This window comes from Actinoplanes sp. NPDC049548 (genome assembly GCF_040676695.1).
GTDB lineage: Bacteria > Actinomycetota > Actinomycetes > Mycobacteriales > Micromonosporaceae > Actinoplanes.
Genome location: NZ_JBFAPM010000002.1, coordinates 1 through 115,343 on the forward strand (window position 1 = coordinate 1; position 115,343 = coordinate 115,343).

At 72.4% G+C, this 115,343-nt stretch carries 95 protein-coding genes (1 of these 95 running past the window's edge); 36 read left to right on the plus strand and 59 right to left on the minus strand.

All coding sequences use genetic code 11. The features are described from left to right. Window positions 1–121: 121 nt before the first annotated feature. The 4 genes from AB0J80_RS04180 to AB0J80_RS04195 all read right to left on the minus strand — a co-directional run bounded on the left by AB0J80_RS04180 (window position 122) and on the right by AB0J80_RS04195 (window position 10,725). Complete coding sequence (locus AB0J80_RS04180; RefSeq protein ID WP_364700203.1) at window positions 122–2,644, minus strand: DNA topoisomerase IV subunit A; 2,523 nt, start codon at window positions 2,642–2,644, stop codon at window positions 122–124. A gap of 17 nt (window positions 2,645–2,661) precedes the next feature. Continuing rightward, the gene (locus AB0J80_RS04185; protein WP_364700205.1) at window positions 2,662–4,719 is read right to left on the minus strand and encodes a DNA topoisomerase IV subunit B; all 2,058 of its coding nucleotides are present in this window, start codon (window positions 4,717–4,719) and stop codon (window positions 2,662–2,664) included. A gap of 124 nt (window positions 4,720–4,843) precedes the next feature. Continuing rightward, window positions 4,844–10,039, minus strand: coding sequence for a diguanylate cyclase (locus AB0J80_RS04190; RefSeq protein ID WP_364700207.1), 5,196 nt, complete (start codon window positions 10,037–10,039; stop codon window positions 4,844–4,846). Between the two features lie 59 nt (window positions 10,040–10,098). Then, a complete protein-coding gene (locus AB0J80_RS04195) occupies window positions 10,099–10,725 on the minus strand; it encodes an adenylate/guanylate cyclase domain-containing protein (protein WP_364700209.1) in 627 nt (208 codons plus the stop codon). Between the two features lie 173 nt (window positions 10,726–10,898). Between AB0J80_RS04195 and AB0J80_RS04200 the strand changes: the two genes are divergently transcribed. Together AB0J80_RS04200 and AB0J80_RS04205 are read left to right on the plus strand one after the other, a co-directional pair. Beyond that, entirely contained in the window at window positions 10,899–13,724 is a 2,826-nt protein-coding gene (locus AB0J80_RS04200) for an AAA family ATPase (protein ID WP_364700211.1), read from the plus strand. Window positions 13,725–13,883: 159 nt separating this feature from the next. Continuing rightward, window positions 13,884–14,660 carry a DUF5995 family protein gene (locus tag AB0J80_RS04205; RefSeq protein WP_364700213.1) on the plus strand — a complete coding sequence of 259 codons (777 nt, stop codon included), beginning with the start codon at window positions 13,884–13,886 and terminating at the stop codon, window positions 14,658–14,660. 231 nt (window positions 14,661–14,891) lie between these two features. On the opposite strand, the gene AB0J80_RS04210 is transcribed toward AB0J80_RS04205, so the two are convergent. From AB0J80_RS04210 to AB0J80_RS04240, 7 genes are all read right to left on the minus strand, one after another. Continuing rightward, window positions 14,892–15,356, minus strand: a complete 465-nt coding sequence (locus tag AB0J80_RS04210; protein WP_364700215.1) for a hypothetical protein — start codon at window positions 15,354–15,356, stop codon at window positions 14,892–14,894. A gap of 41 nt (window positions 15,357–15,397) precedes the next feature. After that, on the minus strand, window positions 15,398–16,747 hold the full coding sequence (locus tag AB0J80_RS04215) for a HAMP domain-containing sensor histidine kinase (RefSeq protein WP_364700217.1): 1,350 nt from the start codon (window positions 16,745–16,747) through the stop codon (window positions 15,398–15,400). Then, window positions 16,740–17,429 carry a response regulator transcription factor gene (locus AB0J80_RS04220; RefSeq protein WP_364700219.1) on the minus strand — a complete coding sequence of 230 codons (690 nt, stop codon included), beginning with the start codon at window positions 17,427–17,429 and terminating at the stop codon, window positions 16,740–16,742. Before AB0J80_RS04220 ends, AB0J80_RS04215 begins: the two co-directional genes overlap by 8 nt. 29 nt (window positions 17,430–17,458) lie before the next feature. Continuing rightward, the gene (locus tag AB0J80_RS04225) at window positions 17,459–18,697 is read right to left on the minus strand and encodes a sigma-70 family RNA polymerase sigma factor (protein ID WP_364700221.1); all 1,239 of its coding nucleotides are present in this window, start codon (window positions 18,695–18,697) and stop codon (window positions 17,459–17,461) included. Continuing rightward, a complete protein-coding gene (locus tag AB0J80_RS04230) occupies window positions 18,694–19,053 on the minus strand; it encodes a YciI family protein (RefSeq protein WP_364700222.1) in 360 nt (119 codons plus the stop codon). The genes AB0J80_RS04225 and AB0J80_RS04230 overlap by 4 nt, the downstream gene beginning before the upstream one ends. Window positions 19,054–19,147: 94 nt before the next feature. After that, window positions 19,148–19,522, minus strand: coding sequence for a VOC family protein (locus AB0J80_RS04235; protein WP_364700224.1), 375 nt, complete (start codon window positions 19,520–19,522; stop codon window positions 19,148–19,150). Window positions 19,523–19,575: 53 nt separating this feature from the next. Beyond that, window positions 19,576–22,572, minus strand: a complete 2,997-nt coding sequence (locus AB0J80_RS04240) for a discoidin domain-containing protein (protein WP_364700226.1) — start codon at window positions 22,570–22,572, stop codon at window positions 19,576–19,578. Between the two features lie 132 nt (window positions 22,573–22,704). On the opposite strand from AB0J80_RS04240, the gene AB0J80_RS04245 reads away from it, so the two are divergent. Next, a complete protein-coding gene (locus AB0J80_RS04245; protein WP_364700228.1) occupies window positions 22,705–23,262 on the plus strand; it encodes a DUF305 domain-containing protein in 558 nt (185 codons plus the stop codon). A gap of 67 nt (window positions 23,263–23,329) precedes the next feature. Here AB0J80_RS04245 and AB0J80_RS04250 read toward each other — a convergent pair whose 3' ends face one another. Continuing rightward, window positions 23,330–24,718, minus strand: coding sequence for a DUF1996 domain-containing protein (locus tag AB0J80_RS04250; protein ID WP_364700230.1), 1,389 nt, complete (start codon window positions 24,716–24,718; stop codon window positions 23,330–23,332). Between the two features lie 250 nt (window positions 24,719–24,968). Here AB0J80_RS04250 and AB0J80_RS04255 point away from each other — a divergent pair, with 250 nt between their 5' ends. Further along, the gene (locus tag AB0J80_RS04255) at window positions 24,969–26,027 is read left to right on the plus strand and encodes a LacI family DNA-binding transcriptional regulator (protein WP_364700232.1); all 1,059 of its coding nucleotides are present in this window, start codon (window positions 24,969–24,971) and stop codon (window positions 26,025–26,027) included. A 23-nt stretch (window positions 26,028–26,050) separates the two neighbouring features. Here the strand turns inward: AB0J80_RS04255 and ftsX are convergent, their stop codons facing one another. The 4 genes from ftsX to AB0J80_RS04275 form a co-directional block, all read right to left on the minus strand. Next, the gene (gene ftsX, locus AB0J80_RS04260) at window positions 26,051–26,914 is read right to left on the minus strand and encodes a permease-like cell division protein FtsX (protein WP_364700234.1); all 864 of its coding nucleotides are present in this window, start codon (window positions 26,912–26,914) and stop codon (window positions 26,051–26,053) included. A gap of 120 nt (window positions 26,915–27,034) precedes the next feature. Further along, entirely contained in the window at window positions 27,035–28,120 is a 1,086-nt protein-coding gene (locus AB0J80_RS04265; RefSeq protein WP_364700236.1) for an ionic transporter y4hA, read from the minus strand. A 26-nt stretch (window positions 28,121–28,146) separates the two neighbouring features. Next, the gene (locus AB0J80_RS04270) at window positions 28,147–28,794 is read right to left on the minus strand and encodes a response regulator transcription factor (RefSeq protein ID WP_364700238.1); all 648 of its coding nucleotides are present in this window, start codon (window positions 28,792–28,794) and stop codon (window positions 28,147–28,149) included. Then, complete coding sequence (locus tag AB0J80_RS04275; protein WP_364700240.1) at window positions 28,791–30,905, minus strand: sensor histidine kinase; 2,115 nt, start codon at window positions 30,903–30,905, stop codon at window positions 28,791–28,793. The genes AB0J80_RS04270 and AB0J80_RS04275 overlap by 4 nt, the downstream gene beginning before the upstream one ends. A gap of 173 nt (window positions 30,906–31,078) precedes the next feature. Between AB0J80_RS04275 and AB0J80_RS04280 the strand changes: the two genes are divergently transcribed. Next, entirely contained in the window at window positions 31,079–31,714 is a 636-nt protein-coding gene (locus AB0J80_RS04280; protein ID WP_364700242.1) for a hypothetical protein, read from the plus strand. A gap of 123 nt (window positions 31,715–31,837) precedes the next feature. Here AB0J80_RS04280 and AB0J80_RS04285 read toward each other — a convergent pair whose 3' ends face one another. After that, window positions 31,838–32,209 carry a hypothetical protein gene (locus AB0J80_RS04285; RefSeq protein ID WP_364700244.1) on the minus strand — a complete coding sequence of 124 codons (372 nt, stop codon included), beginning with the start codon at window positions 32,207–32,209 and terminating at the stop codon, window positions 31,838–31,840. A gap of 1,560 nt (window positions 32,210–33,769) precedes the next feature. On the opposite strand from AB0J80_RS04285, the gene AB0J80_RS04290 reads away from it, so the two are divergent. Further along, entirely contained in the window at window positions 33,770–34,771 is a 1,002-nt protein-coding gene (locus AB0J80_RS04290) for a glutathione S-transferase C-terminal domain-containing protein (protein WP_364700246.1), read from the plus strand. Between the two features lie 28 nt (window positions 34,772–34,799). After that, on the plus strand, window positions 34,800–35,603 hold the full coding sequence (locus AB0J80_RS04295) for an SAM-dependent methyltransferase (RefSeq protein WP_364700248.1): 804 nt from the start codon (window positions 34,800–34,802) through the stop codon (window positions 35,601–35,603). On the opposite strand, the gene AB0J80_RS04300 is transcribed toward AB0J80_RS04295, so the two are convergent. The 4 genes from AB0J80_RS04300 to AB0J80_RS04315 all read right to left on the minus strand — a co-directional run bounded on the left by AB0J80_RS04300 (window position 35,600) and on the right by AB0J80_RS04315 (window position 41,186). Continuing rightward, a complete protein-coding gene (locus AB0J80_RS04300) occupies window positions 35,600–37,021 on the minus strand; it encodes an MFS transporter (protein ID WP_364700250.1) in 1,422 nt (473 codons plus the stop codon). The two genes, AB0J80_RS04295 and AB0J80_RS04300, sit on opposite strands and share 4 nt — an antisense overlap. A gap of 103 nt (window positions 37,022–37,124) precedes the next feature. Next, window positions 37,125–38,300, minus strand: a complete 1,176-nt coding sequence (locus AB0J80_RS04305) for an MFS transporter (RefSeq protein ID WP_364700252.1) — start codon at window positions 38,298–38,300, stop codon at window positions 37,125–37,127. Window positions 38,301–38,308: 8 nt separating this feature from the next. Next, entirely contained in the window at window positions 38,309–39,931 is a 1,623-nt protein-coding gene (locus AB0J80_RS04310; RefSeq protein ID WP_364700254.1) for a GNAT family N-acetyltransferase, read from the minus strand. Then, window positions 39,924–41,186 carry a DUF6271 family protein gene (locus AB0J80_RS04315; RefSeq protein WP_364700256.1) on the minus strand — a complete coding sequence of 421 codons (1,263 nt, stop codon included), beginning with the start codon at window positions 41,184–41,186 and terminating at the stop codon, window positions 39,924–39,926. The genes AB0J80_RS04310 and AB0J80_RS04315 overlap by 8 nt, the downstream gene beginning before the upstream one ends. A gap of 402 nt (window positions 41,187–41,588) precedes the next feature. Between AB0J80_RS04315 and AB0J80_RS04320 the strand changes: the two genes are divergently transcribed. Genes AB0J80_RS04320 through AB0J80_RS04335 form a run of 4 tightly spaced genes read left to right on the plus strand, consistent with a single transcriptional unit; the run spans window position 41,589 to window position 49,087 of the window. Further along, the gene (locus AB0J80_RS04320) at window positions 41,589–44,462 is read left to right on the plus strand and encodes an SWIM zinc finger family protein (protein ID WP_364700258.1); all 2,874 of its coding nucleotides are present in this window, start codon (window positions 41,589–41,591) and stop codon (window positions 44,460–44,462) included. Then, window positions 44,459–45,520, plus strand: a complete 1,062-nt coding sequence (locus tag AB0J80_RS04325) for an AAA family ATPase (protein WP_364700259.1) — start codon at window positions 44,459–44,461, stop codon at window positions 45,518–45,520. The genes AB0J80_RS04320 and AB0J80_RS04325 overlap by 4 nt, the downstream gene beginning before the upstream one ends. After that, window positions 45,513–47,915, plus strand: a complete 2,403-nt coding sequence (locus tag AB0J80_RS04330; RefSeq protein ID WP_364700261.1) for a DUF5682 family protein — start codon at window positions 45,513–45,515, stop codon at window positions 47,913–47,915. Before AB0J80_RS04325 ends, AB0J80_RS04330 begins: the two co-directional genes overlap by 8 nt. Next, window positions 47,912–49,087, plus strand: coding sequence for a VWA domain-containing protein (locus AB0J80_RS04335; RefSeq protein WP_364700263.1), 1,176 nt, complete (start codon window positions 47,912–47,914; stop codon window positions 49,085–49,087). Before AB0J80_RS04330 ends, AB0J80_RS04335 begins: the two co-directional genes overlap by 4 nt. Here AB0J80_RS04335 and AB0J80_RS04340 read toward each other — a convergent pair. From AB0J80_RS04340 to AB0J80_RS04350, 3 genes are read right to left on the minus strand one after another with little or no spacing between them, the layout of a single operon-like run. Further along, on the minus strand, window positions 49,073–49,879 hold the full coding sequence (locus AB0J80_RS04340) for a phosphotransferase (RefSeq protein WP_364700264.1): 807 nt from the start codon (window positions 49,877–49,879) through the stop codon (window positions 49,073–49,075). The genes AB0J80_RS04335 and AB0J80_RS04340 overlap by 15 nt on opposite strands. Before the next feature lie 4 nt (window positions 49,880–49,883). Then, complete coding sequence (locus AB0J80_RS04345) at window positions 49,884–50,519, minus strand: 4'-phosphopantetheinyl transferase superfamily protein (protein ID WP_364700266.1); 636 nt, start codon at window positions 50,517–50,519, stop codon at window positions 49,884–49,886. Beyond that, the gene (locus AB0J80_RS04350; RefSeq protein ID WP_364700268.1) at window positions 50,516–51,304 is read right to left on the minus strand and encodes an alpha/beta hydrolase; all 789 of its coding nucleotides are present in this window, start codon (window positions 51,302–51,304) and stop codon (window positions 50,516–50,518) included. Before AB0J80_RS04350 ends, AB0J80_RS04345 begins: the two co-directional genes overlap by 4 nt. Window positions 51,305–51,335: 31 nt before the next feature. On the opposite strand from AB0J80_RS04350, the gene AB0J80_RS04355 reads away from it, so the two are divergent. From AB0J80_RS04355 to AB0J80_RS04365, 3 genes are read left to right on the plus strand one after another with little or no spacing between them, the layout of a single operon-like run. Then, complete coding sequence (locus AB0J80_RS04355; protein ID WP_364700269.1) at window positions 51,336–52,244, plus strand: hypothetical protein; 909 nt, start codon at window positions 51,336–51,338, stop codon at window positions 52,242–52,244. Continuing rightward, window positions 52,241–52,636: a GNAT family N-acetyltransferase gene (locus tag AB0J80_RS04360; protein ID WP_364700271.1), complete on the plus strand. Its 396-nt coding sequence runs from the start codon at window positions 52,241–52,243 to the stop codon at window positions 52,634–52,636. Before AB0J80_RS04355 ends, AB0J80_RS04360 begins: the two co-directional genes overlap by 4 nt. 12 nt (window positions 52,637–52,648) lie before the next feature. Further along, window positions 52,649–53,086, plus strand: coding sequence for a nitroreductase family deazaflavin-dependent oxidoreductase (locus tag AB0J80_RS04365; protein ID WP_364700273.1), 438 nt, complete (start codon window positions 52,649–52,651; stop codon window positions 53,084–53,086). Here AB0J80_RS04365 and AB0J80_RS04370 read toward each other — a convergent pair. The 4 genes from AB0J80_RS04370 to AB0J80_RS04385 are packed head-to-tail and all read right to left on the minus strand — an operon-like array spanning window position 53,083 to window position 57,018. Beyond that, window positions 53,083–53,889 (minus strand): ABC transporter ATP-binding protein, encoded by an 807-nt coding sequence (locus AB0J80_RS04370; protein WP_364700275.1) that lies wholly within the window; start codon window positions 53,887–53,889, stop codon window positions 53,083–53,085. The two genes, AB0J80_RS04365 and AB0J80_RS04370, sit on opposite strands and share 4 nt — an antisense overlap. After that, window positions 53,889–54,920: an iron chelate uptake ABC transporter family permease subunit gene (locus tag AB0J80_RS04375; protein WP_364700277.1), complete on the minus strand. Its 1,032-nt coding sequence runs from the start codon at window positions 54,918–54,920 to the stop codon at window positions 53,889–53,891. Before AB0J80_RS04375 ends, AB0J80_RS04370 begins: the two co-directional genes overlap by 1 nt. Next, window positions 54,917–56,008, minus strand: a complete 1,092-nt coding sequence (locus AB0J80_RS04380) for an iron chelate uptake ABC transporter family permease subunit (RefSeq protein ID WP_364700279.1) — start codon at window positions 56,006–56,008, stop codon at window positions 54,917–54,919. Before AB0J80_RS04380 ends, AB0J80_RS04375 begins: the two co-directional genes overlap by 4 nt. Next, complete coding sequence (locus AB0J80_RS04385) at window positions 56,005–57,018, minus strand: ABC transporter substrate-binding protein (RefSeq protein ID WP_364700281.1); 1,014 nt, start codon at window positions 57,016–57,018, stop codon at window positions 56,005–56,007. The genes AB0J80_RS04380 and AB0J80_RS04385 overlap by 4 nt, the downstream gene beginning before the upstream one ends. 147 nt (window positions 57,019–57,165) lie before the next feature. Here AB0J80_RS04385 and AB0J80_RS04390 point away from each other — a divergent pair, with 147 nt between their 5' ends. Together AB0J80_RS04390 and AB0J80_RS04395 are read left to right on the plus strand one after the other, a co-directional pair. Further along, entirely contained in the window at window positions 57,166–58,308 is a 1,143-nt protein-coding gene (locus tag AB0J80_RS04390) for a DUF5925 domain-containing protein (protein ID WP_364700283.1), read from the plus strand. Between the two features lie 119 nt (window positions 58,309–58,427). After that, the gene (locus AB0J80_RS04395) at window positions 58,428–59,627 is read left to right on the plus strand and encodes a glycoside hydrolase family 64 protein (RefSeq protein WP_364700285.1); all 1,200 of its coding nucleotides are present in this window, start codon (window positions 58,428–58,430) and stop codon (window positions 59,625–59,627) included. Window positions 59,628–59,715: 88 nt separating this feature from the next. Here the strand turns inward: AB0J80_RS04395 and AB0J80_RS04400 are convergent, their stop codons facing one another. From AB0J80_RS04400 to AB0J80_RS04420, 5 genes are all read right to left on the minus strand, one after another. Continuing rightward, on the minus strand, window positions 59,716–60,957 hold the full coding sequence (locus AB0J80_RS04400; RefSeq protein WP_364700287.1) for an adenylosuccinate synthetase: 1,242 nt from the start codon (window positions 60,955–60,957) through the stop codon (window positions 59,716–59,718). Next, window positions 60,954–61,916, minus strand: a complete 963-nt coding sequence (locus tag AB0J80_RS04405; protein WP_364700289.1) for a hypothetical protein — start codon at window positions 61,914–61,916, stop codon at window positions 60,954–60,956. The genes AB0J80_RS04400 and AB0J80_RS04405 overlap by 4 nt, the downstream gene beginning before the upstream one ends. A gap of 16 nt (window positions 61,917–61,932) precedes the next feature. Continuing rightward, window positions 61,933–62,658, minus strand: a complete 726-nt coding sequence (locus tag AB0J80_RS04410; RefSeq protein ID WP_364700291.1) for a molecular chaperone DnaJ — start codon at window positions 62,656–62,658, stop codon at window positions 61,933–61,935. Beyond that, window positions 62,655–63,404 carry an NUDIX domain-containing protein gene (locus tag AB0J80_RS04415; RefSeq protein WP_364700293.1) on the minus strand — a complete coding sequence of 250 codons (750 nt, stop codon included), beginning with the start codon at window positions 63,402–63,404 and terminating at the stop codon, window positions 62,655–62,657. The genes AB0J80_RS04410 and AB0J80_RS04415 overlap by 4 nt, the downstream gene beginning before the upstream one ends. 144 nt (window positions 63,405–63,548) lie before the next feature. Continuing rightward, window positions 63,549–63,836 carry a DUF1540 domain-containing protein gene (locus tag AB0J80_RS04420; protein WP_364700295.1) on the minus strand — a complete coding sequence of 96 codons (288 nt, stop codon included), beginning with the start codon at window positions 63,834–63,836 and terminating at the stop codon, window positions 63,549–63,551. Window positions 63,837–64,007: 171 nt separating this feature from the next. Between AB0J80_RS04420 and AB0J80_RS04425 the strand changes: the two genes are divergently transcribed. From AB0J80_RS04425 to AB0J80_RS04455, 7 genes are all read left to right on the plus strand, one after another. Continuing rightward, entirely contained in the window at window positions 64,008–65,168 is a 1,161-nt protein-coding gene (locus AB0J80_RS04425; protein ID WP_364700297.1) for a glycosyl hydrolase, read from the plus strand. 121 nt (window positions 65,169–65,289) lie between these two features. Continuing rightward, window positions 65,290–66,123 carry a patatin-like phospholipase family protein gene (locus AB0J80_RS04430; RefSeq protein ID WP_364700299.1) on the plus strand — a complete coding sequence of 278 codons (834 nt, stop codon included), beginning with the start codon at window positions 65,290–65,292 and terminating at the stop codon, window positions 66,121–66,123. Between the two features lie 57 nt (window positions 66,124–66,180). Then, window positions 66,181–66,699, plus strand: a complete 519-nt coding sequence (locus AB0J80_RS04435) for a SigE family RNA polymerase sigma factor (RefSeq protein ID WP_364700301.1) — start codon at window positions 66,181–66,183, stop codon at window positions 66,697–66,699. Further along, on the plus strand, window positions 66,696–67,439 hold the full coding sequence (locus AB0J80_RS04440; protein ID WP_364700303.1) for a hypothetical protein: 744 nt from the start codon (window positions 66,696–66,698) through the stop codon (window positions 67,437–67,439). Before AB0J80_RS04435 ends, AB0J80_RS04440 begins: the two co-directional genes overlap by 4 nt. A 38-nt stretch (window positions 67,440–67,477) precedes the next feature. Continuing rightward, complete coding sequence (locus AB0J80_RS04445; protein WP_364700305.1) at window positions 67,478–68,077, plus strand: sulfite oxidase-like oxidoreductase; 600 nt, start codon at window positions 67,478–67,480, stop codon at window positions 68,075–68,077. Beyond that, window positions 68,047–68,796 carry a ferredoxin reductase gene (locus AB0J80_RS04450; RefSeq protein WP_364700307.1) on the plus strand — a complete coding sequence of 250 codons (750 nt, stop codon included), beginning with the start codon at window positions 68,047–68,049 and terminating at the stop codon, window positions 68,794–68,796. The genes AB0J80_RS04445 and AB0J80_RS04450 overlap by 31 nt, the downstream gene beginning before the upstream one ends. Further along, window positions 68,793–69,077, plus strand: coding sequence for a DUF6510 family protein (locus tag AB0J80_RS04455; RefSeq protein ID WP_364700309.1), 285 nt, complete (start codon window positions 68,793–68,795; stop codon window positions 69,075–69,077). Before AB0J80_RS04450 ends, AB0J80_RS04455 begins: the two co-directional genes overlap by 4 nt. Before the next feature lie 16 nt (window positions 69,078–69,093). On the opposite strand, the gene AB0J80_RS04460 is transcribed toward AB0J80_RS04455, so the two are convergent. Further along, the gene (locus AB0J80_RS04460; protein WP_364700311.1) at window positions 69,094–69,477 is read right to left on the minus strand and encodes a hypothetical protein; all 384 of its coding nucleotides are present in this window, start codon (window positions 69,475–69,477) and stop codon (window positions 69,094–69,096) included. Window positions 69,478–69,716: 239 nt separating this feature from the next. On the opposite strand from AB0J80_RS04460, the gene AB0J80_RS04465 reads away from it, so the two are divergent. Beyond that, window positions 69,717–70,517: an SGNH/GDSL hydrolase family protein gene (locus AB0J80_RS04465; protein ID WP_364700313.1), complete on the plus strand. Its 801-nt coding sequence runs from the start codon at window positions 69,717–69,719 to the stop codon at window positions 70,515–70,517. Window positions 70,518–70,571: 54 nt separating this feature from the next. Then, complete coding sequence (locus AB0J80_RS04470) at window positions 70,572–70,979, plus strand: PLD nuclease N-terminal domain-containing protein (protein ID WP_364700315.1); 408 nt, start codon at window positions 70,572–70,574, stop codon at window positions 70,977–70,979. Window positions 70,980–70,988: 9 nt separating this feature from the next. Here AB0J80_RS04470 and AB0J80_RS04475 read toward each other — a convergent pair whose 3' ends face one another. Beyond that, window positions 70,989–71,921, minus strand: a complete 933-nt coding sequence (locus AB0J80_RS04475) for an NADP-dependent oxidoreductase (protein ID WP_364700317.1) — start codon at window positions 71,919–71,921, stop codon at window positions 70,989–70,991. A 77-nt stretch (window positions 71,922–71,998) separates the two neighbouring features. Here AB0J80_RS04475 and AB0J80_RS04480 point away from each other — a divergent pair, with 77 nt between their 5' ends. Next, window positions 71,999–72,400 (plus strand): helix-turn-helix domain-containing protein, encoded by a 402-nt coding sequence (locus tag AB0J80_RS04480; RefSeq protein ID WP_364700319.1) that lies wholly within the window; start codon window positions 71,999–72,001, stop codon window positions 72,398–72,400. On the opposite strand, the gene tuf is transcribed toward AB0J80_RS04480, so the two are convergent. From tuf to AB0J80_RS04495, 3 genes are all read right to left on the minus strand, one after another. Continuing rightward, complete coding sequence (gene tuf / locus AB0J80_RS04485) at window positions 72,397–73,584, minus strand: elongation factor Tu (RefSeq protein WP_364700321.1); 1,188 nt, start codon at window positions 73,582–73,584, stop codon at window positions 72,397–72,399. The genes AB0J80_RS04480 and tuf overlap by 4 nt on opposite strands. A gap of 233 nt (window positions 73,585–73,817) precedes the next feature. Beyond that, window positions 73,818–74,597 (minus strand): L,D-transpeptidase family protein, encoded by a 780-nt coding sequence (locus tag AB0J80_RS04490; RefSeq protein ID WP_364700323.1) that lies wholly within the window; start codon window positions 74,595–74,597, stop codon window positions 73,818–73,820. A gap of 18 nt (window positions 74,598–74,615) precedes the next feature. Further along, complete coding sequence (locus AB0J80_RS04495) at window positions 74,616–76,334, minus strand: serine/threonine-protein kinase (RefSeq protein ID WP_364700325.1); 1,719 nt, start codon at window positions 76,332–76,334, stop codon at window positions 74,616–74,618. Window positions 76,335–76,512: 178 nt separating this feature from the next. On the opposite strand from AB0J80_RS04495, the gene AB0J80_RS04500 reads away from it, so the two are divergent. Both AB0J80_RS04500 and AB0J80_RS04505 read left to right on the plus strand, forming a co-directional pair. Further along, window positions 76,513–77,442, plus strand: coding sequence for an aminoglycoside 3'-phosphotransferase/choline kinase family protein (locus AB0J80_RS04500; protein WP_364700327.1), 930 nt, complete (start codon window positions 76,513–76,515; stop codon window positions 77,440–77,442). Between the two features lie 91 nt (window positions 77,443–77,533). Further along, window positions 77,534–79,591, plus strand: coding sequence for a response regulator (locus AB0J80_RS04505; protein ID WP_364700329.1), 2,058 nt, complete (start codon window positions 77,534–77,536; stop codon window positions 79,589–79,591). A gap of 21 nt (window positions 79,592–79,612) precedes the next feature. Here AB0J80_RS04505 and AB0J80_RS04510 read toward each other — a convergent pair whose 3' ends face one another. From AB0J80_RS04510 to AB0J80_RS04525, 4 genes are all read right to left on the minus strand, one after another. Beyond that, entirely contained in the window at window positions 79,613–81,007 is a 1,395-nt protein-coding gene (locus AB0J80_RS04510; RefSeq protein WP_364700331.1) for a diguanylate cyclase, read from the minus strand. 85 nt (window positions 81,008–81,092) lie between these two features. Further along, complete coding sequence (locus AB0J80_RS04515; protein WP_364700333.1) at window positions 81,093–82,451, minus strand: family 16 glycosylhydrolase; 1,359 nt, start codon at window positions 82,449–82,451, stop codon at window positions 81,093–81,095. A gap of 116 nt (window positions 82,452–82,567) precedes the next feature. Continuing rightward, complete coding sequence (locus AB0J80_RS04520; RefSeq protein ID WP_364700335.1) at window positions 82,568–83,482, minus strand: glycoside hydrolase family 88 protein; 915 nt, start codon at window positions 83,480–83,482, stop codon at window positions 82,568–82,570. Continuing rightward, on the minus strand, window positions 83,479–84,417 hold the full coding sequence (locus AB0J80_RS04525; RefSeq protein WP_364700337.1) for a ribose-phosphate pyrophosphokinase: 939 nt from the start codon (window positions 84,415–84,417) through the stop codon (window positions 83,479–83,481). The genes AB0J80_RS04520 and AB0J80_RS04525 overlap by 4 nt, the downstream gene beginning before the upstream one ends. Before the next feature lie 208 nt (window positions 84,418–84,625). Between AB0J80_RS04525 and AB0J80_RS04530 the strand changes: the two genes are divergently transcribed. Then, window positions 84,626–86,074, plus strand: a complete 1,449-nt coding sequence (locus AB0J80_RS04530; protein ID WP_364700339.1) for a hypothetical protein — start codon at window positions 84,626–84,628, stop codon at window positions 86,072–86,074. On the opposite strand, the gene AB0J80_RS04535 is transcribed toward AB0J80_RS04530, so the two are convergent. From AB0J80_RS04535 to AB0J80_RS04545, 3 genes are read right to left on the minus strand one after another with little or no spacing between them, the layout of a single operon-like run. Further along, a complete protein-coding gene (locus AB0J80_RS04535; RefSeq protein ID WP_364700341.1) occupies window positions 86,061–86,525 on the minus strand; it encodes an OsmC family protein in 465 nt (154 codons plus the stop codon). The genes AB0J80_RS04530 and AB0J80_RS04535 overlap by 14 nt on opposite strands. Window positions 86,526–86,527: 2 nt before the next feature. Further along, window positions 86,528–87,538 carry a magnesium transporter CorA family protein gene (locus AB0J80_RS04540; protein ID WP_364700343.1) on the minus strand — a complete coding sequence of 337 codons (1,011 nt, stop codon included), beginning with the start codon at window positions 87,536–87,538 and terminating at the stop codon, window positions 86,528–86,530. A 30-nt stretch (window positions 87,539–87,568) separates the two neighbouring features. Further along, window positions 87,569–88,765: a polysaccharide lyase family 7 protein gene (locus AB0J80_RS04545; protein WP_364700345.1), complete on the minus strand. Its 1,197-nt coding sequence runs from the start codon at window positions 88,763–88,765 to the stop codon at window positions 87,569–87,571. Window positions 88,766–89,070: 305 nt separating this feature from the next. Here AB0J80_RS04545 and AB0J80_RS04550 point away from each other — a divergent pair, with 305 nt between their 5' ends. From AB0J80_RS04550 to AB0J80_RS04560, 3 genes are all read left to right on the plus strand, one after another. Further along, window positions 89,071–90,111, plus strand: coding sequence for a LuxR C-terminal-related transcriptional regulator (locus tag AB0J80_RS04550; protein ID WP_364700347.1), 1,041 nt, complete (start codon window positions 89,071–89,073; stop codon window positions 90,109–90,111). A gap of 113 nt (window positions 90,112–90,224) precedes the next feature. Next, complete coding sequence (locus AB0J80_RS04555) at window positions 90,225–90,791, plus strand: GAF domain-containing protein (RefSeq protein ID WP_364700349.1); 567 nt, start codon at window positions 90,225–90,227, stop codon at window positions 90,789–90,791. A 120-nt stretch (window positions 90,792–90,911) separates the two neighbouring features. Next, window positions 90,912–98,069, plus strand: a complete 7,158-nt coding sequence (locus tag AB0J80_RS04560; RefSeq protein WP_364700351.1) for a CHAT domain-containing protein — start codon at window positions 90,912–90,914, stop codon at window positions 98,067–98,069. Here the strand turns inward: AB0J80_RS04560 and AB0J80_RS04565 are convergent. Together AB0J80_RS04565 and AB0J80_RS04570 are read right to left on the minus strand one after the other, a co-directional pair. Next, window positions 98,044–98,649, minus strand: coding sequence for a hypothetical protein (locus AB0J80_RS04565; protein ID WP_364700353.1), 606 nt, complete (start codon window positions 98,647–98,649; stop codon window positions 98,044–98,046). The genes AB0J80_RS04560 and AB0J80_RS04565 overlap by 26 nt on opposite strands. Then, window positions 98,639–98,947, minus strand: a complete 309-nt coding sequence (locus AB0J80_RS04570) for a hypothetical protein (protein WP_364700355.1) — start codon at window positions 98,945–98,947, stop codon at window positions 98,639–98,641. Before AB0J80_RS04570 ends, AB0J80_RS04565 begins: the two co-directional genes overlap by 11 nt. A 44-nt stretch (window positions 98,948–98,991) precedes the next feature. Between AB0J80_RS04570 and AB0J80_RS04575 the strand changes: the two genes are divergently transcribed. Beyond that, entirely contained in the window at window positions 98,992–99,387 is a 396-nt protein-coding gene (locus AB0J80_RS04575) for an SRPBCC family protein (RefSeq protein WP_364701296.1), read from the plus strand. On the opposite strand, the gene AB0J80_RS04580 is transcribed toward AB0J80_RS04575, so the two are convergent. After that, window positions 99,371–100,597, minus strand: a complete 1,227-nt coding sequence (locus AB0J80_RS04580; protein WP_364700356.1) for a nucleotide disphospho-sugar-binding domain-containing protein — start codon at window positions 100,595–100,597, stop codon at window positions 99,371–99,373. The genes AB0J80_RS04575 and AB0J80_RS04580 overlap by 17 nt on opposite strands. Window positions 100,598–100,718: 121 nt before the next feature. On the opposite strand from AB0J80_RS04580, the gene AB0J80_RS04585 reads away from it, so the two are divergent. Beyond that, window positions 100,719–102,374 carry an FAD-dependent oxidoreductase gene (locus tag AB0J80_RS04585; protein WP_364700358.1) on the plus strand — a complete coding sequence of 552 codons (1,656 nt, stop codon included), beginning with the start codon at window positions 100,719–100,721 and terminating at the stop codon, window positions 102,372–102,374. Continuing rightward, the gene (locus AB0J80_RS04590; RefSeq protein ID WP_364700360.1) at window positions 102,371–103,813 is read left to right on the plus strand and encodes an NDP-hexose 2,3-dehydratase family protein; all 1,443 of its coding nucleotides are present in this window, start codon (window positions 102,371–102,373) and stop codon (window positions 103,811–103,813) included. The genes AB0J80_RS04585 and AB0J80_RS04590 overlap by 4 nt, the downstream gene beginning before the upstream one ends. 65 nt (window positions 103,814–103,878) lie before the next feature. Here AB0J80_RS04590 and AB0J80_RS04595 read toward each other — a convergent pair whose 3' ends face one another. Both AB0J80_RS04595 and fabG read right to left on the minus strand, forming a co-directional pair. Further along, complete coding sequence (locus AB0J80_RS04595; protein WP_364700362.1) at window positions 103,879–104,829, minus strand: aromatase/cyclase; 951 nt, start codon at window positions 104,827–104,829, stop codon at window positions 103,879–103,881. A 24-nt stretch (window positions 104,830–104,853) separates the two neighbouring features. Further along, a complete protein-coding gene (gene fabG / locus AB0J80_RS04600) occupies window positions 104,854–105,639 on the minus strand; it encodes a 3-oxoacyl-ACP reductase FabG (protein ID WP_364700364.1) in 786 nt (261 codons plus the stop codon). A 209-nt stretch (window positions 105,640–105,848) separates the two neighbouring features. Between fabG and AB0J80_RS04605 the strand changes: the two genes are divergently transcribed. Next, the gene (locus AB0J80_RS04605; RefSeq protein WP_364700366.1) at window positions 105,849–106,289 is read left to right on the plus strand and encodes a nuclear transport factor 2 family protein; all 441 of its coding nucleotides are present in this window, start codon (window positions 105,849–105,851) and stop codon (window positions 106,287–106,289) included. Between the two features lie 61 nt (window positions 106,290–106,350). Here the strand turns inward: AB0J80_RS04605 and AB0J80_RS04610 are convergent, their stop codons facing one another. The 9 genes from AB0J80_RS04610 to AB0J80_RS04650 all read right to left on the minus strand — a co-directional run. Further along, complete coding sequence (locus AB0J80_RS04610; RefSeq protein WP_364700368.1) at window positions 106,351–107,265, minus strand: UbiA family prenyltransferase; 915 nt, start codon at window positions 107,263–107,265, stop codon at window positions 106,351–106,353. Window positions 107,266–107,344: 79 nt separating this feature from the next. Next, a complete protein-coding gene (locus AB0J80_RS04615; protein ID WP_364700370.1) occupies window positions 107,345–107,998 on the minus strand; it encodes a response regulator transcription factor in 654 nt (217 codons plus the stop codon). After that, the gene (locus AB0J80_RS04620) at window positions 107,982–108,944 is read right to left on the minus strand and encodes a histidine kinase (protein WP_364700372.1); all 963 of its coding nucleotides are present in this window, start codon (window positions 108,942–108,944) and stop codon (window positions 107,982–107,984) included. The genes AB0J80_RS04615 and AB0J80_RS04620 overlap by 17 nt, the downstream gene beginning before the upstream one ends. A 391-nt stretch (window positions 108,945–109,335) precedes the next feature. Further along, entirely contained in the window at window positions 109,336–110,136 is an 801-nt protein-coding gene (locus tag AB0J80_RS04625) for an AfsR/SARP family transcriptional regulator (RefSeq protein WP_364700374.1), read from the minus strand. A gap of 325 nt (window positions 110,137–110,461) precedes the next feature. Beyond that, window positions 110,462–110,734, minus strand: coding sequence for an acyl carrier protein (locus AB0J80_RS04630; RefSeq protein ID WP_364700376.1), 273 nt, complete (start codon window positions 110,732–110,734; stop codon window positions 110,462–110,464). 18 nt (window positions 110,735–110,752) lie between these two features. Continuing rightward, complete coding sequence (locus AB0J80_RS04635; RefSeq protein WP_364700378.1) at window positions 110,753–112,030, minus strand: ketosynthase chain-length factor; 1,278 nt, start codon at window positions 112,028–112,030, stop codon at window positions 110,753–110,755. Beyond that, entirely contained in the window at window positions 112,027–113,295 is a 1,269-nt protein-coding gene (locus tag AB0J80_RS04640; protein ID WP_364700380.1) for a beta-ketoacyl-[acyl-carrier-protein] synthase family protein, read from the minus strand. Before AB0J80_RS04640 ends, AB0J80_RS04635 begins: the two co-directional genes overlap by 4 nt. Then, the gene (locus AB0J80_RS04645; protein ID WP_364700382.1) at window positions 113,292–114,110 is read right to left on the minus strand and encodes an SDR family oxidoreductase; all 819 of its coding nucleotides are present in this window, start codon (window positions 114,108–114,110) and stop codon (window positions 113,292–113,294) included. The genes AB0J80_RS04640 and AB0J80_RS04645 overlap by 4 nt, the downstream gene beginning before the upstream one ends. Before the next feature lie 35 nt (window positions 114,111–114,145). Further along, window positions 114,146–115,343, minus strand: the 3' portion of a protein-coding gene (locus AB0J80_RS04650; RefSeq protein WP_364700384.1) for a nucleotide disphospho-sugar-binding domain-containing protein. It continues 35 nt past the right edge of the window; the window shows 1,198 of its 1,233 coding nt (coding positions 36–1,233); the start codon falls outside the window, past its right edge; the stop codon is at window positions 114,146–114,148.

Consider the following 115,343-nt stretch of genomic DNA (forward strand, 5'->3'; position numbering starts at 1 on the left):
ACTTGTCGCTCCCGCGTCTCGACCTACCGCCCACCTCCGCCCCACCAGCCGTCTTGGTCACCCCGGCCCCCACCCGTCCACCGCAACCAACCCCGACTACGGAAAGCTCGCGAGCGAAGGATCAGCCCCGCTCGATCAGATGCCCAACGATCTGCGGACCCATCAGCACAGCCTCGCCCGACCCATCCCGCCGCCCATCAGGCTCCGGAAGATCGACCGGGTCACCGGTATTGCTCGCCCCGACCGGACGAGGCCCGACCCAGGCGGTGGCCAGGCGGGACTCTCCCTTGAGGAACCGCTGCACCCGGACCCCACCGGTGGCCCGCCCCTTGGCGGGGTACGCCGCGAACGGCGTCACCTTGACCTGGGTCCCGGTGGACGTGACGACCATCGGCTCCCCGTGTTGCTCGTCCTTGGTGTCGACCGCGTTGAAGGACAGCACCTCCGCGTCGGCCGCCAGGTTGATGCCGGCCATGCCGCCGCCCTTGAGCCCCTGAGGCCGTACGAGTTTCGCCGGGAACCGCAGCAGGGACGCGTCGGAGGTGACGAAGACGAGGGACTCGGCCCCGTCGGTCAGCCAGGTCGCCTGGATCACCTCGTCGCCGTCCTTGAGCGTGATGACCTCGAACTCGTCGGAGCGCACCGGCCATTCCGGGGCGCAGACCTTCACCACGCCGTGGCGGGTGCCGAGGGCGAGTCCCGGGGAGCCGTCGGCGTTGAGCGGGGCGAGGCCGACCACGCGTTCGCCCTTCTCGAGCGGGATCAGCTCGGAGGCCGACATGCCGCCGCGGAGGGAGACCGTGCCCGACTGCTCCGGCAGGACGGGCAGGGGCAGCACGTCGGTCTTGAAGGCGCGGCCGGCACTGGTGATGAGCAGGACGCGGCCGCGGGCGGTGGAGTGGACCACCGAGCGGACGGTGTCGTGTTTGACGCGGCCGCTGCGGCGCCGGGCCTCGGTCGCCTCTTCGCTCTCCGCGGCGGTGCGGGCGATGAGCCCGGTGGCGGAGAGGATGACCTGGCAGGGGTCGTCGGCCACCTCGAGAGGGCCGGCCGGGGCGGACGCGGCCAGGACCTCCTTGAGGTCGCCGTCGATGAGCGTGGTGCGCCGGGGGGTGGCGAACTCGGCCGCGACCTCGGCGAGCTCGTCGGAGACGACCTGGCGGAGCACGTCCTCGTTGTCGAGGATGCGCGACAGCTCGGCGATCTCCTCGTTGAGCCGCTGCTGCTCGGTCTCCAGCTCGATGCGGTCGAAGCGGGTGAGCCGGCGCAGCGGGGTGTCCAGGATGTAGTTGGCCTGGATCTCGGTGAGCCCGAACTCGCTCATCAGGGCGGCCTTCGCGGCCGCGGCGTCGTCGCTGCCGCGGATGATCGCGACGACCCGGTCGATGTCGATGAGCGCGATGAGCAGGCCGTCGACGAGGTGCAGCCGGTCCTGCCGCTTGGTGCGCCGGTGCGTGGTCCGCCGGGTGACGACCTCGTAGCGGTGTGCCAGGAACACCTCGAGGAGCTGCTTGAGCCCGAGGGTGCGGGGCTGACCGTCGACGAGGACCAGGTTGTTGATGCCGAACGAGGTCTCCAGCGGCGTGAGCCGGTAGAGGTCGGCGAGCAGGGCCTGCGGGTTGACGCCGACCTTGCACTCGATGACCAGGCGGGTGCCGTGCTCCCGGTCGGTGAGGTCCTTGACGTCGGCGATGCCCTGCAGGCGGGCGGCCTGCCGCTGACCCTTGCGCGGGCCCGAGGTGATGAGCTTGCCCTTCACCTCGTCGGTGATCGCCTCGATGATTTTTTCGGTGCCGACGCCGTACGGCAGCTCGACGACCGTGATGGCCTGCCGGCCGCGGCCGCCCTCGAGCGGGCCGGTCTGGGCGCGGGCGCGCATGCGGACGACGCCGCGGCCCGTCTCGTACGCCCGGCGCACCTCGTCCAGCCCGAGCAGCTGGCCGCCGGTGGGCAGGTCGGGGCCGGGCACGAAGCGCATGATGGCGTCGAGGTCCGCGTCCGGATCGGTGATCAGGTACCGCGCCGCCGCGACGACCTCGCCGAGGTTGTGCGGGATCATGTTGGTGGCCATGCCGACAGCGATGCCCGAGGTGCCGTTCACCAGCAGGTTGGGGAATGCCGCGGGCAGGACGGTCGGCTCCTGCTCGGAGCCGTCGTAGTTCGGCTTGAAGTCGACGGTGCCCTCGCCGAGCTCGCCGACGAGCAGCATCGCCTCGCGCGACATCCGGGACTCGGTGTACCGCTCGGCGGCCGGGCCGTCGTCGGGCGAGCCGAAGTTGCCGTGGCCGTCGATCAGCGGGACGTTGAGCGAGAAGTCCTGGGCGAGGCGGACCATCGCGTCATAGATCGCCAGGTTGCCGTGCGGGTGGTACTTACCCATCACGTCACCGACGACGCGGGCGGACTTCACGTATGCCCGGTCGGGGCGGTAGCCCTGCTCCTGCATCGACCACAGGATCCGGCGGTGCACCGGCTTGAGCCCGTCGCGGGCGTCGGGGAGCGCGCGGGAGTGGATGACCGAGTAGGCGTACTCGAGGTAGGAGTCCTCGACCTCGGTGGTGATCGGGTTGTCGATGACCCGGGCACCGGCCTGGTCGAAGGCCGACAGGTCCACCCGGGTCTGCTCGTTCTTGCGGCGTGCCATGTCTGTTGACCCGTCCCTCAGGCGTCGATCGTTTCCTGGTCGATCCGGCCGGCGGCCTCGATCAGCCAGTTCTTGCGCGGCTCGACCCGCTCCCCCATGAGCAGCTCCAGCGTGGCCTCGGCCCGCTCGACGTCCTCGAGCGTGATCCGCCGGACCGTGCGGGTTGCGGGGTTCATCGTGGTGTCCCACAGCTCGTCGGCGTCCATCTCGCCGAGACCCTTGAACCGGGGCACCGGCTTGGACACGGTCTTGCCGGACCGCTCCAGCTTGGCGACGGTCGTCTCCATCTCCTGCTGGGTGTACGTGTACAGGATCTCGGCATTGCGGCCCTTGGTGCTCACCTTGTGCAGCGGCGGCATGGCGGCGAAGAGCCGGCCCGCCTCGATCACCGGCCGCATGTACTTGGCGAAGAGCGTGATGAGCAGCGTGCGGATGTGCGAGCCGTCGACGTCCGCGTCCGCCATGATCATGACTCGCCCGTAGCGCATCGCGCTCAGCTCGAACGTACGCCCGGAGCCGGCCCCGAGCACCTGCACGATGGCCGAGCACTCCGCGTTGTCGAGGACCTGCTGCAGGCTGGCCTTCTGCACGTTGAGGATCTTGCCGCGGATGGGCAGCAGCGCCTGGTACTCCGAGCTGCGGGCCATCCGGGCGGTGCCGAGCGCGCTGTCACCCTCGACGATGTACAGCTCGCTGCGGCTGATGCCGGTGGACCGGCAGTCGACCAGCTTCGGCGGCATCGAGGCGCCCTCGAGGGCGGTCTTGCGCCGCGCCGCGTCCTTCTGCTGCTTCTGGGTGAGGCGCACCCGCGCGGCGTCGACCACCTTCTGCAGGACCGTGCGGGCCTCGCTCTTGGTGCGCCGGTCGTCGATCCACTGCTTGAGGTGCTGCTCGACCAGGCCCTGCAGCACCCGGGTGATGCCGGCCGTGGAGAGCTCGTCCTTGGTCTGCGAGGTGAACTGCGGCTCCGGCACCCGGACGTGGATGACCGCGGTGAGGCCCTCCAGGTAGTCGTCCAGGACCGGGGCGTCCTCCTTGGGCTTGAGCAGGCCGCGGGCGTTGCGCACGGCCTCGCTCAGGGCGCGCACCAGGGCGCGCTCGAAGCCCTTGCGATGGGTGCCGCCGTGCATGTTGCGGATCGTGTTGGTGAAGCATTCGACCGTACGCTCGTAGCCCGTGCCCCAGCGGAACGCCACCTCGACCTGGGCGCGGCGCTCGACGTTGGACTGCATCACACCGTTGGCGTCGGCGGCGTTCTCCTTGTAGGTCCCCTCGCCGGTGACCATGAGGATGCCGGAGACCGGCTTGTCACCCGCGGGGGTGAGGAACTCGACCATGTCCCCGAGCCCGTTCGGGTAGTGGAAGGTCTCCTCGGCCGGTGCCTCGCCGGTGAAGTCGTGCAGCGCGTACGCCACCCCGGGAACGAGGAACGCGGTGTTGCGCAGCTTGGCCCGCACGGTGGCGACGTCGAGCCGCGCGCCGGTCTCGAAGTAGCGGGCGTCGTACCAGTAGCGGATGGACGTGCCGGACCGCTCGCCGCGCTTCATCTTGCGCACGACGCGCAGCCCGGACTCGGGGTGGAACTTCGCCGCCGGGCCGTCGCCGGAGAAGACGCCGGGGACGCCGCGCTGGAACGAGAGCTCGTGCACCTTGCCGTCGCGCTTGACGGTGACGTCGAACCGCAGCGACAGGGCGTTGACCGCCGACGCGCCGACGCCGTGCAGGCCGCCGGAGGTCTTGTAGCCGGAGCCGCCGAACTTGCCGCCGGCGTGCAGCCGGGTGAGCACGAGCTCGACGCCGTTGAGGCCGGACTTGGCGTTGATGTCGGTGGGGATGCCGCGCCCGTCGTCGTCGACCTGGACCGAGCCGTCGGCGTGCAGGATCACGGTGACGTGCTCGGCGTGGCCGGCCACACCCTCGTCGGTCGCGTTGTCGATGATCTCGTTGGCGAGGTGGTTGACGCCGCGGCTGTCGGTCGAGCCGATGTACATGCCGGGCCGCTTGCGCACCGCGTCGAGGCCCTCGAGGTGCGTGAGGTCATCGGCCCCGTACAGGATCTCCTGTTGCGCAGTCACGAGGTCCTACTCCTTGAGGCAGTGGCGCGGTCAACGACGCGGCGAGCCTACCGGGGAGGTACGACGAGTTCCGTGAGGCCGACCGGGCACGCCCCGGCGAAGACGGGCATCAAAGGGACGAATGTTACTCGTCGTGAGCCATGACACGGTTCCGGCCGGCCTGCTTGGCCGCGTACAGACCGGCGTCGGCGCGCCCGAGCAGGACGTCCGGGGTGGCGTCCGAGGACCGCAGCCTCGACAGGCCGACGCTGACGGTGACCGGGATCGGCCCCGTACGCGTGTCCACCGGCGTGCCGTCGACCGCCGCGCGCAGCTTCTCGGCGAGCGCCGGGCCGTCCTCGCGCACTCCGGGCAGCAGGACGGCGAACTCCTCACCGCCGTAGCGCGAGACCAGGCCGTCCGGCGGAAGGCAGGCCAGCAGCCGCTCCACGACGGCGCGGATGACGTCGTCACCGGTCTGGTGGCCGTACGTGTCGTTGATCCGTTTGAAGTGGTCGATGTCGATCATGAGGGCGGTGAGCGGGGTGCCGGCCGCCCGCGCCGAGGCCACGGACTGCTCGGCGAGCTCGAAGAACCGCCGCCGGTTCGCCACCCCGGTGAGACTGTCGGTCGTGGCGAGCTCGTTGATCCGGCTGAACAGCCGCGCGTTGTCGTACGCGACCATGCCCTGTCCGACCAGCGCCGCCGCCACACCGAGGTCGGTGGCCGCGTACGCCTGAGCCCGCCCGGACGCGAGCACCAGCACGCCGACCGCGCCCTCGCGGTCGTCGAGGGTGACGGTCAGCCAGCTGCTCCCGGCATAGTCGCCCAGCGAGGACGCCCAGGCCGGCTTACCCGTGATCAGGTCCGCCTGCCGGTTGTCGAGCAGTGCCCGCAGGTCCGGGTGGTCGGCCAGGCGCAGCTTGAACCAGCCGGCCATGCCGTCCAGCACGTTGATCTCCTCCGACGCCGACGTGCCCAGCAGCAGCCAGCCGCGTTCGGCGCCGGGCGTCTGCCGCGCGGTGAGCAGCAGCCGGCGCAGCACGACCTCGGGGTCGAGGGTGCCGCTGAGCCGCGCCATCGCCCGGCGCAGCGTCTCGGCGAGGTCGCGCTGGCGGTTGGCGGCGGCCACGGCGACCTCGAGCTGGGCGGCCCGCGCGGTCTCCAGCCCGACCGCGATGTGGTGGGTGACGGCGGTCAGCACGTCGGCGTCGTCGACGGTGAAGACTCCCTTGGCGACCCGGCTGTCCAGGTAGACCACGCCGAGGAGGCGGTCGTCGAGCTCCAGCGGGGCGACGAGGATGCTGCGCAGGCCGTACTGGACGACGCTGCTGGCGCCCAGCGCGGCGCCCTCCTCGGTGCCGGTGACGACGAGCGGTTCGCGGCTGTGCCGCACCCGGTCCACCACCGTGGTGCTGTATCCGGTCAGCTCGGCGAGGTCGTGCCCGCTCGCGTCGCGGCCCACGTACGGTGCCAGCACCCCGGTGTCGGCGTCCATGAGGAACAGCAGCGCGCGTTCGGCGCCGAGCAGCCGTACGGTCTCGTCCAGGGCGACCCGGGTGAGCCGGTCGGGGTCGATGACCCGCGATGCGGCGTTGCTGAGCTGCTCGAGCGCGGCCCAGCGCTGCCCGGCGCGACCACGGGCGGCGACGACCGGCACGCGGTTGCGCCGCCCGGCGTCGAGCCGGAACTCCGCGGCGACCCGGCGGGCCCGGTGCGGCCAGCCGTGGTCCTCAGCGATGCCGGCGGCCAGACGCGCCTGGCGGTCCGCCTCGCCCGAGACGCCGAGGACGGTGAGCGCGCGGGCGCGTACCAGAGCGGCCTCGAACGCCGTGAGCGGCGCGTCGACCGTCCGCAGCAGCTTCTCGGCCTTGGCGAGGATGTCGAGCGCCAGCTGGGTCTGGCCGGGGCGCAGGAGAGCGAGCGCGGCCTTCGCCACGCGGTGGTGCGCGGCGACCAGCGGCCGCTTGGTGACCTGACCCAGCGCGGCGACGGCCGACTCGGCAGCGGCGAGCGCCCGCTGCAGCTCCGCGGGCCCGGCACGGCGCGCCTGCTCGAGCCGGCCCCACGCCCGGTAGACGAAGTACGAGTGCTGGGCCGGCAGCACGTCGAGCGGGCGCAGCCCCAGCCCCTCGAACTCCGCGACGGCGTCGTCGAAGGCGCTGCCGAGGTCGTCGCGCTCGATGGCGGAGAGCATCCGGGCGACGATCATGTCGACGACCTCGTGGATCTCCTTGGTGTCGCCGGCCCGCCCGAGCGCCGCGATCGCCTCACCGGCCCGGCCGCGCATGGCCAGCAGGCCGGCGTCGACCGCCACCACGGCGCTGCGGTCGCCGTGCCCGCCCGCGTCGAGCCACCGCTGACGGCCGGCACAGGCGGCCTCGGCCTCGGTGATGTCGCCACGCAGCAGCCAGTCCCAGCCCAGGACGGCGTAGCAGTCGAGGACCAGCCCGGCGTCGAGGAAACGGTCGCGCTCCATGAGCACCCGCCGCACCCGCTCGCCGGAGTCGGCGCCGCTGCCGTGCACGGCAATGGCGGTCATCCAGTCGATGCGGGCGACCAGCGTAGGGTCACCCAGCTCGGCCGCGACCCGCGACGAGGTCGTGGTGATCCGGTCGGAGAGCCGCTGCAGGCCCGCCATCCGCAGCACCATCGTCAGCGCGACCAGGTCACGAGCGCGTTCGGGGGAACGGCCCAGCCGGTTGATCGGATAGACCATCCGCAGGGCGTGGTAGAGCGAGTGGACCGGCCGCAGCGTCCGGATGCTGCCGGAGGCGCCGTAGTGGTGCAGCGTCGCCACGAGCCGCAGCACGTCGCGCCGCTCGCCCTTGGCGGTGCCGTAACCCAGCCGGGTAATGCCGGTGAGGCAGCCCAGCACGAACAACCACAGCCCGGAGAGCACCCGCAGGATCGGGTTGGCCGGCAACGACCGGCCCAGCTCGGCGAGGCCCGCGTCGACCGCCCGCAGCTGCGCCGCCCCGCTCCACCGGCTCTCGTGGACGCGCGCCAGCATCAGGTGGATGCGGGCCCGCTCGATGCGGTCGGTGGTCTGGGCCAGCGCCTCCTCGAGCGTGGCGATGGCCTCGTCGAAGCGGCCGTTCTGGTGGTAGGCGGTCCCCAGCAGCTGCTTGAACGCGCTGTCGAGGGGAAGGCCGGCGTCGCGCGCCGACTCCAGGTAGGTCAGGGCGGTGTCGGGGGCGTGTTCGGCAAGCGCCCGGGCGCCCGCGGTGGTGCAGACGTGCAGCAGGCGGGCGGACCGGTGGCCCGGGTGGCCCAGGGCGCAATGCCGCGCGAGCTCGTACACGTCCGGGTCGGGCCGGCGCTCGAGGGCGTCGGCGATGCGCTGGTGCAGGTCGCGGACCTCGTCCTCGTCCAGCTCGGCGAGCAGCGCCACCCGGATGCTGTCGTGCAGGAAACGGTACGGCCCGTCGCCCTGCGCGATGAGTCCCTGGCGGCCGGCGTCGAAGAGCACGTCGAGCACCTGGTGGCGGTCCACCCCGGCGGCCTCGGCGACGATGGACGGGGTGAAGGTGGTACCCACGGCGGCCGCCACGCTCAGCAGGTGGCGGCTCTGCGCGTCGAGGGCACCCATGCGGCGCAGGACCAGCTGCGCGGAGTCCGACGGCAGCGCCAGGTCCCGGACGCCCTCCGAGTCGACCTGCCAGGTGCCCCAGTCGGGCGTGAGCAGACCGGCGTCCATCACGGCCCGGGCGTACGCGAGCGTCACGAAGGGGTTGCCGCCGGTGAGCATGGTGATGGAGCTGGCGCTGCTCTCGGGCACCTGCATGCCGCCGGAGAGCGCCGAGATCAGCGCGCCGACCTCGTCGGTGCTCAGCGGCGGCACGGCGAGGTCCGTCACGCGTCCGGCATTCACGCGTACGGGCAGCGACGGCTCCCGCCCGGTCGTGACGACCAGCATCCTCACGCCCGACACCCCGGCCGCGAGCTGCTCGAGAACGCGCAGGGTGCCGTCGTCGAACCACTGGGCGTCGTCGAGGTGCAGCAGCACCGGGCCGGCGGCGCGGCTCAGGCCGGTCAGCAGGTCCGCGACGGCCGCGGCGTGCCGCTCGAGGCCGATCTCGCCCGCCACCTCGGGCACGCCGAGGACGTCCGCGAGGGCGGGCGACAGGCTGGTGACCAGGCCGGCGCTCTGCCCCGCCGCGGCGCGCAGGGTCGCGGCGGCGGCGGTGCGCCCGCCCGGACCCTTCAGCAGGCCCTTCACGTACGCGTCGACGGCCGCCCGCACCGGCGCCATCGGCCGGCGGTCGCTGGAGGAGGCGGCGCCGCGCAGCACCACGCCACCGGACTCCGCCAGCGCGCAGAGCTCACTCGCGAGCCGGGTCTTGCCCGATCCGGTGGGCCCGTGCAGCAGCACGACGCCACCCCGGCCGGTCGTCGCCTCCGCCCAGTGCTCACGCAGCGTGGCGAGTTCGGCGTCACGACCGGTGAGGGGCGCCTCGAACGGCGCGGCGGGCCCGTCGAACTCCCCCAGCGCGAAGACCTCGGCCGGGTCGGTGCCCAGGCGGCGCAGATCGGCGAGCAGTCCCGCGGCGCTCTGGTAGCGGTCGTCGGGATCCTTGGCCAGCAGCCGCAGGATGACCGCCGCCAGGGTGGGCCCGAGGCCCGGAGCCAGGGCCCGAGGATCGGGTACGGGCGCCGTCGCATGCAGGTGCAGCAGCTCCCCGACGTCGTCGGCGGCGAACGGCGGCGCACCGGTGACGCACTCGAAGAGCACCGCGCCGAGGGCGTACAGGTCGGAGCGGTTGTCGACGGGCCGGTTGAGCATGCCGGTCTGCTCGGGCGCGCTGTACGTCAGCGTCCCGGCGATGGGGTCGTCCGGGCCCAGCCCGGCGCCGGTCGCGGCCGCGGCCAGCCCGAAGTCCACCAGGCGGGCGGCACCGTCGCCGGTGATCATGACGTTCTCGGGCTTGACGTCGCGGTGCACGAGGTTGTGCTCGTGGGCGGCGCGCAGGGCGGCGGCGACGTCGGCGCCGATCGCGATCGCATGCCGCTCCCGGACCGGGCCGCGCAGCAGCCGCCGTGCCAGCGACTCGCCCTCCACCAGGTCCATGACCACGTAGGGCCGGCCGCCGAACTCGCCGGCCTTGTGCACCCGCGGCACGCTGGAGCTGTCGACCGAGGCCAGCAGCGCGGCCTGACGGCGGAACTCGCGCAGCCCGTCCGGGTGCGGCTCGTCGAGCAGCATCTTCAGGGCGTAGTGCGTACCGGCGCGGCGGACGCGGTAGACGACGGCCTGGGCGCCGCGGCCGAGCTCGCCCAGCACTTCGAGCCCGGCGGCATCGCCGAGCTCGGACTGCACCGCGGCCGGCTCTGCCGGCACGGAAGGCGAGGCACCCACGACGCCTTTATCGGCGTGACCGGGCCGCGCTGAAGCTTTTGTCAGCCGCACGCCTGGAGGGCGCGGGCCGCCGACGGGACCGTCTGCGACGGCAGAGCACGCCACAGCTCGACGGGCGCCGCCTTGCCGGCCACCGAGACCGGAGGCAGCTCCTGGTACGCGACGGCGTCCTCGGAGGCGAGCTGGGTCGCCGCGCACACCACCACCGTGTCGTGCGGTGCGTACGCCTGCAGCCGCGACGCCGTCGCCACGACGCTCCCGCTCACCATCCCGTACCCGCCGTCCCGGGCCGCCTCGAGGTCGACGATCGCGTCGCCGGTGGCAATTCCCACCCGGGTCCGCACCGGGTAGCGCCCGGCCAGAAGACGCCCCCGCAGCGCCTCCTGGACACCGAGCCCCGCCCGGACACCCGCGGCGGCGGCACTGCCGGCCCCGCCCGGCGTGTCGCCCGTACCGAAGACGGCCATGACCGCGTCACCGATGAACTTCTCGACGACCCCGCCCTCCGCGTGGACCACCGCCGAGACGGCTTGGAAGTAGTCGACCTGCAGGTCGTACACGTCGACGCAGTCCAGCTGGTCGACCAGGCTGGTGAATCCGACGATGTCGACGAACAACACCGTCACTGTCTGTCGCCGGCACCGGACACCGGCGGACACCCCGCTCATGCTCCACGCTCCCCCCACTGCATTGGCGAGGAGTACGGTGCCAGCCGGGGACAAGACAGCGGATCCGCAGAATGACGTATCTATGACACTGGCCGTGTCGTCGGTTATTTGTGACGCAGAACAGTCCGAACCGACGAGAACGGCATAGCGTTCCGCCCACTAGGCTGCCACGCATGGCCAGCGAGGGGGATGAGGCGCCACTTGTCGGACGTACCGACATCTTGACGTCTATCCAGGCCGATCTGCTCGCCGCCGGCCCCGGCGGCACCGCGGCGGTGTTCGTGACCGGCGAGAGCGGAGTCGGCAAGAGCCGCCTGCTGCGGGAGACCGCGGACGCGATGCAGGCGGCCGGCGCCGCCGTGCTCTTCGGCGCCTGCCTCGACATCGGCGACGCCTCCCCGCTGCACCCGGTGCTGCAGGCTCTTCGCCAGGCCGGCGCGCACCCCGGTCCCGGCCCGGGGGACCCGGCCCAGGACGGCGCGGGGGCACTGCTCGAACGGGTCTCCGGGGAGCTGCGCTCGCTGGCCCGGGGCCGCCGGCTGCTGCTGGTCCTGGACGACCTGCAGTGGGCCGACCGCAGCACCCGCCAGATGCTGCTCTACCTGCTCGCCGGCCTCGGCGAGATCAACCTGTCCGTGCTGGCCGCGGTGCGCTCCGAGTCGCTGCACGGCGCCCACCCGCTGCGCCGGGTGCTGGCCGAGCTGCGGCGGCTGCGGTCCGTACGGGTGCTCGACCTGGCCCCGCTGGACCAGGACGCGACCGCGGAGCTGGTGGCGGCGATCGCCGGCGACATCGCGGCGGAGGACGCCGACCGGGTGTTCAAGCGCAGCGGCGGTAACCCGTTCGTGGCCGAGGAGCTGGCCCGGGACCTGCGCGACGGGCGGGTGGAGCTGTCCGACACGCTGCGCGAGATCTTCCTGTCACGCGTCGACGAGCTGCCGCAGCACGCGCACGACGTGGTGCACGCGGTCGCGGCCGGCGTCGAGCCGGTCGAGCACGCCCTGCTGGCGCGGGTGCTGCCGCTGCCGGAGGCCGAGCTCATCGAGGCGGTCCGGGCCGCCGTCGCGCACCGCTTCCTGACCAGCGCGCCCGACGGCTACCGGCTGCGCCACCAGGTGGTCGCCGAGGTGATCGAGCACGAGGTGCTGCCCGCCGAGCACGCCGCCCGGCACCGGCGCTACGCGGAGGCCATCGAGGCCGCGCCGGGCGACACCGACCACGCCCGGCTGGCACACCACTGGCAGCAGGCCGGCGAGCCGACGCGCGCGTTGCCGTCGGTGATCGCCGCCGCACGCGCCGCCGAGCAGCTGTACGGCTATGCCGAGGCGTACCGCTACTGGGCCCTGGCGCTCGCCCTGACCTCCGACGACAGCGCGGAGCGCACGGAGCTGCTGGGACACGCCGCCGAGTCGGCGCACCGCTGCGGCGAGCACCAGCGGGCGCTGAGCACCCTCGAGCAGCTCGCCGCCCGCGAGGACGGGCCCGGCCTCTGCGAGCTGCACCTGCGCCGGGCCCGCTACCTGGCCGCCGCGGGCCGCACCGCCACCGCCGAGATGGAGTACGAGCGCGCCCTGGCCGCCCCGGAGTGCAGCGCGGCGGAGAAGGCGAGCGCGGCGGCCAACCTGGCCGAGCTGCTCGTGCACCTGGGCCGCTACGCCGACGCGGGCATCCGTGCACGGGAGGCCCTGGAGCTGGCCGAGCGCGCCGACGGCTCGACCGCCGACCTGGTCCGGGCCAGCGCCGCCCTCGGGTTCAGCCTCGCCTTCCGGGAGGATCCGGACGCCGGGCTGGCCGTGATCCGGCAGGCGGTGGAGATCGCCGAGCGCGCCGGGCACCCGGACGACATCGGCTGCGCCTACCTGCACCTCGCCGAGCTGCTCACCAACCCGCTGAACAACATCGAGGAGGGCGTGCTGGTCGCGCGCCGGGGCGCGGAGAAGCTCGCCGCGATCGGGCAGGGCCGCACGTACCAGACCCGGCTGCTCGCGATCGCGGCGAACGGGCTCTTCAGGGTCGGCCAGTGGACCGAGGCCGCCCAGGTCCTCGACGACGCCATGCGGCACCGCCCGTCCGGCGCGGACGCGGTCGAGATCCTGCTCTCCCGGTGCCGGCTCTGGGTCGGCTTCGGCGAGCTGGAGGCGGCCGACCGGGACCTGGACGCGGTCGCCACGATCCTCGCCGGCGGCGGGGCCCGGCACGTGCTGCCGATGCTGACCCTGCGCGCCGGGCGGGCCATGTGGCAGGGCCGGCACGACGAGGCGCGGGCGGCCGTGCAGCGCGGCCTCACCGAGACCCGCTCCGACGACCTGGTGCTGCTCGGGGTGCTGGCCTGGCACGGCCTTCGGGCCGAGGCCGAGGCGCAGGCCGGCGGGGAGGTGGCGGTGGACCGGGGTGCGGTCCGGCGCCTGCAGGCCGTGGTCGAGCGGGTGGCGCGGGGAGCCGGCAACGCCGCCTCGCCGGTCCGCGCGGTCGTCGACGGCTACCTCGACCTGTGCGCCGCCGAGCTGAGCCGGATCGAGGAGCGCAACGATCCCGACCTCTGGGCCCGTGCCGCGCAGGCCTGGGACCGGCGCAAGCAGCCCTATCCGGCGGCCTACTCGCGGCTGCGGCAGGCGGAGGCGTCGTTCGCCCGGCGCACCCGGCGGGCCGCCGCGACGAGCGCGCTGCGGGAGGCGTACGAGACCGCCCGGGCGATGGGCGCCACACCGCTCGCCGCCGAGGTCACCCAGGTGGCCACGCGGGCGCGGGTGGCGCTGACCGGGGACGAGGACGTCGCCACGACCGCGGCTCGGCAGCCGGGCGGTGACGCGCTCGACATGCTCACCGACCGCGAGCGCGAGGTGCTGGCCGCGGTGGCCGAAGGACTCACCAACCGCGAGATCGGACAGGCGCTGTTCATCAGCGAGCGCACGGTCGGTGTGCACGTCGGGCACATCTTCGACAAGCTCCAGGTGCGCACCCGCGTGCAGGCGAGCCGGGTATACCTACGCGCCGCGTGATCGTTTCGTTATCTACGTACGCGGAATACGTCGTTCTACCGATCCCTGCGTAGTCCTCCGGTGAAAGGCTGACTGTCGTTCGGGGGAGCACCGCCCGGCGGCCGGCGTCGCCGGGCGGTGCTGAAGGGCCTCCGCCGCAAAGCTGTAGTGGAGGATCTGATGATCACCGAGTCGTCCGTGTGGGGACCGGCACAACGGGAGATGGCCGACGTGCTGTCCGGTCACCCCGACGACGTCCCGGCCGTGGTCGATCAGCTCACCAAGCTCCAGGACGTGCTGGAGCGGGTGCCGCCGCTGCTGCAGAGCAACCCGCTGGCGGACTTCAACAGGCTCTACCTGACGATCACGACGAGCGTGCTCGAGCGCCTGTACGCGGGACGTTTCGCCGATCCCGCGTTCCTCGCCCGCCTCGACGTGGAGTTCGCCGCCCGCTACTTCGACGCGCTGCGGCAGTGGTCGGACATGAGCGCCGGCTGCCCGAAGGCCTGGTGCGTGCTGTTCCACCGGATCCCCGGCCCGGACGCCCGCCCGCTGCCGTCCGCGGCCGCCGGCGTGAACGCACATATCAACTACGACCTGCCGTTCGCCCTGGTCACCACGTTCGACCACCAGGGCTGCGACCCGGTGGACGACAGCGACCAGCACCGCGACTACCTGCAGATCAACGACATCTTCGCCGAGCAGATCCCGGGGCTGCGGCGCGGCTACCTCGAGAAGTGGCAGCTGCTCATCGACATGATGAACGGCGACCTCGACGACTGGTGGCAGGGCGAGCTGGTGGAGTACACCCGCAACGTCGCCTGGCGCAACGCGCAGAAGCTCTGGGCCGTACGCCATGACCTGCAGGCCGTGGCCCGGGAGCGGACCCGGCTGGACCACACCGCGGAGGCGTTCGGCCGGCTTCTGCTCTCGCCGATGGGCGCGATCCTGCAGTAGCGAGCTTCATTGAGGGGGCGGGGCAGGGCCCGCGCTCGACGGCAACGAGCGCGGGCCCTGAACCCAGTGGGGTCTGTCCTGCCGGTCATGGCGTCGCCGAGACGGAGTCCAGGTTTCGTCTCGCAAGTGGGCCGGACGGTCGGATACCGGGGTTGTATCCGGCCGTTCGGACCGCGCCGCGAGGCGGAAGCTGGGCCCGTCGCAGGCCGTCATGACCGGCAGGACAGACCCCTAGCCCTGCCGCAGCACGATCAGCCGGGCGAGCGGCCCGTCGCCCTCCTTGCCTCCTGCGACGCCCACCTCCACGCCGGTCTTGAGGGCGGAGCGCTCGACGGTCTTGCGGTCCTGCAGGACGCGGAGCTTGTCGTCGAAGGTCCACGTCTGGGCGAAGCCGTCGGTGGACTTGACGCTCACCGACTGCGAGTCGACCGCCGTGACCGTGCCGCGCTGGACGACGATCGTCTTCACGCCGTCCTTGCCCTGCACTGTGATCTCGCCGTGCAGGGTGTTCTTGCGCAGGTGCTTACGAAGGCCACGCTGCCCCTGCGTCGGCGGGGCGGAGGCGGGGGCCTCGACGGCGGTGAGGGCGTAGGCCTCATCGGTGACGTCGGTGGCGGGGGCGCCGCAGCCCGTCAGCCCCAGCAGGCCGGCGAGGCCGAGCGTGGTCAGGGTCAGCGCGATACGGGTTCGTGTCATGCCGGTCAGCCTCCGGCGCTCGCGCTCGGGCCGGATCAGCGTCATGTTCGGGTCCGGTAAGGAAGCGTCACCGTGAACATCGCCCCGCCCTCCGGCGCGTGGCCCGCCTCGATGCCGCCGCCGAGCCGGGTGACCAGCCGCGCGGCCAGGGCGAGGCCGAGCCCGCTCCCGGTCTTGCGGACGTGCCGGTAGCGCTGCTGCAGCGCACCCCGCTGGAAGGCCACCGCGAGGTCCTCATCGGTGAGGCCGGGCCCGCCGTCGCGGACCTCCACCACCCCGCCGTGCTCCCCCGCCCGGACCGCAAGGACCAGCGGCGCACCGGCGGGCACCACCCGCAGGGCGTTCTCGCAGAGCCCGTCCACCACCTGGCGGATGCGGCCCGGGTCGGTGTCGACCGTCACCGGGGAGGGCGGCAGTTCCACGGAGAGTCGCGGACCGTCGGGAACGCAGCGTGGCGTCCACGCCTCCCCCGCGGCGGCGACGAGCTCCACGAGATCGACGGGGACGACACTCACCGGCAGGTCGGCCGCCTCCAGCCGGGAGAGCACGAGCAGGTCGGAGATCAGCCGCTCCAGCCGGTCGGCCTCGGCGAGCATGGTGGCGCCGGCCTTGGCCGCGCCGTCGTCGGCGACCACCCCGTCGGCCAGCGCCTCGGCGTACCCCCGGATGGTGGCCAGCGGGGTGCGCAGCTCGTGGGAGACCGACAGCAGGAAGTCCCGTTCCCGGCCCTCGCTGATCTGCAGCGCCGCGCCGAGCTGGTTGAGCGCGGCGGCCAGCTCGGCGCTCTCCGCGGGCGGCCGGACGGCGAGGCGCACCGACCGGTCCCCGGCGGCGAGGCGCCCGGCCGCCAGTGCCGCCTGCCGCAGCGGGCGGGCGGTGAAATTAGCCAGCAGGGCGCCGGCGCCGACACCGCCCAGCAGTCCGGCGAGCAGGGCCACCCACACCCCGCCGAGCACCCGGGCGGCGGTCCCGGAGACGGCGTCGCGGGTGAGGACGACCCCGCTGTTGTTACCGCGCAGCGGCTGCCCGGCGATCAGCACGGCCCGGCCGCCGACCCGGCCCCGGGTGTCGACCACCGCACCGGCCGCGACCTGCGCGACCACCCGGTCCGGCAGGCCGGGACGATCGGCGGCACCACGCCGGATGAGATAGACCTCGATGCCGTCCTGCCGCAGGCGGTCGACGATGCGCGCTCGCGCCGCGGGACGCTCGGTGGTGAGTAGCTCGACGGCGAGCGCGGACTTCTCCACCAGGTCGGCGCGGGCGGCCTTGTTGGCCGTACGGACCGCGATGGGCAGGGCCACCAGCGCCGTGATGATCACGGAGACCACGGCGGTGGCGGCGGTGACGAGGACGGTCCGCCCGGCCAGGGTGGCGAAGAACCTACGCATCGGCGGTGTAGCCGACCCCGCGCACGGTGCGGATCACGCCCGCGGCCGGGCCCAGCTTGGCGCGGACCTGGGCGACGTGCACGTCGACCGTACGGGTGCCGGCATGCGACGCGTACCCCCAGACCCCGGCCAGCAGCTCCTCGCGGGTGAAGACCCGCCCGGGCCGGTTCAGCAGGTGCCCGAGCAGGTCGAACTCGGTCGGGGTGAGCGCCAGCGGGGCACCGTCCACGGTCACCAGCCGGCGCCCCGGGTCCAGCGACACCGGCCCGAGGGTCCGCACCCGGTCGCCGTCGGGCGGCCCGGCGACCCGGCGCAGCAGCGCCCGCACCCGCGCGACCAGCTCCCGGGGGCTGAACGGCTTGGTCATGTAGTCGTCGCCGCCGAGCTCCAGTCCCAGGATCCGGTCCACCTCGTCGTCGCGGGCGGTGAGGAAGACGACCGGGGTCCAGTCGCCGTCCTGCCGCAGCCGGCGGCAGATCTCCGTGCCCTCCATGCCGGGCAGCGCGATGTCCAGCACGCAGGCGACCGGGCGCATGCGCCGCGCGGCCGCCAGACCGGCCGCGCCGTCGTGTTCGACGTGCACGCCGAAGCCGTCGCGCGCCAGATACATCCGCACGAGGTCGGCGATGGGCCGCTCGTCCTCGACCACGAGGACGAGCCCCTTGGCGGGTGCGTCGCTCACCGCCCCATTCTGCCCGCGGTCCGCCCGGCTCAATGTTCGGATCGTGTACGGGTGCCCAGCGCGGCCGCCCGCAACGTCAGGTACCGCTGTTCGGGCAGGCTGGCCGTCATCGTGGCCGCCCTGCGGTACGCGTCCCGCGCGCCCGCGGCGTCGCCGACCAGCTCCAGCAGGTGCGCGCGTACCGCCTCGAGCCGGTGGTTGCCCCGCATCCGCTCGTCGCCGTCCAGCTCCGCCAGCACGGTCAGCCCGGCGAGCGGACCGCGGGCCCGTGCCACGGCGACCGCCCGGTTGAGCGTGACGACCGGTCCGGGCGCCACCCGTTCCAGCACCTCGTAAAGGGCCAGGATCTGCGGCCAGTCGGTGGACGCCGCGGTGGGTGCCTCGTCGTGCAGGGCGGCGATCGCGGCCTGCAGCTGGTACGGCCCCAGCGGCCCCCGCCCCAGCGTCGCCGACACCAGCGCGACCCCCTCGGCGATGAGCTCCGGGTTCCACAGGCTGCGGTCCTGCTCGTCGAGCGGCACGAGCGCGCCCTGCGCATCGGTCCGCGCGGGGCGCCGGGCGTCGGTCAGCACCATGAGCGCCAGCAGTCCCGCCGTCTCGCCGTCCGGGGAGAGCCGGTGCAGCATCCGGGTGAGCCGGATCGCCTCGGCGGTCAGGTCGGCGCGCTGCAGGTCGGCGCCCGAGCTGGTGGTGTAGCCCTCGTTGAAGATGAGGTAGAGCACCTGCCGGACGACCCGCAGGCGTTCGGCCCGCTGGCCGGCCGGAGGCGGCGCGAACCCCGCGCCGCTACTCTTGATCTTCTGCTTGGCCCGGCTGATCCGCTGCGCCATCGTCGCCTCGGGCACCAGGAACGCCCGGGCGATCTCGGCGGTGCCGAGGCCGCCGACGGCCCGGAGGGTCAGCGCGAGCTGCGACGGCGGCGACAACGACGGATGGCAGCAGAGGAACAGCAGGGTGAGGGTGTCGTCCTCCGCCGGTGCGGGGCCCGGCTCGGCGACCTCCAGCAGGGCGACGTTCTCCTCGCGGGCCCGGCGCGCGCTCTCGCTGCGGAACTCGTCGACGAGCCGCCGCCCGGCCACCGTGACGAGCCACGACCGCGGGTTGTCGGGAATGCCGGCCCCCGGCCATTGCAGGGCGGCGGCGAGCAGCGCTTCCTGGACGGCGTCCTCGGCCGCGTCGAACTGGCCGTGGCGGCGGACGAGAATGCCGAGGACCTGCGGCGCGAGCTCCCGCAGCAGGCCCTCGAGCTCCGGGGCGGTGCGGCTCACTGCTCGGGCGGCCCGTCCGGGACCTCGCGCAGCTCGACCCGCTGTGCCCACACCACGACCCGGCCGGCCAGCTCGACCGCCCGCTTCTCGTCCGCCACGTCGAAGATCCAGAAGCCGGCGAGCGACTCCTTGGCCTCGGCGAACGGCCCGTCGGTGACCACCACCTGCCCACCGGCCAGGCTGATCGTCTTGGCCGTGGTCGGGTCGGCCAGCCCGTACGCGTGCAGGAACTCGCCGGTCTTCTCCAGCTCGCCGTTGAAGTCGTGCATGAAAGCGATCATCTCGGTGACCCACTCGGGGGTGTGCTGCTCCATCATGGTGGCGCCGTCACCGAACATCATCAGCATGTACTTCATCGCTTCTCCCAAGGTGTCGCCGGACCCGCCGCGGGCCCGTTCCGCCACTTGGTCGGAGCGCGGACGCCGTTCTCTACATGGTCCGCGAGTATCTTCACGCGTTCTGCCAGAGGCCGATCAGGTTGCCCTCCGTGTCGCGCACGTACGCGGAGAACCCCATGTCCCCGACCGGCTGCCGGCCGATCTCCACCTTTCCACCCAGCTTCTCGATGCGGGCCAGGCTGTCGTCGAGATCCTCGACCCCGATGGTGATCACGGGCGCGCTGATCGGTCCCTGCCGGGCCAGCATGCCGCCGTTGATGCCGCCGACCTCCCCGGGCCGGCCGGTGTCGTCGGTCGGCGTGGTGGTCACCAGCGTGTAGCCCATTCCGGGCATCGTGGCCAGCTGCCAGCCGAACGCCTCGCGGTAGAAGCCGTGTGCGCGCTCGGCGTCGTCGAACGGCACCTCGAAGTGGACCACCTTGTCCATCGCCCCTCCTCACGGGTTGTCTGCTCCACCTCGAGACGCTAGACCTTCCCAGCTCAGCTGCGGTAGACGCCGACCTCCCACAGCGAGTAGCCGTACCCGGTGGCGCGGGTCGTGCCACTGACCCGGACGTACCGGCCCGAGCCGCTGAGGTTGAGGCTGTCGAAGCCGCCGTTGCCGCTGCTCGTGCTGTAGAGGGTGGTCCAGCTGGTGCCGTTGTCCGAGACCTGGATCGTGTACGCCTTCGCGTACGCCGCCTCCCACGCGAGCTGCACGTGGTTGAAGGACTGCACCGAGCCGAGGTCGACCTGCAGCCACGCGGTGTCGACCCACTCGCTGGCCCACCGGGTGCCGTAGTCGCCGTCCACCGCGTACGCGGGCAGCTGCGGCCCGTTCGTCCCGGTCGGCTGGTACGACGAGGCGGTCACCGTCCTGCCACGGGACAGGTTGGTGCCCGGGACGGTCGGCGGCACGACCTTGAACGAGCGCTGTTCGATGCCGACGTTGCCGTGGCCGTCGAAGGCGTACACGTAAACCTTCCAGACGCCGAGCTGCTCGGGCGCGCGGGCGGTGAACGAGCCGTTGCCGTTGTCGGTGAAGACCACGTTCGTCAGGCCGGTGTTGCCGGTGATGTGCTTGTCCGAGTACATGAGGTTGTAGCGGATCAGGTCGCCGTTCGGGTCGGTCGCGGCCGTGGTGACGGTGAACGTGCCGCCCGCGGGCACCGCGGTCTGGTTGCTGACCGACATCGACGTGATCTCCGGCGGCGTGTTCGCGGAGGCCTGCCCGGTGTACGCCTGCTTCAGCGCGTGGTAGCCGAGCCGCCGCCAGCCGCCGGTGAAGGTGTTGAGCCACACGCCGCCGAAGTCGTTCTCGAGCCCGTAGTGGAACTCGGTCGCGCCCAGCGCCACGCCGGGGTGCGCCTTGATCGCGTTCCAGCTGCTCGTGTAGCCGGCCCTCTTCTGCAGGTCGGTGGGCTCGGTCGGCACGCCGTTGACGTCGGCGGGAACCTCCCACTCGCCGGCCGGCCCGCCCTCGGTGACGATGTACGGCTTCGTGTACCCGCCGTTGATCCAGTCCTGCTTGACGTTGCCGATCGCCCCGTACGAGTTGACCGCGAGCAGGTCCAGGTCGGGTGCGTACTGCTTGTAGTAGGGCCACGCCCCGGTGTACGCGTCGGTCGACGTGACCGGATGGTTCGGGTCGGCCGCGTGGATCGCCTGAGCCACCTCGTTGACGAACTTGGCGTAGCCGACGCGCCGGGCCTCGACCTCGGCCGCGGACAGGCCGTGGTCCTGCATGGTGAGGATGACCTCGTTGCCGACGTCCCACATCAGCACGCCCTGGCGGTTCTTGAGCGCGTTGACCCGGGCGACGATCTCCGCCTTCACGGTGTTCTTGTAGGTGGTGTCGTTGACGTAGTCGGCGCCCTGGTTGAGCCAGTGCCCGACGATCACCTTGATGCCCTGCTGCGCCGCCCGGTCGAGCAGCGTCGGCGTGTTGGCGTCGTCCACGCCCCAGATCCGGATCGTGTTCACGCCCATGTTCCTGAGGTCGCGCATGTAGCCGTCGGCCGCGGCCTGCGGCGGGCCGTAGGTCAGGCCCTTGATCTCGTACGGCGACCCGTTGACGCTCAGCTGCCAGTTGCCCTGCGAGCCGGTGACCCGCACGGTCGACGCCCCGCCCGGGGTGGCGGGATCGGTCATCGCCGGGGCCGTGGTGCCGGTGGCCCGCGCGACCGTGACGGAGTCGACCGACAGCACGCCGCCCGAGGTGGTCTCCGGCGTCGGCGTGGTGGAGCCCGCGACCGCGTTCGGCAGCGACCCGCCGACGGCGAGGTCGAGGCGCAGGAAGAAACCGTGGTGCACTGCGGCGTTCCACGCGGTGACGCCGACCTGCGACTCGCGCACGACCCAGGTCTGCCGCCCGTCGAGGTAGAACCGGATCTCCTCTTCCGTCTTCGTCCGGTCGATCACCTGGGCGTACTCGTGGTAACCGGTCTGGCAGCCGGCGCAGCTCGCGAACCCGCTCGCCCGGCCGTTGTACTCGGCGCAGGGGCCGTCGGGCGCGGTGCCGCAGTGCAGGGTCTGCGACAGTTGGCTGCGGCCGTTGACGTCGGTCATGATGTCGGTCTCGCCGACGCCGGGCCAGTTGGTGTAGTTCCCGCGGTAGGCCGCGCCCGTGGCACGGAACCCCGGCCAGTAGCCGAGCCCGTTGGCCACATCAGGTTGCTTGAGGACGGCGCTGAACTTGAGCAGCTCACCGGGGCGCGGCTCGAAGTCGGTGCGCTGCGTCTCGATGCGGCCGGAGGTCCACTTGCCGGCAGCGTCGCGGACGGCCTTGATCGCGAGCTTCCCGCTACCGTCGAGGGCGACGTTGGCGGTGGAGTCGGTCGCGGTCTCCACCTCGCCGGTCCCCCAGTTGGCGGCGCCGCCGGGATACTGCGTTCCGGTCCGCAGCAGCCAGTTGGCGGAGCTGGGCGAGGTGTTGGCGGTACCGGAGAAGTCGTCCGTCCAGACGGTGGTCCAGGTGTCGTCCGGCTGGGTCGTGCCGAAGCTGCCGTAGACCTTGAACTCCCACAGTGAGTAGCCGTAGCCGGTGCCGCGGGTCGTGCCGTACAGCCGGACGTAGCGCCCGGAGCCGCTCACGGTGAGCGTCTCGGTGCCTCCGGCACCGGTGGTGGTGCTGTAGACGTCGGTCCAGGCGGTGCCGTCCGCGCTGGTCTGGATCTTGTACGCCTTCCCGTACGCGGTCTCCCACTGGAGCACGACCTGGGTGAGCGTGGCGGTGGCGCCGAGGTCCACCCGGATCCACTGAGGATCGGCGAACTGGCTGGACCACCGCGTGCCGGCGTTGCCGTCGAAGGCGTTGGCGGCGACGACGTCGTTGCCCTCCTGCGACGAGGCGAGCGCGGGCTTGCCCTGGGACAGCAGCGTGTCGGCGGCATGCGCGGTCAGCTGCACGAAACTCAGGTACGCGGCGACGACCGCGAGCACGACGAGGGGTACGAGCCGGCGCAGTGCGCGCCGGCCGGCGATATGGGGATGATGCACGGGGACTCCTGGATTTCTGAGGGATTCACATCAATGGCGGGAATGGCCCGACGGATTGACAGCGCGGAAGCATCAGCCGACACTCCCGGTGTGCATCAATCCCCCTCGGCACAATCCCCCTTTCGCCGCCGATTGCTCGCTGCCGCCGTCGCGGTAGCCGCTCTCGGTGCCTGCGACAACACACCGGCGGCCGCGCCACCTGCGCCCGTCGCGGCGTCGTCCGCTGCCGCCCCGGGCAGCCCGGGAACGTTCGGCGGCACCGACCTCGCCTGGATCGAGATCACCATCGCGATGGACGAGGAGCTGCTGCCGCTGCTCGCCCTCGTGCCCAGCCACGGCGCCGACCCCGGCCTGAAGGAGCTGTCCGCCCAGCTCAGCGAGGCCCACCAGGGCGAGCTGGTCGACCTGCGCGCGCTGCACGACCGGGCCCGCCTGCCGGACGAGAACCCGCACAAGGGCATGCCGATGCCCGGCATGGTGACCCCGGAGCAGGTCGCCGAGGCGACCGCGGTCCGCGGCGCCGCGTTCGACACGCTGGTGGTCCGACACCTCACCGCGCACCTCCAGCAGGGTGTGAAGCTGGCCGAGAGCGAAGGGAAGTCCGGCGTGGAGCCGCAGACCCGGGCCCTCGCCGAGCGGGTGATCGACAATCGCCGGGACTGGCTGACCCAGGCGAAGAAATACGCCTGAGAATTACTGTTATCCGGCTGACCGGGAATGGTCCGGGCCCCGTTTGTGCGAGGCCCGGACACCGGCGTCACGGAAGTTCGTAGTTCTCGTTCAGGGCGGCACCGCGGTCCGGCTTGTACTGGTCGAAACCGCGCGGGTCGCACTGGAGCCCGCCGTTGATGCAGTGCGTGACCAGTGCCCGCAGGGTCGGCGCGTCCCACGCGTTGTAGAAGTCGTAGTGGAACGAGTAACCCCGCCCGCTCGCCAGCCGCACGTTCGCCATGTTCCCGCTCACCGGGAAGGCCATCTTGAACTCGATCATCGGTACGGCGACGGGGTGGCTCGCCGGGCAGACCCCCACCACCGGGTACGCCATGTGGCTCTTGTGGTCCGGCGTGTCGAGGTGGATGCCGTCCCAGCAGCTCGGTGCCTGGTAACGGATGTTGAGCTGGCTGCCCGCCACGCAGGACGCCGGGAAGTCCCAGTTGCGGACGCTGTCACCGCACTCCCAGCCTTCGACGGCGCCCGGAGCGTTACGGAACTCGTCGAGCGTGGCGGAGGGGCTGCCCACGACGTACCGGAGACCCGGCGGGGACGGGCGCACGCTGCGGTAGTCGATCACGCCGCTCTTGTAGTAGATGACCTGCCGCCCGACCGGCTGGACCGGGGTGTCGCCGTTGAGCAGCGTCGGCATCCAGTACCCGGTCTTGTCCCCCGGCGTGATGCACGAGGTCTGCCCGGCCTGGAGGCTGGCCAGTGTGGTGGCGGCGTTGGTGGTCGTGTTGCCCATGAACGTGTGCGAGTGCGAGGCACCCGGCAGGTTCGGGAAGACGATCGGGTCGTCGGGCAGGTTGGAGCGGCTCACCGAGCAGTTCGCCTGGAACTCGTGGTGGGTGGTGGGCGGGTTCGTCGCCGGCGGGACCGCGGTCGAGGGCACCACGCCGGTGACCGGCGGGTTCGCGAAGACGTAGCCGTCCCCGGCGGGCGGCGTGCTCGTCAGAGATCCGTAGACCTTGAACTCGAAGAGCGAGTAGCCGTAGCCGGTGCCGCGCTGCGTGCCGTACATGCGGACGTAGCGGCCGGTGCCGCCGACGTTCAGCGTCTGGGTGCCGCCGGCGCCGGTGGTCGTGCTGTAGATGCTGGTCCAGGCGTTGCCGTCGGGGCTGGTCTGGATCTGGAAGGCCTTCGCGTACGCGGTCTCCCACTGCAGGACGACCTGCGTGACGGTGGCGGTGCCGCCGAGGTCGACGCGCAGCCACTGGGGATCGGACCACTGGCTGCCCCAGCGGGTGTCGGACCGGCCGTCGACCGCCGCGGCGGCGGGTGACTCGCCGTTCTCCAGCGAGGACGCCAGCGCCGGCCGGCCCTGGGACAGCAGGGTGTCGGCGGCGTGCGCCTGGTTGATGCCGACCGCGGCCAGGCAGCCGGCCAGCGCGGCGACGCCGAGCGGGGCGACGAGCCGTCTGAGCTTTCTCATGGGGTTCTCCAGGGGATGAGGACGGGCGCTCCGGCCACCGGACAGCTCGGTGAGCAGCGGGGATCGGTCGGCCGGAGCATGGAGAGCGCTTTCCGAAGTGTTACGCCACGATTGCACGGGCGTCAATACACCGGCGTTGTTCCGGAACCAGGACTGCTCTTGGGCCCTTTTCGGGCATTGGATCTTAGGCACCGGAGAGCGCTTTCCAGCCGTGCTATAAAGGCGTCATGCGAACACGGAACGCCGCCCGATGACCACGACGGGCGGGCGGGTGCCCGTCGGCGAACGGCTGCCCACGCTGGAGGACGTGGCCCGCGTCGCCGGCGTCTCCCGGGCGACCGCCTCCCGGGTCATCAACGGGATCCGCAACGTCGACCCCCAGCTGCACGAGCTGGTGTGGGACGCCGTCGGACGCACCGGCTACGTGCCCAACCGGCTCGCGCGCTCGCTGGTGACCCGGCGCACGGGCACGATCGCCCTGGTCGTCTCCGACTCCGAGAGCCACGACGACGACCCGTTCATGAGCCGCTTCTTCGCCGACCCGTACTTCGGCCGCGTCGTCGGCGGCCTGATGAGCGTGCTGCGCACGGCCGGGATCCAGCTCGCCCTGCAGATCGTCGGCACCGAGGAACAGCGCACGCGCCTCGTCGGCGACCTGCGCCACGGCCAGGCGGACGGGGTGGTCGTGCTCTCCCTGCCCGGCCACGACCCGCTCCCCCGGATGCTGACCGACGCCGGCGTACCCGCCGTGATGATCGGCCGCCCGGCGGACCCCGTACCGATCAACTATGTGGACCTGGCCAACGACACCGGCGCCGCGCTGGCCGCCGACCACCTGGTCGGCCGCGGCTGCCGCCTCGTCGGCATGATCGCGGGCCCGGCCGACGTGCCGGCGAGCAGCGACCGCATCGCCGGCTTCCGCCGGTCCATGGCCCGGCACGGCCACGCCTGGGTCCCGCAGGTCTCCGGCAACTTCACCCAGGAGAGCGGCGAGAGCGCGATGCGCACCCTGCTCACCGACCACCCCGAGATCGACGGCGTCTTCGTCGCCAACGACCTGATGGCACTCGGCGCCCTGCTCGCCCTGCGCGACGCGGGCCGCGAGGTGCCCGGGGACGTCGCGGTGGTCGGCTTCGACGACAGCAGCGCCGCCACGGCCGCCAACCCGGCCCTCACCACCGTCCGCCACCCGCTCGAGGACATGGCAGCCGAGGCGGCCCGGCTCCTGATGGCCCGCATCGACGACCCGGCCATGCGGGTGTCCTCCGTGATCTACGAGCCCAGCCTGGTACGCCGCCAGTCGGCCTGACGGCCCGGGCTCCCGGCCGACGGTCAGACGCGGACGTAGAACCGCAGGGTGAGCCATGCGGTACATCCGCTCACCCCGGCACCGGCGGCCGCCAGCAAGGGCAGCATCAACCACACCCGGTCATCCGGCAGGGGCGGCACCGCGCGCGTCCACTCCGGAGGAATGAGGAGCTCACCGCCGAGAAGCATTGCGAATCCGGCCGCGGCACCGACCAGACCCGCCACCATCGCTTCGACGACGAACGGCGCCTGCACGAACCAGTTCGACGCGCCGACCAGTTTCATCACCGCGACTTCTCGTCGCTTGCTGTACGCCGCCACCTGGATGGTGTTGCCGACGAGCAGCACGGCGGCGACGGCCATGACCGCAGCGGTCACGAGGGCGATCCGCTGGGCGCCGGCGAAGATCCTGAACACCTTCTCCAGCAGCCGGCGTTGGTCGACGATGGTCTCGATGCCCCGCTGCTCGTGGATCCGACTCGCGAAGGCGGCGTAGTGCTCCGGGTCCTTCAGCTTCACCCGGAAGGACGCCGGCAGTGCGCCCGGCCCGACCGCACCCACGAGGTCCGGCGACTCCCGCCAGGCCTCCTTGAACCGCTTGTAGGCCAGCGACTTGTCTTCGTACCGCTTGCTCGCCACGAGCGGGTCACGGTCGATGGCGGCGCCGAGAGCGGCCCGCTGGGCGTCCGTGATGTCGTCCCGGAGGAAGATCGAGACTTCGATCCGGGCGTAGTAATAGTCCTTCGCCTGTTCCACCTGCCAGTACAGCAGCACGCCGGCACCGAGCATGGTCAGCGACACCGCCATCGTGATGATCAGGGCGATGGTCATGGTCGCGTTGCGCCACAGGCCGACCAACGCCTCGTTCAGGACGTATCTGAGACGCATCAACCGGATCCTCCGTACCCGGTGGCCCCGAACGCGAGCCCACCTCTTGTATCAAGCCTTTGATACAAGAGCAGACTTCCCGGCTTTGTGTCAACACAAGTGCCGGAGCTGTCCGCAGGGCTACGGGCTGCCGGCCAGGAACAGGAAGACCGCCAGCAGTCCGAGGTGGATGCCGCCCTGCAGGACGTTCGCGCGCCCCGGCACCACCGTCAGCGTGCCGACCACGACCGTCAGCGCGAGGAGCACCGTCTGTGTCCCGCCCAGGCCCAGCAGCAGCGGGCCTTCGAGCCAGATCATGGCCACCGCGATCGCCGGGATGGTCAGGCCGATGCTGGCCATGGCCGAGCCCAGGGCCAGGTTGAGGCTGGTCTGCATGCGGTCGCGGGCCGCCGCCCGGACCGCCGCGATCGTCTCCGGGAGCAGGACCAGCAACGCGATCACGACGCCGACCACCGCCTGCGGGAGGCCGGCTCCGGCCACGGCGGACTCGATCGCCGGGGAGACACCCTTGGCGAGGCCGACCACCGCGACGAGGGCGACCAGCAACAGGCCGAGGCTGGTCAGGGCGGCCCGGGCGGTGGGCGGGTCGAGATGCTCCTCGGCGTCGATCACCTCGCCGGCCGTGGTGATGGGCAGGAAGTAGTCGCGGTGCCGGCGCGTCTGCACCAGCACGAACAGCAGGTAGAGGCCCAGTGAGGCGACCGCCGCGAAGGCGAGCTGGGCCGGCGAGAACTGCGGTCCCGGACGGCTGGTCGTGAAGCTCGGCAGCACCAGGCTCAGCGCGGCGATCGTCGCCACGGCGGCAAGGGCTCCGCCCGTACCCTCCGGGTTGAAGACCGCGATCCGGCGACGGACCGCGCCCACCAGCAGCGAGATTCCCAGGATGCCGTTGCAGGTGATCATCACGGCGGCGAAGACGGTGTCCCGGGCGAGGGCCTGCGCCTTCTCGCCGCCGCTGATCATGAGGGTGACGATCAGGGCCACCTCGATGACGGTCACCGCCACCGCGAGCACCAGCGAGCCGAAGGGCTCGCCGACCCGGTGGGCGACCACCTCCGCGTGGTGCACGGCGGCGAGCACCGCACCCGCGAGCAGCAGGGCGCTGATGACCACCAGCGGCGGCGGCAGGTCGCGGCCCCACGTCAGGACCAGCGTGGCGACGGCGACCAACGGCACCGAGGTCGTCCACTTGATCTTCGATCTCATGCATCAACCCTGCCAGAACCGCGGGGCTACCGCCCGAGACCTGCCTCCCTGGCCCGGACGATCGCCTCGGCGCGGTCGGCCACCTGCAGCTTGGCGAAGACGTTGGAGACGTTGTTGCGCACCGTCTTCGGCGACAGATAGAGCGCGGCGGCGATCTGGCCGTTCGAGCGGCCCGCCGCCAGCAGGTCCAGGATCTCCCGTTCCCGGGCGGTGAGCTGCGGGAAGGCGGTCGTCGGCGTGGGTGGGCCGGCGGCGAAGAACTGGGCGATGCGGGCGGCGAGCGTGGCGCCGAAGACGGCCCCGCCGGAGGCCACCGTGGTGATCGCGCGGACGATCTCCTCCTGCTCCGCGCCCTTCACCAGATAGCCACGGGCGCCCGCGCGCACCGCGGCGAAGACCGTTCCGTCGTCCTCGGACATGGTGAGCACGACGATGCCCACCGAGGGCGCGCGCGTGGCGAGCTCGCGGGTCGCCTCGACCCCGTTGAGCTCCGGCATCTGGACGTCCATCACCACCACGTCGGGCAGCAGGCGTACCGCGTCGGCGACCGCCTCCCGGCCGTTGGCGGCGGTGCCGATGACCTCCAGGCCGTCCACCGAGGCGAGCAGCATCGCCAGCCCGTCCCGGAAGATCGGGTGATCGTCCGCGACCAGCACCCGTACCGGGTCAGTCATGAGGTGACCTCCGCGTCGGCGCCCAGCGGCAGGCGGGCGGTGACGACGGTACCGCCGCCGTCCGGGCACTCTATCCGGCAGTCACCGCCCAGCTCGGCGGCGCGCTCGCGGAGCGACACCAGGCCCACCCCGGTGGGCGTACCGGCGGGGATGCCGGCGCCGTCGTCGGCCACCTCCACGACGAGGTCGCCATCGCTGCGCGACAGCGACACGCGGGCCGAGGTCGCGCGGGCATGTTTCGCCACGTTCGTCAGGGCCTCCGAAACGATCCGGTACGCGGCCACCTCCACCGCCGCCGGCAACCCGTCGAGGTCCGCGCCCGCCACGGTGACGGTCAGGCCGGGCGCGCGGAGTCGGTCTGCCTGCTGGCGTACGGCACCCAGCAGCCCGACGTCGTCCAGGGCCGGCGGCCGAAGGTCGTGCACCAGCCGCCGCACGTCCGCGACGGCGGCGGTGACGTCCTCGCGCGCCTGACGCAGCAACCGGTCCGCCTCCTCCGGCTTGCGCGCGGCGAGGTTGCGAGCGGTGTCGATCCGCAGCGCCACGCCGCCGAGGGTGGGTCCCAGCCCGTCGTGCAGGTCCCTGCGCAGCCGGCGCCGTTCCTCCTCGCGGGCGGCCACGATCCGCTCCCGGCCCCGCTGCAGCTCCGCGGCCAGGTACGCGGTCCGCGCAGCGATCGCCGCCTGCCGCACCATGTCCCCGAGCAACCGCTGGTCCCGCGCCGACAACGAGCCCCGCTTCGACGGCAGCACCAGCCGCCCGACCGTCTCCCCCCGGTACGCGATCGGCAGTACCTCGGTGTCGGCCGGCGCCACCCCGGACGCCGCCACGACGCTCTCCCCGCCCGGCCGGTCCACCTCGACCGCCACGTACGGCACCCGGAACGCCGCCGCGACGCCGTGGGCCACGGCCACCAGCTGCTCCTCCGGCCGGTCCTGCCGCTCGAGCTGCTCGGCCAGGCCGGAGACCACGCCGTACGGGTCGTCGCGGCGGCCGCGCACGAGCCGGCGGACCAGCGTCCACAGCCGTTGACGCAGCGGGCCGTACCCAGCGGTGACCAGCAACATGGCGAGCACCGCCGCGTCGCGTTCGGCCAGCCGCTCACCCAGCACGGCGCTCGCCACGCCCAGCACGCAGGCGTCGACGACCAGGACGGACAGGGCGAGGGCGGCGTAGAGCAGGGTGCCGCCGAGGAGACGGTCGATGTCGAGCAGCTGCGGCGCGATGATGCCGATCGTCAGCGCGATCCCGGTGAGGCTCACGGCCACGGTCAGGTTGATCGACGTCCAGGCCACGGGCAGCACGGTGGTCGCGAGCATGACCAGGACGTCGACGACGGCGGCCCAGAGCAGCCAGCGCATCCGAGCCCGGCGCCGGGCGTCACCGGCCGACCGCCGGTAGCGGCCCACGACCACCGCGAAGGGGACGACGAGGCTGACCGGCACCAGCGCTCCGGCCAGGGCCAGCAACGGGTTCCACACGGCGGCGGGCAGCGCGATCGTGGTGAGGTCCAGGTTCAGCCCGGCGAACGGCGCCGGCAGGGGGCCACCGGCGTCGGCCTGCGCGAGGTCGGACGGCGCGAACAGCAGCACGACGGGGAGGAGCGCCGTGGTCGCCAGCCCCGCCAGAGCGGCCATACGCCAGCGTCCCCGGGGCAGGCGCCCGTCCGGGTAGAGCAGCAGGATCAGCGGCAGCGACAGCAGCAGCGACGCACCGAGCCGCTGATAGAGCCAGAACGCGAAGCCGGCGCCGGGCAGCGCCGGATCGCTCAGCGTGGCGTAGGCCAGCCACGCGCATGCCACCCCGTCGAGGGCCCAGTGGACGCCGGTGATCAGCAGCACCCACGCGACGGGATGACGCGGCAGGCGATGCAGGAGCAGCGCGCCGGGAGCGCAGAGGAACACCCCGGCCACCCCGGCGACCCAGCCGAGGTCCAGCTGGGTGACGGCGCGGTGCGAGGCGGGCACGGCGCCGTCGATGATCGCGGCGGTCGTCACCGCGGCGAGCGCGACAACGACGGCGGCGACGCCGACGACCGCCGGCAGGACGCGCCGGGGCGCGGGTTCGGCGGCCGGCATCACGCGCGGGCGCGGGGGTGCGTGCGAGGTCACCGGCTCATCGTCGCAGCGCAGGGGTCCCGCGGACCCGGGGACCGGTGTCCCGGATTTCCCGGGACATTTCCCGGGACCGGGCCGGGGGCGCGCGGCCCTGACGGCCCGGGACGCGTCCTCGGCAGAGTTCTCCCCGTCACCGACGACCACCACTTCCGCAGGGAGAGAACGCCATGACGATCACCACCACTCCGGCCCAGGCCCGCACCGACGTCACCACCCCGGTCGCCGTCGCCGCGACCGGCTCGCACGTCCGCCGGACCGGCGCCTTCGTCGCCGTCGGCTCGCTGATCTGGGCCGCCTCGATGGCCGCGGTCAACCCGCAGTCGACCGCCGACCTCGACGTCCTGATCACCGATCTGGGCGCGATCCCCTTCCAGCTCTCCCTCTTCGCACTGGTCACGATGCAGCTGCGGACGGCGGCCACGGGCACCTCGCGGGTGGCCCGGGGCATGCTCAGAACGGAGTACGCCCTGCTGACCCTGGCGACGATCTGGACCGTACTGCACGGCCTCGTCCCGTCCTTCCGCGACGACGCCTGGCTGGCGGTGCTCGACGCCTTCTGGCCCCTGTCCATGCTCGGCATGTTCATCATCGGCGTGAAGATCGCCTTCGCCGGCCGCTGGCGCGGCCCGGCCCGCTTCTGGCCGCTCGTCGCGGAGAGCTGGGCGGTCGTGAGCGTCCCGGCGTTCGGCATCCTCGGCGCCTCGGCCGGCCGTTTCGTCGGCGCCGGCCACCTGCTGATCGGCTACGTCGCCCTGGGCCTGCTCCTGGCCCTGCGCCCCCACCTCACCGGCGCCCGCGACTGAGCACACGACCCCGACCGAGCACTTGATTGAGCACTGACCGCGAGACCCGGCCCGGCGGGCCGGGCCTTCGCACTTTTCGAGGGTGACCAGCGTCAGCTCCTAGGCTCGTTGAGCGACGAGCTCTTACTCATCTTTGGTGAACTCGTGACTCGGCGCGACGTTGATCCGCCGGATCGACGTGCTCGCCAGGCGGGTCGCGGCGGCGGTTCGGCGAGGCATTTGTCGGTAGGCCCAGACAGTCTTCTCGGCCGCCTCGTCGATGGTGGCCCAGAGGTGGTAGCGGTAGGCGATCTGGACCGCCCCCCTCGGCGTGGGCGCCGCCGCGGTCGCGGCGATGGCCTGCACGCCGGGATGCGCTCGCAGCCAGGCCGCCAATGCCTCCGCGGTGCGCGCAACCAGGCGCTCGGCGAACCGGCACCGCAACCTGGCGTTGCAGAACCGGCACCGCAACCCGGCGCTCGCCGACACCACAGTGCCCGCACCGGACCGCTGCACCCCGGGGTCCCGTCGCCGACGATGGGGGGAGGGCCTCGCTCGCCCTTCTGGCGTAATCGGCGACGGCCACCTGGCCGGCCCGGCATGACAATTGCCGATGGTTCTTTGCGCCGGAATAGTCGGGCGCACGGAATCGGCGGGCGGGCGTCGACCATGCCCGCTTTCCATGCGCGCCTGCCGCACCCCATGAAAGCAGGCGAGCCGGCCGCCCGCGCCCGCCCCGCGGCCACCGCCTCAGACCGGTGAGCTTCCGCGCCGCCGCTTTGCTCCCTGCCGTCCTGAGATGCGGCGCCGAGCCCCGGTTCGTCGTGTGGAGCGGAACCTCCCGACCGCTCGCGATGATCAGATGTGTCACCCCGGCGCGTCATGCTTGCTGGCGCCCCCGGACGGAGGTCATCACGGCCGGCGGCGCCAGGGCGGAGGTCATCAGTGACGGGCCGTGGGCCCGCGACGTGATCGTCGGCGTCGCGCAGCCGGCGCAGGCGCCGAGAGTGACGTTGCATCAAGCCCCAGGAGCGGTGCCGCTCATGCTTGCGCCGGAACTCCTCAGCCGCCGGCGAATAATTGCGACGCAGCGCCCGGCCCCGCATATTCGTCGTGGGAAACAATGCGAGCTGCGCCATTTTCTCATTATCCCCGGCGCTCTCCGATTTCTACGACACAGAGCCCGGATATCTCATATCAAGAAATCATCCGCGGCCGACTGGACGATCCGCACATGAAATCAGCCGTAGCCGACCGGATTATCCCCACATCCGGCATGCAAAAACAACGAACCAGCCCCGAGATCGAGCGCATCGACCTGCCGCAGACAGAGCGCGGCACGTTGGCGCGGTCGTCCATGCGAAGTGCCGGATGTCCCGGTTGACGCGACGGGCGTCAGGCCCGGACACCAGCGCTGAGCTCGCCAATGAGGTGTCGTGATCCACTCAGCGTGACTCGCCACGGCCGCGGCATGCCACGGGTGAGCCAGTCGGTAGCGTCCTTGCGACGCCTCTTGATTCACCCCGAGCCCGGGCAAGCGACAGACGTCAGGACCAGCTTGCGCCGTTGCCCACGATCAAAGTCGCAGTCAGCACCAGCACCGCTCCGCGGAGCGTGCTGATCACTACGCCGGCGGACCAATCACTCCATCGGGGCGAGAAGCGCAGAAAGAAGGCTGCCAGGAGGGCGGTCGGGACGACCTAGACCTCTCCGAAGCCGATGAGAGCCGCACAGCCCCGATCAGTTCCCTCGGCGCCGAGGATGCCCAAGGCCATGCCGACCAGCATGAGGACATGCGGAACCGCAGCCAATGCCACACCCACCGGCTCAATCCACCTCCTGGGTCGACGGGCATCGACCACCGCATCGGCATCGCAGCGCGTTGCTTGAGGACTACGGCTGCCTGCGCGGCCGATCGGAGTGCTCGCACGACTGGTGAGCACCTGAGACCGAAGCCCGGCCGGAGCCGGGCCAGCGCGGCCGCGCCAGCCCCTGTGCGCTGCGGAAGCGGCCGGACCGTCGCGCCCGCGGGAAAGAGTCCGGTGAAAATTCCTCGGTGAAGGGAATGATGGGGCTATGGCTTACGTGTCGACGTCCGGTGAGTTCACTCGCGACCAGCGCTACATCGCCACCCGGATCACCGCGGACGGCCGCGACGGCTATCCGGTCGAGCCGGGCCGCTACCGGCTGGTGGTGAGCCGCGCGTGCCCCTGGGCCAACCGCGCGATCATCGTCCGGCGGCTCCTGGGACTGGAGGACGTGCTGTCGATGGGCGTCGCCGGGCCGACGCACGACGAGCGCAGCTGGACCTTCGACCTGGATCCGGGCGGGCGGGACCCGGTGCTGGGGATCGAGCGGCTGCAGGAGGCGTTCTTCAAGCGCTACCCGGACTACGACAAGGGAATCACGGTGCCGGCGATCGTGGACGTGCCGACCGGGCAGGTGGTGACGAACGACTTCGCGCAGATCACCATCGACCTCTCCGTGGAGTGGACGCAGTATCACCGGGAGGGTGCGCCGGAGTTGTATCCGGTGGAGCTGCGTGACCAGATCGACAAGATCAACAAGTATGTCTTCGCGGACGTGAACAACGGCGTCTACCGGGCCGGTTTCGCGGGCTCCCAGGAGGCGTACGAGAAGGCGTACCACCGTCTCTTCGACCGCCTGGACGGGCTGTCGGAGCTGCTGAGCGGGCAGCGCTACCTGGCCGGGGACACCATCACCGAGGCGGACGTGCGGCTGTTCACCACGCTGGCGCGCTTCGATCCGGTCTACCACGGTCACTTCAAGTGCAACCGGAGCAAGCTGACCGAGATGCCGGTGCTGTGGGCGTACGCGCGGGACCTGTTCCAGACCCCGGGATTCGGCGACACGATCGACTTCGTGCACATCAAGAGCCACTACTACGAGGTGCACCGGGACATCAACCCGACCGGCATCGTGCCCGCGGGCCCCGACCTGTCGGGCTGGCTGAGCGAGCACGGGCGGGAGAAGCTGGGCGGGCGGCCGTTCGGTGACGGGACGCCGCCGCCCCCGCCGAAGCCGGGCGAGGAAGTGCCTCCCGGACACGGGGCCTAGAATCGCCTTCACGTCCATCGTGGAGGCCTTGGTGACGGATCAGATCGACAGCTCGACCCCCCAGCCCGCGCGCCGCTACAACTACTGGCTGGGCGGCAAGGACAACTTCGCGGTGGACCGGGCCTCGGGCGACGAGATCCTCAAGACCTTCCCGACGGCACGGATCGCCGCCCTCGAGAACCGGCGCTTCCTGCAGCGCGCCACCCACTACCTGGCGGCGGAGGCGGGCATCCGGCAGTTCCTCGACATCGGTACGGGCCTGCCGACGGCCGACAACACCCACGAGGTCGCCCAGCGCGTGGCCCCGGAGAGCCGGATCGTCTACGTGGACAACGACCCGATGGTGATGGTCCACGCCCGGGCGCTGCTGACCAGCACGCCGCAGGGGCGGACCACTTACATCGAGGCCGACCTGCGTGACCCCGCGAAGATCCTCGCGAACGAGGACCTGCTCGCCACGCTCGATCTGGGCCGGCCGGTCGCGCTGATGCTGGTGGCGGTCCTGCACTTCATCGAGGGGTACGGCGCCGGCAAGCCGATCGTGCGCACCCTGCTGGACGCGTTGCCCAGCGGCAGCTACCTCGCCGTGACGAACGCGACCAAGGACCCGCTGTCGCCCGAGACGGCCGCGGCGTACGACGCGGCGCTGGCCTCCGGGGTGACGAACATCTGGCCCCGGGGGCGCGACGAGTTCACCGAGCTGTTCGACGGGCTGGAGCTGGTCGAGCCGGGCGTGACGCCGGTGTCCGAGTGGCGCGCGGAACACGAGACCGCGCCCCGGCCGGATCCCGCGCACGTCGCGATGTACGGCGCGGTCGCCCGGAAGCCCTAGCGGGGCGCCGGCTCAGGACTTGCCACGCGGTCGGCTGTGCGAGCCTTGACCATGCCCCATCCGACGAGTGCCGCGGCCACCCCGGTCAGCACGAGGCCGGCGCACGTGACCGCTTCACGGAATTCCGCGGTCTGATCGACGGACCAGTTCGACGAGGCGATCTCGCCGGTGAAGAGCGCGGCAAGGATGGTGCCGCTGACGGCGACGCCGATACCGGTCGTCACCTCGCTCGCGGTGTCGACCAGCGCCGCGCCGATCGTCGTGCGGTTCTGCGGCAGGCCACGCATCACGTTGGTCCCGGCGACGACGCCGACCACCCGCATGCCGGCGGCGCAGAGCACGAGCGCGACGGCGACCCACGGATACCCGAAACGTCCCAGCAGTCCGTAGACCGCGAGTCCACACACGACCGCGCCGGCGCTGAGCCAGGCGGCCTTGTCCAGACCGACGCGACCGACGAGCGGACCGATCACGGCACCGCCGGCGATGAGGACGACGACCTGCGGCAGCATCCCGATGGCCGCATGCGCCGGCGTCCAGCCCCACTCGAGCTGCAGCTGCAGTGTCACCAGGTAGCCGAGACCGGCCGTCGCCAGTCCCGCCGCCCCTTTGAACGCCAGGCCGCTCGACACCAGCGGGCGGGCGACGAGCCGGAGGTCGAGGAGCGGGTGACGGGCCGAGCGCTCGCGGACCACGAAGAGGGCCCCGGCCACAACGGCCGCCGCCGTGGTCAGCCACGGGAGCCACGATCCGGCACCCACCTCGACGAAGAGGGTCGGTGCGACCAGCGTGAGCACGATGGTCGCCGTGCCGAGCAGCGCGCCCGCACCGTCGATGGGGTCACGGTGCAGGTCGTCCGCCCGGTCGGCGGGGATGCCGCGGCGGATGCCGATGAACGCGAGCGCGGCGATCGGCGCGTTCACCAGCAGCAGGACCTGCCACGGGGCGAAGGCGAGGACGAAGCCACCCGCCGTCGGCCCGACCGCGAGCCCGACCAGACCCACCGTCGAGATGAGCGTCGTCGCCCGTACGCGGAGCCGGTCGTCATCGAAGAGCCGGAACGCCAGGGCGAGCGAGCCGGGCGTCGTCATGGCGGCCGCGACGCCCATCGCCGACCGGACGAGGATGAGCTGCGCTGCCGTGGTGACGAGCGCGGTGGCCAGGCTCGTCACGGCGAGCAGCGCCAGCCCGACCAGCATGACTCTGCGCCGGCCCACCCGGTCGGCGAGCGCGCCGAGGGCCAGCATGAGGCCGCCGAACACGACGGCGTACGCGCTGGTGACCCACTGCAGCGCCGTCGCCGACGCGGAGAGCTCGCGCCCGATGGTGGGCAGAGCGACGTTGAGGATCGAGTTGTCGAGCATCTCGACCAGGAACACGGCCGACAGGCCGGCGAGGGCTGAACGACGGGTTCTCACGCGCGCACTCCTTCGGTGTGAAGAAGTGGCGGTTCGTCAGAGACCGCGTACGCCCGCGAGTCCCGTACCGACTCACGATTTTCCCTCTGGTGCCTGGACTGTATCAGGCGCCGCTGGGCTCCGGCTCCCTCGTCGCGGCACGGGAGGGCCAGCGCATCGGTGCCACGCACAGGACCACCAGCCAGGCGGTGAGCACCACCGCGCCCATTCCCCGGACCAGGCCACTGCCCTCGGCGACGAACCCGATGACCGGTGGACCGGCGAGCAGCCCCGTGGTGCTCATGGCGGCGGCCATGGTGAGCGCCGTGGAGCCCTCCCGGGCGGCGGCCACGTAGAGGCAGGGGCTCACCGCGGCCATACCGAGCCCCACGCACGCGAAGCCGGCCAGCGCCGGTGCCACCCCGCCGGTCACCAGGGCGACGGCGAGTCCCGCGCCGGCGAGCGTGCCACCGGTCAGGACGACGCGTTTGTCTCCCCAGCGCTCGCGCCAGCCGTCCGCGAACAGCCGGGCGGTCACCATCGTCGCGGAGGTTACCGCGATACCCAGCGGCAGCACGTGCGGGGCGGCGTGCACGACCTTCTCGAGGTAGAGGGCGGACCAGTCGGTCATCGCGCCCTCGGTGATCGTGGCGAAGAACATCGCCAGGCCGAGGCCGACGGTGAGCCGCGACGGCAGCGCCCATCGGCGCCCGGGGTCCTTCGGCGCGGCCGGCAGGTCGTGGTCGAGCAACGCCGGCCGCGCCGCGACGACCAGCACCAGCAGCAGGGCACCGGCCACGGCGAAGTGCACCGGCACCGACTCGGTGAGCGCGGTGACTCCGGAGGCGATCAGCGCCGCCGCGAGGATGCCGCCGCTGAACATGGCGTGCAGTTTCGCCATCGTCGTACGCTCGAACGCCGCTTCCAGGGCGGCGCCCTGGGCGTTCATCGCCACGTTGAGGCAGCCGACCGCGATGCCGTCGGCGAACAGGACGACCAGCGCGGCGGGGTAGTTCGGGACGACGGCGAGCCCGGCGAGGGCCGCGGTCAGGGCGAGGGCCGCACCGACGGCGAGGCGCCGGGAACCCAGAGCGGCCATCAGCTTGGCGACGAGCGGGAACGACACCGCCGCGCCCACCCCGGCGGCCAGCAGCAGGACGCCGACCTCCGCCGCGGTCAGGCCGAGGCGGTCCGCGAGTGCGGGGATCCGGGCCGCCCACGTCGAGTACTGGAAGCCGAGCGAGCAGAACAGCGCGGCGATCGCCAGCTGGGAGCGGCGGAAGTCGCTGGTACGGGCCATGGGTGTGCTCAGCTTTCGATCGCGCGGGACATGTAGACGGCGCCTGGGCCGTACCCGGCCGGCAGGGACACCTCGGGGTGGGGACGGTAGCCCTGCGCGGACCAGAAGCCGGTGGTGCCACCGACGGCGATCAGCGAGACGCGCTCGTACCGTGACGACTTCGCGGTGTCGGTGAGATGTCGCAGCATGCGCCGCGCCCAGCCGCGACCGCGGATGCGGTCGTCGACGACGATGTCGTGCAGGTGGAGGTTCGACGAGCGGTGCACGGTGTGCTCCGCCCGGTCCGGGTGAGGGAAGCGGAAGGGCGGGTAGGGCAGCGCGAGCAGGTAGCCACCGACGCGGTCGCCGAGGTCGAGCACGAACGAGGTCGCCGGGGAGCTGCGGGCCCGGGACTCGAGCACGGCGCGGCTCTCGGACAGGCCGCTCGCCCCGTACGTGGCCGCCTCCAGCGCGGCGATCGCCGGCCAGTCACCGGCGCCGATCGGCCGGACCCGTTCCGCGCGGACGGCCACGCAGGGCAGCGGGTCGAAGCCGTTGAAGCCCAGAGTGGTGTAGCTACTGGCGTAGGCACCGGCGGAGCGGATCCACACCGGATCGCCCGAGGCCGCGTCGGCCGGCACCGGAACCGGCGCGCCACCGAACGTGTCGTCGCTGTCGCAGGTGGGACCCGCGACGACCGCAGGCACCGTGCGGCTGCCGATGCGGCCCGGGAACTCCAGGCGGTAGCGCAGCTGGTCGGACTCGTACAGCCCGTTGAAGCGGCCGCAGCTCAGGTACAGCCACGGCTGCCGGCGTACGGTCAGGCGGACGACGTGCGCGCGGATGGCACCGTGGTCGGCGACGAGATACCGGCCGGGTTCGACGATGAAGTCGAGGGCCTCGCCCGAGGCGTCGCGGAGCCTGCGCATGCCGGTCCGGATCGCGGCGAAGATGCCGGCGGTCGGGGGCCTCAGCGGCGCGCCGGAGCGGTCGAGGTAGCCCTGGGCCGGCAGCCCGCCGCCGAGGTTGACGAAGTCGAGGTGGATGCCGCGGGACCGCAGCTGCGTCAGGGCGGCGGTGAGGGCGCCGACGGCACGCTCCCACGCTCCCACGGTCATCTGCTGCGATCCGACGTGGACGGAGAGGCCGGCCGGGTTCAGCCCGAGCCGGCGGGCCTCCTCGAGGACGCCGACCGGGTCCTCGGTGCCGCACTTGCCGGTCAGCCCCCACAGCGCGCCTTCTCCGCTGGTGGCCAGGCGGCAGAACACACGCGCGCCGGGAGCGTGGCCGGCGATGGCGCGTACGTCCTCCACGCAGTCGGTGGCGAAGGTGGTGACGCCCTGCGCGTACGCGTCGGCGATCTCCGTGTCCGACTTGACGGTGTTGCCGTAGTGCACGTGGTCCGCGGACACGCCGGTGCGCAGCGCCAGTCTGATCTCGCCGGGGCTGGCGGCGTCGAACCCGGAGCCCCGCTCGGCCAGGCAGGTCAGCACCTCCGGCACCGGGCACGCCTTCATCGCGAACCGCACCTTGACGCCCGGCAGCTCGCGGCGCAGCGTGTCGTACTGGTGGTCGATGCCGGTCAGGTCGTAGACGATCCGGTCCTCGTCGGCGCCGGCAAGGGCGGACCGTACGTGCGGCCCCTCAGACATCCCGGACCTTCTCCGCCCGTGCCGCCTCCACCAGCGGCGCCCACACGTCGATCAGCACGGCGAAGTCGTCGATGTCCCGGCGGGCCTCGATGAGCAGCCGCTCCCGGTCGTCGCGGATGCGGTCCGCCACGGCAGTGAACCGGCCGCCGAGCCTGCGGTACGCCCGTTCGAGCAGCTCGATCTTCACCTCGTTCGGCTCGCGGGGCTGCCAGGTGCTCGCCCGCACGATCGCGGCGATCGCGGCCGGGTCGTCGCTGGTCATCCGCTCGTAGATGAAGTGGAAGTAGTACATCGACAGGATGAACTTGGCGAACCGCAGCTGGTAGGCGAGGAAACCGGCATCGGTCTTGCGTTCCGCCGTGTGGAAGTTGACGATGTGCCGGTTGTGCCAGACCCCCGGCAGCCGCGCCTTGTCCGCCACGTGGATGAGGAAGTAGTCGCTGCCGATGGTGTCGGTGGCCGGCGGCAGCGGCACCCGCTCGTGCAGCCCGTGGAAGCTGATGTTGTGCATGTCGACTCGCATCGGGTCCACCACCGCGAGCAGCGACCGGTCCCCGTCGAACGGTTCGCTTCCGGTGAAGGACTCCTCGACCAGGGCACGCTTCTCCTCCTCCGACGTGCCCTCCGCCGCCCACAGGCTCACCAGGTCGTAATAGGCGTCGCGGCCGGCGACGTCACCGAGGTCGACGGACATCTCGCCGACGAACGACCCGCCGACCATGGCGACCGGGGTGTTCCGCAACGCGGGATCCAGCCGGTTCTCGGTGGTCACGGCCAGGTGGGCGGGCCTGCCCAAGGACAACAGTTCCGCGTGGATGGGGAAGATCTTGTTTCCCTCGTACGTCTGGAAGTAGAGGTCGGAGTCCCGGCGATGCACCGACTCGCAGCCCAGCGCGGCCGCGATGAGAAACGCACGGTTGGTGCACGCGCCGTACGACGACGCACCCGGCAGCATCAGGTCGAGGATCAGCTCCGGCTTCGGCACGCCCGCACGCCGGATCACCCGCTGCAGGAAATGCCGCTGGGCCGGCTCGTCCAGATGCCAGACATTGTCCGCGGCCCTCAGCACTTCGGCGTGTGCCGCGAAATGCGCCGAGGAATCGAGCACGAGCAGGTGCACCTCGGCGCCGAAGTGCTCGGCGGCATAGGCGGCCTCCGCGACCACCTCGGCGAGCGTGGCGGTGCACTCCCGGTTGGTCGGCACGGTCAGGCAGACACGGCGCCCGGGAACGGGGGCCGCCAGGGTCTCCTTCATGCGTTCACTCCAGAATTCGGCGTTCCGCGCAGGGCACGGCCAAGGAGGGATCGTCCAGACGTGATGCGCGTCCCGGCGCGCGGCGTGCGGATTCATTGATCCGCAGATGTGAATGCGAACCTAACATGATCAGACGGGGTCGCCGACCGTCACCGACGGCCCTTTGTCTATTAGGACTGGTCAGGAATTGATGTGAGACAAACCACTTCTACGCAGCGTTCAGAACTGGTCACGAATAGGTCGATTCAGTTCCGGAACCACGGTGGCAGTTCGGTCCATTGTCGAGTATTGCAATGAGCGGTATCGTGTCGCGTCAATTTCTCGCCCATTCGGTGGCGCGACGCGTGAAGATCACCGACCGCGCCCGGCGGAAACGTCGTACCCGGCTTCTACAGTGCTCCGGTGCCCGTTGAACGCTGGTCCACCGCCCAGGTCACCGCCGTCGCGCCCGACGCCGGCTCGCTCAAGGGCGCCCGCAGCGTCGCGACGCCCGGCAAGTGGCAGGCGACCGGCCTGCTCGACGACGTGCTGTGGGGGCTGTGCCGGGGCAGCGGCCGGAGTCCCTACCAGGTGTGCGCCGATCTGTCCGGCCCGGCGTACAAGTGCTCCTGCCCGAGCCGCAAGTTCCCGTGCAAGCACGCGCTGGGCCTGCTCCTCATGTGGGCCGAGGGGACCGCGCCCGGCCCGGCCACCGAGCCGCCCCCGTTCGTCGCCGAATGGCAGGCGAGCCGGGCCGCGCGGGCGGCCCGGGCCGCCGAGCCCAGGCCCGCCGGGCCGGTGGACCCGGAGGCGGCCCGCAAGCGGGCGCGGCAGCGCGAGGAAAGGGTCGCCGCGGGCATGACCGAGCTGTCGCGCTGGCTCGACGACCAGATCCAGCACGGCCTCGCCGGTGCCGAGCGGGCCGGGGCGGCACCCTTCGACACGATGGCCGCCCGCCTCGTCGACGCGCAGGCACCCGCCGCCGCCTCCGCCGTCCGCCGCCTCGGTGGCGTCGCGGGCATCGGGCCGCAGTGGGCCGACCGGCTCCTCGGCGACCTCGCCATGCTGCGCCTCCTCGTCTCGGCGCACGAACGGCTCGACGCGCTGACCCCGGCCCTGGCCGCCACCGTCCGTTCCCGCATCGGCTTTCCCGTCTCCACCGAGGAGGTGCTCGCCTCGCGACCGGTGCAGGACCATTGGCAGGTGCTCGGCCGGACCGACAGCGACGACGGCACCATCACCACGCGGCGCACCTGGCTGCGCGGCGTCGAGAGTGGACGCTTCGCCCTGCATCTCTCGTTCGCCGCACCCGGTCAGACCCTGGCGGCCGACCTCCTTCCCGGCACGTCCTTCGACGCCGACCTGTGCTTCTATCCCGGGGCGGCACCGCTGCGCGCCCTCATCAAGGATCGGCAGAGCACGGCCCGTCCGCTGGCCTCGCCCGTCGGCGCAACGAGCCTTCGCGATGCGCTGCGGGGCTGGACCGCCGTCCTCGCCGCCGAGCCGTGGCGCTTCGATGCCCCCGTGCTGCTCGACGGCGTCGCGCCGAGCGCCGACGGCTTCCTCACCGACACGGCCGGCGACTCACTGCCGCTGGCGGCGGGACACCGCGAGCCCTGGTGGCTGCTGGCCGCCGCCGGCGGACTACCGGCGACCGTCGCGGCCGAGTGGACCCCGGCCGGGCTGCGACCGCTGTCCGCCTGGGTGGACGGCCGGTTCGTGCCCGCCGCTCCCCCGGTCCCGGACGGCGGCGCTCCCCGCTCCCCCGAGCTGCCCCCGGCGCTGCTCGCCTCGGCACTGGTAGGCACCGGCCGCCGCCCGTATGCGTCGTCCACCGTGGAGGTCGGTGACCGTGCCCTCCACCTGGGCGCGGGTGCCTCGCTCCTGGATGCCGCGGCCGCCGCCCTGATCTACCGCCGGGCGGGCAGCACACCGTCCACCACGCATCCACCGGTCCCGGCCGCTCCTGCGGAGGTCGACCGTCCGCTGCCGTCCGCGGCCGGCGACCGGCTGCTACGCCTGCTCACCGACGGCGGCGCGCCCGGTGGCACGCAACAGGTTCAGGAACTGCTCGCGCAGTGGCTCGCCGCAGCCGCCGCGTGGGGTGGTCACGTCCCGCCGGAGTCGCTACCCGCCCTGCTCGACGCGGGCCGCCGCAACGGTGTCGTGCGCCCGGCCATCGGCCGGGTGGCCGGCGAGCGCGGACGATGGCTCGCCGCCCTGCGCCCGGACTGGCGGTGGTTGCGCGACGAGGCGCCGGGAGCGGCCGTCGCCGGCGACCCCGCGATCTGGGACACGGGTACGGGCGGAGAGCGCCTGGCCCACCTCACGCGGCTCCGCGGCACCGCCCCCGACGCCGCGCTCGCCCTGCTGCGCAGCACGTGGGACAACGAGGCACCCGAGGATCGCGCCAGGTTCATCGGCGCCCTGGCCACCGGACTGTCCCTCGCCGACGACGCGTTCCTCGACACCGTGCTCGACGACCGGCGCAAGGAGGTCCGCGAGGCCGCCCTCGAGCTGCTGCGGCGCCTGCCCGGGTCGCGCCTCGGCCGCCGGATGGCCGAGCGTGCGCTCGCCGCCGTCAGGCTCGAGCGCCGCGCCCTGGGACGCGACCGGGTCGCCGTCACCCCGCCCGCCGAGCTGACCGCCGACCTGCGCCGCGACGGGGTGGCCGCCCAGCCGTCGCGAGGCACGGGCGTCCAGGCCTGGCTGCTCGAGGAGGTCATCGCCGGCACCCCGCTCGCCACCTGGACCGAGGCGTTCGGCCGCGGTCCGGCGGCGGTCGTCGACCTGGCCCGGGGCAACGACTGGGAGACGGCGCTGCTGCACGGCTGGGCCAAGGCCGCGATCACGCAGGAGGAGTCGGCGTGGGCCTCCGCCCTCGTGCGCAACGACGCCCGGGAGAGTGCGGCCGGGCTGCGCGAGGCGGTCCGCTGGGATCTGCACCTGCTGCTGCCACCGGCCGACCTGGCCCGGATAGCGGCCGACTTCCTGCGCCGCGAGGACCACCTGGCCCACCGGCTGCTCGCGGTGCATCCCGGTGCCTGGCCGGACGAGCTCGCCGTCGCGGTGGTGGAGACCATCGCGCACCGGGCCCGGACGGACCGGCACAGCTGGCAGCTCGCCGAGCTGTGCCGCGCCGCCGCGACCGCCATGCCGCCCGCGTACGCGACGGTCGTCGCCGGCCTGGCCGCCCAGCTCGACCAGGACTCGGCCGACCCGTCCCGGATCCGCCCGATCGCCGAACTGGCCCGCACCCTCACCTTCCGCCACGAGATGCTCCAGGAGTTCCAGTGACCGCTCTCCGCCCGCACGCCGAGGACCAGTACGCCGACGAGCTGGCCCAGCTCGCCGCGTCCGACGACCGCCCCCGGCCGCCCGGCTGGCGGCTGTCCCCGCACGCGGTCGTGACGTACCTGCTCGGCGACGGTGCGAAGATCACCCCGAAGTACGTGGGCCCGCGCCGGCTCATGGAGGTGGCGGTGTCGACCCTGGTCACCGACCGCGCCCTGCTCCTGCTGGGCGTCCCCGGAACGGCAAAGACCTGGGTGTCGGAGCACCTCGCCGCCGCCATCAGCGGCGACTCCACCCAGCTCATCCAGGGCACGGCCGGCACGGCCGAGGAGGCGATCCGGTACGGCTGGAACTACGCCCGCCTGCTCGCCGAGGGCCCCAGCGAGGCCGCGCTGACCCCGAGCCCGGTCATGCGCGCCATGCAGACGGGCACCATCGCCCGCGTCGAGGAGCTGACCCGGGTCCCCTCCGACGTGCAGGACGCGCTGATCACCATCCTGTCCGAGAAGACCCTCCCGGTCCCCGAGCTCAACACCGAGGTCCAGGCCCAGCGCGGCTTCAACCTCATCGCCACGGCCAACGACCGCGACCGCGGCGTCAACGAGCTGTCGAGCGCCCTGCGCCGCCGCTTCAACACGGTGGTGCTGCCGGTCCCCGCCTCCGCCGACGACGAGGTGGAGATCGTCGCCCGCCGCGTCGCCCAGCTGGGCCGCTCCCTCGACCTGCCCGAGGTCCCCGCCGCCCTCGAGGAGATCCGGCGCGTGGTCACGGTCTTCCGCGAGCTCCGCAACGGCATGACCGAAGACGGCCGCACCAAGCTCAAGTCGCCGACCGGCACCCTCTCCACCGCAGAAGCCATCTCCGTCATCACCAGCGGCATGGCCCTCGCCGCCCACTTCGGCGACGGCCGCCTGCACCCCGGCGACGTGGCCGCCGGCATCCTCGGCGCAGTCGTCAAGGACCCGGTCTCCGACACCGTGGTCTGGCGCGAGTACCTGGAGACGGTCGTCCGCGAACGCACCGACTGGCGCGACTTCTACCGCGCGGCCCGCGATGCCTGAACGCCTCTACGGCATCCGCCACCACGGCCCGGGCTCGGCACGGGCGCTGGTCCAGGAGCTCGACCGCCAGCGCCCCACGATCGTGCTGATAGAAGGCCCCCCGGAAGCCGACGACCTGGTCCGCTGGGCGGCCGACCCCGGCCTCGAACCCCCGGTGGCACTGCTCGGCTACGCGACCGACGACCCCCGCCGATCCGCATTCTGGCCGTTCGCCGTCTTCTCCCCGGAATGGCAGGCGATCCGATGGGCGGTCCGCAACGAGGTGCCGGTCCGGTTCTTCGACCTCCCGTACGCCTACCGCCTGACCGACGCCCGCGCACCCGCCAAACCCCCGGCCGCAGCAGCCTCCACTCCGCCCCCTTCCACGGCCGCCACCGATCATCCCGCCGGGATTTCCCACGCCGCCGGCACGTCCGCCCCGGATCCCTCTGCCGGTGGGCTCCCCGCCGTGCCCACGTCGGACGATGGCTCTGGAGACGATGCGTCACCCGGCGACCAGCCGGCGCCCGCGACTCCCCCTTTCTCCAGCGGCTCTCCCGACGCCGACGGGGTGCGGCCTGCCGGGCGGGTGCGGCCGGTGGACCCGATCGGGGAGCTGGCCCGGGCCGCCGGGTACGACGACCCCGAGCGGTGGTGGGAGGACGTCGTCGAGCATCGCGGCATGCCCGCCTTCGAGGCGATCGCCGAGGCCATGGCCGCCATCCGGGAGACGTCTCCGGAAGATCCCGAGGACCTGGTGCGCGAGGCGTACATGCGTACCGTGCTGCGCGACGTGCGGCGCACGCACGAGAACATCGCCGTCGTCTGTGGTGCGTGGCACGTGCCCGCGCTCGCCCGGAAGGTCACCGCGAAGGACGATGCCGCGCTGCTCAAGGGGCGGAAGAAGGCGAAGGTGGCGTTCACCTGGGTGCCGTGGACGTACGGGCGGCTCGCCTCCTGGTCCGGGTACGGCGCCGGGGTGCGGTCGCCCGGGTGGTACCACCACCTCTTCACCGCGGGCGGCGACGTGGTGCCCCGGTGGCTGGTCGATGCGGCCGGGGTGCTCCGGGCCGAGGGGGTGCCGACGTCGTCCGCGCACGTCATCGAGGCCACGCGGCTCGCCGAGGCGCTCGCGGCTCTGCGGGGGCGGCCGCTTGCCGGGCTCGCCGAGGTGACCGAGGCGGCCGAGGCGGTCATGTGCGACGGGGAGCCGCTGCGGGCCGAGCTCATCGGGCGGCGGCTGGTCGTCGGTGAGCGGCTCGGGGGCGTACCGGACGAGATGCCCGCCGTACCGCTGGCCCGGGATCTCAGCGCGCAGCAGCGGGCCGTACGTCTCAAGCCGGAGGCTCTCGAACGCGTCCTGGAGCTCGACCTGCGCCGCGACATCGACCGGGCACGCAGCCGGCTTCTGCACCGGATGCGGGCGATCGGCGTGCCGTGGGGTGAGCCCGAGACCGCCCGGCGGGGCACCGGCACGTTCCGGGAGCAGTGGCGCCTGCGGTGGCTGCCCGACTTCGCGGTGCAGCTCGTCGAGGGCAGCATGTACGGCACCACGGTCGTCGCGGCGGCCACCACGAAGGTGACCGACGGGGCCCGGGAGGCCGCGACGCTCGGCGACGTGACCGCGCTGGTCGAGGTGTGTCTGCTCGCCGAGCTGGGCGACGCGTTCCCGCCGGTGCTCGCCGCGCTGGACACCCGGGCCGCGCTCGACTCCGACATCAACCACCTCATGGCCGCGATTCCCGCGCTGGCGCGCACGTTGCGCTACGGCGACGTCCGGCAGACCGATGTCAGCGGGCTGGCCACGGTGACCGCGAGTCTGCTGACCCGGGTCTGCGCCGGGCTTCCGGCCGCGGTCGGCTCGCTGTCCGACGAGGCGGCGCAGGAGCTGCGCGGGTACGTCGACGGCGTGCACCAGGCGGTCGGCCTGCTCGACGACGAGGAGCTGCGGGAACGCTGGCTCGGCACGCTCGCGTCGGTGTCCCGGCGTCCCGGGCTGCACGGGCTGCTGGCAGGGCGGCTGACCCGGCTGCTGCTCGACGCGGGCCGGCTCGACACCGAGGAGGCACGCCGGCGCCTGCGGTTGCCGTTGACGGTCGGCACCCCGCCCGCGCACGGCGCCGCGTGGGTGGAGGGGTTCCTGGCGGGCGGCGGGCTGCTGCTCGTGCACGACGACGCCCTGCTGGAGCTGATCGACGGATGGCTGGCGGACATCCCGGCGGAGGCCTTCGGCGACGTGCTGCCGCTGCTACGGCGGACGTTCGGCGCCTTCGCGACCGGCGAACGCCGCGCCATCGGTGAACGCGTCGCCGGCGGTCCCGGGCCGTCGCAGGCCGAGCCGCTGGTGCTGGACCACGATCGGGCGGCACAGGTGCTGCCGACATTGAGCGCGCTGCTGGGCAGGGAGATCGGATGAGCGACATGGAGGATCCGGCGAAGCGGGAGCGGCTGCGCCGGTGGCGGCTCGTCCTCGGCGGTCCCGCCGAGGATTCCCTGGGTGCGGCCGAGGGGCGCGACGCCCGCATGGACGCGGCCCTGGCAGCCCTCTACGACGGCGACGACGACGCGGACGGCCGGCGCACCGCCCGGTCGGCGGGGCTGGGCGGCTCGGCGCCCAGGGTGGCGCGCTGGCTCGGCGACATCCGGGAGTATTTCCCCAGCACCGTCGTCCAGGTCATGCAGGCGGACGCCATCGAACGCCTCGACCTGACCCGGCTGCTGCTGGAGCCCGAGATGCTGGCCGCGGTCGAGCCGGACGTCCATCTGGTCGGCACGCTGCTGTCCCTCAACCGCGTGATGCCCGACCGTACGAAGGACGCGGCGCGCCAGGTCGTCCGCACGGTCGTGACGGAGCTGGAGCAGCGGATCAGCCAGAAGACCCGGGCGGCGGTCAGCGGGGCGCTCAACCGGGCCGCGCGGATCAACCGCCCGAAGCTCACGGACATCGACTGGGAGCGGACCATCCGCGCCAACCTGCGGCACTACCAGCCCGAGCACCGTACGGTCATCCCGGAACGCCTGGTGGGCTACGGCCGCCGCACGTCCGCGGTGCAGCGCGACGTGGTCCTCTGCGTCGACCAGTCCGGTTCGATGGCGGCCTCGGTGGTGTTCTCCGGGGTGTTCGCCGCCGTGCTGGCCTCGATGCGGTCGCTGAAGACGTCCCTGGTCGTCTTCGACACCGCGGTGGTCGACCTGACCGACCAGCTGAGCGATCCGGTCGAGGTGCTGTTCGGGACGCAGCTCGGCGGCGGCACGGACATCAACCGCGCGATCGGCTACGGACAGCAGCTGATCACCCGGCCGCGGGACAGCATCTTCGTGCTCATCAGCGACCTCTACGAGGGCGGCGTCCGCGAGCAGATGCTGCGCCGGGTGGCGGAGATGACCGCGGCGGGCGTACAGGTGGTGGTGCTGCTGGCGCTGTCGGACGAGGGCGCCCCGGCGTACGACCACGACAACGCGGCGGCCCTCGCGGCGATGGGGGTGCCGGCCTTCGCGTGCACGCCCGACGCGTTCCCGGACCTGATGGCGGCGGCGATCGAGCGCCGCGACCTGATGGCGTTCGCGCAGCGCTCAGGACAGGGGTGATGCGGGGAAGAGCCACGACAGCCCGGCGACGCTCTTCGTGACGTACTGGCGACGGCCGGTCTCCACGCCGTAGGCGAGATCGGCCAGCAGGCCGCATCGCGCATAGAACGTCGCCCGCAACCGGAACTCGTCCGACCCGGACGGGAAGGACTCCGGGAGGGCGTCCGTGAGGGCCTCTGTGAGGGCCTCCGGGCCCAGGTCCCGCAGGATCAGGCCGAAGTCCCGGGCGGGATCCCCCACCGCCGCGTCACTCCAGTCGACGACTCCGGTGATCGTCCCGCTTCCAGGATCGACCAGCACATGCTCCGCCCCGAGATCCTGGTGCGAGAAGGCCAGCCGAGTCGCCGGTGCGGGCGCCGCCTCGGCCAGGAACGCCTCCACCGCCGGCCGATGCGCTTCCGGCACGTGGCCCGCGACCGTGGGCCAGACCTCCATCGCCTCGGTCAGCCACTCCGCCGGCGGTGTGTCGTCCACCTCCACCACGCCCATGACCCGCTCGCGTGGCACCGCCTGCAGCGCGGCGAGCAGCTCCCCCAACCGCCGAGCGACCCCCGCCGGAGGAGCGACCGAAAGCAAGGGAACACCGGGCAGCCACCGGTACGCCAGGCACCCCGCGTCCACGAACACCGGCCGTGGCACCGGCACCGGTGACACCCCGGCCACGAGCTCCAGAAGCCGCGCCTCCGCCCGGCCGTCGGACGAGTCCCGGGAGAAGCGGACGACGACCTCGCCGTTGACCAGGTAAGCGGTGTGGTCCAGCCCGGCACCGATCGGCTCCACGAACGGCAGCACGCGCTCAGTCCAGCACGATCGCCGTCAGCACGATCCCGTCCTCCACCAGGAACCGGCCTTCCAGCTGCTCGAACGGCCCGGCCCGCAGAATGCGCGCCGTGAACGTCGCGGCCGAGGGGTCGAACGTCAGCGACGCCTCCTCGAAGCCCAGCCACTCCCCGGTGCGCGGGAACCACACCTTGTACACCGACTCCTTGGCGCTGAAGAGCACCCGCTCCCACCAGGTCTCCGGTCCGGCCTGCGTCAAGGCGGTCAGATGCTCCTGCTCGGACGGCAGCGACACCAGGTCGAGGACGCCCGCGGGCAGCGGTCCGTGTTCCTCGGCGTCGATGCCGATGCCCGTCACCTCGCCGGCCTGCGCCACCGCCGCCGCCCGGTAGCCGGTGCAGTGGGTCATGCTGCCGACGATGCCCGGCGGCCAGACGGGGGCGCCCCGATCGCCGCGGAGGATCGGGGCGGGAGCGACGCCGAGCTTCTCCAGGGCTGTCCGCGCACAGTGGCGTACCGTCGTGAACTCCGCACGCCGCTTGGGGACCGCCTGGGCCACGAGCGGCAGCTCTTCCGGGAGCAGGGTCGCCGACGGCGGGTCGTCGCGGGCGTACGCCGACCGCACCGCCGGCGGGAGGATGCGCTCGATCATGCCGCGAGGAATTTCAGGATCGCGGCGTCGACCGCCTCGGGCCGTTCGAGGTAGCCGTAGTGGCCCGCGCCCGGGATCTCCTCGTAGGCGGCGCCGGGGATCGCCGCCGCCAGCTCCCGGCCGCGGGCCGGTGGGGCCACCAGGTCGTCGGCGAACGAGAGCACGAGGGTCGGCACGGTGATCCCGCCGTACGCGCCGCGCCGGTCGGTGTCCACAGTGATGTCCAGCTGCGCCCGCTGTCCCGGGTCCTTCGGGTCCATGGGGGACATCTCGAGGATGTCGAGCCAGTCCTGAGCGGCCTCCGGGTCGGCGAGGGTCCGGGGTGACAGGTTCTGCAGTGCCCGGATGACCGCGTCGTACGCCGGCGGCAGCGAGATCCCGGAGTCCGCCAGCTCCCGTTCGGCCGCCGCGAGGGCGAGCGACACCGGATCGGGTCGCGCCCGGGATGCCATGAGGACGGCTCGGACCGCGAGCTCCGGGCGTACGAGAAGAAGCTCCTGAATGATGAGCGCCCCCATCGACGTGCCCACCAGGCGGCACGGGCCGCCCGCCACCCGCTCGATCAGCGCCGCCGTGTCGGCGAGAAGGTCCGCGAGGGTGAGGCCGGGGCCCGCGTCCCGGTGGTCCGGGGTGATCGCCCGGTATCCGGCCGCGACCAGTGCCGGCACCTGGTGCAGCCACCAGGTGCGGCCGCGCGATCCGGTTCCCGGGATCAGCAGGACGGGTGCCCCGCGGCCGGACTCCTCGTAGTGCAGGGTGACGCCGCCGGCGACGATCGAGGGCATGGCCGGAACCTTACCGGTCGATAATGCTGCGATGGGACCGCTGATCCGCCGCATGGTCGCCGCCCTGCCGGCCGCGCCCGGGGTCTACCGCTTCCGGGACGGCACCGGCCGGGTGCTCTACGTGGGCAGGGCCACCGAGCTCAGGGCGCGCGTGGCCTCGTACTGGGGCGACCTGGGCGACCGGCGGCACCTGGCCCGGATGGTCCCGCGGGTCACGGCCATCGAGGCGGTGGTGTGTGACTCGGTTCACGAGGCGGCCTGGCTCGAGCGCAACCTCCTCGAGGAGCGCCTGCCCCGGTGGAACCGCACGCCCGGCGGGCAGGAGGTTCCGGCCTACCTGCTGCTCGACGCGCGGCCCCGGACCGCCGGGGTCCGCATGGTGCACGAGCCCGGAGAGGCGGCGGGCGTCACGGTGTTCGGTCCGTATCTGGGCGGGCTACGGGCCCGGCAGGCGATCACCGCGCTGCACCGGGTGCACCCGCTCGCGTCCGCCAGAGGCGGCCTGACCGGCGGCGAGCGGGACCTGGCGGCCCAGCGCGGGGTCACCGAGACCGACCGGGAAGGGCTCGCGGAGGCCGTCGCGGCGGTCCTGCGCCGGGAGCCGCTCGCTGTCGCGGACACCACGGCCTCCCTGACAGCGGTACGCGACAGAGCAGCCGCCGCCCTCGCGTTCGAGCTCGCCGCCAGGATCCAGGACGAGCTGCGGTCCCTCGCGTGGGTCACGGCGCCCCAGCGGGTCACCACGCGCGCCCCGGACCAGTTCGCGGTGCAGGGCTGGGCGGACGGCGTCCTCGTGTCGTTCACCATGCGCGAGGGCCGGCTGGGGACATGGACTCAGCGCCGGACCGCCCGCCCGGCCGCGCCGGCACCACCCGACTGGGTCGCCTTCGCCCGCCGCAACGCCGAGCTCGCCGCGGAGCTGGCTAGGCTGCGACGGTGACGATCGTCTACGGGTGGCGGGCGGACTTCGACAACGCCACTCTCGACGCTCTGCACGCCGAGGGTTTCGGCGCCGGGCCGCGGGGGTCGGACTGGGTGGCCCGGGTACGCCGGCACAGCCTGGGCTGGGTCTGCGGCTACGACGGCGACCGCCTGATCGGCTTCGTCAACGTCGCGTGGGACGGCGGCGAGCACGCGTTCCTGGTCGACACGGTGGTGGCGGCCGACCTGCGCGGCGCCGGCGTCGGCACCCGGCTGGTGGCCACCGCGGCCGACGGGGCCCGGCGTGCCGGATGCCACTGGCTGCATGTGGATTTTCTGCCGGGGCTCTCGGCGTTCTATCTGCGGGCGTGCGGCTTCCGGCCGACCGCCGCCGGACTACTAGCACTGTGAAGGGATTCCACCATGCCACTGACCGGTGAGTACGCACCCAGCCCCTCCGACTGGGCCCGCGAGCAGGCGGAGAAGTTCGAGGCCTCCAACGGCGCGGAGGCCAACACGCTCCAGGGCGTACCGGTGATCCTGCTCACCTCGGTGGGCGCCAAGTCGGGCAAGCTGCGCAAGACCCCGCTGATGCGCGTCGAGCACGACGGCGAGTACGCGGTCGTCGCCTCCCGCGGTGGCGCGCCGACGCACCCGGTCTGGTACTGGAACCTGGTGAAGAACCCGCACGTCGAGCTGCAGGACGGCGCCGAGAAGCACGACTACCTGGCGCGCGAGGTGCACGGCGAGGAGCGGGCCCTGTGGTGGGACCGCTCGGTCGAGGTGTGGCCGGCGTACGCGGACTATCAGACGAAGACCGACCGCGTCATCCCGGTCTTCGTGCTGACGCGCATCTCCTAACGGACGAGCCTGCGGGCCCGCGCGTTGCGGGCCGCCGGCACCACGAGGGGCGTGCCCGTCTGCGGGTCGGTGATGACCTCGCAGGGCAACCCGTAGACGTCCTCGACCAGCTCGGCGGTGATGACCTGGCCCGGCTCGCCCGACGCCACGATCCGCCCGGCCTTCATCGCGATCAGGTGGGTGGCGTAGCGGCAGGCGTGGTTGAGGTCGTGCAGCACGGCCACCAGCGTGCGGCCCTGGTCGTTCAGGTCGGCGCAGAGGTCCAGCAGGTCGATCTGGTACGCGATGTCCAGGTAGGTCGTCGGCTCGTCGAGCAGCAGCAGGTCGGTCTGCTGGGCCAGCGCCATGGCCATCCAGACGCGCTGGCGCTGGCCGCCCGACAGCTCGTCGACGGCCCGGTCGGCCAGCTCGGTGACGCCGGTCGCGTCCATGGCGGCGGCGACCTGGTTCTCGTCCTCCGGCGTCCACTGGCGCAGCAGCTTCTGGTGGGGGTAGCGGCCGCGGGCGACCAGGTCGGCGACCGAGATCCCCTCCGGGGCGGTCGCCGTCTGCGGGAGCAGCCCGAGCCGCCGGGCGACCTCCTTGGCCCGGTAGGAGCCGATCGCCTGCCCGTCCAGGACCACCGCGCCCCGCCGCGGGGCGAGCAGCCCGGACAGCGCGCGCAGCAGCGTGGACTTGCCGCAGGCGTTCGGCCCGACGATCACCGTGAAGGAACCGTCCGGAATGGTCACGTCCAGCCCGGCGGTGATGACCCGGTGGTCGTACGCCAGGGTCAGGTCCGTTCCCGAGAGCCGCGCCGTCATCAGCTTCCCCTCCGCCACTGCACGCTGAGCAGCCACGCCAGATAGACCCCGCCGACCGCACCGGTGATCACGCCGACCGGCAGCTGCGCGGGGTACAGCAGCCGTTGGGCGGCGAGGTCGCTGAGCACCATGAGGAACGCGCCGGTGACCGCCGACGGGATGAGCTGCGGTGCCGCCGAGCCGGTCAGGCGTCTGGCGATCTGCGGTGCCGACAGGGCCACGAAGGCCACCGGTCCGGTCGCGGCGGTCGCCACCGCGCACACCGCCACGGCCAGCAGCACCAGCAGCGGGCGGGTCCGGTCCACCCGTACGCCCAGCGACCGGGCGGAGTCCTCGCCCAGCTCGAGCATCGTCAGCCGCCGGCTCAGGAGCAGCAGCAGCGGCGTGAGGACGAGCAGGGCGAGGCCGAGCAGGCGCACGTACTGCCAGGTGCGGCCGTTGAGCGTGCCGACCAGCCAGGTGGCGGCGGCCTGCGCCTCCTCGAGGCGGGCGCGGCTGATCAGGTAGCTGTTGACGGCGACGAGCATGGAGCTGACGCCGATGCCGACGAGCACCAGGCGCCGGATCGCGCCGCCGCCGAGGGCTGTCAGGGCGTACACGATGCCGGCGGTGAGCAGGCCGCCTCCGATCGCCCCCGCCGCCGCACCTGCCGGGCCCGCGCCGAGGACGAGGATCGCGAAGACGGCGCCGGAGGCCGCGCCGGTGGTGAAGCCGACTATGTCGGGGCTGCCCAGCGGGTTGCGCGACAGGCTCTGGAACACCGCGCCGGACAGGGCGAAGGCCGCGCCGGTCAGCAGGGCCAGGGTGACCCGGGGCAGGCGCAGGTCGAGGAGGATGAACCGGTCGGCACGCCGGCCGCCACCGCCGAGGATCTCCGCCATGTCGGTGAACGGGATGCGCACACCGACCGCGGTGACGGTCCAGGCGACGACCGCCACGGCCGCCAGGGCCAGCAGCGCGGTCACCCAGAGGGTGCGCAGGTCGAGCCGGAGGGCGATGCCGGGCGCGCGGACGGTGATCCGCCGGCTCACAGCGGCACGATCCGGCGGCGCAGGATGACGGCGAGGAAGACGGGCGCTCCGAGGAACGCCGTGACCAGCCCCGCCTGCAGCTCACCCGGCCGCACCACGAGCCGGCCCGCGATGTCCGCGAGCAGAAGCAGAATCGGGGCCAGGATCAGCGAGTACGGCAGGAGCCATCGCTGGTCGGGTCCGACGAGGACACGGGCGACGTGCGGCACGGCGAGGCCGATGAAGGCGATGGACCCGACCGCAGCGGTGGCCGCACCGCAGAGCAGCGTGATGGCGACCGCGGCGAGAACGCGGGTACGCGCCAGGTTCGCACCGAGCGCCCGGGCGGTGTCGTCGCCGAGCGCGATCACGTTCAGCGACGGGCCGAGCCCGAGGGCCAGCAGGGTGCCGAGGACGATGAAGGGCAGCACGCCGTACAGGACGGAGAGGTCGCGGCCGGTGAGCGCGCCGACCATCCACAGACGGTAGCGGTCGAAGGTGGCGCCGTCGGCGAGCGCGACCGCGTTGACCACGGCGAGCAGCGCGGCACCGATGGCCGCCCCGGCGAGGGCGAGGCGTTCCGGTGACGCGCCCGAGCGGCCCCGCGTGCCGAGGAGGTAGACGAGGGTGAACGCGCCCGCCGCCCCGGCGAAGGCGAACCAGATGTAGCCGGTCAGGGAGCCGATGCCGAGCACCCGGATGGCGATGACCACGGCCGCCGATGCGCCGGAGTGGATGCCGAGGATGCCGGGGTCGGCGAGCGGGTTGCGGGTGAGCGCCTGCAGCAGCGCCCCGCCGAGCCCGGACGCGATCCCGACGGCGAGGCCGAGCAGGGTCCGGGGCAGGCGCAGGTCCACAATGATCCGGACATCCTCGGCCCGCGCGGGTGAGCTCGGGTGGCCGTCGAGGGCGTCCCAGACCGTGCCGAGCGGGATCGACTTGGTGCCGACGGCGATGCTCAGCGCCGCGACCGCGGCGAGCACCGCGACCGCAGCGACCAGGCCGAGACCGCGCGTGGTGAGCCCGCCCCGGGCGCGCACCCGCGCCTGCAGGGGGGTGTACCCGGCGCGTTCGGCAGCCTCGTGGTCCCGCTCGGCGAGCGCGGTCACGCCAGGGCGTCCTTGACCATCGGGACGAACTTCTCGATGGTGTACGGCGTGCTGAGCACCGAGTTGGTGGAGAACGCGTTGACGAGGTCGGCGTCGTCGATGACCAGCAGCCGGCCCGCCTTGGCCGACGGGATGCTGTTCAGCACGGCGTCCTTCTTCAGCTCCGCGCCCGCGCCGAGGGCGAAGATCACCGTGAGGTCCGCGTCGAGCAGGCCGACGCGCTCTTTCGAGATCTCGGCGTAGAAGTTCGCGGGCTTGAGGTCCTCGATCTTCTGGGAGTTCTTGAAGCCGAGCGACTCCATGAACTGCACCCGGCCGTCGCCGCGGGTGTAGGCGCCGTACTGGCCGTTGAAGGCCGCCGCGACGACGACGTTCTTGCCCGCGAAGCCCGGGTTGGCCGCCTTGGCGTCGGCGAGTGCCTTGTCGTTGGCGGCGACCAGCGCCTCGCCTTCGGCCTTCCTGCCCAGCGCCTCCGCGATCAGCAGCGTCTGGTCCTTGAGCGTCGTGCCGTACGGCTGGGTGCCGGCGGGACCGCTGAGCGTGGGCGCGAGCTTTTCGAGCTGCTCCCATTTGGCCTTGTCGTTGTCGCTCTTGGTGAAGGTGACGAGCTCGGGCCGCAGCGTGGCGACCTGCTCGTAGTTGATTTCCGGGCCCTTGAGCACGGTCGGCTTCGCGCCGCCGAGCTTGTCCTGGGCCCACGGGCCCACGCCGACCGGCCACGCCTGGAACCAGTCCAGGATGCCGACGGGGACGACGCCGAGCGCGAGCAGAACGTCCGCGTCGGCCCAGCCGAGCGAGACGACGGTCTTCGGCGCCTGTTCGACGGTCGTGGTGCCGAACTGGTGGGTGACCTTGGCCGGGAACGAGCCGCCGGCCGGCGCCGAGCCGCCGCCCGCACCGGGGCTGTCACCGGAGTCGCCGTCACCGCATGCCGCGAGCAGGCCGGCCGCCGCGACGCCCGCTGCGCCGAGCAGCAGACCTCGGCGCGAGAGGTGCGGGTGGATAGCCATGTCGAGCCTCCTAGTTAGGTTACCCTCACCTTATCGACAGAGAAGGATCTTGGGAAACCGGCCCGAGTGCAGCGTCGAAGGTCCCGTTCGGACCATCTTGCGCGAAAACCGGGTGCTCCTCCGCCACTTCGCGACGATCATGGGGTAATGCGTACCCCCCACCAGTCCGTCGATCGGCTCGGCAGCCGTCCCGTGGAAACGGCGGCCGTCACGCCCGCCCATCCGCTGCCGCTGGCCGGTTCCGTCGACGACGGCGACCGGCTGGTGGATGTCGTTGACCTGCTCGCCCTCGACGCCTTCGTCACCGGCCGCGAGCCGTTCGGGCGCACCAGCTATCTGGAGAACGTCCGCGCCGACGCCCCTCTCAGCACCGACGACGCGCGCGTCGTCCGCGACGCGCTCGAGGAGGACAGCCACGGCCGGCTCAGCGTCGGCGAGGGCTGGACCCTGCACGTGACGCGCTGGAAGCAGAGCCGGCGCGCCCGGGTCACCGTCACCGCGGTGACCGCCGAGCTCGCCGAGTCGGTGCTCGCCACGGCCACGGCCAACGCGGTCGAGGAACCGGAGCCCGCGGCCGACAGCGTGCCCATCGGCTTCTGGCACTTCGGCCCGCACGGGCCCCGCCGGGTGCAGCGCGAGATCGACGCCGCGCCCTGGGACAAGATCCGCGGCAACTACGCCGATCCGGTCGCGCGCACGCTGGAACGCCTGATGGCCATCGACGAGTCCGCGGTCAACGGACGCCTCCTGCTGCTGCACGGCGAACCGGGCACCGGCAAGACGACCGCCCTGCGCGCGCTCGCCCAGCAGTGGCGCTCGTGGTGCCAGGTGGACTGCGTGCTGGACCCCGAGCGGCTGTTCGGCGACCCGGCGTACCTGATGAGCGTGGCCCTCGGCAGCGGCGACGACGACGAGCCGCGCTGGCGGCTGCTCATGCTCGAGGACTGCGACGAGCTGATCAGCGGCGACGCCAAGGCGAGCGCCGGGCAGTCCCTGTCGCGCCTGCTGAACCTCACCGACGGGCTGCTGGGCCAGGGCCGCAACGCGCTCATCGCGATCACCACCAACGAGGATCTCGCCTCGCTGCACCCCGCGGTGGTCCGGCCCGGTCGGTGCCTGGCGAGCATCGAGGTCGGCCGATTGCCGTACGCGGAAGCCGCCGCCTGGCTGGGCACCTCGACCGGAGTCGGGCCGGACGGCGCCACGCTGGCGGAGCTGTACGCCCTGCGTACGGGCGCTGAACCGGTCACCGTGCCGCGCACTCCGCCGGCCACGGGCATGTATCTCTGAACTAACTTAATATTATTAGCAATTGACAATCGTGACTCTCCGGTTAACGCTGAGAGCGCTCTCACGCCGTCCCCCAGCTGCTGAGAGCGCTCTCACGCCTCTCTTCCACCGGAGTTGTCATGCGGAGAAAACCCGTCCTCGCGGCCGTCCTCGCCGCCTCATCCCTCGCCGTGTCCGCGCTGCTCGCGGCGGTCACGACCCCCGCCGCCCAAGCGTCGGTGACCACCGCCACCATCCCCCTGACGATCACCAACAACTCGGGCCGCGGCGACAAGGTCTACATCTACAACCTCGGCACCCTGCTGGCGACCGGCCAGCAGGGCTGGGCCGACGCCGGCGGCGGGTTCCACCCGTGGCCGGCCGGCGGCAACCCGCCGAGCCCCGCGCCGGACGCCTCCATCGCCGGCCCCGCCAACGGCCAGAGCATCACCATCCAGATGCCGAAGTTCTCCGGCCGGGTCTACTTCTCGTACGGCCAGAAGCTCGTCTTCAAGGTCACCACCGGCGGCCTCGTCCAGCCCGCCGTGCAGAACCCGAGCGACCCCAACGCCAACATCCTGTTCAACTGGACCGAGTACACGCTCAACAACGACGGCCTGTGGATCAACAGCACCCAGGTCGACATGTTCTCGGCGCCGTACGCCGTCGGCGTGAAGCTGCCGAACGGCACCACGAAGAGCACCGGCCACCTCAAGCCCGGCGGCTACAACGCCTTCTTCAACGCCCTGCGCGGCCAGCCCGGCGGCTGGGCCAACCTCATCAAGACCCGCAGCGACGGCACGATCCTGCGCGCCCTGGCACCCGGCCACGGCATCGAGGCGGGCGCCCTGCCGGCGAACGTGATGAGCGACTACGTCAACCGCGTCTGGCAGCGCTACAGCACCCAGACGCTGACCGTGACGCCGTTCGCGGACCAGCCCAACACCAAGTACTACGGGCGGGTCTCGGGCAACGTCATGAACTTCACGAACGGCTCCGGCCAGGTCGTGACCAGCTTCCAGAAGCCCGACTCGGACAGCATCTTCGGCTGCTACAAGCTGCTCGACGCGCCCAACGACCTGGTCCGCGGCCCGATCTCGCGGACCCTGTGCGCGGGCTTCAACCGGTCGACGCTGCTGACCAGCGCCAACCAGCCGTACAACGTGCCGTCGGCGTTCTACCAGGACGTCGTGACCAACCACTACGCGCGGAAGATCCACGCGCAGATGCAGGACGGCAAGGCGTACGCGTTCGCCTTCGACGACGTCGGCGCCAACGAGTCGCTGGTGCACGACGGCAGCCCGCAGACGGCGTACATCACCCTCGACCCGTTCAACTGAGCGACGCGGGGTAACGGGCGGGCGGGGGCGGAAGCCCCCGCCCGCTCAGACACGACCGAGGCCCGCCGGCAGGCGATCGTCGCGGAGATCACCGACCTGCTCGGGCCGTACCGCTGAACGCGCGCACGGCGAAGCGCTTGTCGGTGCGGTTCGGGCCCCAGGACTCGATCTGCACCGGCGCGCCCAGCAGGTGACCGATCTCCTGGGCCCAGGCGGCCGGGCGGTGCAGGGCCGCGGGACGCGCGCCGGCCAGCAGGGCGGTCAGCCGGGACTGGTGGTCCAGGTCCCGCAGCGATCCCGGCTGGATCCGGTCCACGATCTCGCCCCCGGCCTCGTAGGCCGTACAGATCCGCAGGGCGGTACAGCGGGCCGGGGCGTCGAGGTGGGTGACGGCGAGGGCGTCGACCCCGCCCGCCACCTCGGCCGCGTACCGGTGGGCGACCGCGTCGAAGTGGCCGACGCGGAACGCGCCCTGCCACTCCCCCGCGCCGTTGTGCCGCTCCGGCAGGTCCAGGGGCGCCTCGGTGACGAACGGGCCGGGCCCGTGCCGGGTCGTGTACGTCCGCACCACCCCCAGCCGCTCGAACGAGTCGCACAGCGCCGCCACGTTGTCGAAGGTGGTGGTCGACCACGTGGTGTACGGGTGCCAGCCCCGCCACTCGTCGAGCAGCACCCCTTGGGCGCCCTCGAACACGCAGCGGCCCTCTCTCAGCAACCGCCCGGTGAATGAGTCGTCCACGATGGACACAGCGGCACCGAACGCCGTGAACGCCGTCATCACGTCGTCCAGCGGTGGCGCGTCCAGCGGGCCGAGCGCGGCGGTGAGCCGGTCGCGGACCGCCGCGAGGCGCCGCCGCAGGGTGCGTGGCGAGCGGGTGTCGGCCACCCGGGGGGCATCGGGGTGGCTGAGGGCGTACTCCATGGTCTGCCCGATGCCCATGCCGCACGAACCGTGCCGGTCACCGCCGCGCCGGCGTTCGCGGACCCGGTTGGCGCCGCGATGCCACGGAGTGGCGAGCAGGGCGTCCCCGTCGACGGTGAGCAGGTGGAAGGGGTTGCCCAGTGAGGTGGCCTCGGCTGCCAGAGCGAGCGGGTCGACCACGACGAACCGCGTGAGGTGGGTGGGCACCCCGGCGAGGGTGCCCGACCCGAACTGGGCGAAGGTGTGGTGCCGGCCGCCGGGGACGACGACGTTGTGGGCGGCCTGCGCTCCCCCGTTGAAGCGCAGCACCGCTCGCACCGGTCCGGCGGCGCACAACGCGTCCACGACCGTGCCCTTGCCGGCGTCGCCATAGCCCAGGTCGACCACGGCGACGTGCGCACCGCTCACAGACGCTCGTTGCCGCTGCCGCCAGGGCCCAGGGCGAGGGGCGCTCGGACGACGGGGGCCCGGCCGGCACCGATCGGGGCGAGCGCGCGGCCCACCGAGCCGCCCGCGGTGGAACCGACGTCGGCCAGGTCGGCCAGCCCGCCGTCGAGGTCGATCGCGTCCTCGCCGAGGCCGACCGTCAGCGCGATCGTCTCGCAGACCGCGTCGAGGTCGTCCAGCTCGATGACCTGTTGCCCGAGCAGCCCCTTCCAGTGCGCGAGGATCTCCCGGTCGCCGCCCCAGCCCGCGGCCGTCGGCACGATGAAGTACACGTCGAAGGTGCGTTGCAGCTCGGCGATGATCGCCTCGACCGGGATCGGCTCGCGCAGGTTCTCGCCGAGGAAACGCTTGACCTCCTTGGGCTTCACCCGCGCGTACGGCATCTCGTCGCCGATCAGGAACAGGTAGCCGCGGCGGCCGCGACGGGTCACGCTGTCGAGCGCGGTGTGCCGGGCCATGAAGTACATGGCGAGCTCGTACGACTCCGTGCGCTGCCCGCCGCCGCCTCCCTCGAGCACGATCCGGGCCAGGTCCTCGTCCATGCGGTTGTCCGACTCGAACTGACCGATCTGCAGCGGCACGCGGTCGCAGGTGGCGTCGCCGACCGCGCCGAACATGATGTGCGGGTCGGTGGCGTAGCCCTTGCGGGTCAGCAGGCCGAGCAGCTGAGGGAGCTTGGTCTGCAGCACCCGCGGCACGGTGCCCATCGAGCCGGTCACGTCGAACAGGACGGCGATCGGCGTGCTGCGGGGGTGTTCGGTGCTGTCCCGGCTCTCGCGCACGGTCACGCCGTACGGGTCGAGCGCCGGGTGGGGCTTACGGGCGCCACTGTCGCTGTACGCGAAGGCACTCGTGCCTGTGGCGGCGCGGTAGCCCGCGGCGGCGGTGTAGACGTCGGTGGACCAGCGTCCGCTTCCCATGAGGATCTCCTTCTCGTCAGGCCGGTAGCGCGAAGGGGCGGAACCGGCGAAGGCCGTACAGGTCTTCGAGCAGCTCGTCGAGCTCGCCGAGGAGCCGCCAGGCGTCCTGGGGACGCATCCGGGGTGCGGCATAGCGGCAGCCCGCCGCGAAGCGCCGCAGGGCCGCAGGCGGGTCGGCGATCAGCCGCAGCATGAGGCCGCTCGCCATATAGATGTCGGTGGCCGGGCTCGCCGGCTGCCGCGCGAGCACCTCGGGCGGGTACGCGCGGCGGTGACGCGCGACCAGGGCGGGGATGCTCGCACCCGGCGCGACGCTGTAGCACCAGTCGACGAGCACGACGCCGTGTTCGCCGGGGTGGATGAGCACGTGCTCCGGCAGGATCGCGCCGTGGACCAGCCCCGCGCGGTGCGCCCAGCCGAGGCCGGTCAGCAGCCGCCGCCACATCCAGGCGACGTCGCGCGGGTCGAGGCGGTGCTCGAGGCCGGTCAGCGGGACGAAACCCGCCTGGCGTTCCAGGACGACGGCCGTACGCCGGGCCCCGTCGCCGTCCTCGTGGGTGAAGGACTGGATGAGGCGGGGTGCGTACGCGCGGTGCCGGGCGTCGCCGTCGCGCTGCAGCGTCGTCAGCGCCCGGGCTTCGGCGCGCATCAGGTCGTTGTCGGCGGGCAGGCGGGGCACCTTCAGGATGGCGTCGCCGGCCGCGTACAGCTCGGCGATGTCGCCACTCGCGACGGCCATCATCGGATGTGGTCCTCGCGTTCCGGCCGCAGCAGCGCGGGGTGCAGCAGCCGGGCATCGCCCGCGCGGTAGAGCCGGGGCCGTGGACCGCCGCGCTCCCCGGCGCGGGCGGCCGTCGCGCCGGTGCTCTCCACGAAGCCGGGCACCGAGAGCACCTTGCGATGAAAGTTGCCGGCGTGCGGCTCCTCGCCCCAGACGGCGGCGTAGACGGCACGCAGGTCCGCGATCGTGAACTCCGGCTCGACGAAGGCGGTGGCGAGCGGCGTGTACTCGAGCTTCGCCCGGGCCCGGTCGAGGCCGTCGGCGAGGATCGCGGCGTGGTCGAACGCCAGCTCGCCCACCTCGTCGACCGGCACCCAGGACGCGCCCGCGGCGTCGCTGCCGGCGCGGGGGTCGGGCAGGCTGGGCGCGAAGGCGAGGTACGCCACCGAGACGACCCGCATGCGGGGGTCGCGGCCCGGGTCGCCGTAGCTGCGCAGCTGCTCGAGGTGGACCCGCTCGAGCCGGCCCTGCCCGGGGCGCAGGCCGGTCTCCTCGGCGAGCTCCCGCCGGGCGGCGGCGTCCAGGGTCTCGTCCCGGACGAAACCGCCGGGCAGCGCCCGCCAACCGGCGAAGGGGTGACCGCCGCGCTCCACCAGCAGCACGTGCAGGCGGCCGTCGCGGATGGTCAGGGCAACGACGTCGACGGTGACCGCCACGGCGGGGAACTGCGCCGGGTCGTAGCCGTCCAGGAAGGTTCGCTCGTCCATCGTCCGTCCAGTTGTTCTCGTGATGAGAACAACCTAGCGTCTTCTCACTGTGAGGTCAACCCCTCCGGGAATTGCTCGGACAAATGGCGAAGGCCGCCACCTCCCTCAGGAAGCAGCGGCCTTAGGCAAGGCTCACTTATGCAATTAGCGAGCCTCGAAAGTCAGACAGTCGGCGCGATCGTGCGCGGCACCGACGGTAATCGCCGGCGCGTGGCATTCCAGGTCGGTGTTGTGCACGCACTCGGCCCGCTTGCAGGCGCCGACCTGAGCCATCGCCTGACCCATCCCGCCCTGCTCACCCTCGACGAACGTGTCGCACTCCGAGCTGGCCCGGCCGATCGTGATGGCGAAGGCCGTACAGCCGTCGTGGTTGTAACCGCAGCCGCTGACCGTGCAGGTCTGCACGCGCGGCATCTCCATCATCTGTGTCATTGTCCGCCTCCTTTTCCCGCCCTCACGATAAACCATAGGAAGACCAATTCCGAATGGACGAGAAAGTGGGGAGCCATTCTTTAGGTAAGGCAAACCTCGCGGAACGGCACCCTCGGCCGGAGCGAACCTGACAGACTACGCAAAGGTCTCCAATCGCTTGGAAGAGGACGCATGGCCGGGGAACGATGGGGCGGCCGGCGGTCGCTGCTGCTGGCCGTGTTCGCCACGCTCGTCCTGCTCACCGGCCTGGGCATCGGCGTGGCGACCACCGGCACCGGGGGCACCTCGCCGGAACCGGGTACCGCACCGGCGTCGAGCGTCGGCACGTCCGCCTCACCGGTCGCGCCGCACGCGTCCGCACGCGCCTCCGCCCGTACCGTCAAACCCTCCGATCCCCGATCGGCCCGGCAGCTGGTCGCCCTGCCCCGGGCCGACGGCACCTGGCCCGGCGACCACGGGATCTCCGGCGTGAACGGCGACCCGATCTTCGACACGGCCCACGTCAACGCCTTCTGCTCGGCCCGCGGCCGGCCCTGCCGGGTGGCCCAGACCTACACCGACCGCACGTCGTGGGAGTCGATGACCCGCGGCACCGGATGGACCTTCGAGCTTCTGTCCGACTTCGACGGCATGCTGGTCGTGTCGCAGGGCCTGGTGCCCACCGGCGCCAAGGACGAGCTGCCGGCCTGCGCCCGGGGCGAGCACGACGCGGACTGGCGGGCGTTCGGCACGCTGATGCGCACCCACTACCGCGCCGACTCGGTGGTCCGGCTCGGCTGGGAGTTCAACGAGACCACCTCGTCCTGGCGCGCGGACGACCCGCAGACGTGGATCTCCTGCTACCGCCGGGCGGCCGACAACATCCGGGCGACCAACCCGGACGTCCTGCTGGACTGGACCATCAACGCCCACAACACGCCCGCCGGGGTCTGCGGCGGCGTGAGCACCAACTGCTACCCGGGCGACGACTACGTGGACATCGTCGGCATCGACAACTACGACCACTTCCCGTGGTCGCCGACGAAGGCCGCATTCGACCGTACGGCCGCGCGCCCCGAGGGCCTCACGTGGCTCTACGACTTCGCGCGCAGGCACGGCAAGCCGTTCGCGGTCGGCGAGTGGGGCGTGGTGCCGACCGGGGACGCGGGCCGGGAGAACCCGGGCTTCGTGACGTGGATGCACGAATGGTTCGCGGCGCACGCGGCGCACCTGGCGTACGAGGCCTACTTCTCGGACTGCGGCGCGGGAGGCGTGCAGTCGAGCCTGTTCCGCACCGACGACCAGTGCCTCAAGAACCCGGAATCCGCCGCCCGGTACGCGGACCTCTTCTGACCGGTCGTTACCTTGTCCGGCCAGCTGGGTATCCCCGAGGGCACGGTGAAGTCGCGGATCCACCAGGCGCGGGGGTTCGTGCGGGAGTCCCTCCTCGGCGGCGATCGGCGATAGTGGGCGCATGGAGAAGCGCGCACTCGTGCTCGGCGGTGGCGGCGTCACCGGCGTCGCCTGGGAGATCGGCCTGCTGCACGGCCTGGCGGAACAGGGCGTCGACCTCACCGGCGCCGACCTGTTCGTCGGCACCTCCGCGGGGTCGGTGGTGGCCGCCCAGCTCACCGGCGGCACCCCGGTGGCCGACCTGTACGCCCGCGAGCTCGCCGACACCACGGGCGACACCAGCGCGGTCATCGGCACCCGGGTGCTGCTCGGCTTCGTACTGGCCGCCCTCTGGCCGGGCGACCGCGCGAAGGGACGCGCCCGCCTCGGCCGGGCCGCACTGCGCAAGCGCACGGTGCCCGAGTCCGAGCGGCGCACCGCCATCGCGGCCCGTGTCCAGCGCGACGACTGGCCCGCGGCGAGGCTGCTCGTGCCGGCGGTCGACGCGCTGACCGGCGAAGTGCGGGTGTTCGACCGCGACAGCGGGGTGTCGCTCATCGACGCGGTCGCCGCGAGCTGTGCGGTGCCGCTGGTCTGGCCGCCGATGACGGTGGCGGGGCGGCGGTACGTGGACGGCGGCGTCCGGTCGGCGGCGAACGTCGACCTGGCCGAGGGGTACGCCCGGGTCGTCGTGATCGCGCCGATCACCGCTGCCGCCCGGCGTACCGACCGTCCGGCCGCGCAGGCGCAGGCGCTGGGGCCCGGCGTGCGTACGGCCGTGGTCAGCCCGACCGACGCGGCGCTGACCGCGATCGGCCGCAACCCGCTCGACCCGTCGCGCCGGGCACCGGCCGCCGAGGCGGGGCGGGCGCAGGCGGCCGAGGTCGTGCAGCGGGTACGGGCCGCCTGGGACTGACCTGAACTTTCTCGATCTCGCCGCAACCTTTTCGCGCTCCCGCCCGTCTTCCGGGGCGTGGGAGGCCGACGGGGTGACGACGAGTTCGTCGAGTTCGCGCGCGCGAGCTCGGCGCGGCTGCAGCGCGCCGCATATCTGCTGACCGGGGACCGGCACCAGGCGGAGGAGGCGGCCCAGGCCGCGCTCGTGCGGGTGTACGCGGCCTGGGGCCGGGTGCGGCGCAAGGACCCGTACGCCTACGCCCGCACGGTGCTGGCGAACCTGGTCACCGACCAGTGGCGGAGACCGCTGCGCGAGTACGCGACCGAGCACGTCCCCGAGCAGCCGGTGCCCCGCGACGTGGCCGACGACGTCACCCGGCGGCGCTGGCTGGTGGGCGCGCTCAAGGCGCTCTCGCCGCGCGAGCGCACGGTCATCGTCATGCGGCACTTCTTCGACATCACCGAGGTCGACGTGGCGCGCGAGCTGAACCTCTCGCTCGGCACGGTCAAGAGCCTCAACTCCCGGGCCCTCGCCAAGCTCCGGATCTCGATCCCGTCCCCCCGCCAGGGTATGGAAAGCGGTGCAACTCGATGAACAACCTCGACGACCTGAAGGACGCCATGCACTCGCCGCCGGACTTCGCGCCCAGCCCGATCGACCTGGGCGCCGTCATGGCCGCGGGCGGCCGCCTGCGCCGGCGCCGGCGCGTCGCGGTGGGTGCCTCCTCCGCCGCGGCCGTGCTGGTGCTGCTCGTGGGCGGCAGCCAGCTGACCCGGCTGGGAGGCGGCGGCTCCGGCCCCGACCGGCCGGCCACGGCGGTCGCGGCGCGACCGTCGGGTCCGGTCTCCTCCGCGCCGTCCGGGGACGTGCTGGGCGAGGTGATCACCACCGACCTGGCGACGCCGGGCGATGACCGGATCGCCTTCTGGTTCGTGCCGATCGACGACGATGCCCTGCCGCGGACCACGTTCGGGCTCATGGCCGGCCGCCGCACCACCGACGACAAGCTGAAGCCGGAAGTGGTCACCAACGAGACGGAAGGCTCGGACCGGGATCCCGGCTTCCACGCGCCCGAGGCGGCGATGGAGGTGGACGGGTTCCGCTCACCGGCCTTCGGCTACTACGTGGGCGAGCACGTCGCCCGGATCACCGTGGTCGCCGACGGCCGGCGGGTCGACGCCGATCTGGCGCCGTGGAGCCGCGATCCGTCGGTCGTCGTCTTCTGGTTCGACCCGGCCGAGGTCAAGCCCGATGCGCGGCTGACGAAGCTGACCGCGTACGACGCCGACGGCAAGGCCCTGCCCGGCGCCGGCGCCGAGTTCGGGGTCGGGTGACCTGTCGCCCGGGGTGATACTCGGGTTTACTGCTGAGGATGAGCATCATCTCCCCCGGGTTCGGTGGGCGGCGCCGCTCCTCGCGGCCCGACCTGCCGCCCGGGCAGTACCTCACCGACGACTTCCCGGTGCTGTCCGCCGGGCCGACGCCCCGCGTCCCGCTCGACCGCTGGGCGTTCACCATCACCGACGAGGCGGGCGGGCAGACCACGTGGTCGTGGGCGGAGTTCCAGGCGCTGCCGCAGGAGGACTTCACCGTCGACATCCACTGCGTGACGAAGTGGTCCAAGCTGGGCACCACGTGGCGCGGGGTCTCCTTGGACACGCTGTTCGAGAACATCGAGACGACGGCCGACTTCACGATGGTGCACGGCTACGGCGGCTACACCACCAACGTGCCGCTGGAGGATCTGCTCGACGGCAAGGCGTGGATCGCGCACACCTTCGAGGGCGAGCCGCTGCACCCCGAGCACGGGGGCCCGGCCCGCCTGGTGGTGCCGGCCCTCTATTTCTGGAAGTCCGCGAAGTGGGTCAACGGCGTCGAGCTGCTCCAGCAGGACGAACCGGGCTTCTGGGAAGAGGCCGGCTATCACATGTACGGAGACCCATGGCGCGAGCAGCGATACCAGGGCGACTGAGCTGGCGGGTCGCCACCGTGGCGGACGCGCGGTGGGAGACGGCGTCGGCGCGGACCCTCGTGCTCGACGTGCCACAGTGGCCCGGTCATCTACCCGGCCAGCACGTCGACGTGCGGCTGACCGCGCCCGACGGCTACTCGGCCCAGCGCAGCTACTCGATCGCGTCGTCGTGGCGTGCCGGCGGGCCGGTCGAGCTGACCGTCCAGCGCGTCGAGGACGGCGAGGTCTCGTCGTACCTGACCGACGTCGTGTCGCCGGGCCAGCAGCTCGAGCTCCGGGGTCCGGTGGGCGGCTGGTTCGTGTGGCGGGGCGGCCCGGCGCCGGTGCTGCTGGTGGCCGGCGGCTCGGGTCTGGTGCCGCTGATGGCGATGATCCGGGCGCGCGGGGACGTTCGGGGCCGCCAGCCGTTCCGCCTCGTCCACTCCGTACGCACTCCCCAGGACGCCCTCTACGGCACCGAGCTGGCCCGCCGCGTCCGGGACGACCCGGGCCTGGACGTGCATCGCGTCTACACCCGCAAGACCCCGGAGGGCTGGCCGCATCCGCCGGCCCGCCTGGGCGTCGCGACGCTGAACACGCACGGCTGGCCGCCGGACTTCGGCCCTGACGTCTTCGTGTGCGGGCCCACGGCGTTCGTCGAGACGGCCGCGGACATCCTCGTCGCGCTGGGCCACGACCCGAAGAAGATCAGGACCGAGAGATTCGGGGGTACGGCATGACGTCCCACTTCGAGCTCGACGGTAACGCCCTGGGTGGCGACCTGGGGGAGATCTTCGCCGTCGACCTCACCGAGGCGGTGGCGACCTGCGCCGGCTGCGGGCAAGCCGCCATGGTCGCCACGTTGCGCGTCTGGGGGCCGGCGCCGGGGCTGGTGGCCCGGTGCCCCTCGTGCGAGGACGTGGTCCTGCGGTTGGTCCGCGGCCCGGAGCAGGCGTGGCTGGACCTGCGCGGAGCGGTGAGCCTGCGAGTCCCGCTCCCGCCGGACGGCCCGCTCGCCTGACGCGCGGCGACGGCTGTCAGTCGCGGAAGGTTCGGCGCAGGCGTTCGGCGAGTCCCGTAGGGCGCGGAGCGACCGGGGCCGGGCGGCGGCTGCTCGCGGCCGGCCGGGAGCGGCCGATCGGCTGGTCGTAGTCGGCCGCCGCGATCGCCTCGATGATCTGCTCGTCGGTGAAGGTCTCGGAGGCGGGGATCGAGGGCACGAAACCGACGAGGACGCCGTCGCGCATGACCTGCGCCTCGAGGCCGGCGGTGCCGTCGTTGTCCCAGATCGCCTCGCGGCCGTCGGGCAGCACGACGCGGATCCCGTACTGGGTGATGCCGGCGTGCGGGAGCTTCACGTGGGCGAAGACGTTCCGTCCTCGCAGCGTCTCGACGACCCGGCGGGCTCTTTGCTCGTCCATGGCACCGACGCTAATCCGCCGAGCTGAGCACAGCCTGAAGATCCGCTGTGCCGTCCATACAACCTGGTAGCACAGCGCACGCGCGTGATCACCGCATGACATTCATGCAGGTCACATCGATGCATGTTACTACGAGGTAACAGGAAAGTCACTGTGTTTCTTTCGTCAGGCCCTTGACTTACTCTGCAGTAACCGGAGCGCTTCGGCCCCCATCCCCCGTGGATCCGGAGGCCCCCCCGATGAGCAGAGGTCCCACCGCCCTCGCCTGCCTCGTCTCGTCCATCCTGCTGACCGTCCTCACCTCGGCCCCCGCCGCCGCGTCCGCGCCGGCGGACTGGGACTACATCGCGCTCGGCGACTCCTACTCGTCCGGCGTCGGCACGTCCGGGCAGACCGGCACCTGCATGCGCAGCTCGAACGCGTACCCCGGGCTCTGGAACTCCGCCCACGACCCGGCGTCCTTCCGGTCGGTGGCCTGCAGCGGCGCCACCACCAGCTCGCTGCGGTCGAGCCAGCTGTCCGCCCTGTCGAGCGGGACCGACCTGGTGAGCGTGACGATCGGCGGCAACGACGTCGGCTTCGCGTCCACCGTCATCACCTGCACGCTGGTCAGCGACAGCGGGTGCGCCGCCAAGGTCGACGACGCGATGGAGCTCCTCGACGAGGAGATCCCCGCCCGCCTCGACGCCACGTACCGGGACATCAAAGCCAAGGCGCCGAACGCGAAGGTCGTCGTGCTCGGCTACCCCATCCTGTTCGACGAGACCGCCCCCAGCTGCGGCTTCGCCGGCATGAGCATCCCGAAGCGCAAGTCCATCAACAGGGGCGCCGCCGAGCTGAACAAGGTCATCGCGGCCCGCGTCCGGGCGGCCGGGCTCACCTGGTCGGACGTGACCGACGACTTCGCCGGCCACGGGATCTGCGGGCCCAGCCCGTGGCTGCACGGCCTGACCGTGCTGCCGCCCACCGACTCCTTCCACCCCACCGGCACCGGCCACCGGTCGGGCTACCTGCCGGCCCTCGAGTCCGCACTGCGCTGACCCGTTCTTCCGCCGGGTCCCCGGACCCGGCGGAAGTCTGAGACCATTCCCGCCATGATTCGGCTCTACTCGTTGTTCATGCTGCTCGACCTGGCGCTGCTGGTCGTCGCGCTGATCGACTGCCTCTCCGCCGAGGAGTACGCGATCCGGGCCCTGCCGCGCATCGCCTGGGTCTTCCTCATTTTGCTGTTCTCGCCCATCGGCGCGATCGCCTGGTTCGTCGCCGGACGGCCGCCCCGCGCGATCCGGATGAGCAACGGTGAGAAGTGGCGTCCGGGCCGCGGCTTCCCCGAGGACGAGCGGCCCGCGCGCACAGGACCGCTCGCACCGGACGACGACCCGGAGTTCCTGCGCAACCTCTCCTCGTCGCTCAAGGACGACGAGGCGATGATGAAGCGCTGGGAGGCCGACCTGCGGCGCCGCGAGGAGGAACTGCGCAAGCGCGACGACAAGCAGGAGTGACCGGCCGGCTCACGGCACGAGCACCAGCCGGCCGCGCAGCCCGCCAGCGGCCATCCGTTCATGGGCGGTGGCCACCTTGGCCAGCGGAAGCGTCCCGGCCACCCGCGGGGTGATCCGGCCGGCCGCGGCCAACGCCGCGAGCTCGGCCAGCCGGGCGCCGTCGGCGAAGACCTCCTGCACCACCACCCGGGTTCCGCGCAGCGGCGGCGGGGCGAACGGCGCGACCAGCGCGACGAACGCTCCCCCGCCACGCAGGGCCTCGTGGGCGCCGATTCCCACCACGGCGGCGTCGATGACCGAGTCCACGCCGCCCGGCACCACGTTCCGGACCGCGGCGCCGAGCCGGTCGGTCCGCGGCACCACGTGGTCTGCGCCGAGGCTTCGCAGCAGCGGCTCGTCCGGCGCGTCCGCGACCGCCACGGTACGGATCCCGCGGAGCGCGGCGAGCTGCAGGACGACTCCGCCGACCACGCCCGCAGCGCCGGTGACCATGAGGGTCTGCCCCTGACGCAGCCCGGCCAGCTCCAGCGACCGGTCCGCCGTCAGGGCCGCCAGGGGCAGCGTGGCGGCCTCGGCGTCGCTCCAGCCGGCCGGGGCGGGCGCCACGGCGCTCTCGTCCAGCACCACCTGCTCGGCCTGGGCGCCGGGCGCGGAGAGCAGGTCCCGCAGCCCGATGACCCGGTCGCCGACGGCGAAACGGGTCGCGCCCGTACCGGTCTCGGTCACCTCGCCCGCCACGTCCCAGCCGAGGGCGACGACCGGGGCGGGGGCGAGCAACCCGGCCTCGGTGATCCGGCCCGCCCGGGTGGACAGGTCGATGCGGTTCACCGCGGCGGCGGACACGCGGATCAGCACCTGTCCCGGCCCGGGACGCGGAGAGGGGACATCGGCCAACTCGAGCACTTCGGGACCGCCGAAACGGCGGATGATGACTGCCTGCATGCGGCAAACGCTAGGAACAATAGGCTGCGTCGGTAAGGAGGCACCTTCGAGTGCCTGGGGCACCGGGAGGTTCGCACATGGCCACCGTCTCCGCCGCCGAGCGCCGCGAGCGGGCGCGCCGGGCGTACAACGCCAACCTGGCCGAGTGCCCGGGGCACGAGCTGCTGGCCGCGTTGAGCGACAAGTGGCTGACGCTGGTGGTGAGCGCGCTGGCGGACGGGCCGATGCGGCACGCCGAGCTGGCCCGTACCGTCGCCGGGGCGAGCCAGAAGATGCTCACCCAGACCCTGCGCAAGCTGGAACGCGACGGGCTGGTCACCCGGGCCGTCACCGCTTCGGTGCCGGCCCGGGTGGATTATGCGCTGACGCCGCTCGGTGCGGCGCTGCTGCCGTTGCAGCGGGCCATCAAGGAGTGGGCGGAGACCCACATCCCCGAGGTCCACGCCGCCCGCGCCCGCTACGACGCCGCCGACGGTTAGTCGAGCAGCTCCGTCACCGTGCCGGCGGCGACCGTACGCCCGCCCTCGCGCACGGCGAAGCCGAGCCCGGCGTCCATCGGCACCTCCTTGCCGAGGTGCACCGTGAGCTCCACGGTGTCGCCCGGCATGACCATCGGCAGGTCACCGAGGTCGATCGCGCCGGACACATCCGTGGTGCGGAAGAAGAACTGCGGACGGTAGTTCGCCACGAAGGGCGTGTGCCGGCCGCCCTCCTCCTTCGTCAGGGCGTACATGCGGGCCTTGAAGCTCTTGTGCGGGGTGACGCTGCCCGGCAGCGCGACGACCTGGCCGCGCTGCACCTGGTCGCGCTTGATGCCCCGGAGCAGGACGGCCGCGTTGTCGCCCGCCTCCGCGGACGGCAGCGACTTGCCGAACGTCTCCAGCCCCGTCGCCACCGTGGCGATGGTGGGGCCGAGGCCGACCACCTCGACCGGCTCGCCGGCGCGCAGCGTGCCGCGCTCGACCTTGCCGGTCACCACGGTGCCACGCCCGCTGATGGTCAGCACGTTCTCGATCGGCATCAGGAACGGCTCACCCAGCTCGCGCGGCGGGACCGGCACGTACCCGTCGACAGCGTCGAGCAGGTCCACGATGGACTGCGTCCAGCGCGGGTCGCCCTCGAGGGCCTTCAGCGCACTGACGCGCACCACCGGCACCTCGTCGCCGGGGAAGCCGTACTCGCCGACGAGCTCGCGGACCTCGAGCTCGACGAGGTCGAGCAGCTCCTCGTCCTCGACGGCGTCGCTCTTGTTCAGCGCGACCACCAGGTACGGCACGCCGACCCGCTGGGCGAGCAGCACGTGCTCCCGGGTCTGCGGCATCGCGCCGTCCTGGGCCGAGACGACGAGGATCGCGCCGTCCACCTGCGCCGCACCCGTGATCATGTTCTTCACGTAGTCGGCGTGCCCCGGCATGTCGACGTGGGCGTAGTGGCGGTGCTCGGTCTCGTACTCGACGTGGGCGATGTTGATCGTGATGCCGCGGTCGTGCTCCTCCGGGGCCTTGTCGATCCCGTCGAACGCGACGTACCGGTTGGTTGCCGGGTCGCGGTCGGCGAGGACCTTGGTGATGGCGGCGGTCAGGGTCGTCTTGCCGTGGTCGACGTGGCCCATCGTGCCGATGTTGAGGTGCGGCTTCGTACGGATGAACTGGCTCTTGGCCATGGGAATGTCCTTACTGGATGTAAGAAACGGAAAATGGACGTCAGAACCCGCGCAGGGTCGAGCCACCCTCCCCCTGGGTTCTGCTGCTACCGGGGAAGGGTCAGCTTCGGGTATCGGCGCCGCGAACGTCGCACGCGGGAGCGGCCGGCAGGGGGAACCCCGCGGGCAGCTGCAGACCGGGCGCGAACATGGCGATCACGGTATGCGGCAACACGCGAGCGCGCGAGCGTATTTCACGCGCGGCCGATGTCCGCCAGCGGCGCCATCACGATGCGCGGCGCCGCGGCGGGGTCGAGCCACGTGAGCACCTTGAGGAGATCGGCGCGGCGCAGCGAGACGCAGCCCGCGGTCGAGCCGGCGCCGTTGATGTGCAGGAAGATGGCGGAACCGCGCTTCACGTTCACCGGCCGGCTGGTCACGTACTGCGCGTGGCGGGCGTCCCAGGTGATCGTCGAGGCCGAGGGGCGGTTGAAGTCGATGACGGCGGCGTACTCGTACTGGACCGGGTAGGCGGCGAGCCGCTCGGACTCGCCCTTGCGCCACGTCCGGGTGCTGGACGCGCGCGGCTGGAACATGTTGTAGGTCTTAGGGTCCCGGTTGTCGCCGACCCAGTAGTCGTTGCTGTCGGCGCGGGTGTACTTCACGCGGATGCCGGGGTTCGCCTTGAGGCCGAACGCCGACGTGAGGCGGAAGGTGCCGATCGGCGTGGTGCCCGTGCCCTGCACCCGCCTGCTCGCCCATGCCCACCCCGCGTAACCGTTGCGCGCCGGCATGCCGGCGAAGGTCTGGCGCCAGATCCCGTCGCTGTCCTTCTGGTACGCCCGCAGCGTCGCGTACGACGACGTGCGCCCGGTGCCGGTCACGACGACCACCTGCCGGGAGCCGCCGACGGCCCGCAGCCTCGACGGGTGGTACGCGGGAACGTCCGCGGCCTCGGCGGACATCGCGCGGACCACGCCCAGCCCGAGGAGCACGGCGCCGATCACGAGCCCGGCCGCCAGCATCCTCCGCATGGCGTCGACCGTAGGCGATCAGAAGGTGAACTCGTGGCCCTTCGCCGATCCGACCTCCGTCCGGCCGTCGCGGGTGAACCGCCACGTCATCAGCACCTGGTAGCGGCGGCCCGCGCGAGGGCTGACCGTGGCGGTCCCGCACTCCTGCGACCGGGCGCCCTCCTGGAAGACCATGCCGTCGCAGGTCTTGGCCGGCACACTGCTACCCGTCGCCAGGTCCCGCAACGCCAGCGAGAGCGAGGCCGTACCGTCGCGCGGGGCGGTCAGGCTTGCGGTGAGCTGCACCTTCTCCCCCACCTTGTGGCAGGGCCGCACCGCCATCGCGTTGTCGTAGCTCAGCGCGTACTGCTGGTTGCAGTCCCACGGGCCGTAGGTCTTCTCCACGACGGGTGCGGGGGCCTGGGTCGCCCGGCTGGTCCGGGGGCGGGGCGTCACCACCGCCTGGACCGCCGCGTCCGCGTGCAGAGGCTCCGCGGCGGGCTTTCCGTGGGATCGCGCGGGCTTGGACGCCTCGGCCGCCGTGGAGGCCACCACGGACGGCTGCGGCTGCCGCGCCGGGGCCTGGGCGACGGGGCCATCCGTCTCCGGTGAGCCGTCGTCGCGGCCGAGGTGCCAGGCGGTCGTCGCGACCCCGGACGCCAGCATCGCCGAGCAGACCAGCGCGATCATCGCCCAGGGGCGGGCCCAGCGCCAGCTCGCCGGCTGGTTGCGCCGCCGGGGCACGGGGAGCTTGCGCATGCTCGCCAGCGACGGGTGCGGGCCGGGCGCGGCGGCGGGCGGTTCCGGGTCGGGCGTCCGAGACTTCCGGGGTTTGGCGGCCGCCTTGCCGGGGTCCGGAGCGGGCAGCGCGGGGGCGTCCGCCAGAACGCGCGCCACGTCGCCGAGGTCCACGACCAGCTCGCCGGCGTCGGGGCGCAGCCGCGGCTTCTGCTCCAGGCAGGCCGCGATCAGGTTCCACAGCTCGTCGGGGATCCCCGGCCGGCGCTCCGGCTCACCCTGCAGGTGCAGGTGCATCAGGTCGGTGACGGTGTCGCTGTCGTACGGCGGCCGCCCGGACACCATCTCGTAGAGGAGTACGCCGAGGGCGTACACGTCGGCGGCCGGACTGGTCGACGAGCTGTGGAAGGCTTCCGGTGCCATGTAGTGCGGGGTGCCGACGACCGCGTTGGTGGTGGTCAGGCTGGGGGTGTTGAGCACCCGGGCGATGCCGAAGTCGGTGAGCCGGATGTCGAGCCGGCCGTCCTCGCGATGCAGCAGGATGTTGTCCGGTTTGAGGTCGCGGTGCACGATCCCCAGCCCGTGGGCCTCCGCCAGGGCCGCCGCCACCTGGGCTCCCAGCCGGGCCGCCTCGCCCGGTGGCAGGGTGGGCTGCTCGCGCAGGTAGTCGCGCAGGCTGCCGCCGGGGACGAGGTCCATCACCAGGCCGAGCGACTCGCCGACGCTGAACAGGTCGCGGACCCGGACGACGTTGCGATGCCGGAGCATGAGCAGGATGGTCCGCTCCTGCACGAAGCGGGTGACCAGCTTGGGCTGCCGCAGCAGGCTCTCGTGCAGCAGCTTGACGGCCACGGGCTCGCCGGTGCCGCGGTCGACGCCGCGCCACACCGTCCCGGTGGCGCCGTGGCCGATGGGGCGGAGGAGGATGTACGAGCTGCCGACACACCGCCCGCTCAGATCGAGGGTCGACGCGCCGTCGGAATCCGCCCGTGCGCCGCTGCTCGTGGGATCCTGGTCCACCTGTGGTCGTGCCCTTTCGCCCGCCGCGGTCCCGCGACATCCGACTGGCCGACCGGAATGATGCTGTTTGTCCGTATCAATGCGCAACCCCACACGTCGGAGTTCGCACGTGAGGTAGGTGTCCGCGGGCACCCGTCACCGGATCCGCGTCCCGTCGTTCGTCTTCAGTGGAGGGCCGTTGACCTGCCAAAACGTCGGAACCGTCTGGCCGGATGCCGAAGACGAGGAAGATTTCGACCTCGTCGCCCGGGATGAGAAGGCGCTCGGCCCCGGCGTACGCGCCCTGCTGGACCGGCTGGGTGTACCCGGCACGCCCGTGCGCTACCCGACGGGGTCGCTGCCCGTGTACGCGGTCGGCGACTTGGTGCTCAAGCTCTTCCCGCCGGTGCACGCCGACGAGATGCCGGTCGAGGCCGGGGTGCTCGCGGCGGTGCAGGGGCGGCTGCCCGTACCGACCCCGGGAGTGCACGCGGCCGGGGACTTCGAGGGCTGGGGCTACGTGCTCATGGACCGGCTGCCCGGCGAACCGCTCAGCACGGTGTGGCCGGCGCTGACCGAGGCCGAACGCGACGGGATCGCCGAGCAGCTCGGGGAGGGCATCGCCGCCCTGCACGCCGTGCCGCCGCCGGCCGTCGAGGACTGGTGGCCGCAGGACTGGGACGAGTTCGTGGCGGACCAGGTCGCCGCCTGCGCGGGGCGGCACCGGGCGCTGGGCCTCGCGCCGCAGTGGGCCGCGCAGATCCCCGGCTTCCTCGCCTCTGTGCCGCTCTCCGCCCCGGCGGTGCTGCTGCACACCGAGATCATGGACGAGCACCTGCTGGTCCGCGACGGCCGGCTCACCGGGCTGGTCGACTTCGAGCCGGCGATGCGGGGTGCCGCCGAGTACGACTTCGTCGCGCCGGCCGTGTTCCTCGCGCGCGGGGACGGGCGGTTCTACGGGCGGCTGCTGCGGGCGTACGGGATCCGCCCTGATGGTGATCTGCGCCGGCGATTGACGGCCTGGACGTTGCTGCATTACTACAGCAACCTGCCCGCCTTTCTGAAGCGGTTGCCCGAACCGGCCGCTCCCACGCTCGACGCCCTGGCGGAGCGCTGGTTCGCGATGTGACGGGTGGGACCCGCCTCGGCCGCTCGGTTGCATTCCTCCTGAACCGCCCGCACCGTGGGGCCATTACGCCGATAGTTGCCACATGGGTGTCATGGCTTATCCCCTCCGGTACGCACTGGCCGACCTGGCGCTCGCGCTGAGCCGCGTCGCCGAGGACACCGAGCAGGTCAGCTCGACCGCCGCCCGCGCCGCCGCGGACATGCTCGGCGACGGGGCGGGCGTGCAGCTGCTCGGCGACGACGGGCGCTACGCCGCGATCACCTACCACCATGCCGACGACCAGCTGGCGCCCGCGTACGCGCACCTGCTCGACCGCGCGGGCGAGCTGCCCGACGACGACTTCTCCACCAGCCTCGCCGCGAGCCGGCGCCCGGTCGTCCTGGCCGGGGAGGCCGGCCGGCCCCTCACGGAGCTGCCGCGGCCGCGGCACGCACCGCACGTCGACCCGGGCGAACCGGCGCCGGAGATCCACGCCGCCGTGCTGTGTCCCGTCATCGTCGACAACACCTACGCGGGCTACCTGGTGCTGACCCGGGCGACCCCGGGAGCCGTCTACTCCCCGGCCGAGGTGGAACTGGCCCGCGACATCGCCGGCGAGCTGTGCCTGGCCCTGTCCAGCGCGCGGGCCCAGGAACGGCTGCGCGCCAGCGAGGAGCGCTACCGCCGGGTGCTGGAGACCATCCCCGAAGGCGTGCTCCAGCTCGACGACGACGGCGTGGCCACGTACGCGAACGAGCCCATCGGCGTGGTCCTCGGCATGCCCCGCAGCCAGCTCATCGGCGTCTCCCTGCGCGGCTTCCTCGACAAGCACGGCCAGGCCGAGCTGACCCGGCGCCTCACCGAGTGCAAGGCCGGCCGCTCCACGGTCGGGGCGACCAAGCTGCTGCGCGCCGACGGTTCCCAGCGCAGCGTGCGGATGAGCATGATGCCGCTGGAGGACGAGCACGGCCACCCCAGCGGCGTGCTGTGCATGGTCACCGACACCACCGACCACATCGACGCCAAGGGGCTCAAGCGCCAGCTCGACCACCTGCGCCGGCTGGACAGCATGGGCCAGCTGATCGGCGGCATCTCGCACGACTTCAACAACCTGATGACCGTGGTCGCCGGCTCGGCCGACATGATCGCGACGACCACCGCCGAGGGGACGCCGCAGCACCAGATGGCCAAGGACATCCTGGACGCGGTCGCCACCGGGCGGACGCTGACCCACCAGCTGCTGGCGTTCGGGCGTACCGAAGGCAACCGGCCGGAGATCATCCCCATCCCGGACCTGCTCACCGACGTGCAGAGCCTGTTCAGCCGCACCCTCGGCGAGCGGATCGGTCTCGACCTGGCCTTCGGCCCGGACGTCTGGCCGGTACGCGCGGAGCGCGGCCCCCTGGAACAGGCCCTGGTCAACCTGGCCGCCAACGCCCGCGACGCGATGCTGCACGGCGGCATGCTGCGGGTGGCCGCCACCAACGAGGTGGTCGAGCCCGGGCAGCTCGCCGACGGCGCCCCGGCCGGCCGCTGCGTCCACCTGGTCATCCAGGACACCGGTGTGGGCATGACCGACGAGACCCGCAAGCGCGCCCTCGAGCCGTTCTTCACCACCCGGCCCACCGCCGCGGGCCTGGGCCTGGCCACCACGGCGGGCATCGTGCAGGGCATCGGCGGCCACATCGAGCTCGAGTCGGCGCCCCGGATGGGCACGACGGTGCACCTCTACCTCCCGGCCGCCGAGGAACGCCCGGCACCGGCCATCGACCGCCGGGTCACGCCCGCGGTCATCGGCCGGGTGCTCATCGTGGAGGACCAGCCGGAGGTGGCGCAGCTGGTGCAGCGCCTGATCGAGCCGGCCGGCTACGAGATCACGGTCGCCACGGACGCGCTGCAGGCGGTCACCCAGGTCGCCTCGGGCGCCCAGCCCGACCTGCTGATCACCGACGTGGTGATGCCGACGATGACCGGCCCGGAGCTGGCCGCGGCGCTGCGCACCCACCGCCCCGACCTGCCGGTGCTGTACATGTCGGGCTACACGGCCGCGTCGCTCGGGCCGCAGCTGAACCTCGACGAGAACAGCATGCTGGTGGAGAAGCCGTTCACTCGCTCCACGCTGTTGGGCGCCATCCGTACGCTCTGCGGGCCGCAGCCGAGCCGCGACTAGCAAGCCTCGCGGCGCGGAGGGCTAGACCGTTGCCATGTCGGGGGTGAAGTGTTCGATGCGGCCCTTACCGCTGCGTTTCGCGTGGTACATGGCGAGGTCGGCGTTGTGGATGAGGGTCACCGCGTCATCGGCGTAGTCGTCCACGAGGGCCATGCCGATCGACGTACCGATGTGCAGCTGATGTCCGTCGATGTCGAACGGTTCCGCGATGTACTGCCGGACGCGCTCGGCGACCGCGTGGGCGTCGGACTCCGTGCGTAGCCCCTTGCACAGTACGAGGAACTCGTCGCCGCCGAATCGGCTGACGTAGTCCCCGGGGCGCATGGACTCCAGCAACCGTCGGGCGACCGCTTTGAGGAGGGCGTCGCCGACGGCATGGCCGTAGGTGTCGTTGATGGGTTTGAAGCCGTCCAGGTCGATGAAGAGGGCCGCGGTCGGCCCGGTGGGCTGTCGGCGTTGGTCGCCGATGACGGCTTCGGCGCGGTCGAGGAACAGCGCCCGGCTGGGCAGGCCGGTCAGTGCGTCGTGGGCGCGGGCGTGAGCCAGACGGAACAGGATGATCGCCGCCGCTACCCCGATCGCCACCAGCAGCGCGATCGCTGCGGCGAAGGCCGCGAACAGCTGCCAGGCGGCACGCTCGGACGCCTTGAGCGGAGCCAGGAGTTTCGCTTCGGAGGTGGCGACGATGGCGTGCCAGGCGCTGCCGGGAAGCGGGTTCGATACGTAGTAGTCACCGTCGACGACGCCCTGCCGGGCATGGCCGGCCGCGCTGGCCAGCGCCGATGCGGACATGGGCCGGCCGGGAGTCTCCTGGCCCGGCGACGCGACGATATTGCCGTGGCCGTCGACGACGTAGGCGTGACTGGCGGTGACGTCGAACGTGCTGGACAGGACGTTGGCGACCTGTTCGATCGGGACCGGCATGATCAGGACCCGCGGGCCGTCGCTGCCCTTGAAGGGTTGGAATGCGTGGGCGATGGTGCCGGCGGGTTCGATGGCGATGTCGCCGAGAGCGAACCTGTCGGCCTTCACCGCCAGTGTGAAACCGGCGTCGGCGGCCAACGAGGCGGCCTTGGCCGTCATCGACGGCGGGTCGGCGGCCACCAGGCTGCCGTCGGCGCGCAAGACGACCGCCCAGGCGATGCCGGGGTGCGCATCTTTGATGGTGGAGTTGAGCGCCGACGGCGGGCTCGCGTAAAGCCGCTCCGCCTCCGGCCGCACGTTCGCATCGCTTGAGGTCAGGGCGTCACCGGCGAGATCCGCCGCAAGTTTGTTGCGGTCGGCGAAGGCCCGGTGCACCGCGTCCCGGGCGGTCGCTTGGATATTGCCGAGGTAGAGGCCGACACCGGCCACCAGTGCCAGCGCCGCGAGGCAGCACAACGCGGAACCCAGCGTGAACGAAACCCGACGGCCCATGACGGGTTCATCGGCGCAGTCGCCCACTTCTTGAGCAGATCCAGAGGTTGGTGCCCGGTCGCGGCGGTGGCCAGGTGGTGCGTGGTCAGGCCGGCCGCTTCCACTGCTGGTTGGCTCCACCGCGGCAGTCCCAGATCTGCAACGGCGTACGGTCGGCGGAGCTGACGTTCCGGGCGTCGAGGCATCGGCCGGAGTTCACCGCGCGCAGCGTGGCGCCGGTCGCCGTCCATTTCTGGTTGCTGCCGCCGGTGCAGTCCCAGAGCTGTACGCGGGTGCCGTTGGCGGTGCCGACGCCCGCGACGTCCATGCACTTGCCAAGGGCACGGAGCGTGCCGTCTTTGCCGACGGTCCACTGTTGTGCGGGACTGTTGTTGCAGGTGTAGAGCTGAACCACAGTGCCGTTCGCCGGGTTGGCGTCAGCCACGTCCACGCACTTGCCGCCGAGACCGACGATCGGGCCGGTGGGCCCGGTCGGTGAGACGGTCGGCGGGTTGGACCGCGATGGCGACGTGGCAGCCGGGGGATTCGGCGGCGTGCCGTCCTGGTTGTAGGCGTAAACGCGAACGTAGTCGACGATCATCTGTTGCGGCAGGACGCTGTCGACCGGAGCGCCCGGCCAATCGCCGCCGACGGCGACGTTGAGCAACATGTAGAACGGCTGGTCGTTGAAGACCCACTTGGTACCGGCGGGAATGTTCGCGGGGGTGCTCTCGTGGTAGACGGTGCCGTCCAGTGACCATTTCACCGAGTTCGGTGACCAGTCGATCGCGTACCGGTGGAAATCGGCGGACAGGTCGGTTCGGATCGAAGTGTCGCCACCACGGTGAGTCGTATCCTCCCCGTCGTAGCCGGGGCCGTGGATCGTGCCGTAGACCGTCTTCGGCTCGTCGCCGACGTTCTCCATGATGTCGATCTCACCGTTGGCGGGCCAGTCACCGTCGTTGCCCATCGCCCAGAAGGCGGGTAGCAGCCCTGGACCGCGGGGAATCTTGATGTTCGCCTCGAAGCGACCGTACTTCTGGCTGAACTTCGTCTCGGTCTTGATCCGTCCAGAGGTGTACTTGGCGCCCTCTTTCCGCGCTGTTATCACCAGGTGGCCCTGGCCGTCGCGCTGGACGTTGGCAGTGCTGTCGGTGTAGGTCTGATACTCGTTGTTACCCCACTGCTCGCCGAATCCGATGTCATACGTCCACTTGCTGGGATCGATCCGCGAACCGGCGGGACCGTCGAATTCGTCCGCCCAGGTCAGCTGGTCGAAGGTGCCGGTGGTGGCGGCCGACGCGTTGCCGATCATCGGCACCGCGATGGCGACACCGACCCCGACACCGAGCAGGGCCAGCGCAGCGACAGTGGCTTTTCTGGGCAAGGGAGCGATACCTCCAGCGAGGGGGGGTGACATGACCGGCAGCGGACCATTGCAGGCGTATGAGGTGTAGCGGCCCATGGAGGCAAGGCGCCATAAAACAAAGCTGAACTTAAGCCTCGTTGATCAAAAGGTCACGCACGATGACCCTTATGACCCCGTAGGGACTCGGCGGCCCGCCCGGCATGCGTCGGGAGTCAGGCCGCCGCGGTGGCCAGGAGATGGAAGGCCTGGGCCTCGCTGGAGGCGCCCGGCCGGTCGAAGTGCGGTGAGGCGGCAGCGCCGCGCACGACGCCGTACTCGTCGATCTGCCGGGCGGCGGCCGCGAGCAGGTCACGGCCGGTCCCGGCGTACTCGGGCGGCAGCCAGCCGTCGGCCGCACCGGTCAGCGCCGCATAAGCGAACATCTGCGCCGCGTTGGTCTCCCGGAACGTCGCCGGATCGTCGAGCACGTCGTGGAACAGCCCGTCCGGCCGCCGTAGGGCCAGGCAGGCGTCGAGCACCTCGCGGCCGTGGGCGGCGAGCCGCTCGCGTTCGGGGAAGTCCGGCGCGAGGCGCAGCGTCCTGGCCACCGCCGCGACGACCCAGCCGTTGCCGCCGCCCCAGCGGCCCGCGCGGCGCAGGGAGCCGGTCTCCTCCGACCAGATCGCCGAGTAGAGGCCGTCGCGGCACAGCCGGGTCCGGTGCCCCTCGACCTGCTGCCAGGCGACGTCCGGCCGGCCGCTCAGCGCCAGGAACGGCACCACCATGTACACCGTGTCGGCCCAGACCTCGCGGCCGCCGAGCAGGTGGAAGATCGTGCCGTCGGCGGCCCGGGGTGCGTCGGACACCAGCCAGGCGAGCTGCCGCCGGGCCGCTTCGGCGAAGATCGTCTTTCCGGTACGCCGGTACGCCGCCAGCACCGCCTCGCCGCACGCGGCCCCGTTGACCGCGCCCGCCTCGTCGTCCACGTCGCCGAGCCGCCCGTCGGGGGCCTGCCGGACCACCGCCGCCTCCGCGAGCAGCAACGCCAGGTCGTCGTGGCCCAGGTCGAGCGCGGCCTGCGCGGCGACGCCCTGCTCCCAGGACTGCCGCTGCATAGCCAGCAGCGCCGTGAGCACCGGGCCGGTCACGAGAACAGCGCGCTGACCGACTCGCCGTTGTGGATCCGGCGCATCGCCTCCGCGAGCGCGGGCGCCACCGACAGCACCGTCAGCTTGTCGGTGCGGTTGGCGTCCGGGATCGGCACGGTGTTGGTGCAGACGATCTCCTCGATGTCCTTCTCCTCGGACAGCCGCTGCACCGCCTGGGACGCGAAGAGGCCGTGGGTGCAGGCGACCCGGATGCTGCGGGTGTTGCGCTCGCGCAGCCGCCCGAGCAGCTCGAAGACCGTGCTGCCCTTGGCGATCTCGTCGTCCAGGATGATCACGTCGCGGTCGGCCACCTCGCCGATGACCGAGCTGATCACCACCTTGTCGTCGGCGTACCGCTGCTTGGCGCCGGCCGCGACCTCGATGCCGAGCATCCGGGCGAAGGCCGCCGCCTCCTTCGCGTTGCCCAGGTCCGGGGAGACGACGACGGTGTTGCTCAGGTCGTACCCGCGGAAGTGGTGGGCCAGCTCGCGCAGCGCGTGCAGGTGGTCGACCGGGATGCTGAAGAAGCCGTGGACCTGCGGGGAGTGCAGGGTCATGGCGAGGATCCGGTGCGCGCCCGCGGTCTGCAGCAGGTCGGCGACGAGGCGGCCGCCGATGGAGATGCGCGGGGCGTCCTTCTTGTCGCTGCGGGCGTACGCGTAATGCGGCAGGACCACGGTGATCCGGCCGGCCGAGGCACCGCGCGCGGCGTCGAGCATGAAGAGCAGCTCGACGAGGTTCTCCTGGACCGGCGGGACGAGCGGCTGGATGAGGAAGACGTCCCGCTCGCGGCAGTTGCCCTGCAGCTGCACCTCGATGCAGTCGTTGGCGAACCGGGACGTCTTGGTCGGCATCAACGGCACGCCGAGGTGCTCGCAGATCTCCGCCGCCAATGCGGGATGGGCGCTTCCGGTGAACACGGCGATGTCACGCACGGGCTCACCCTAGTGTCCGGGTCGCTGACACGGACGAGGGACCACCGTGCCCGCTCGCACCGCCGATGCTGCCTGAACAATCCGGACGTGGTGTGACCGGACACCGCACTACGGGTAATCCCGGGCACCGTCCGCCGCCGAGCCTTGCCACCCTCGCGGCCCGACCCGTTGAGTCGTCCTCAGAGGACCTTGCGCCCGGGGAGGACATGTGAGCGCCGCACACTGTGCCGACGACCGTCTCACCGTGGCGGATGCGGTACGCCGGCACGGCCCCCTGACCGGTGCCCACCTGCGGCACTTCGCCGAGCAGCTGGGTCACACGCTCGCCGACCTGCACCGCGAGGGTCGCTCGCACGGCGCGCTGACGCCCGACGCGGTGGTGGTGGACGGGAACCGGCTCCGGCTGACCGACCCGGGATCCGGTGCGGGTCTGCCGGCGTTCACCGCCCCCGAGGCACTGAGCCGCGAGCCGGGCCGGTCGGCGACCCCCGCGCAGGACGTCTACGCCTGGGGCTGTCTCGTCGCGTACGCCGCGACGGGGCGGTCACCGTTCGCCGGCGACAGCGCCCCGGCCGTCCTGAGCGCCGTCATCGCCGGCCGGCCGCGGCTGGACGAGCTTCCCGAGCCGCTGCGCCACGTCGCCGGCCTGGCGCTGGCCAAGGACCCGATGGCCCGGCCGTTCGCGGCGAACCTGGTGGCGCTGCTGGCGGGCACGGCGACACCGGGGAAGGCCGCCGGGCGCGACGACAGCGAGCGGTTCCGGCGCTTCTTCACCGACGAGCTCGAGGCCGTGGGCCCGGACAAGCCTTACCGGGGTGCGCACGCCCGCCGGGGACGCGGCCGCTGGCCCGTGGCGGTCGCCGTGGTGGCGGCGCTCGGCGGCGGGGCTGCCGTCGCGGTGACCCAGGCGGACGTGAACACCGGGCCGCGTCAGGTCGCCGGTCGACCGATCGCGGGTGGCCGGGCCGCCGGGGCTCCCGACGACGAGCCGGCGGCCTCCCCGCCGGGGGCGGAAGCGGACGAGCCGGCCGTCTCCCCGCTGCGGGGAGACCCGGTCGAGCCGACGGTCTCCCCGCTGCGGGCGGAACCGGTCGAGCCGGCCGGCGGTGAACCGATCGTGCGCGACCGCCTGGCGCGGCCCGGCGCCTGGACGGACCTCAGGCTCGTCGCCGGCTTCGGCGGCTGCGTGGTCGACGACGGGCTGCGGGCGACCCTCGGACAGCCCGGCGTGCTGCCCTGCCGGGGGCCGCAGGAGGAGATGACCGACGACATCGGCGTGCAGGTCACCGCCAGGCTTGAGTCGCCGGGCGCGTGCGCGACGATCTGGTTCCACTGGCGCCCGGACGGCCGGGGAAGCGCGCTGCGCCTCTGCGAACGGCGGATCGAGATCGCCGCCGACCCCGCGGTCGGGTCCACGGTCCACGGGCGGCTGGCTCTCGACCCGCCGGTGGCCCGCGCCGCGCCGACCCGGCTGCACCTCGTGCTCCGCGACCGGCGGGCCGAGGTGTGGCGGAACCACCGGTACGTGGGTGCGGTCGAGCTGCCCGCCACCGAGCGGGATCACGGCCAGGTCCGGCTGGGGCTGACCGGGGTGCCGGCCGAGGGCCGCGCGCCGTACCGGGCGACCTTCACCGACGTGGACATCAGGTCGCTGTGACGACCACCGTCGGGCGTACGGTCACCGTCGAGTTCAGCGAGTTGGCGATGTAGCACTCGTCGTGCGCCTGGCCGACGAGCCGCACCACCAGCTCCTCGTCCGTGCCGGGTGCGACGTGCACGACCGGGTTCAGCTCGATGCGCTCGATCCGCGCGCCGCGCAGGTCCTCGCTGAGATGGCCGGTGGCATCGTCGGTGTAGCGCAGCACGTCGACGTGCTTGCGGGCCGCCACCGACAGGAACGACAGCAGCTGGCACGAGCTCGCCGCGAGGACGACGAGCTGCTCGGGGTTCAGCAGGTCCGCATCGCCCCGGAAGTGCGGGTCGGCGCTCAGCCGCAGCTCGGCCTGAGCGGGCGGGGCGGTCGCGGTGTGCGCCCGCGGGTACGCCCGGTACCCCTGTCCCGTCGAGCCGTCCCATTCCAGTCCGGCCCGGTGCACGAGTGCTGCCATGGTCAGAGCCAACCACGCCGCTTGAGGTACAGGTAGAGCCCGCCCGCGGAGATCACGATGAGGATCAGGCTGGCGAGGAACCCCGAGTAGCGCTCGTAACCCCAGTAGGGCACGTTCTGGCCGAAGAAGCCGGTCAGCGCGGTCGGGACGGCGATGATGGCAGCCCACGCGGCGAGCTTGCGGGTGATGTCGTTGAGCTCGTTGCTCTGCTCGTTGAGGTCGGCCTCGAGCAGCCCGTTGATGCGCTCGCGGGCGCTGTCGATCGTCTCGGTGGCCCGGCGCGCGTGGTCGTCGACGTCCCGGTAGTACGGCGCGAGGCGCTCGTCCACCAGCGCGCTCTCGAGACGCAGCACGTCGGCGATGAGGCCGGCCATCGGTGCAACCGGGCGGCGCAGTGCGGCGAGGGCCTTGCGCAGGCCGAAGCCGTACATCCGGACGGGCCGTGGCGCGCCGCCCTCGTCGAGCATCGTGTCCTCGGTCTTGTCCATCGCCTCGTCGAGGGCGCGCGCTGCCGCGAAGTGCCCGTCCACGACGACGTCGAGCATGCCGTAGACGAGGAACGCGACCCCTCCGTGCTTCGCCAGCTCGGCGTCGGCGTCCCAGCGCTCGACGAACCGCGAGACGTCGCTGGCGGACTTCCGCACGGTGATCAGGGCTTGTTCGGTGATGAACGCGCTGATCTCGGTCTTGTCCATCTCCGGCACGGGGCCGTCGGTGGTCACGCGTACGTCGTATACGTTCATGAAGAGGTGATCGGGATAGCGGTCGAGCTTGGGCCGCTGGTGGTCGTGCACGGCGTCCTCGACGGCGAGGGGGTGCAGCTGGAACTCGGCCGCGACGGCGCGCAGGTCGTCCTCGTCGGGGTCGAACAGGTCGAGCCAGAGCACGGCGTCGGGATGCTCCCCGAGCAGCCGCGGGATCTCGTGCGCGCCGAAGCCCTCGGCCACCACCCCGCCGCCCTCGTAGAGCCGGGTCGCGGTGGGGCAGGCGGGCATAGCGGGTGTCTGTGTCACGGCACTCCACTATGCCCCACCTGCGGAGGCTCAGCCGTGCGAGACGGTCAAGGTGTAGAACTTCACCTTCGCGCCGTTCGTGGTGCTCTCCGACGAGCTCTGGTTGTACGAGCCGGCCTTGAAGTACTGCTTGTACGGGTTGAAGGACGACGGGATGGAGTAGCTCGTCCGCGTACCGTTGATCGTGAGGTTGATCTTGTTGCCCGTGACGTTGATGACGTAGCTCCACCGGGTGCCCAGCGGCACGTTCCCGACCGCGTGCAGGGTCTGGCCGCCGGCCGGCGAGTTCTCCGCGCCGAGGTGGATGTCGCCGTTGGGGCGGTAGTAGAGCTCGAGCAGCGGCTTGGTCGACGAGCCGCCCGAGCCGAGATGCACCTGACCCACGCAGACGTTCTTGGTCACCTGTGTCACGCGCAGGTTCGCGCTCAGCGTGTGGTTGCCGGCCAGGGGCCAGTCGGCGGCACTGCCGTTGGCGTTCATCTCCCGCAGCTCCGACCGGGCGTAGTTCGAGTTCGGCGTGGTGACCCCCTTCTCCGGCGCGAAGAAGGTCATCGACCCGTCGTTGCGGTCGGTGAAGAAGTACGCCGGGTTGGTGTACCCGTTCGGGCCCTTGAGCTGCGACGGCGGGATCGTGGTGGGTGCGCCCGGCGAGCCGACCGGCAGCTGCAGCGACCAGACCGAGAGGTTGAAGTTGCCGCCCGGGGCGACGTTCGGGTCGAGGCCGGACGGCGGCGTGGTCGGGGTGCTGCCACCACCGGGGAGCGTCCAGGCCTGGTTGGCGGCGCCGGTGCAGGACCAGATCTGCAGCTGGTTGCCGTTGGGCGTGCTCTGCCCGGTGACGTCGAGGCACTTGCCCGAGCCGGTGTTGACCAGGCTGCCGCCGGAGACCGTCCACTTCTGCGCGGCCGTGCCGTTGCAGTCGTAGAGCTGCACCTTGGCGCCGTTGACCGTCGAGCCGGCGGCGACGTCCATGCACTTGCCGAGGGCGCGGATCGTGGTGTCGGAGGAGTCGACGGTCCACGTCTGGGCCGCCGAGCCGTTGCAGTCGTAGAGCTGGACGTGCGCGCCGTTGGCCGAACTGGCACCGGCGACGTCGACGCACTTGCCGCCGAGCCCGGTGATGGCCCCGGCCGCGGCGGCGCCCGCACCGGTGATACCGAGGACGCCGAGGGCTCCGACGACGGCGGCCGAACTGACGATGGCGAGGAGGGTGGTACGGCGTCTCATGGGGAACCTTCCGCCATGGGGGAATAGGCAAGGTAGCGAACAATTAACTCCGGCCTAGGTGCGCTGTCAACCGCCCCCATCCTGGTTCAATCGCCGTTTGCGCAGCTCAGACAACTATTCATAAAGTTAAATTAAGTCATCTGTTTTGCGGCTGAGATCAGCTCGCGTCCGTGACTCACGGGATGATCTCGCGGCTTCGGGGGTACAGGTCGTCCACGGCACCACCCACATTGACGACGCCCTGGCAGGCCTTCGCCTGGTAGGAACGAACAACGCGGAACGAAACCGTGGAGCGGAGGTTCACTATGGTCTCGCCCGCACGGGCCCGGCAGGCCCTCGGTGCCGTCGCCGGGATCGCGTCGATGGCGGGCTCGGTGACCGACCGCGCCGAAGCGCTGGTGGAGCCGCTGCGGCAGATCACACCCTTCGACGCCGTCTTCCTCACCCTGTTCGATCCGGAGCGCCGCTTGCAGGTGCCGGTGCTGCGGCAGGGCTACCCGGAGCCGGCCAGCCGGGGCCTGGACGGGGAGCAGTTCACCCGCGACGTCGAGCTCGCGGGCATGCACGGGCCGAGCGGGCCCGTGCGGGCCGGCGACCTGCCGGTGCCGGTGGAGACGCTGCCGACCTGGTCGCAGTATCTCTACCCAGCGGGGTTCCGGGAGGGCCTGGCCATCTCGTTGTTCAGCGCCGACGGCCGCTACCTCGGCGTCCTCAACACCAGCAGTGCGGACCCCCGTCCGGCCAGCGACGCCGCGTGTGCCGTGCTGGCGCAGATGGCACCCTTCGTCGCCTCGGCGGTCGATCCCATGCGCAGCGTCAGCGCGGTCGCCGACCTCGTCGCCGGCGCTGCAGCGGGGGTGGTGCTCACCCGGGCCGGCGGCGCCGTGCCGTTGCCCGGGCTACCCGGCCATCGGCTGCTCGCGCCCGGCTCCGCGCTGCTGGCGGCGGCCCACTCGCGGTTGACCGGCGACTCGGTGCAGACCAGCTTCCTATGCCCCGCCGACGGTGACACCGAGCCGTCGTGGCTGCTCGTGCGCGCCCTGAGATGCCCGTCCCAGCCGCCGTGGTACCTGTCCACCGCGGTGCTGCTGTGTCCCCCGCCGGATCTGCGCGGGCTGACCCGGCGCGAGCTGGAGGTGCTCGGTCTGCTCATCGAGGGGTGGAGCAACGCCCGGATCGCCGACGGGTTGTCGCTGAGCCTGCGGACCGTCGTCACGCACATGGAGCACATCATGACCAAGTTCGACGCCGCCTCGCGCACCATGGCCGCGATCAGGGCGTCCCGGCAGGGCCTGTACGTGCCACCGGAGCTGAGCCTCACGGCGGCGCCGGACGTCGAGCGGTAGCCGGACGCCGTATCGGAATTCCTTCCGATGCGGACGATCTGCGCATCCCGGTACGGTCGCGTCGTGACACCGGGAAAGCCGATCGAGGTGCAGGGCGTCCCGCACCTCCTGGCGTGGGCGCGGAGATGACGCCGGACGACGACTTCGGCGCCGCCCGCCTGCTGTCCCGGCTGCACCTGCTGCTCCAGGCGGCGACGGCATCGCCTCGCGACCCGGAGGTCCTGGAGCTGGCGCTGATCCAAGCGGTCGCGGCGACCGGCGCCGACAGCGCGGTCCTCGGCACCTTGCGACGCCGCGACATCCTCGACGTGCGGCTGCTCGCCGGAACCGGCGGCCCGATGCACGAGGTCGGCGCCCTCCACGTCGGATCCCGATATCCCCTGACCGACGCGATCGTGCAGGAGAAGCCGGTCTGGCTGTCGTCGCCGCCGGAGATCCGGTCCTCCTACCCCACGGCAGGTGGCCTCTGGGGACGCGCCTTCGCCGCCTTGCCGCTGATGGTGCGGCAGGTGCCGGTGGGCGCGATAGGTGTCATCCACGACGCCGCGGGTCACTACCACACCGGCGTCGAACGCGTCTTCCTCAGCACGGTCGCGGACGTCTGCGCCACCATCGTGTCCGTCTCCCCGGACCACCGATGGCCGATGGAGGTGGGGCACGAGCCGTACTCGTCCGGGTGACATGGTGGATGGTCCTTTCGGGTGTCGGAGACTGTCGAAGGCACGGTGCGGTCCCCCGCGACGGGAGCGCATAGTGGAGACGGCACTGACGAACTCACGCGAGGACGGTGAGAAGCCGGCATGAACGGCGGCGAGCGGCACCGTCGATGGAGCACCGACGCGGTCGCCGCGGCCGCCCAGCTCCTGTTCCGCGGCACCGAGCTCTCGTCGTTCACCCCGGGCCAGTTCGAGGCCGCCGCCGGGCCGGCGCTCCGGCTCGCCTCGCTGGCTGCCGCGGCCACCTTGGACACCGGAGCCGTTCCAACCGATCCGGTGCCGCCGGCCCTGCTGGCGAAACTCTCGGAGTTCAGCGCGCAGACGCTGCTGGTCAGCCTCTTCGACCTGGGACAGGCCCTCGACCTGTGGTCGCTGCTGTGGCGGGGCCGCGAGTTGAACAGCCAGCTGTGGCGCGACTCGGATCTTCCCCAGCACACCATCGCGGCGCTGCGCCGCCGGCTGGAGGAACGCCGCCCGCTCGCCTGGTGGACGACCGCCCACGACTGGGTGACCCTGCAGCGCGCGGAGCTCGACCGGCGGGTGCAGCGCGCCAAGGAGATCGACCGGGCGCTGGCGTCGACCCTGCTGGACCGGGCCCTGGCCGACCTGGACGCCGCGCTGACGGCCGGCGAGCCGGCCGCGACCGGGCTGGACGGCCTCGACTTCGAGGCCCAGGTCCGCAGCTACGCCCGGCAGAACAACATCGACTCCTCGGGCAAGCGCGTCCACCACATGCCGGCGGCCCTGCAGGCGGTCGCCGCACAGGCGGCGACCATCGCGCCGCACGCACCGTGGGCGGTCCCGCCGCCCGACGGGCTTGCCGACATCGCCGCACTGCTGTCCGAACTGGCGGAGCACCGGCCGTCACTGGCGGACGCCTTCCAGATCCTCGCCGAGCCGGTGTCCGCGGAGGACCGCCAGGAGGAGCTCGACGGTCTCGCCCTCTCACTGCTGGAGACCCTCGACGACGAGCAGGTGCGGATCGCGGCCGCCCGCGAGCTGCACGCCCTGGGCGCCCGGGGCGCGCTCATCGACCAGGCGCTCACGATCCTGGCGGAGTTCGAACAGCGGATCAGCGACCTGGAGGCGGCCGCGAGCTCGCTGCCGACCCAGGCCCAGGACCTGCTCGCACTCGCCCGCGCCGCCCTCGACGAGTACGACCTGCAGTTCGGTTCCGAATGCCTGGCCGGCTACCACCGCGTCATGGACTGGACCGCGTTCCGCGAGGACCTCGCGGCCCTGGAGGCCGACAGCGGCGAGCTGCCCGAGGCCGAGCGGGACAGGACCCGGCGGATCCTGCGGGCCGCCGAGATCACCTGGTCCGACTGGAACGCCCCGCCGCAGCGCGCCGAGGACGCCCGCAAGCTGCTCGCCGACCTCCGGGGCACCCCGGCCCAGCCGCCGCCCCCCGCCGACGCGGGCCGGCAGCCCACGGCGCGGCGTCCCGCCTCGACGCCGGTGAGCGAGGCCAAGCGGCTCTTCGAGACCCAGGGCGCGGAGGCCGCCGTCGCGGTCGCCTGGCCCGACCGCAGCCGGTGCCCGGACGCGCCGACCCGGTACTTCCTGTTCCGGGTGTTCCGGGCCCAGGTCCAGACCGGTCCCGCCGAGCAGCTGCTCATGCTGGCGGAGGCCGCCGGTCTCGCACGGGCCTTCGACTACCTCGCATACTGCCAGGTTCTCATCGCCGCCGGGGACCACGCCCGCGCGCGATCGGTCTTCGACAAGGCCGAGCTGCTGGGCGCGGACGAGAGTGCGCTGCGCAGCGTACGCCGGGCGCTGGCCCCCGCACCGGCCCCGGCCCAGCTACCTATCCTCACCGGATCGCCGGCCGCGGAGGTGCTGGCGTGGGTGGACCGGCTCGGCGCCGCGAACATCAGCGAGGACATCGCGCGGACCATCGTCGACACCCAGCGCGAGGAGAACGGGCTCGCCGCCGCCGCGGAGGTGGCGCTGCGGCTCGGTGCGGCGGTGCCCGGGATCGCCGGCCGCTTCTTCACCCGGTTGACGCGCCCGCAGATCGCCGCCCTCGCGCCCCGGGTCCGCACCGAGTTCGCCGAGCTCCTCGCCCGCGACTCCATCCAGGTCGTCGACCGCTGCGCGACGCTGTTCCTGGAGGCGAAGTGTGCGGCGGACGCCGCCACGCTGCTGCGCGCCGCCACGGCGACGCACTACAAACGCGACCTGCTACGGGTGCAACGACTGCTGCTGCAGGTCGTCAGCGCCGGCGATCCCCAGGAGGCCGAGCGGCTGCTCGCCGAGCAGATCTTCCCGCGACCCGGTGCCGACGTCGCCGCGCGGACGCCCGTGTTCGATCCGCAGCCTGCCAGCCAGCCGTACGGCGAGGCCAACATCAGCCTCACGAAGCACGTGCAGAAAGCGCGGGAGGCGATCGACGCGGGCGACCCGGCCGCCGCCGACCTGTGGCTGGCCGCGGTACGCGAAGGCAGGCGCATCGAGGCCCTCGCGACCACGCTGCACTACCTCATCGTCGCCGGGCGGGCAGCCGACGCGCTGCGGCTGGTGGCCAGTCCGAGGGACGTGCCCGTCTCCGCGCTGCCCTGGGTGGGCGTGCAGTGGAACATCGCGTGTGCGTACGCCGCCCTCGGCCACAACGACACCGCCGCCGCGCTGTTCGCCAAGCACGCGGAATGGATGGACCGCCCGTACCTGGCCTCGGACGCCCGCGCGGTGGCTCAGTTGTTCCGCGCCACCGGAAGACCGTTGCCCGCGGAGTACAGCCGTGCCCTGGCCGCGGCCGAGTCGACGCCTGGCCGGCCGCAAGGGCAGCGGACGGCACAACCTGCCGTCACCGGGTTGCGCGGGCTGCAGGACCGGTTCCGCCACATCCTGTTCACCAGCCGGCGCAAGGAGCCGGCGCCGACGGTCGAGCGGATCCCGGAGTATCCCGAGATGGCCGGCGTCCGGGAGGCGGCCGACACCCTGCTGGACCGCTACTACCTGCTCGTGCCGGCACGCATCGAACGGTCGTGGGACGGCGAGCTGGAGGCCGAGGCCGAGGCGGCGGTCAACCGGGCCGCCGCCCTCCTCGCCGAGGACGACGCCGCGGGTGCGGCGGCGGAGCTGACGAAGGCGTGGGAACAGCAGCCCACGCACGAGGGAATCATGAGTGACCTCGTCGGGCTGCTGGCCGGGCAGCGCCGCTGCGCCGAGGCGCGCTCGGTGGCGGACGCCGGCGGTGAGCGGGCGCTGCGCCACGACCTGCTGTGCGCGGTGGCGGCGGCGGAGGACGCCCCCGAACGCAGCCTCGAGTGCCTCATCACCGCCCAGCGCATGGAGGCGAGCGAGGTGCGGACCTTCGCCGTCGCCGCCCTCGCGCTGCGGCTGGGTAAGCGGGCCGATGCGGTGCGGGCCCTGGCCGAGGAGGCGCTGCGACACGTACCGGGGCAGTTGCGGATCACCGGCGGCCTGGCCGTCATGCTCGCCGCCGAGGACGCCGACCAGCAGACCGTCGACGCCGTCCTCACCCACTGCCGGACGTGGCCCGGCCCCGACGAGCTCGTCGAGTGCGTGGTGCGCAACGACGTCCCGTTCGACCTCGTCACCCTCCCGCGGTCGCTCACGCGGGAACACCTCGACCGGCTTGCCGACGGCTTCCTGCACCGGCCCGCACAGTGGAACGTCGCCCTGCACCAGCGTTTGCAGCGGCTGAGCCCCGACCGGCGGGCCGAGCGCCGCGACACCTACGAGTTCCTCGTGACCCGTGCCCTCGAGGACGGCATGCTGCGCCAGGCGGCCCAATACCTCTGCCGGTACGAGAAGGAGTACGGCCCGGAGGTCACGGCGGCGCTGCGGGAGACCGCCGAGGGCAAGTACCCGCCCTTCCGGCGGATCCTGCTCGACGCCAAAGCCGGCTCACAGCGGCTCTCCGCCGAGGAACGCGCCGAGTTCGACGCCCTGCGCGAGGGCTCGAAAGCCCTGGTGCCCCGGACCGCGGTGCGGGAGTTCGAGGCCGCGGTCAAGGCCGTCGCGGCGATGCCGGTGGACGTGCTCGTCGACGGCACCGCGCCGGAGCTCGAGGCCGTCTTCGCGGGACTGCGCGCGGTGATCCCGCCCTCGGCCCACAGCAGCACCGCCGACGACCTCACGAGCCTGTGGCGGTCACAGCTGGCCGACGCGGGCGCGATCCTGCGCCAGGGGCGGGCACTGAGCCACGCCGAGTTCGCCGAGGCCCGGCAGCGGCGCGCCCAGATCCTCCGGCTGTGCACCTCGGTGGACCCGCGGCTGCAGGCGGTGCTCAGGGACCTCAGCCGGGCGCTCTACGAGCCGTGGAAGGAGATCAACCGGCCACGCCGGGCGGTCTCGGTGACCTCGTTCCGCCCCAGCGGCGCCGCGGACCCGGCGCTGTTCGCCGGGCGCCAGCGGCACTTCGACCTCCTCAAGAGCGGTTTCGCCAAGCTCCCCGACCGCGGCGGCTGGGAGATCCACCACATCCACGGGCCGTCCGGCATGGGCAAGAGCTCCCTGGCCAAGGCCCTGGCTCCCCGCGAGGACGCCGGCGAGCTGCTGATCCCCGGCGTCGTTCCGCTGTGGATCAACTCCCAGTCGCTGGCCGACGCGGTCGAGCGGCACAAGCAGCCGCTGTTCCGCGCGCTCGCGGCGCTGGTGGTCGACCGCCACCAGGCGATCCGGACCATGTGCCCGCAGCTTGCCCTGCCGGACGTCGGGGTCCCCGGCGACGGGGAGACGGGCCGCGACTTCGTCCGCTGGGTCGACCGGAGCCTTCCGCAGGGCACGGCTTGGCTGCTGCTGCTCGACGAGTTCGACCACCTGGCGCGGCTTCCGGACGGGCGTGAGCTGGTCAGCGAGCTGCGGCAGGCGCGCGACGAGGAGGGCCACGCCTTCGGCGCGGTGCTGCTGTCCCGCTATGCCCCGCTGCGCCTCGACCAGATGCTCGGCGGCGTGCAGCTGGAAACCCTCGACGTGACGCTCGACTGCCTCGACGCCGCGGCGACCAGGACCGTGCTCGACCGCGGCATGCCCACCGGGCTGACCCTCACCGCGGAGGCGCACCAGCTGGCGTACGAGGTGACGCGTGGCTTCCCGCTGCACATCCAGCACCTCGGCAAGACCCTGGTGACGCACGCCGGCGGGGAACCGGGTGCGCTCGACGGTCCCGCCGTCACGGCCGCGGTGACCCGCTACCGCAACGACTCGGAGCTGGTCGAGCGGGAGCTGCTGCCTCGCACCATCCGCGGCCAGGACTACCGGCGCTCGATGGGCCCGACCCTGGAGCTGCTGGGCAGGGAGCTGCCCACCGACCGGCTGTTCCCCGAGGCCCACGTCTTCGCCGGGCTCGACAGCGCCCGGCGGCAGGAGGCCCGCGACCACCTCCGCCAGCTGTCGGAGGCGGGGCTGCTCGTGCGCGACGGGGACCTGCTGGGCTGGCTCAACCCGATCATCGCCGACTGGGCGGTGAAGCGTACGCGCGCCACGAGCGTCTCCGCGCTGACCGGCGGCACGGGACTGGGCGCCCAACTCCGCGAGAAGGGCTTCGAGCTGCTCAAGCAGGATCGCGAGAAGCAGGTCCTGCGGCGCGGTGCGCAGACGTACGACGCCGTCCCGGTGCCGGCGGAGCACGCGCCCGAGGTGACGTCGCTGTTGTCCGCGGCCTTCCGCGGGCTGCCGCAGCCGCAACGCGCCCAGTTCGAGGGGTTCTACGACCAGCACGTCGTGCTGCTGCGGCCGCAGCGGGACACCTCGCTGTCGTACCGGGTCCGTGCCGAGCCCGTCGAGATCGACCAGGCGGTGGAGTGGATCATCGATGCCGCGAGCACCCTGGTCTCGGTGGACCGCGAGGCCGGGCTGGCGCACGGCTGGCTGAGCCTGGCCCGGCTGGTCGACGTCGGCGGCCGGGTGTGGGTCACCGGGTGGGGCGAGTCCGCCGTCGCCCAGGCGCTGGGCCGCTGGCCGGCCAAGTGGGAGAAGGGCCACGTCCGCCGCGAACCCGAGGGTACGGCGAACGGCCAGGACGACGGGTTCGCGCTCGCGGTGATGCTGGCGCAGCTGCTGTCGTACTCTCCGTCGGCGCCGGAGACGCAGACGGGCGACCCGCCGTGCCAGACCGGGGCCGACGGCATCGCGGACCCCCGGTACCTGAACCTGCCGCGGCTGAACGTGGTGGACGATCCGGACGGCCGGTACCGCCGCCTGCTGGAGCTGCTCGAGGACCTGCTGCGGAGCCCGGCCTCGCCGCGCCAGGTGCGCAACGCCTTGCTGGAGTGGGCGGGCCGGGCCCCGATGCCGCAGACCACGGCGGTGCACAGCCAGATCGAGCTGCGGCTGCGGGCCACCGGGAACGCGGACTGGCGCGCCGCTCCCTTCCCCCTCGAGGTGACCGCCGGGTACGCCGACGGCCGTGAGGTCACCTACGAGACGGTCCTGGCCCCGCACGCCTGGGACCTGTTCTCCCGGTTCGTGCAGGACGTCCCGGCGATGCAGAGCGGCGACGAGCTGGCGAAGCTGGGTGCGCTGCTGCGGGAGGCACTGTTCGGGATGGACGTCCGGCTCGACGACCCGCTCTTCACCCGCCAGGACCCCGCCGGTCCGGTCACCCGCGTCGTCATCGTCGGGGACGCCGCGGTGCACCGGGTGCCGTGGGAGATGGCGGCCGTCGGGCCGAACAAGGCGTTGGCCGACGTCGCCTCGGTGGTGCGGCGGCTCGACGCGCACGTGACCGAGCCCGGGGAGCTGCAGCCGATCGCCCAGCATCTCGTGCTGGGCCGCCCCGGCGCCACGATGCCGACCGGCGTCGACGCCGACCAGGTGTCGTACGGCTGGGAGCAGTTCCGGCGGCACCAGGGGCGGGAGAGCGTCTTCCACTTCCTCGGCGAGGGCACGCCCGGAACCCTCTCGTGCGGCACGGACGAATGCGACCTGGTGCTCCTCGGCGACGTCCTGTTCAGCCGCAATACCGCGCTGGCGCTGCTCACCGCCTGCAACTCGAACGCACCGGACGCGGCCGGCGCCAGCACCGCGCTGCACCTGGCCCGCGGCGGCCTGCCGGCGGTGGTCGCCATGAACGGCAAGGTGCAGACCGACACGGCGGACGAGTTCGCCGCGACCCTGCTGGAACGCCTGCACGAGACCGGCGACATCGAGCTGGCCGTCCACGACGCGCGCCGCCGCATGGTCCACGGCTACGTATGGAACGGCGGCCTACCCGTGCTCTTCCTGTCGACGGCCGACGGCCGGCTGTTCAGGAGCAGCTCTGCGACTCGCTGAGGGCGTTCACCTGCGCCCGCTTCACGACCACGGCCTCCCCGAACACGGTGATCGCCACCTCGTCGGCGTCGAGGCGCACCAGCGGCCCGCAGAGGACCCGCCCGTCCACCAGCTCCATGCGGGCCATCGGGGCCTTCGCGGGCGGGCGCGGAAGGAACCACGCCAGCCCGACCGACACCACCAGCAGAGCGATCATGACCGCGCTCAGCCCGATGGCACGGTGGAGATGCCGGACCGTGGCCTCGCGCCGCGCCCGCTGATCGGTGGCCAGCGCGTCGATCGTCGTCCGTCGCTGCTGGACGACCGGCAGCCCCGCCGCGGCGCGGATGGCGAAGAAGCAGCCGGTCATGCCGGCCGCGATGGCGAGGACCACCACCGCGAACAGGAGCACCCGCAACGGCGTCGCGAGACCGGCGACCGGGTCCGGGCCCTTGAAGACGAGGACGGCGCTGAGAATGCCGGTGATCATCGCGATGCCGTTGCGCCAGCGCTCCGCCGAGTCGCGCAGCCGGGTGATGTCCGCGGTGAAGTCGGCGGTCAGCCGGTCGATGACCGTCGGGTCGTCGGGCTCAACGACCATCGGGCCGGCTCCACGTCACCTCGACCGGCCACCACGCCCCGCACCCCTTCCCCTCGGCCGGGCGTCCACGATGGCTCTCCTCGCAGGTGCAGTACTGGCGGTAGGCGTAGCTGCCGCTGCCGTAGAAGTCCAGCACGTGGATGCGTTCGTGGATGTCCACCTTGTCGCTGCACCGAGGGCACGTTCCGGACCCGATGAGATACTCGGGGTCGCCCGTGGACGGGATCAGCTCGACGTCGGCCCGGGCGAGGAAGCCCGCACCGGCATCACAGCGCTCTTTCTGGTACGGCACCTTCACAGGTGCACCATATCCCCGCTGGCTAGGAGATCGACATCGCTTCCATCCGGCACGAGATCGTGGTCGCCCGGCCCCCGCACGAGGTGTGGGACGTGCTGCGGGACGTCGGTGCGGTGCACCGGCGCCTGCTCCCGGGACGTGTCCTGGACGTGAGCATCGACGGGCGCGTCCGGACGTTGACCATGCCGGACGGCCACGTCGTCCGTGAGCTCATCGTCGACGTGGACGACGACGCGCGCCGGCTGGCGTACGCCGTCATCGAGGGCGCCCGGCCCCCGCTCGAGCACCACCACGCGACGTTCCAGGTGTTCGACGAGGCCGACGGGCAGAGCCGTCTCGTCTGGGTCACCGACATCCTGCCCGACGCCCCGGCCGGCCTCATCCGCGAACGCACGGCCTACGGCGTGTACGAGATGAAGCGCGTCATCGAACAAGCGTGAGCTCCGTCAGGCGGTCGACCACCGCGGCCGGCGTCGGACGGGCGTGCAGCTGCGTGCGCAGCCGGGCGGCGACCTCCCGGTACGCCGGTTGCCCCAGCAGGGCCGTGACCGCCTCCCGTACCGTTCCGGGGCTGACCGCCTCGGCCGACAGATGCCGCGCGACGCCCGCCGAGGCCAGCCGGCGCCCCGCGGCCGCCTGCTCGGCCGCGCAGCTCAGCACGAGGTGCGGCCGGCCCGAGTCCAGTGTGGTCATCGTGCTGCCGGCGCCGCCGTGGTGGACCACCACCGAGCACTGGGGCAGGAGCAGGTGCAGCGGGACGCGGGGCAGGACCCGGACCCGCGGCGGCAGCTCGCCCAGCGCGGCGATGTCACGGTGGGTCGCGGCCAGGTACACGTCGACGTCGAGGCCGGTGAGGCCGGCGACCACGTCGCCGAGCAGGTTCGACCGGGGACCCGACATCGTGGTCAGGGCGGTCGACCACACCACGCAGACCCGGGGACGCCCGGCCGGTTCGAGCATCCACGGCTGCATCGGTCCCGGACCGTTGTAGGGCAGGTAGCGCATCGGCAGCCGGGACGCGGTCAGCGGGGGCCGCACCGCGTCCGGGCACGGGTCGATGACCCGCTCGACCAGGTCGCGCGGGCGCCCGGCGATCCCGTACCGGGCGAACAGGCCGCCGTCGTCGGGCGGCACGATCCACGCGTCGGGGTCCGCCTCGTGGGTGCCGACGGCACCCCAGAGGGAGAGCACGCCCGGGATGCCGAGGAGCCGCGGCAGGAGCAGCCCGTCGAGGCTCATCGGGTCGTGCAGGATCAGGTCCGGCCGCCAGGAGCGGGCGACCGCGACGGCCCGTTCCGCGCCCCGAAAGGCCCGGGCCGCGAAGTCCGGTTCGACGTCCCGGCGGTACGCGCCGGCGTCGAAGTCGTCCAGCGTCCGCATGTGCGCGCCGGTCAGCGGATGGACGGGCAGCCACGGGTACGGCCACCGCCCCGCGCGCGCCTGCTCCACGTAGCTGAGCCGGTTCCGGACGACCACCGGCATCCCGTCCAGGACCGGTACGGGCACCAGCCCCGCCCGGCGGACCGGGTCCACCTGCGACGGGGCGCAGAGCACCCGCACGTCGTGACCGGCGGCGTGCAGGGCCCAGCCCAGCGGCACCATCGCCAGGTAGTGGGTCGTCCATTCGGAGACCGCGAAAAGTACGCGCACCACCGGACCGTCGCACGGGCGCATCGAGGCCCGGTGGAGCGGGCGCCCGAGCCGCGTCTCGATCCGGCCTCGTTCGCCGCCCGGTATCCAGACTCGAGTCATCGACAGATCGGGAGAAGGTATGGCGACGGAATCCATTTCGCCCGAGGTGCTGGTGGTGGGAGCGGGGCCGGCCGGCCTGACCGCCGCGTACAACCTCGCCCGGCACGGCGTGCGCGTGCGGCTGGTGGATCGGGCGGCGGGGCCCGCGACGACGAGCCGGGCGCTTGCCACCCACGCCCGCACCCTCGAGATCTACGACCAGATGGACGTGCTGGCGGAGCTGATGCCGCGTGGGCGCCGGGTCGAGCACTTCACGCTGCACCAGGGCGGTCGCCGGCTGGTGCGGTTCGACACCGACTACTCGCGGCTGCCGACGCGGTTCCCGTTCACGCTCATGGTGGACCAGGTGATCACGGAGGAGGTGCTGCGCGACGCGGCCGCGCGCCTCGGCGTCACCGTCGAGTGGGGCGTCACGCTGGCGGCGTTCGAGCAGGACGACGGGGGTGTGACGGCGACATTGCGGCATGCGGACGGCCGCGTCGAGGAGTGCGCCGCCGGCTGGCTGGTCGGTTGCGACGGCGGCCACAGCACCGTACGGAAGACCCTGGAGCTGCCGTTGCTCGGCGACTCCACCGAGACCTGGCTCATCGCGGACGCGTACGTCGACACGGACCTCCCGCAGGACAGCATCCACTGGCTGCACACCGGCTCGGGCACCGTGATGCTGGTGCCGTTCCCCGAGGCCGGCAAGTGGCGGCTGCTGGACACGGCCGACGCCCGGGGCGACGCCGATCCGGACGCCGTCGCCGCCCGCTTCGAGCGCAAGCTCGGCCGGGCGCTGGGACGGCGTACCCCGGTCGCCCGGCCCAGCTGGGTGTCGGTGTTCACGATCCAGCAGCGGATGGTGCCGCGGATGCGGGTCGGCCGGTGCCTGGTGGCGGGCGATGCGGCTCATGTGCACAGCCCGGCCTCGGGACAGGGCCTCAACACCGGGATCCAGGACGCGTACAACCTGGCGTGGAAGCTCGCCATGGTGGTGCAGGGCACCGCCGGTGCGGACCTGTTGGACAGCTACGAGGCGGAACGGGTGCCGATCGGCCGGCGCCTGATCGGGTCCACGAAACGGGCCACCGCGCTGGTGGCGTTGAAGAACACGATGATGGCGGCGGCCCTGCCGGTGGGCACGGCGGTGCTGCGGACGGTCGGGCCCCTCAAGCGCCGGATCGAGCGCAGCATCATGGGTGCGATGTCCGGGCTGGCGCTGAGCTATGCCGACAGCCCGCTGAGCCGGCCGTCCAGGGTGCGGCGCCGCGGCCCGGTGCCCGGCGCGCGGGTCAGTGTCGTGACGGCCGGGTCGTACGACGCACCGGGATGGCGGGCGTTCGCCGCCGAGCTGCGGCGGCCGGAGTGGATCCTGCTGACCGGGACCGACGTCGCCGACGGGGTGCTTCCGGAGCCGGACTCCCATGGCGGAGCGCTCCGCGTCCTGCGGGTGGCGACCCAGGGCACCGCTCCGGCCGTCCTGCCCGACCCGGACGGGAAGCTCCGGGCCGATCTGGGGCTGGCCCCTGAGGGCTGGCTCCTCGTCCGCCCGGACGGCTACCTGGCCGCCGCCGGGCCCGACCTCGCGGGCGCCGACCTCGGGGCGCTCCTCGACGAGCTGCTGGTCCGCCACGGGCACCGGCCGCCCGCGATGACCGCGGTGCACCGACCACATCAGGAGAGCGCGACATGACCCGACAAGAGACCCTGCGGCCGACGCAGGCGACCGACGGCATCACCCAGCGGATCGCCCGTTCGGCGCTGACCCCGGACAGCCCGGTCACCAGCCTGGAGAAGTTCCACCGCTGGTACGACGACCGCCAGTCCGACCTGCGCCAGCGCGTGACCCGGGCGGCGCTGGACGACATCCGCGGCTGGCACTTCGACGAGCAGACGGGCGACCTGCGGCACGTCAGCGGGCGCTTCTTCGCCGTCGAGGGCGTCCACGTCCGCTCCGACGCCGGACCGATCAGGGAGTGGACCCAGCCCATCATCAACCAGCCCGAGATCGGGATCCTCGGCATCCTGGTCCGCAACATCGGTGGCGTCCTGCACTGCCTCATGCAGGCGAAGGTGGAGCCGGGCAACTGCAACGGCGTGCAGCTCTCGCCGACGATCCAGGCCACCAAGAGCAACTACACCGGGGTGCACGGCGGCCAGGACGTGCCGTACCTCGAGCACTTCCGTAACCCGGCGCCCGGCAGCATCGTCGCGGACGTGCTGCAGTCCGAGCAGGGGGCGTGGTTCTACCGCAAGCGCAACCGGAACATGATCGTCGAGGTCGGCGACGAGGTGGAGGCGCGGGAGAACTTCTGCTGGCTCACGCTCGGTCAGCTGCGCCGCTTGCTGGACGAGGACCACATCGTCAACATGGACTCGCGGACGGTCCTGTGCTGCCTGCCGATCGGCGGCGCCGGCCTCCGCGAGGAGTTCCTCTATCCGGACGACGGGTGGCACGCCTCGGTGGTGCGCTCGTTGTGCGGCGACAGCGGCAGCGTGTGGACCACCACGGAGATCCTCAGCTGGATCACCGAGAACCGCAGCCGGCACGAGGTGTCCGTGCGCCGGATCCCGCTGCGCGAGGTGCGGGGCTGGACCCGGTCGCGGTACGCCATCTCGCACGACGAGAACCGGTTCTTCAGCGTGATGGCGGTCGACGTGGAGGCCAGCGGCCGCGAGGTGGCGAGCTGGAGCCAGCCGCTGATCGAGCCGCACGGCACGGGCACCGTGGCGTTCCTCGTCCGCCGCATCGGTGGTGTCCTGCACGCCCTGGTGCACGCGAAGGTCGAGCCGGGCTTCATGGACGTGGTGGAACTCGCTCCGACCGTGCAGTACACGCCGGAGAACTACGCCGAGCGCCCCGACGGCGAGCTGCCGCCGTTCTTCGACCTCGTCCGCGACGCCCGGCCCGAGCAGATCCGCTTCGACACCGAGCTGTCCGAGGAGGGCGGCCGGTTCTACCGGGCGCGCAACCGCTACCTGGTGGTCGAGGTGGACGAGCACCTGCCCGTCGACGTGCACCAGGACTACCGGTGGATGACGCTCTTCCAGCTGGACCACCTGTTGCGTCACAGCCACTACGTGAACGTGGAGGCCCGGACGCTCATCAGCGCCCTGCGCCTGCCGGTGTAGCGGGCACCTGATACACGTGCGGCCGCGGGGTTCGAAACCCCGCGGCCGCTGTGTTTTCCGGTGGTTCAGCCGAGACCTTCGGCATACTCCTTGGCGTGCGACAGCGTGGCCGAGCTGTTCGTGCCCAGCGCCTTGCGGATGTAGGCGCGAGCGTCGTCCACGGTGGCGCCTTGCCCGAGCACGGCCTCGACGGCCTCCGCCTTGATCCGTACGGTGTGCCGCGACGTGGCCGTCACGCCGGCACCGGTCGGGGTGAGCACCCACTCCCCGGTGTGCAGGGTCATCAGCGCCGGCGTGGCGATCTGCTTGTAGACGATCCGGTCCGGCGGGAAGCACACCCGCACCGAGGTGGTGGTGTGGACCGATCCGTCGCGCGTGCTGGTGTCCATCTCCATCAGCTGCAGGTTCGGCGTGTTCTCGGTGACCCGCATCCGCGCCACGTGCGGGAGCCGGTCCGGCCACCGGGCGGCCTGGTAGAGGAAGTCGTACACGTCGGCGACCCCGCCGTCGATGTACAGCGAGTCCTCGAAGGTGAACGCCTCGGGCCCGGCGTTCTCGACGGTCGCCTTGAGCCCGGCGAGCTCCTGGGTGCTGTTGCGGTCCACCGCGGCGGTGATCCACTCGATGCCCCCGGGGTCGTCGCCGACGGCCCGGAAGTCGTGGGTGAGCGTGACGAGGGTGCCGCCGCCGGGCAGCTCGCTCAGCTGCCACGCCCCGCCCATGGACGCCACGGGCGGCTGCGACACCTCCTGCCGGAAGGTGATCCTGAACGCCTCGGGGTCGAGGGTGCGCCACGACGTCCACGTCTTGATCTCGCCGTTGGCGGTGGCCCAGATGCGGATGCGCTCGGCGCGGTCGTCGCCGAAGACCCGCTCGGCGTGCACCGTCGGGGCGAAGTGCAGCGGCCAGGCCGCGACGTCCCGGATGATCTCGTAGACGGCGGCCGGCGGGGCGGCGATGGTGATCTCGTGCTGGACGGCGACCGGCTGGGTGGCCGCCGTGAGAGTTGACGACACGGTGTTCTCCTCCGTTGCGGTGGATCAGTAGTTGCCGAGGCCGCCGCAGACGTTGATCGCCTGCGCGGTGATCGGTGCGGCCCCGTCCGTGACGAGGAAACCGACCAGCGCGGCGACCTCCTCGGGGGTGCTGTAGCGGCCCAGCGGGATCTTCGCCTCGAACTTGCTCAGCACCTCGTCCTCGCTGGTCTGCCAGACGGCGGCGTAGCCGGACCGGACCCGCTGCGCCATCGCCGTCTCCACGTAACCGGGGCACACGGCGTTCACCGTCACTCCAGTCTTGGCCAGCTCCAGGCCGAGCGCCTTGGTGAAGCCGACGACGCCGTGCTTCGAGGCCGAGTACGGCGCCCCGAGGACCACGCCCTGCTTGCCTCCGGTCGAGGCGATGTTGATGATCCGGCCGCGCCCCCGCTCGAGCATGCCGCCGGTGGTGAGCACCTCCCGGCTGACCCGGAAGACGCTGGTCAGGTTGGTCTCCAGGACGTCGAGCCAGAGCTCGTCGGTGATCTGGGCGGTGACGCCGCCGCCGCTGCGGCCGGCGTTGTTGACCAGGACCTCCACGGGGCCGTAGCGCTCGACCGCCGCGCGCACCACGGCGGCGATGTCGTCCGGGGAGCGCACGTCGGCCGCTGCCCCGTCCACCTCGAGGCCCTCGGCCCGGAGCTCCTTCACCGTCAGCGCCAGCCGTTCGGCGTCCCGCGCGCAGATGAAGACGCGGTGGCCGGCGCCGGCGAGGTTGCGGGCCACGGCCAGCCCGATCCCGCTGGTGCCGCCCGTCACCAGAACGGTCCTGGCCTCCTGCTGAGTCATTCGTTGTCCTCCCGATGGCTGAGCCGCCGGGCACATGCTCCGACGTAACCCACACGACGCGGGGTCCTCCCACGCTCACAGCCGGCTCTCGAGCCCGGTTCAAGAGCGGATGCAGGCGACGGAAGGGGTTCCCAGTGCCTTTCGAGGCGTTCCCGATGACCGGCTGTCACGGTCGGCGGGACGTATCCGATGAGAGGGGAGCCCGGACGATGACCCAGACCGCCGAATCGCCCGCCGGTGTGGACAGTTCCGTGTACGAGCAGGTGCAGCACTTCTACGCGCGGCAGATGCAGGATCTCGACGCCGGCAGGGCGGCCGAGTGGGCGGAGACGTTCACCGAGGACGGGGTCTTCGCCGCCAACGCGCATCCGGAGCCGACGGTGGGCCGCGCCGCCATCGCCGCCGCGGCCGCGGCCGCCACGGCCGACCTGGAACGCCGGGGCCTTCGCCGCCGGCACTGGCTCGGCATGCTGACGGTGACGCCGGAGGGCGACCGGCTGCGTGCCCGGTCGTACGCGCTGATCATCGAGACGCCGCGGGGTGGCCAGGCCGCCGTGCGGTTGAGCACCACCTGCGAGGACGTCCTGGTCCGCTCGGGTGACGGCTGGCAGGTCCAGCACCGTCAGGTGCTGCGCGACGACCTGGACTGACGGCACCGGCGGTGGGTACGGGACCCGGACGAGGATCCGCGTCCCGCACCCACCGCCGGGATCAGCCCAGCAGCACGGCCGCGAAGAGCCCGGCGTGTGCGGCGTACTGCGTCACCATGAAGACCCGGTACGGGCGCCGCAGCCGGGACCGTTGCGCTCCGCGGGAGTGTCCGGTCAGGACGGAGACCGCGACACCGGCCGCACCGGCGCCGAGGATGACCGCGGGGCACCACAGTGACGGCGCCACGGTGGCCGCGAGCACGATGAACGACCCGCCGACGAGCAACGCGTTCGCTGCCACGACCCGCCGCGCGAACGGCATGCCGCGGCGCACCGCGATGGTGCGACGGCCGACCGCCCGGTCACCGGTCACGTCGGAGAGGTCCTTGACAACGATGCCCACGAGTCCCATCCAGGCGGACATGATCACCGCCAGGACCACCACCGGGGCGCCCAGCGCCACCTCGCTCATCTCGAAGCCGGCCAGGTAGGTGAGCAGACCACCGGCGAAGGTGACCGCCGAGGAGGCCGCACTCCACCGCTTCAGGGCGATGGGCCGCCCCGAGTACGCGTATCCCAGCACCAGCATCAGCACGGTGAGCAACGCGAGGTACCGGTTGAGGCAGAGACTGACGGCGAGCGCGACGACGGCCGCCGTCCAGGCGACCCGGGTGGCGGTGGCCACGCTGAGCCGCCCGCTGGCGATGGGGCGCCGGCTGCCGTTCGCCTGGTCCTCGGCGACGTCGGTGGCTCCGTTGAGCAGGTAGACGAAGAAGGTGGCGCAGACCCAGGCGAAGGCGCCGGCGGCCACCTCGCCGACCGGTATCGCGGCGGAGACCATTGCGGTGCCCGCGAGGAACCGGACGAGGAAGATGACCAGAACGGCCGGCCGTGCCTCCGCGAGACACAAGGTCAGTGTCGCGGACCGCAACGACGGCAGGGTGCGAGGAAGGGTGATTTCCGAGTAGGAGGACACAGCAGAGCTCCACGACGTGAAAGAGTGCTCGCTCAGCGCCCGGCGGACAGTCGACTCATGCCCGTGGTTCAGCGGGTTGTCAGCTCTTACGAGTCGGCAACTGGTTCGCGAGCTTGGCTTTGTTGACGGCGTCGATGCGGGACGCCGCACCGAGCTTGGTGAAGATGTTGCGCAGGTGCCGCTTGACGGTGTTCTCGGTGATGTACAGCCGGTTGGCGATCTGGCTGTTGCTCATCGCCACGGCGACGAGCGCCATGATCTCCCGTTCCCGGGGTGACAGCACGTCCGACGGCACGCTGTTGACCTGTTGGAGGCTCTGCCGGGAGATGGAAAGGATGATCCGTTCCGGGTCCCGGTGCGCCGTACGCACGGCGCCGACGAACTCCTCGCGCTTGACCGACTTGAGCAGGTAGCCGTTGACGCCCAGGGACAGCACGCGCTGCACCATGGCGGGGTCGTCGTGCATGCTCAGGATCAGGATGCGCAGCTGGGGAAGGGCCTGCCGCAGGCGATCGATGGTCACGGTCACCGCGGGGCCGGGCATCTCGATGTCGAGCACGATCACGTCCGGGCGCAGCGCCAGGGCGGCCGCGACCGCCTGGTCGCCGTCACCGGCCTCGCCCACCACCACGATGTCGTCCTCGGCGTCCAGCAGCTCGCGCAGGCCGTCGCGCAGCAGAGCATGGTCGTCGACCACCAGGACCCGGATCGACGCCTCAGTCTCCGGCGGCATCCCGGGCTCCGCTCAGCGGTACCGAGATCTCGACGGACGTACCGATGCCCGAGACGCTGGAGATCGACAGGGTGCCGCCGAGCAGGTGCACCCGCTCCCGCATGGAGGCGAGGCCGGCGCTCTGCGGGCAGTCCGCCGGGATACCGGTCCCGTCGTCCTCCACGGCCGCGCAGGCCATGTGCGGCGCGACGTCCACCCGGACCGCGACGGTGCGGGCCTCGGCGTGCGCGAAGACGTTGCGCAGCGCCTCCCGCACGACCAGGAAGAGCTGCTCCAGCACCTCCGCCGGGGCCCAGCCCTCGTCACCGTTGACCACCAGGCGAACGGCGACGTCCCCGGGCGACATGACGTCCAGGTAGGACTGGAGCGACTTCTCCAGGCCTTCGAGCTGCGCCTGGACCCGCATGTCGGCGGTCAGCCGGCGGACGTTCTCCAGCGTGTCCCGCAGGGCACTCTGCGCCTGTTCCGCCTTGGCGTCGGCGCGGACCGGATCGCGCTCCCGGAGCATCTCGTACAGCTCCAGGTTCCGGCTGGCCACGCTGATGCCGCAGCCCACCCGGTCGTGCAGCTCGAGCGCGATCCGGCGGCGCTCGGCCAGGTGGGCCTCGTGGATCTCGTTGAGCAGCAGGCTGGCGTACCCGATGGACGCCTCGCGGATCCGGAACATCAGGCTGTGGTGCAGCGCGCGCGCCGCCCGCAGGCCCAGGGCCGGATCGTCGCGGGTCTCGTCCTCCACGACCTCGAAGATGACGTCGTGCAGGATGGCGGCCGCGCGCAGCGACTCGCCGGGGTGGATGTTCGCGGCGGCACGGCTGGCGCCGAGGTCGCGGCTGAACAGCACGCCGGACTCCGCGCTGGCCCTCTCCCGGCCCAGGCTCGCGCAGACGTCCGCGAGAATGTTGTCCGCCTGTTCGAGGCACTGCCGCAGAGACTCGGGATGAGCCACCAGGCTGCCCCCGATACGACGGAGTTTCTCCTCGAAATTGGCAAGGATGAGCGGTCGGCTTTCTCGCAGTCGACTTTCGACCGCCGTTACCACCGCTTGCGGATCCGGCATTTCAAGCTTCTCCCCGTATCAGCTTGTATGACTCTCAGACGGCGCGCGCGCAGCCCGTTCTCGAACGCGGTGGTTCCGGTCGGCGGCAATCCATCCGGAACCCTCCCCTCCGCACCCGAGCCCCGGGCGGAAGCCCACCCTTCGACCCGACATCGCCGTACTCCGATGTCTTGCCGGCGGCCGTCACTCTACCGTGTGCATCAAGACCACACGGAAGATCAATAAGCCGTGATGGGCAAACTGCGCAATGCCGCACACGCCGCGCCGGCTGCCGCCCGGCTCAGCTCGCCAGGGACTCCGGCATCCGGAAGGCCGCCGGCCGCACCGCACTGCCGGAGCCGAGCACCTCACGCTGCAGCAGCTGCAGCTCCTCCGACGGCTCGAGCCCCAGCTCGTCGTCGAGGATCCGGCGCAGGTCCTGGTACGCCATCAGCGCCTCCCCCCGCCGGCCGGCCCGGTGCAGTGCCTCGATCAGCCGCCCGTGCAGCCACTCGTTGAGCGGGTACGCCGAGGTCAGCGAGCGCAGCTCGGGGATGAGCTCGCGGTGCCGCCCGAGCAGGGTGTCGGCGGTGATGCGCAGCTCGAGCGCCCGGATCCGGCTCTCCTCGAGATGCGCGACGTGCGCCTCGAGCAGGCGGCCCACCGGCACGTTCGCCAGGACCGGTCCGCGCCACAGGGCGAGCGCCTGCCGCAGGCGTTCGGCGGCCTGCTCCACGTGCCCGCCGGCGAGCAGCACGCGGCCTTCCTCCGCGAGCCGCTCGAAGACGATGGAGTCGAGCTCCTCGTCGCGCAGGCGCAGCAGGTAGCCGGGCGGGCGGGTCTCCAGCAGGTCCTCCGGCCGGTCCGCGATGCCTTCACGCTCGAACTTCTTGCGGAGCTGGTAGATGTACGTCTGGGTGGTGGTGACCGCGCTGCGCGGCGGCTCGGTGCCCCACAGCTCCTCGGTGAGCGCGTCGATGCCGACGATGCGGTTGGCCCGGCACAGCAGCAGCGCCAGCACCCAGCGGACCTTGGGCGCGGTGGGTGTGCAGACGCGCATTTCGTGCCGCATCTCGAGTGCACCGAGAATGTTGAATCGCATGATGTCGTTCCCTTCGCCATTCACTGTGGAATGCGGCGCGAATGAGCGCCCCCGTCTATGGAGACGCTAGTCAGCGGCTCGACCCGGATTCAATAGCCGGCACTGGAAGTAGAATCGACGTGCTTCTAAAGGAGTATCGGAGGGAGTGAGCCGCCGCCGGCCCTCCGCCGCCGAAAGGACGATGGGGCATCGGCTGAAAGTACGACCGCGCGCAGGGGCCTTCAACACGGCCGCCCCGTCCTGATCCGATTCAAGGACCCGGACGGGGCGGTCAAATGCCCTTCGCCATTCAAAAACTAGACGTACTGCCGTCTTCCGGCAACATCTACACCGGAACCCCCTCCGGAAGGCGCTGCGCCGTCCGCCGCACCAGATCGAGCAGCCGGCGCGGGGAGTCCGCGTCGCCGACCTCCTCGTCGGACAGCCGGATGCCGAGCAGCCGCTCGATCCGGCTGGCCGTCTCCAGCATCGCCAGGGAGTCGTACCCCAGCTCCGTGAAGGTCGTGTCCAGGATGTCGCCGTCGAGGTCGACGCCCTCGTCGACGCCCGCGCCCTCCAGCATGATCCGCCGGAGGTCGTCGATGGTGAAGTCCGCCATGGGAGATTCTCCTTCCGCTCAGTGTTCCGAAATGGACCCCGGCGGCGTGCTCAGCACCACCGCGGAGTTGAAGCCGCCGTAGCCGCGGGACACGACCAGGGCATTGCGGATCCGGCCGGGACGCGCCTGCCGGACCACGTCGATGGCGTACTCGGGGGCGAGGTGCCTCAGGTTGACCGTCGGCGGGATGACGCCGTCGCGAAGGGACAGGGCCGCGGTCGCCAGGTCCAGGGCCGCACCACCGGAGTACAGCCGGCCGGTCATCGTCTTCGGCACCGTGACGGGCACGCCGTACCGGCCGAAGACGTCGGTGATCGCGGCGACCTCGATCCGGTCCAGCTCCGGCAGTCCGGCGCCGTCGGCGAAGACCACGTCGATGTCGCCGGGGGTCAGGCCCGCATCGGCCAGCGCCCGCTCGACCGCCGTCCGCAGCGTCGGCTGCCGGGGCGAGCCCGGGCGCGGATCGAAGGTGGCCGCGTAACCGGTGATCTCCGCGTACGCGCCGGCGCCCCGCTGCGCGGCGGTACCGGCGTCCTCGACGAGAAGGATCGCGCCGCCCTCGCCCGGCACGAAGCCGCACGCCTCGACGTCGAACGGGACGTACGCCCGGTCCGGGTCGGGCCGGGTGCTGAGCCGCCCGGACGTCAGCTGGGCCGCCCAGCCCCACGGGCACAGCGACGCGTCCACGCCACCGGTGACCACCGCCCGCCGTCCCGCACGGACGTACCGGCGGGCCTGCGCGGCCACGTCCAGCCCACCGGCCTGATCGGACACCAGCACCCCGCTGGGCCCGCGCAGCCCGTGCCGGATGGAGATCTGCCCGGTGTTCACCGCGTAGAACCAGGCGAACGACTGGTACGCGCTGACGTACTGGCTGCCCTTGCTCCAGAGGTTCTCCAGCTCCCGCTGACCGAACTCGAACCCGCCCGACGCGCTCGCCGTGACGACGCTCGTCTCGTACTCGGGCAGCCCGGCGGGGTCGAGGGCGGCGTCGGCGAACGCCTGCTCCGCGGCGATCAGCGACAGCTGGGTGGTCCGGTCGGTCTGGGCCATCAGCCGGCTCGGGATGTGCTCCGCCGGTTCCAGCCCGGTCACCTCCCCGGCCAGCTGCACCGGGTACGACGACGGGTCGAACCGGGTCAGCCGCCCGATGCCCGGGGTGCCGGCCAGGGTGGCGGCCCAGTAGTCGCGTACGCCGACGCCGTTGGGCGCGACGACGCCGAGGCCGGTGATCACCGCCCGGCCGGTCCTGACGTCCGCCGCGGGCGCGGCGGGATCTGCTGCGGTGACTGTCATCGGCTCCCCCGATCGTGACGCTGCAACACCATGGCGCTCTGGAACCCGCCGAAGCCGCTGGCGACGCTGAGCACCGCGTCGACCCGGCGTTCCCGGGCCTCGAGCGGCACGTAGTCCAGGTCGCACTCCGGATCGGGCTCGTGCAGGTTGGCGGTCGGCGGGACGACGCCGTCCCGGATGGCCAGCGCGCACGCGGCGATCTCGATCGAGCCGATCGCGCCGAGCGAGTGCCCGACCATCGACTTGATCGAGCTGACCGGCGTCCGGTACGCGTGGTCGCCGAGGCTGCGCTTCATCGCGGCGGTCTCGTGCCGGTCGTTCTGCTTGGTCCCGGAGCCGTGGGCGTTGACGTAGTCGACGTCCGTCGCGGCGGCACCGGCCTGCCGCAGGGCGTCGTCGATCGCCGCGGACATCTCCCGGCCGTCCGGGCGCAGGCCGGTCATGTGGTACGCGTTGCACCGCGACGCGAACCCCGCGATCTCGGCGTAGATCTCCGCGCCACGCCGCCGGGCATGCTCGAGGTCCTCGAGCACGAAGACCGCCGAGCCCTCCCCCAGCACGAACCCGTTACGGCTGCGGTCGAACGGGCGCGACGCCGTGGCCGGGTCGTTGTTCCGCGGCGTCGTCGCCTTGATGGCGTCGAAGCAGGCCAGCGTGATGGGTGAGATCGGCGCGTCGGTCGCACCCGCGATCATGATGTCCGCCGAGCCCTCGCGGATCAGCTGGGCGGCGTACCCGACGGTGTCCACTCCGGACGTGCACCCGGTGGAGACGACCGTGGTGGGTCCCTCCGCGCCGGCGTCCCAGGCCACCTCCGTGGCGAGCGAGCCGGGCACCAGGTAGCTGTACAGGTTCGGCACCCCGTACGTGTGGTCCACCAGCCAGCGGCGGCCGCCGTCGCTGACCACCGTGTACTCGTTCTCCAGGCTCATCGTGCAGCCGACGGCGCTGCCGATCGCGACGCCGACCCGGGTGGGATCGACCTCGTCCAGTTCCACCCCGCTGTCCTGGACCGCCTCACGGGAACTCACCACGGCGAACTGCGCCGCGCGGTCCATCCGGCGGATCTGCTGGGGGGTGAGGCCGTTCGCCGCCGGGTCGAAGTCGCATTCGGCGGCCACCTGCGACCGGAACGGCGACGGGTCGAAGAACGACACCCGGCGGGTGGCCGTCCGCCCTGCCTTGATCAGTTCCCAGAACTCCTTCGTCCCGATCCCGCCGGGTGCCACCGTGCCGATGCCGGTGAGAGCCACTCGTCGTGTCATCGCTCGCCTCCTGTAGCCGTCGCCGCGGTGGCCGCGAGGGCCGCCCCCTCCGGGGCGCCCAGGTCCCAGCCGCCGTCGACGGTGATCACCTGACCGGTCATCCAGGAGTTCGCGCGCTCGGCCAGCCGGAGGATCCACGGGGTGACGTCGTCCACCTGGCCGTAGCGTCCGAGCGGGAACGCCCTGGTCTTCTGCGCCCGTACCGCGGCGAGCTGCTCCTCGGTCACGCCGAGGGCGGCCGCGGTGAGGGCCTCGGTCTCCACGGTCCCGGGCGCGATCGCGTTGACCCGGATCCGGCGGCCGGCGAGCTCCTTCGCCCAGGAGCGGGTGAGGCTGTCCACGGCCGCCTTGCTGGCCGCGTACGCGAACTGGCCGGGCCCGGGCAGATGGCCCATGACGCTGGAGACCAGGACGACGGAGCCGCCCGGCCGGTCGAACCACGGCAGCAGCTTGGCGGTGAGCTGCGCCGGGCCGAAGACGTTGACCTCGAACACCTCGCGGACGGCGGCCATGTCGAGCCCGTCCAGCCCGGTGCGCCGGAAGATGCCGGCGTTGTTGACGAGGACGTCGAGCCGTCCGGGGCCGTCGGCGACGGCCTCCGCAACGGTTTCCACGCCCCGTTCGGTACGGATGTCGGCCACCACCGGGACGAGCGCCGGGTGCAGTGCGGCCGTCTTCTCCAGAGGTTCGGGGCGGCGCCCGACGATGATCACGCCGGCGCCCTGTTCGGCGAAGGCGATGGCGGTGGCACGGCCGATGCCGGTTCCGCCGCCGGTGACGACGACCTGGTGGTCGGCGAAGGGTTGCTTGGACACGGACGTCCCTTTCACTCGCGCGTGGTACGGAGGAGTCAGACCGGGATGAGGTGGCCGGCGAGGCGTTCCAGGGTGGCGACGAGCTGCGCCGGCGACGGCTGGGCCGCCATCTCGGCACGGACCCGGTCCGCCGCGGCGGCGTACCGGGGATCGGTCAGCAGGGCCTCCACGGCCGACCGGATCTCCGCCGGGCCCGCCGTGAGACCGCGCAGTGTGACCACGGCCCCGGTCCGGGCCAGCCGCTCGCTCGGCAGCACCTGGTCCACGCTCAGCGCCAGCGACAGCTGCGGTACGCCGGCCGCGGCGGCCGGCATCAGCCCGTTGGCGCTGCCCTGATGGATGATCACGTCGCTGGTGGGCAGCAGCAGGTGGATCGGGAAGTCGCGCAGGACCCGCACCCGGTCGGGCAGCGTGCCGAGCGCCTCGACCTGGGCCGCGCCGGCGGTGAGGACCACCTCGGCGCCGGCGGCGAGCGCCGCGTCGATCGCGTACCGCAACGCCGGCACCTGGGTGCCGTACATCGCGGTGGCGGCGTTGCCCCAGATGAGGGAGACCCGGGGGCGCCGCGGGCGGTCGAGCACCCAGTCCGGCATGGCACCGGGGCCGTTGTAGGGCACGTACCGTACGGGCAGCCGCAGCGCGTCGCCCACCGGCGGGTGCACCGACGGCGGGGACGGGTCGAGGACGTACCCGATGTCGCCCCGCCCCCACCGGCCGAGTCCGTGGCGCGGGAACGAGCCGCTCGGGTCGCCGGGGCTCATGTCCTCCCCGTCGACGATCTCGACGGTGCCGTACATGCCCGGCGGGTGGAAGACGGCCGGCACGCCCGTCACGGCGGCCGCCAGCGCGCCCTCCTCGCTCATCAGGTCCCACACCACGAGGTCGGGCCGGTACTCGCGGGCGAAGCCGACGGCGTTGTCGCAGCTTCTCCGCATGCTGGCCAGGGTCTGCTCCCAGAACGGCGGCCAGGCGGCCTCGGGATCGAACTCGTCGAGCCGGGACACCGGCCGTCCCGTGACGGGGTGCAGCGGCAGCAGCGGATGCTCACCGGCCAGCGCCTCGGAGTACCTCGCCATCCGTTCCAGCCGCATGACGTCCAGTCCTTCGAGGACGGGCACCGGGACGAGGCCGGCGTGCGCGATCGCGTCCGCCTGCTCGGGCGGACAGGCCACCCGTACCTGATGACCCGCCGCCTGCAGCGCCCAGCCCAGCGGGACCATGCAGAAGTAGTTG

Bases quoted from the DNA above. Each gene is read 5' to 3' on its own strand.
- AB0J80_RS04305 (WP_364700252.1), bottom strand. From the start codon at position 38,300: ATGGCCCGTACCAGCGACTTCCGCCGCTCCCAGCTGGCGATCGCCGCG.
- AB0J80_RS04425 (WP_364700297.1), top strand. From the start codon at position 64,008: ATGGCCGGGGAACGATGGGGCGGCCGGCGGTCGCTGCTGCTGGCCGTG.
- AB0J80_RS04560 (WP_364700351.1), top strand. From the start codon at position 90,912: ATGAACGGCGGCGAGCGGCACCGTCGATGGAGCACCGACGCGGTCGCC.
- AB0J80_RS04430 (WP_364700299.1), top strand. From the start codon at position 65,290: ATGGAGAAGCGCGCACTCGTGCTCGGCGGTGGCGGCGTCACCGGCGTC.
- AB0J80_RS04475 (WP_364700317.1), bottom strand. From the start codon at position 71,921: ATGCAGGCAGTCATCATCCGCCGTTTCGGCGGTCCCGAAGTGCTCGAG.
- AB0J80_RS04205 (WP_364700213.1), top strand. From the start codon at position 13,884: ATGATCACCGAGTCGTCCGTGTGGGGACCGGCACAACGGGAGATGGCC.
- AB0J80_RS04200 (WP_364700211.1), top strand. From the start codon at position 10,899: ATGGCCAGCGAGGGGGATGAGGCGCCACTTGTCGGACGTACCGACATC.
- AB0J80_RS04505 (WP_364700329.1), top strand. From the start codon at position 77,534: ATGGCTTATCCCCTCCGGTACGCACTGGCCGACCTGGCGCTCGCGCTG.
- AB0J80_RS04250 (WP_364700230.1), bottom strand. From the start codon at position 24,718: ATGAGAAAGCTCAGACGGCTCGTCGCCCCGCTCGGCGTCGCCGCGCTG.
- AB0J80_RS04235 (WP_364700224.1), bottom strand. From the start codon at position 19,522: ATGGACAAGGTGGTCCACTTCGAGGTGCCGTTCGACGACGCCGAGCGC.
- AB0J80_RS04460 (WP_364700311.1), bottom strand. From the start codon at position 69,477: ATGGACGAGCAAAGAGCCCGCCGGGTCGTCGAGACGCTGCGAGGACGG.
- AB0J80_RS04270 (WP_364700238.1), bottom strand. From the start codon at position 28,794: ATGACTGACCCGGTACGGGTGCTGGTCGCGGACGATCACCCGATCTTC.
- AB0J80_RS04315 (WP_364700256.1), bottom strand. From the start codon at position 41,186: ATGAAGGAGACCCTGGCGGCCCCCGTTCCCGGGCGCCGTGTCTGCCTG.
- AB0J80_RS04630 (WP_364700376.1), bottom strand. From the start codon at position 110,734: ATGGCGGACTTCACCATCGACGACCTCCGGCGGATCATGCTGGAGGGC.
- AB0J80_RS04545 (WP_364700345.1), bottom strand. From the start codon at position 88,765: ATGAGACGCCGTACCACCCTCCTCGCCATCGTCAGTTCGGCCGCCGTC.
- AB0J80_RS04640 (WP_364700380.1), bottom strand. From the start codon at position 113,295: ATGACACGACGAGTGGCTCTCACCGGCATCGGCACGGTGGCACCCGGC.
- fabG (WP_364700364.1), bottom strand. From the start codon at position 105,639: ATGACTCAGCAGGAGGCCAGGACCGTTCTGGTGACGGGCGGCACCAGC.
- AB0J80_RS04395 (WP_364700285.1), top strand. From the start codon at position 58,428: ATGCGGAGAAAACCCGTCCTCGCGGCCGTCCTCGCCGCCTCATCCCTC.
- AB0J80_RS04385 (WP_364700281.1), bottom strand. From the start codon at position 57,018: ATGGCTATCCACCCGCACCTCTCGCGCCGAGGTCTGCTGCTCGGCGCA.
- AB0J80_RS04280 (WP_364700242.1), top strand. From the start codon at position 31,079: ATGACGATCACCACCACTCCGGCCCAGGCCCGCACCGACGTCACCACC.
- AB0J80_RS04510 (WP_364700331.1), bottom strand. From the start codon at position 81,007: ATGGGCCGTCGGGTTTCGTTCACGCTGGGTTCCGCGTTGTGCTGCCTC.
- AB0J80_RS04480 (WP_364700319.1), top strand. From the start codon at position 71,999: ATGGCCACCGTCTCCGCCGCCGAGCGCCGCGAGCGGGCGCGCCGGGCG.
- AB0J80_RS04455 (WP_364700309.1), top strand. From the start codon at position 68,793: ATGACGTCCCACTTCGAGCTCGACGGTAACGCCCTGGGTGGCGACCTG.
- AB0J80_RS04420 (WP_364700295.1), bottom strand. From the start codon at position 63,836: ATGACACAGATGATGGAGATGCCGCGCGTGCAGACCTGCACGGTCAGC.
- tuf (WP_364700321.1), bottom strand. From the start codon at position 73,584: ATGGCCAAGAGCCAGTTCATCCGTACGAAGCCGCACCTCAACATCGGC.
- AB0J80_RS04445 (WP_364700305.1), top strand. From the start codon at position 67,478: ATGAGCATCATCTCCCCCGGGTTCGGTGGGCGGCGCCGCTCCTCGCGG.
- AB0J80_RS04335 (WP_364700263.1), top strand. From the start codon at position 47,912: ATGAGCGACATGGAGGATCCGGCGAAGCGGGAGCGGCTGCGCCGGTGG.
- AB0J80_RS04310 (WP_364700254.1), bottom strand. From the start codon at position 39,931: ATGTCTGAGGGGCCGCACGTACGGTCCGCCCTTGCCGGCGCCGACGAG.
- AB0J80_RS04345 (WP_364700266.1), bottom strand. From the start codon at position 50,519: ATGATCGAGCGCATCCTCCCGCCGGCGGTGCGGTCGGCGTACGCCCGC.
- AB0J80_RS04590 (WP_364700360.1), top strand. From the start codon at position 102,371: ATGACCCGACAAGAGACCCTGCGGCCGACGCAGGCGACCGACGGCATC.
- AB0J80_RS04210 (WP_364700215.1), bottom strand. From the start codon at position 15,356: ATGACACGAACCCGTATCGCGCTGACCCTGACCACGCTCGGCCTCGCC.
- AB0J80_RS04565 (WP_364700353.1), bottom strand. From the start codon at position 98,649: ATGGTCGTTGAGCCCGACGACCCGACGGTCATCGACCGGCTGACCGCC.
- AB0J80_RS04290 (WP_364700246.1), top strand. From the start codon at position 33,770: ATGGCTTACGTGTCGACGTCCGGTGAGTTCACTCGCGACCAGCGCTAC.
- AB0J80_RS04635 (WP_364700378.1), bottom strand. From the start codon at position 112,030: ATGACAGTCACCGCAGCAGATCCCGCCGCGCCCGCGGCGGACGTCAGG.
- ftsX (WP_364700234.1), bottom strand. From the start codon at position 26,914: ATGCGTCTCAGATACGTCCTGAACGAGGCGTTGGTCGGCCTGTGGCGC.
- AB0J80_RS04255 (WP_364700232.1), top strand. From the start codon at position 24,969: ATGACCACGACGGGCGGGCGGGTGCCCGTCGGCGAACGGCTGCCCACG.
- AB0J80_RS04585 (WP_364700358.1), top strand. From the start codon at position 100,719: ATGGCGACGGAATCCATTTCGCCCGAGGTGCTGGTGGTGGGAGCGGGG.
- AB0J80_RS04230 (WP_364700222.1), bottom strand. From the start codon at position 19,053: ATGAAGTACATGCTGATGATGTTCGGTGACGGCGCCACCATGATGGAG.
- AB0J80_RS04365 (WP_364700273.1), top strand. From the start codon at position 52,649: ATGCCACTGACCGGTGAGTACGCACCCAGCCCCTCCGACTGGGCCCGC.
- AB0J80_RS04535 (WP_364700341.1), bottom strand. From the start codon at position 86,525: ATGGCAGCACTCGTGCACCGGGCCGGACTGGAATGGGACGGCTCGACG.
- AB0J80_RS04490 (WP_364700323.1), bottom strand. From the start codon at position 74,597: ATGCGGAGGATGCTGGCGGCCGGGCTCGTGATCGGCGCCGTGCTCCTC.
- AB0J80_RS04390 (WP_364700283.1), top strand. From the start codon at position 57,166: ATGCGTACCCCCCACCAGTCCGTCGATCGGCTCGGCAGCCGTCCCGTG.
- AB0J80_RS04265 (WP_364700236.1), bottom strand. From the start codon at position 28,120: ATGAGATCGAAGATCAAGTGGACGACCTCGGTGCCGTTGGTCGCCGTC.
- AB0J80_RS04410 (WP_364700291.1), bottom strand. From the start codon at position 62,658: ATGATGGCCGTCGCGAGTGGCGACATCGCCGAGCTGTACGCGGCCGGC.
- AB0J80_RS04625 (WP_364700374.1), bottom strand. From the start codon at position 110,136: ATGCGATTCAACATTCTCGGTGCACTCGAGATGCGGCACGAAATGCGC.
- AB0J80_RS04330 (WP_364700261.1), top strand. From the start codon at position 45,513: ATGCCTGAACGCCTCTACGGCATCCGCCACCACGGCCCGGGCTCGGCA.
- AB0J80_RS04515 (WP_364700333.1), bottom strand. From the start codon at position 82,451: ATGGGCCGCTACACCTCATACGCCTGCAATGGTCCGCTGCCGGTCATG.
- AB0J80_RS04605 (WP_364700366.1), top strand. From the start codon at position 105,849: ATGACCCAGACCGCCGAATCGCCCGCCGGTGTGGACAGTTCCGTGTAC.
- AB0J80_RS04195 (WP_364700209.1), bottom strand. From the start codon at position 10,725: ATGAGCGGGGTGTCCGCCGGTGTCCGGTGCCGGCGACAGACAGTGACG.
- AB0J80_RS04405 (WP_364700289.1), bottom strand. From the start codon at position 61,916: ATGGGAAGCGGACGCTGGTCCACCGACGTCTACACCGCCGCCGCGGGC.
- AB0J80_RS04465 (WP_364700313.1), top strand. From the start codon at position 69,717: ATGAGCAGAGGTCCCACCGCCCTCGCCTGCCTCGTCTCGTCCATCCTG.
- AB0J80_RS04440 (WP_364700303.1), top strand. From the start codon at position 66,696: ATGAACAACCTCGACGACCTGAAGGACGCCATGCACTCGCCGCCGGAC.
- AB0J80_RS04550 (WP_364700347.1), top strand. From the start codon at position 89,071: ATGGTCTCGCCCGCACGGGCCCGGCAGGCCCTCGGTGCCGTCGCCGGG.
- AB0J80_RS04350 (WP_364700268.1), bottom strand. From the start codon at position 51,304: ATGCCCTCGATCGTCGCCGGCGGCGTCACCCTGCACTACGAGGAGTCC.
- AB0J80_RS04470 (WP_364700315.1), top strand. From the start codon at position 70,572: ATGATTCGGCTCTACTCGTTGTTCATGCTGCTCGACCTGGCGCTGCTG.
- AB0J80_RS04615 (WP_364700370.1), bottom strand. From the start codon at position 107,998: ATGCCGCCGGAGACTGAGGCGTCGATCCGGGTCCTGGTGGTCGACGAC.
- AB0J80_RS04450 (WP_364700307.1), top strand. From the start codon at position 68,047: ATGGCGCGAGCAGCGATACCAGGGCGACTGAGCTGGCGGGTCGCCACC.
- AB0J80_RS04355 (WP_364700269.1), top strand. From the start codon at position 51,336: ATGGGACCGCTGATCCGCCGCATGGTCGCCGCCCTGCCGGCCGCGCCC.
- AB0J80_RS04370 (WP_364700275.1), bottom strand. From the start codon at position 53,889: ATGACGGCGCGGCTCTCGGGAACGGACCTGACCCTGGCGTACGACCAC.
- AB0J80_RS04180 (WP_364700203.1), bottom strand. From the start codon at position 2,644: ATGGCACGCCGCAAGAACGAGCAGACCCGGGTGGACCTGTCGGCCTTC.
- AB0J80_RS04215 (WP_364700217.1), bottom strand. From the start codon at position 16,747: ATGCGTAGGTTCTTCGCCACCCTGGCCGGGCGGACCGTCCTCGTCACC.
- AB0J80_RS04415 (WP_364700293.1), bottom strand. From the start codon at position 63,404: ATGGACGAGCGAACCTTCCTGGACGGCTACGACCCGGCGCAGTTCCCC.